Genomic DNA, 115343 nt, shown 5'->3' on the forward strand with positions numbered 1-115343 from the left:
GGAATCTGCGCAAGATCCGATTCCTGCGGCATCTCCGGACACGGCGCCGGAAGCGTTGCCGCAAGTTCCCGCCGAGGAACCTGCGCCAACCCCGGCACCGGACGCCGCTGCACCCTCCAACGCGCAATGACTTTGACTAAGGACTGCCTGTGACTGGCTTGTTTATTACTCTGGAAGGCCCGGAAGGCGCCGGCAAAAGCACCAACCGCGAGTACCTCGCCGAGCGTTTGCGCGCCGCCGGTATCGAAGTGGTGCTGACCCGTGAGCCCGGCGGTACGCCACTGGCCGAGCGGATCCGCGACGTGCTGCTGGCCCCGGCCGACGAAGTCATGAACCCGGATGCCGAGCTGTTGCTGGTGTTCGCGGCGCGCGCTCAGCACCTGGCCGAAGTGATTCGTCCGGCGCTGGCCCGCGGTGCAGTGGTGCTGTGCGACCGTTTCACCGATTCGACGTATGCCTATCAGGGCGGCGGTCGTGGCTTGTCGCTGGAGCGCATCGCCACGCTGGAGAACTTCGTGCAGGGCGATCTGCGTCCTGATCTGACTCTGATTTTCGATCTGCCGGTGGAAATCGGCTTGGCCCGCGCCAGCGCCCGTGGTCGTCTCGATCGTTTCGAGCTGGAAGGCCGGGCGTTTTTCGAGGCAGTGCGCAATGCGTTTCTGAAGCGCGCCGAAGCCGATCCTGCGCGCTATGTGCGCATCGACGCCGGCCAACCATTGGCCAAGGTTCAGCAATCGCTGGATACCTTGCTGCCGAACTTGCTGGAGCTGGCCCGTGGCTGAGGCCTATCCATGGCAGGACAGCCTCTGGCAGCAACTGGCCGGCCGCAAGCAGCACGCGCACGCGTATTTGCTGCACGGCCCGGCCGGGATCGGCAAGCGCGCGCTGGCCGAGCGCTTGATGGCGAGCCTGCTGTGCCAGCGTCCGACCCCGGAAGCGTGCGGCGCGTGCAAATCCTGCATGCTGCTCAGGGCCGGCAGTCATCCGGATAATTACATCCTCGAACCGGAAGAGGCCGACAAGGCGATCAAAGTCGATCAGGTGCGTGATCTGGTCAGTTTCGTGGTGCAAACCGCGCAACTGGGCGGGCGCAAAGTGGTGCTGATCGAGCCGGTCGAGGCGATGAACATCAACGCCGCCAACGCCTTGCTGAAAAGCCTTGAAGAACCGTCCGGCGATACTGTGTTGCTGTTGGTCAGCCATCAGACCAGCCGTTTGCTGGCGACGATCAAAAGTCGTTGCGTGCAACAGGCCTGTCCGCTGCCGAGCGAGGCGATGAGCCTGCAATGGCTGGCTCAGGCGTTGCCGGACTGTTCGGAAGATGAGCGTGTCGAACTGCTGACGCTGGCGGCCGGTTCGCCCTTGATGGCGGTCAGTCTTCAATCCCAGGGTGCGCGCGAACAGCGCGCGCAAGTGGTCGAAGGCGTGAAGAAGTTGCTCAAACAGCAGCAATCGCCGACGCAACTGGCCGAAGAGTGGAAAAGCATTCCGATGCTGCGCCTGTTCGACTGGTTCTGCGACTGGTCGAGCCTGATCCTGCGTTATCAACTGACTCAGGATGAAGCGGGCCTCGGCCTGACCGATATGCGTAAAGTTGTGCAGTACCTCGCGCAGAAAAGTGCGCAGGGCAAAGTCCTCGAGATTCAGGACTGGATTCTCGCGCAGCGGCAGAAAGTCATGAGCAAGGCCAACCTCAATCCGGCGTTGCTGCTGGAGGCATTGTTGGTGCAATGGGCGGGATTGCCTGGCCAAAGATAAGAATGTGTACCTAGACTCTGAACATCAGCAGTGGAGGTCAACATGAATGAACCCGTCAGCCCGGGGCCGCGTAACGGCATCTTGTCCCTGACCATCAAGGACAAGTCGGTGCTTTACGCCGCCTACATGCCGTTCATCAAGAACGGCGGTCTGTTCATCCCGACCAACAAGAGCTACAAGTTGGGCGACGAGGTGTTCATGCTGCTGAACCTGATGGACGAGGCGGAGAAGATTCCGGTGGCCGGCAAGGTCGCCTGGATCACGCCCAAAGGTGCGCAGGGCAATCGCGCCGCCGGTGTCGGCGTGCAGTTTAATGATGGCGACAACACCGCGCGCAGTCGCATCGAAACCCATCTGGCCGGAGCCCTCAAGTCCGACCGTCCCACTCATACGATGTAAGTAGCCGTCCTTTTTATGCTCGTAGATTCCCATTGTCACCTTGATCGCCTCGACCTCGCCGCCCATGACGGTTCGCTGGATGCCGCACTCGATGCCGCCCGGCAGCGCGGGGTAGGGCACTTTCTGTGCATCGGCGTCAGCGCCGACAACGCTGCCGACGTCAAAGCCCTTGCTGAGCGTTACGACGACGTCGATTGCTCGGTCGGCGTGCATCCGCTGGATGTGCAGCCGGGCGCTGCGCCTGCGCTTGATTGGCTGCTGCACGAACTCAATCATCCGAAAGTGGTGGCGATCGGCGAAACCGGTCTGGATTATCACTACGAGCCGGAAGCCGCTGAATTGCAGCAGGAGTCGTTTCGTCTGCACCTGCAGGCGGCGCAGCAAACGGGCAAACCGGTGATCATCCACACCCGTGGCGCGCGGGCGGATACTCTTGAACTGCTGCGCGAAGCGGCGTTGCCTCAGGCCGGTGTGCTGCATTGCTTCACTGAAGACTGGGACATGGCCAAGGCTGCGCTGGACATGGGTTATTACATTTCACTGTCGGGGATCGTCACCTTCCGCAATGCCGATGCGTTGCGCGATGTCGCGAGCAAAGTCCCGGCGGATCGCTTGCTGGTGGAAACCGACTCGCCGTATCTGGCGCCGATCCCGTACCGCGGCAAGCCAAACCTGCCGCAATACGTGCGTGAAGTGGCGGAATTCCTTGCGATGCTGCGCGGTGAGAACTACGAGCGGTTTGCCGAGCAGACCACCGAAAACTTCAAACGCCTGTTCCCGCTGGCCTCCGTTAAATCTGCCGTGTAGGAGCTGCCGCAGGCTGCGATCTTTTGATCTTAAAAAAGCCAGATCAAAAGATCGCAGCCTGCGGCAGCTCCTACAGGTGTGATGTTCGGGTAGCTGGAGTAAGGGTCAAATCGCAGGCAAAAAAAACCCGGGTTCTGGGGGGTGAATCCGGGTTAAGACCATTAGGAGTAAAACAAAGGCACGCGGTCCGTTGGTACCTTTATCGGCGCGACACTTGGGGGAGATGTCGCCCGACAGTTCAAGTATTGATCAGTCTGGCGTGCAGTCCAGTGAGCCGGTCGGGGTTTTTAAACAAATTTGGAATACGTTTGCTTCAGTTGAGTTCTCATTGCGTCCAAAACGTTCTCAAAATGAACAAGAAACGCAGATATGGTCGGATGATCCGTGCATTTTTGCGTAAGTTAGGCATAATACGCGGCTTCGAATTTTGACCCTTCAGACCTTTTCTTATGCACAAAGAACCTCGTAAGGTCCGTGAGTTTCGTCGCCGCGAGCAAGAAATTCTCGATACCGCGCTCAAGCTGTTCCTCGACCAAGGTGAAGACAGTGTCACCGTCGAGATGATTGCTGATGCCGTCGGTATCGGCAAAGGCACGATCTACAAGCACTTCAAATCCAAGGCGGAAATCTACCTGCGCCTGATGCTCGACTACGAGCGCGATTTGAACGAGCTGCTGCATTCGGCCGACGTCGACAAGGACAAGGAAGCGCTGTCCCGCGCCTACTTCGAATTCCGCATGCGCGACCCGCAGCGCTATCGCCTGTTCGATCGCCTCGAAGAGAAGGTGGTCAAGGGCAATCAAGTGCCGGAAATGGTCGAAGAGTTGCACAAGATCCGTGCCTCGAACTTCGAACGTCTGACCCTGTTGATCAAGGGCCGCATCAGCGAAGGCAAACTCGAAGACGTGCCGCCGTACTTCCACTACTGCGCATCCTGGGCGTTGGTGCACGGCGCGGTGGCGCTGTATCACTCGCCGTTCTGGAGCAACGTGCTGGAAGATCAGGAAGGTTTCTTCCAGTTCCTGATGGACATCGGCGTGCGCATGGGCAACAAGCGCAAGCGCGACCCGGAAACCCCAAGCAGCTGAGCCATTCAGCCGCCTTATTGCGCCATGATTTCGCTACATGTCGCAGTACCGCAGGAATATACTCAGGCATAGGGCTTGCTAAAACTTGATTTGTGAGTCAAGTTTTAGCGGCTCGAAATTTTTCCGCCGGAGTGATCATGATCGTTGACCGTCAAGGCAGGCGTTTTCGCAATTTGCGCATCAGCCTGACCTCAGCCTGCAATTACGCGTGTACCTACTGCGTGCCCAACGGCAAGCGGCTGGTGGCTGCGCAGGATGAACTGTCGGCCGAAGCCATGGCGCGCGGTGTTGAATACCTGATCGAGGCGGCTGGCATCGAGCGCTTGCGCATCACCGGTGGCGAGCCGCTGGTCAGCCCGAAACTCGAATCGTTCATGACCGCCGTCGGCAAGATGGGCCTGGAAGACATCAGTCTGACCACCAACGGCCAACTTCTCGCCAAGAAACTCCCACTGCTGGTCGATGCCGGTATACGCCGGATCAACGTGTCCCTCGATACCCTCGACGCCGGTGCCTTCCGCAGCATCGCCCGCGGCGGCGATCTGGCCACCGTGCTTGATGGCATGGATCAAGCCGCCGCCGCGGGGATGAAGATCAAGGTCAATATGGTGCCGTTGCGCGGGCAGAACCTTGATCAAGTGATGCCGCTGCTTGATTACTGTCTGCAACGAGGTTTCGAACTGCGCTTTATCGAATTGATGCGCATGGGCCACTTGGCTAAAGACTCCAATGCCTTCCTGCAACAATTCGTCAGCCTTGAGCAATTGCTCAGCCTGATCGGCGAGCGCTACGAGTATGCGCAGACTGATGCGCCGATCGATGCCACCGCTGTGCGCTATGCGATTCCTGGCCTGGGCAACTTCGGCGTGATTGCCAACGAAAGCGTGCCGTTCTGTCGGACATGCTCGCGCTTGCGACTGTCGTCGACAGGTTGGCTGCATGGCTGCCTGTCGTCGAGCAACCGCCACTATGTCGGTGATCTGCTTGATAAGCCGCGTCATCAGGCGTTGCCAGCGCTGCAGCGTTTGTTGGTCAAGGCGTTGGGCGACAAGCAGGAAGTGGCGTTCTCTGGCGGTGCAACCGTCATGAAAATTATCGGCGGCTGATACTCCCTATTCGCGGGCAAGCCTTGCTCCTACAGGATCGCGTAAATCTGTAGGAGCAAGGCTTGCCCGCGAAAGCATTCTATAAATCAACGAAGATCCCGAGCTGGCGCAAAAGCTGCATCCAACGGCCATTCGCCGGTTTTCCGTCACCGGCCTCTGGAGGAATAGGATGCGTAGCCTGGTTTTGCTGCTGGCCGTTTTGGCGCTTGGCGGCTGTATGACTGTCAGCGATATGGCCGAAGGCACTCGCTACCAGATGAGCGACGCCGGTTTGCTTGATCACAGCGACAGCCGTCGCGTGAACAACTTCCGCATTCAGCCTGATTCGTTCATCTACATCGCCCAAGGCGCGTTCGCCCCGCCGGGCGGTTCTTACCCGCGTCCAAACGTGGTCGCCGAAGAAGCCTTCAAGGGTTTCGTCGAATACTTCCCGATGGTGCGCCGCGCTCGCGCGCCGGAAGGCCTCGATCAAGCGATGGGCGAAGCACGCGATGCCGGTGCTCACTACCTGCTGTACACGCGTTTCGCCAAGGCTGACGACCGCATTGGTAACTCTGATGAATGGCTCGATGAAGAAGCGGTCGACCGTCTCGGCATCGACGGTGGCGTGATTCAGATCATGTTGATCGAGACCAGCACCCAGTATTTGATTGATACTGCACGCATCAAAAGTCGTGGCGGTTTACTGACGTTCCACGACAATAAACCCGAAGACCTCATCGGCCCGCCGCTGGCACAGTACGCGCGCAGTCTGTTGGGGATCGGCGACCAATAAATTCAAGGAGAACGCCATGAGTGGCCCGCAAAAAGCCAATGACCTGTTGGGACAAATCCCCAAAACCAAAGGCTTGCCGCCGGTGCACTTGTGGAACCCGGAATTCTGCGGCGACATCGACATGCGCATCGCCCGCGACGGCACCTGGTATTACCTGGGCACGCCGATCGGGCGCAAGCCGATGGTCAAACTGTTCTCGACGATCATGCGCCGCGATGGTGATGATTATTTCCTGATTACTCCGGTCGAGAAGGTCGGGATCAAGGTTGACGACGCGCCGTTTGTGGCGATTGCCGTTGAGGTGGAAGGCGAGGGTGAGGCGCAGCTTTTGCGTTTTACCACCAACGTGGATGAGACGGCTGAGGCCGGGCCTGAGCATCCGATCCGCGTCGAGATTGATCCGACGACGCAAGAGCCTGCGCCTTATGTGCATGTGCGTACCAATCTTGAGGCGTTGATTCACCGCAATGTGTTCTACCAACTGGTGGAATTGGCGGTCAGCCGCGAAATCGATGGCCAGCGCTGGCTGGGCGTGTGGAGCGGCGGCGAGTTCTTCCGCATCGGCCTCGAACCTTAAAAGATCGCAGCCTTCGGCAGCTCCTACAGGGCATACACCTGTAGGAGCTGCCGAAGGCTGCGATCTTTTTTGTCGTTGACACTCAATCATATGATGATTAGCTTTACCACCCATCGCACTCCGCTTTGAGGTGTTCATGTCCAGCAGCTTCCACGCATCCACGGTTGACTGGCTCGGCAGCTGGATCGCCGCCGGCCAGGTCAAACCTGGGCAGACCATCAAGGTCGAGGCGGATCTGGGTGAGCAGCTCGGCGTCAGTCGCACGGTGATCCGCGAAGCGATCAAAACCCTCGTTGCCAAAGGCATGCTCGAAGTCGGGCCGAAAGTCGGCACCCGCGTGCTGCCGGTTCGGCGCTGGAATCTGTTCGATCCGCAAGTCGTCGGTTGGCTGTCGCGCAACGGCTTGCCGGAAAACTTCGTCGATGACCTGCTCGATCTGCGCCGCACCATCGAACCGATGGCCGTACGCTGGGCCTGCGAACGCGCCACCTTCGAACAGATCGAAGCCGTGCAGCTGGCCTACAACGCCCTCGAACGCGCGGTCGACAGCGGCATCGATTACAACCGCGCCGATCAGGTCTTTCACGAATGCATCCTCGCGGCCAGTCACAATCAATTCATCGAGCAAATGGTGCCGGCGCTCGGCGCGTTGTTGGCGGTGTCGTTTGAAGTATCTGCCGCCGATCCCGATGAACTGCGCCGCACATTACCGATCCACAAAGACATGGCCGATGCCATTGCCGCCCGCGATTCCGCGCGCGGCGTGTGGGCGTGCATGACTTTGATCGATAACGCCGATCTGGCGATCAAACGTTTTTACCCGAAAGTCATGGCCGACAAAAAAGCCGGTTAATACAAATTCTCCTGTGGGAGCGAGCCTGCTCGCGAAGGCTGTATATCAGGCAACTCATGCATCGACTGACACGATGCTTTCGCGAGCAGGCTCGCTCCCACATTAAATAACAACAAGATCCGAGGAATGGATATGCCGTGCACCGCCCTGACCCAACACCGCGCCCAACTCGGTGAAGGCCCGTTCTGGGACGCGCCGACCCAGGCGCTGTACTGGGTCGACATCGCCGGCAAACAGGCCCTGCGCCTGATCGGCCAGAACGTACAAATCTGGCAAATGCCCGAGCACGTTTCCGCGTTCATCCCCTGTGCCAGCGGCGATGCGCTGGTCACGCTCAGCAGTGGCGTCTATCGCCTCGACCTCGATTCCCCTGGCCTCGAACCGCGCCTGACCCTGTTCTGCGTCGCCGACCCGCAACCCGGCAATCGGCCCAATGAAGCGCGTTGCGATGGCCAAGGCCGTTTATGGCTCGGCACCATGCAAAACAACATCGGCGAAAATGGCGAAGACCTGCCGATCACTCGCCGCTCCGGTGGCCTGTTCCGCGTCGATGCGGATCAACGTGTCACGCCATTGCTGCGCGGTTTGGGCATTCCCAACACGCTGCTGTGGAGTGACGACGGCACCACAGTTCTGTTCGGCGACAGCATGGACAGCACGCTCCATCGCTATTTCATTCAAACGGACGGCCATCTCGGTGCCGCCGAAACCTGGTACGGCCCCGACCAACAGGGCGGCCCGGACGGTTCGGCGATGGACGCCGAAGGTTACGTGTGGAATGCCCGTTGGGATGGCAGTTGCCTGCTGCGCCTGACGCCTGAAGGCAAAGTCGAGCGCAAAATCGAGTTGCCTGTCAGCCGCCCGACCAGTTGCGTGTTCGGTGGCGATGACCTGAAAACCCTGTACATCACCAGCGCCCAGAGCCCGCACAAGCATCCTCTGGACGGCGCGGTGCTGTCTATGCGCGTCGATGTGCCGGGAAAACTCTGTACGCGATTTGCTGGTTAAATCCCAAAATATGGGATGCAAAATTATATATTGAGATTATTTGGCCGACGGGTTTATAGTCGGCTCCAGCAGTAACACGCACTCACACTTAAAAAGAACAAAACAGGTGAAGTGATGCAGCGAATCTCCATCGCACTCCCACGCGGAGTCCGCGTCTCGCAACGGCCCCATGCCGTCAGCGACGCCTGCCTGTTTTGTTTCAAACACCTTCCGAACCGGACATCTTCAGCTGTCCGGTTTTTTTGTGCTTGCGAAACAGGAGTCGAGATCCATGGCTGAACCCCTTTCCCTGCCGCCGGTGCCTGCACCGCCGAAGGGCGAGCGTCTGAAAGACAAAGTGGTCTTGCTGACCGGCGCTGCGCAAGGCATCGGTGAAGCGATCGTTGCTGCGTTTGCCTCGCAGCAAGCGAAACTGCTGATCAGCGATATTCAGGGCGAAAAGGTTGAGAAGGTTGCCGCCCACTGGCGCGAGCAGGGCTGTGACGTGCAGGCGCTCAAGGCCGATGTGTCGCGCCAGCACGATCTGCACGCGATGGCCAAACGCGCCGTTGAATTGCACGGTCGTATCGACGTGCTGGTCAACTGCGCCGGGGTCAACGTGTTCCGCGATCCGCTGGAAATGACCGACGAAGACTGGCATCGCTGCTTCGCCATCGACCTCGATGGCGCCTGGTTCGGCTGCAAAGCCGTGCTGCCGCGGATGATCGAGCAGGGCGTCGGCAGCATCATCAACATCGCCTCGACCCATTCCAGCCACATCATTCCCGGCTGCTTCCCGTACCCGGTGGCCAAACATGGTTTGCTCGGCCTGACCCGCGCCCTCGGCATCGAATACGCGGCGAAACGCATTCGCGTCAACGCCATCGCGCCGGGCTACATCGAAACCCAATTGAATGTTGATTACTGGAACGGTTTCGCCGACCCGCACGCCGAACGTCAGCGCGCCTTCGATCTGCACCCGCCGAAACGCATCGGTCAGCCGCTCGAAGTGGCGATGACTGCGGTGTTTCTGGCCAGTGATGAAGCACCGTTTATCAACGCGTCATGCATCACCATCGATGGTGGCCGCTCGGTGATGTACCACGACTGAGCGCAGCGGCTTTCACGCGGATAGATCCGGGTGAAATCCAATCATCATACGATATGACTATTTTCAACAGGCTTTGCAGCAGTACGTGTCACGCCACCACACCTGTGGCGAGGGAGCTTGCTCCCGCTCGGCTGCGCAGCAGTCGTAAATTCGGGCTATGCGGTATGTCTGATTGACCGAGGTAACCGGTTTTAGGGCCGCTTCGCAGCCCAGCGGGAGCAAGCTCCCTCGCCACAAGCTGTTTAATTTGCTCAAAAAAAATAACAAGGAGTCAGCTTATGAAACGTCGTTTCGGGATTCGTACCCTGTGCACTACCGCCCTGGCGGTCACTGCATTCAGCCTGAGCAGTTCGCTGCTCGCTGCAGACACCGTGAAAATCGGTTTTCTGGTCAAACAGGCGGAAGAGCCGTGGTTCCAGACCGAGTGGGCTTTCGCCGAGAAAGCCGCCAAGGACAAGGGCTTTGAACTGATCAAAATCGCCGTGCCGGATGGCGAGAAAACCCTCTCGGCCATCGACAGCCTTGCCGCCAACGGTGCCAAGGGCTTCGTGATCTGCCCGCCGGACGTGTCGCTCGGCCCGGCGATCATGGCCAAAGCCAAACTCAATGACCTGAAAGTGATTGCCGTCGACGACCGTTTTGTCGACGCCAACGGCAAGTTCATGGAGGACGTGCCGTACCTCGGCATGGCCGCGTTTGAAGTCGGCCAGAAGCAAGGCAACGCGATGGTCGCCGAAGCGAAGAAGCGTAACTGGGACTGGAAAGACACCTACGCGGTGGTTAACACCTACAACGAACTCGACACCGGCAAGAAGCGCACCGACGGCTCGGTGAAATCCCTTGAAGACGCCGGCATGCCGAAGGATCACATCCTCTTCGCCGCGCTGAAAACCCTCGACGTACCGGGCAGCATGGACGCCACCAACTCGGCGCTGGTGAAACTGCCGAGCGCGGCGAAAAACCTGATCATCGGCGGCATGAACGACAACACCGTGCTCGGCGGCGTGCGCGCCACTGAAGCGGCCGGTTTTGCCGCGACCAATGTGATCGGCATCGGCATCAACGGCACCGACGCCATCGGCGAATTGAAAAAGCCTAACAGCGGTTTCTTCGGTTCGATGCTGCCAAGCCCGCACATCGAAGGCTACAAAACCGCCGAGATGATGTACGAGTGGGTCACCACCGGTAAAGAACCACCGAAGTACACCGCCATGGACGACGTCACCCTGATCACCCGCGAGAACTTCAAGCAAGAGCTGGAAAAAATCGGCTTGTGGAACTGATGCAGCGACGGCCCGGGCAGCCGGGCCGTTTTTCGGTGTGAAGAGGTGGCTTTATGCACGCGCAAGTACAGACACAACAACACAGCTCCAGCGGCAGCCTGCGCTTCAACGGGATCGGTAAAACCTTTCCCGGTGTGAAGGCGCTGGACGCCATCAGCTTCGTCGCGCATCCGGGCCAGGTTCATGCCTTGATGGGCGAGAACGGCGCCGGCAAATCGACCCTGTTGAAAATCCTTGGTGGCGCTTACATACCGAGCAGCGGCGAGTTGCAGATCGGCGAGCAGACCATGGCGTTCAGGTCGACGGCTGACAGCATCGGCAGCGGCGTCGCGGTGATTCACCAAGAGCTGCATTTGGTGCCGGAAATGACCGTCGCCGAAAACCTGTTTCTCGGCCATCTGCCGGCCAGTTTCGGTTTGATCAATCGCGGTGTGTTACGCCAGCAAGCGTTGAATTGCCTCAAAGGCCTGGCCGACGAAATCGATCCGCAGACCAAGGTCGGACGCCTGTCCCTCGGCCAGCGGCAACTGGTGGAAATCGCAAAAGCCCTGTCACGCGGCGCCCACGTTATCGCCTTCGACGAACCGACCAGCAGCCTCTCGGCCCGTGAGATCGACCGCTTGATGGCGATCATCGGCCGCCTGCGCGACGAGGGCAAAGTCGTGCTCTATGTCTCCCATCGCATGGAAGAAGTGTTCCGTATCTGCGACGCGGTCACGGTGTTCAAGGACGGCCGCTACGTGCGCACGTTCGAAGACATGAGCCAGTTGAGCCACGATCAACTGGTGACCTGCATGGTCGGTCGCGACATTCAGGACATCTACGATTATCGCCATCGTCCACGCGGCGCCGTCGCGCTGAAGGTCGACGGTTTGCTCGGCCCGGGTCTGCGTGAGCCGATCAGTTTCGAGGCACACAAAGGTGAAATCCTTGGCTTGTTCGGATTGGTCGGGGCAGGGCGCACCGAGCTGTTTCGCCTGCTCAGCGGCCTTGAGCGCAACACCGCCGGACGCCTCGAACTGCGCGGTCACGAATTGAAACTGCGCTCACCGCGCGACGCGATTGCCGCCGGGATTTTGCTCTGCCCGGAAGATCGCAAGAAGGAAGGCATTATCCCGCTGGCCAGCGTCGCCGAGAACATCAACATCAGTGCGCGCGGGGCCCATTCGGGGCTCGGCTGCCTGATTCGCGGTTTGTGGGAAAAGGGCAATGCCGACAAACAGATCAAAGCGCTGAAAGTGAAAACCCCGCACGCCGGTCAGCAGATCAAATTCCTTTCCGGCGGCAATCAGCAGAAAGCCATTCTTGGCCGCTGGCTGTCGATGCCGATGAAAGTTCTGCTGCTCGACGAACCAACGCGCGGCATCGACATCGGCGCCAAAGCGGAGATCTACCAGATCATCCACAACCTCGCCGCCGAGGGCATTTCGGTGATCGTGGTGTCCAGCGACCTGATGGAAGTGATGGGCATTTCCGACCGCATTCTGGTGCTCTGCGAAGGCGCCCTGCGCGGCGAAATCAGCCGCGACCAGGCTAACGAATCCAACCTGCTGCAACTGGCTTTGCCGCGCCACCGCGCTGACGGCGTGGCGAACTGAGAGGTGACTATGATGACAACCCAAAACGAAACCCTGCCCAAAGAGCGCAAACCGCTGGACATGCGCCGCTTCCTTGATGACTGGGTCATGTTGCTGGCGGCGGTGGGCATTTTTGTTGCCTGTACGCTGCTGATCGACAACTTCCTTTCGCCGCTGAACATGCGTGGCCTCGGCCTGGCGATTTCCACCACCGGGATCGCCGCGTGCACGATGTTGTATTGCCTGGCGTCGGGGCACTTCGACTTGTCGGTGGGCTCGGTGATTGCCTGCGCCGGCGTGGTCGCGGCGGTGGTGATGCGCGACACCAACAGCGTGTTTCTTGGTGTCAGTGCAGCGTTGGTGATGGGCCTGATTGTCGGGCTGATCAACGGGATTGTGATCGCCAAGTTGCGCGTCAATGCGTTGATCACGACGTTGGCGACCATGCAGATTGTTCGCGGTCTGGCTTACATTTTTGCCAACGGCAAAGCGGTGGGCGTGTCGCAGGAATCGTTCTTCGTGTTTGGTAACGGCCAGTTGTTTGGCGTGCCGGTGCCGATCCTGATCACGATTGTGTGCTTTCTGTTTTTCGGCTGGCTGCTGAATTACACCACCTACGGGCGCAACACCATGGCCATCGGCGGCAACCAGGAAGCGGCGTTGCTGGCGGGCGTGAACGTTGATCGCACCAAGATCATTATCTTTGCCGTGCATGGCGTGATTGGCGCGCTGGCGGGGGTGATTCTGGCGTCGCGGATGACCTCCGGGCAGCCGATGATTGGTCAGGGGTTTGAGCTGACGGTGATCTCGGCTTGCGTGTTGGGCGGGGTGTCGCTGAGCGGCGGGATTGGCATGATTCGGCATGTGATTGCCGGGGTGTTGATTTTGGCGATTATTGAGAATGCGATGAACTTGAAGAATATTGATACCTTCTACCAGTACGTGATTCGCGGATCGATTTTGCTGCTGGCCGTGGTCATCGATCGCCTCAAACAACGCTAAGATCAAGAGCCCCTCACCCCAGCCCTCTCCCGGAGGGAGAGGGGGAAAGGGAGCAGATCTCCTGGCTTTTCAAAACCTGAGTTCGACTCGATATTTCAGGTCGATGTAAGTAGAACAAACACCTCGATCAGTCCCCTCTCCCTCCGGGAGAGGGCTAGGGTGAGGGTGCTTTTGACCTTCAACCTTCCGTCACTTCCCCTAAATTTCCCTTGCTCGCCCGAACCCGTTTCGGTTATCACTTTGTACATGATTAGACAGGTACGATTTGACAAGAAACAACGGGTGGTCGACGAGCTCGTCCGACGCATCGAAAGCGGCCTCATGGAGGACGGCTTTCTATTGCCCGGCGAACATCAGTTGGCTCAAGAATTCAAAGTCAGCCGTGGCACGCTGCGCGAAGCGCTGGCTGAACTGAAGCGGCGCAAGTACATCGCCACACAAAGCGGGGTCGGTTCGATCGTCACCTTCGACGGTGTCGCCCTCGATCAACGCAGCGGCTGGGCGCAGGCGCTGGCCGACAGCGGCGCGATGATCAATACCGAAGTGTTGCGTCTGGAAGCCGTGACCCGGCCCGATCTGCTCGCGCGTTTTGGCACCGACCAATTCATCACCCTCGACCGTCGTCGCCGTTCCACCGAAGGCACGCTGGTGTCCCTTGAACGTTCTTTGATGCCGGCCACCGGCGGCCTGGAAAGCCTGCCGCGCGTCGGTCTGATCGACAATTCCCTGACCATCACCCTGGCGGCCTATGGCTACGTCGGCGAGCGCGGCGATCAATGGATCGGCGCCGAACCGCTGAATGCCGTCGACGCTGAACTGCTCGGGCGCGCGGAAGGCACGGTGTTCCTCAAAGCCCTGCGCACCACTTACGATCGGCAGAACCGTTTTATGGAGCTGGTCGAAAGCCTGCTCGACCCGGTGCATTTCCGTCTGCACCTGCAATTTGGAGAAGCAAAATGACCCCGCTCAACCGTGCCCTCGGCGCTTTCTATGGCCTGGCCCTCGGCGACGCGCTGGGCATGCCGACGCAATCGCTGAACCGCGAAACCATCAAGGCGCGCTTCGGCCAGATCACCGATCTGCAAGATGCCGGGCCACTGCAACCGATCGCCGCGAACATGCCCAAAGGCTCGATCACCGATGACACCGAACAGGCGATTCTGGTCGGCGAATTATTGGTTGAAGGCAATGGCCACATCGAACCGGCCATCCTCGCGCAACGTTTGATCGAATGGGAAGCCGCGATGCAGGCCAAGGGCTCGCAGGACTTGCTCGGGCCATCGACCAAACGCGCTATCGAAATGATCCTCGCCGGCCACTCGCCGGAAGAGGCGGGGCGTTATGGCACCACCAATGGCGCAGCGATGCGCATTACACCGGTCGGCATCGCGGCGGATGTCGCCAATCCTGAGCGTTTTATTGGCGCCGTGGTGCAGGCCTGCCAGGTCACTCACAACACCACGCTGGGGATTTCCAGTGCGGCGGCGGTGGCGGCGGTGGTGTCTGCGGGCATCAACGGCATGGATCTGGGCGAGGCGTTGAACCTCGGTCAGCAAATCGCTCAGCAAGCGGAAGCGCACGGTCACTGGGTTGCCGGTGGGCGCATCGCTTCGCGGATCAGTTGGGCGCGCAGCATCAGCGTCGACAGTGACAACGCGTTGCTGGCCGATCTGCTCTACGACGTGATCGGTACATCGGTGGCGTCGCAGGAGTCGGTGGTGGTCTCGTTCGCGCTGGCGCAGCAAGTGGCCGTCGGTGAGATGAGCACGTTTGCTGCGCTTTGCATGGCCGCCAGTCTCGGTGGCGACACCGACACCATCGCGGCGATTCTTGGGGCGATGCTTGGGGCCTGCCTGGGCCTTGAGAGTTGGCCTGTCGAGATGATCGAGACAGTGAAAACCGTCAACGATCTGGAGCTGGAACCCCTTGTGAAAGGACTCCTCACTCTTCGCTGAGGACACCCATGTGTAGGAGCTGCCGAAGGCTGCGATCTGTTGATCTTCAGCAGTCTTCAGGCCGCCCCGAAATCGAGATCAAAAGATCGCAGCCTGCGGCAGCTCCTACAAGGAGAGGTGCAGGTATTGAATTGCCCATAAACACAAGAATGGCAAACAGGAGCATTTTTCATGAGTTCATCAAACGCCGGGCAAAGCGCCGGGCAACTGGAAACCCGCGGCATCGAGCCGGTGCCGGAAGCCGAGTGCAACGGTCATCCGCTGCAACTGTTCTGGGTCTGGTTCGCCGCCAACATTTCCATCCTCGGTCTGCCGCTGGGCGCCACGCTGGTCGCGTTTCGCGGGTTGGCGATCTGGCAAGCCATCATCGTCGCGATCATCGGCGCTGCCGGATCGTTTGCCGTGGTCGGGATCATCTCGATTGCCGGCCGCCGTGGCCGTGCGCCGAGCCTGACGTTGTCGCGAGCGATCTTCGGCGTACGCGGCAATATCGGCCCGACGCTGGTCTCGCTGATGTCGCGTCTGGGCTGGGAAACGGTCAACACCACCACCGCGGCATTCGTGCTGTTGTCGCTGTGTTCGATCCTGTTTGGCTCGCCGGTTGAAGCGAAAAGCGCACCGGTGCTGACGCTGATTTTCATCGCCATTTTCGTCCTGCTGACCTTGTCGGTTTCCGGCCTCGGCCACGCGACGCTGCTGGTGATTCAGAAGTGGGCGACTTACGTGTTCGGCGCGCTGAACATTCTGGTCGGCAGCTTCCTCTGCGCCACCATTGACTGGAGCGCGGTGTTCAACGCCACGCCGGCACCGATGAGCGCAATGATCATCGGCATCGGCACCATGGCTGCCGGCACCGGCATCGGTTGGGCCAACGCCGGCGCCGACATGTCGCGCTATCAACATCGCAGCGTCAAAGCCGTACGCTTGGTCGCGTCGGCAGCATTCGGCGCGGGCATTCCGCTGGTGTTGTTGATCACCCTTGGCGGCTTGCTCTCGGTGGGCAACAACGACCTGGCTTCGGCGACTGACCCGATCGTGGCGATCCGCGACATGCTGCCAACGTGGATGGCCGTGCCTTACCTGATCACCGCATTCGGTGGCCTGCTGCTGTCGAACAACCTGTCGGTGTACTCCGCCGGTTTGACCACGCTGACCCTCGGTCTGAAGGTAAAACGCGTCTACGCGGTGGTGGTCGATATCGTTGCGATCTTCGCCGGTTCGATCTACTTCATGCTGATCGCTGACAGCTTCTACGGCCCGTTCATCACCTTCATTTCCTTGCTGGCAGTGCCGATCACCGCGTGGGTCGGGATCTTCATCGTTGACCTGATTCACCGTCACTACTACAGCCCGACAGACTTGCTCGACGTCAGCCCGCGCAGCGCCTACTGGTACAACGGCGGCATCGAGTGGCGCGCGTTCGGCGCGTGGGCGATTGCCATCGTGCTTGGCTTCAGCTTCACCACCATCGGCACCACCGCCGAGAACGTCTGGTTCAAAGGCTTTTTGTCCGACTCCTGGCTGGGCCATAACGGCCTCGGCTGGATCGTGACCTTTGTCGTCGCCGGTGGCATTTACTTCGTCCTCGGCGGGGCGAAAGATCGCCGCGCCGCGCCAACCGAGAATGCTCATGCCTAAGATGTTGCACACCGGCCAGGTCATCATCGACCTGGTCATGGCCGTGGATAAACTGCCGCAAATTGGCGGCGACGTGCTCGCGCAGTCAGCCGGTTTCGAGGCCGGCGGCGGCTTCAACGTGATGGCCGCGGCGGTACGTAATGGCTTGCCGGTGGTGTACCTCGGTCGCCACGGCACCGGGCGTTTCGGCGATCTGGCGCGTGACGCGATGACTGTCGAAGGCATTCACATCGGCATCAAAGAACGTGCGCAGCGCGACACCGGTTTGTGTGTGGCGCTGACTGATGCCTCGGCTGAGCGCAGTTTCATTTCCTACATCGGCGCTGAGGGTGAAGTGACCGAGGACGATCTGAACAGCGTTGCAGCCGAGGCGGGCGATTACGTTTATCTCAGCGGTTACAGCTTGCTTCACGAAGGCAAGGCGCAGGCGTTGCTCGACTGGACGCTGGCGTTGCCGGGCTCGGTCAACGTGGTCTTCGATCCGGGCCCGCTGGTGGAATCGCCGGATTCGCCGATGATGCAGGCGCTGCTGCCACGCATTGATGTGTGGACGAGCAACAGTGTTGAAGCGCTGCGGTTTACCGGCGCTGAAGACATTGCGCTGGCGCTGGATCGGCTGGCTGAGCATCTGCCAAAAGAGGTGTTGATGGTGGTGCGCGACGGCCCGCAGGGTTGCTGGATTCATCAGGCTGATGAGCGTCGGCATGTGCCGGGGTTCGCCGTTAAAGCGGTGGACAGCAATGGCGCGGGCGATGCGCATGCCGGGGTGTTTGTTGCCGGGTTGGCGCAGGGTTTGAGCGCGCATGAAGCGGCACGACGGGCGAATGCGGCGGCGGCCATTGCGGTGACACGCTGGGGGCCGGCGACCTCGCCGGGGGCGGCTGAGGTGGATGCGTTTATCCGCGAGTCTGGCGGTGCTTGATAGATAGCTTTCGCGAGCAAGCCCGCTCCCACATTGGATCTGTGTCGCACCTAAATCCCCTGTAGGAGCTGCCGAAGGCTTCGATCTTTTGATCTTGAAAGAGGCAAAAGATCGCAGCCTGCGGCAGCTCCTACAGGGGGATGTGTCAACTGGCCTTGCGCAGCGCCTCGATCAACTGCTGCTTACGCATCGAAGACCGCCCCGGAATTTTCTTGGCCCGGGCCTCCTTCATCAAACTATCAACCGTCTGCGCATCCCGCGAAGCCGTGCTGTTACGCGAATGTCCCTCGCGACTGGCCACTGCTCGTCGCGACGACTCTTTGCGATCTTCAGACTTGGCACTCGCCGGTTTCTTGCGCCCGGAACCGCCGGCCTTGTCGCCGCCGCCCGATTGTTTGTTCACCGTCGCCCAGGCTCGCGCTTCGGCTTCATCTTTGGACACGCCCTTATTTTCGTAGCTGTCTTCGATGTGCTCGGCTTTGCGCTTTTGCTCGGCGGTGTATTTTTCTTTGCTTCCACGAGGCATGGGATTTCTCCTTGCATCCGTAGATGAATTGCCATGTAGGAGCTGCCGAAGGCTGCGATCTGTTGATCTTGAAAATCAAAAGATCGCAGCCTGCGGCAGCTCCTACATAATTTACGATCACACGATCACACGATCACACGATCACATTGCTCAGCTGTCGAGCTTACGCGCCGCTTCGACCCCGGCCGCACTGAGCTTGATCGGCAGGTTCAGCGAATGTTCGCCGGCTTCGTTGTAGGTCACATGGCCGTGATGAATCAGTCCGCGATCCTGCAAAGCGGCGAGGGCGCCGGCCACGACTTTCTCGCCCCGGTAATTGTCCAGCACCTCCTTGCCCAGACCACTAGGGTGGGCGTGCAGCAGGCGGGTGAGGACTTCTTTTTCCAGGTTTTTATCGACGTTCATGGTTACCTCTTCATTGGATTGAATAGGACGCTCGCGTCGGCGAACTACTGACCGGAGCCTTCGGAACCGGAACCACCCGTGGTGGATTTGGAGCCGACGCCGGGGCCCGCGTTGTCGGGCATGCCGGGGGCGTCGGGGGTGTTCATGCCACCCTGACGACCCGGGTCACTGCCCTGCGTGCGCGGATCAGTGCCGGTGGCCGGCGGCTGATTGATCAACGGCACGCCCGAACCATCGGTGTTCATGCCGGGAGCACTGTTAATGGCGGGGGCGCGAGGCGGGGTCGGGTCGGTAGGGCCGGTGCCTGCCGCAGTGGCGGATGCTGCGAACACCGCAGGGCAGAGCAGGGCGCTGAATACGAAAGCGGTCAACCTTGACGAGATCATAGGGCTTCTCCAGTGATTGGAATCCTTACCTGTCGTTGGTCTGCCCTGTGATCGGATTGGTGCCTGATGAACGACGAACGGTCTAAATCGCCTCCACCGTTTTTACGTTGAGTCGGCGCCAGAGCAGACGGCCCAAGGTGATAAGCCAGTTGATCAAAGCCACCGCCAATACCGTGAGCAACAACGTCGCCATGCCGTGTTCAACGATGATTTTCCCGGCCAGCAATGGAAAGCCAAACACGCCGATAAAATACGAAAGGCTGAACAGCAGCAGCGCTTGTGAAGTGGTACCCGTCGGTGCTTCGTTCGCCGCGAGTCCGTTGATCACTGAATAGGTCAGACCATAACCAACGCCGAGCGTCAGCGCCGCCAGCAGATAGGTAAATCCGCTGTGCACACCAAACGCGAACAGCACGATCGAGCCGAGCATCAGCCCAGACAACAGACACGAAGCGCGCAGCGGATCACGCTTGACCACGTAACCGGCGATCAACATCCGGCTGCTGATCGCTGCGCTCATGAAACCGAGGAAGAACAGCGAATAATCCAGCGAGCGCGCCGCCGCATAACTGGTCTGAAAACTCGACAGCCCGCCGAACACACAGCCGCCGAGCCCGACCATGATGATCGGAAACACGGCGCGCGAGCTGAGCACTTGGCGGGTCGCTTGCCAACTGATTCTCGCGGCAGACGTGGCTTGCGTGCTTTTCAGTCGAGCGCCGAGACGCCAGAACAGCAGCACGCCGATCAGGCTCGCCAATGCCGCCAGATAAAACGCCGACGTCACCGGCAACCCCAGCGCACTGGCTGCGCGCCCGAGTAACGGGCCGCTGCCGATGCCGGTCATCATGCTGCCGGAGAGCAACGCGAAGTACTTGGCCCGCTGCGCCGGAGTTACCAGACTGGCAACAATAATCGGCCCCAAGGTGTAAAAAACACCCCAGCCCAACCCCAGCAGCAAACCGAAAAACAGCAGCAGATGCCCGAACCCCGGCGTCATCGCAAAACCCAGGCTCGCCGCCACCAGCAAAAGCCCGAACAGCGCAATCGACCGCGCCGCACCGAGCATGTCCGACAAATGCCCGGAGACCAGCACCGCGACAAACGTACTGACCATCGCCGCCGAAATTACGCTGCCGGCATCGTGTTCATTACCGCCGCGTGAACCGATCAACAGCGACAGCAAAAACGTCGAGCCATACGACAGCGACAACAGATAACTGGCGAGACAGAACAGGCCGAACAACTTGTCTGACACCTGGGGTGTTGCTTGCGACATGACGCGGTTCCTTGACCGGGAAAATTGAGCGTCATCTGTTTAACACGTCGGGCCTGTGGGTTAGGTGCGCGGTTGGCGAAGTCAGGTTCAGCACAGGCCGGAGTAACCATTCAGACGATGCCGATTTCTTCCATGAATTGCTCCATGAAACCCTTCAGACGCTGATGACGTATCTGCGCCAGACGCTGGCCGGCGACAGTCTGGAAACCGTCGGCGAGGTGCAGCAGTTTGGTCTGGAAGTGGTCGAGGCAAAAACGCTTGTCGTCGTAATCGCGATGTTTCGCCTGCGGATCTTGCGGGTCGTACAGCGCCGACCCCATGCGCCCGGCGATATAAAACGTGCGGGCGACGCCGAGCATGCCCAGCGAATCGAGGCGGTCAGCGTCCTGAACGATCTTCGCTTCGAGGGTGAGCGGGGTGATGTTGGCTGAGAAGCTGTGCGCTTCGATGGCGTGGGCGACGCTGGCGATTTTATCGCTGGGCCAGTTCTGTTCGGCGAGCACTGACGACGCTTTTTCTGCGGCCAGACGCGAGGCTTGTGAGCGCAACGGCGAGTTCTTTTCGACGGCCACGCAATCGTGCAGCAGCACGGCCGCGAGCAAGACCTCGAGATCGCCACCTTCTGCTTCATGCAAGGTGCGTACGTTGTGCCAGACCCGCTGCAAATGCGCGAGGTCGTGCGCACCGTCGTCGGATATTTCCAGAGCGTGGGGCAGTAACTCTGCGGCGAGATCGATTAAAGGAGTAAAAGCTGTAGCTGACATAGACATCCTGTTCATGGTCTCAGTAAACCCTGTGGCGAGGGAGCTTGCTCCCGCTCGGCTGCGAAGCAGTCGTAACCCGGCAACCCCGGTCAACCTGACCCACCACATTGACCGTATTTGGGGCTGCTGCGCAACCCAGCGGGAGCAAGCTCCCTCGCCACAAAAGCAACACAGCCTTAGTATGGCGTTTTACTTTTCCGACAAGGCCCGTCCATGACGATCGAAATCCGCCCGGCGACCCCCAGCGATGCCCCGCAAATCCTCGCCTTCATCACTGAACTCGCCGATTTCGAAAAGGCCCGCCACGAAGTCATCGCCAGCGTCGCCGACATCGAACGCAGCCTGTTCGGCGAAGGCGCCACCGCGCACGGTCTGATCTGCCTGCGCGACGGCTTGCCAATCGGTTTCGCCGTGTTCTTCTTCAGCTACTCGACCTGGCTCGGCAGCAACTGCCTGTACCTCGAAGACCTCTACATCACCCCCGAACAACGCGGCGGCGGCGCCGGCAAAACCCTGCTGCGCCACCTGGCAAAAATCGCCTGCGACAACGACTGCGGCCGTTTCGAATGGAGTGTTCTCGACTGGAACACGCCAGCGATCGACTTCTACAAATCCCTCGGTGCGCAACCGCAGGAAGAGTGGGTGAGGTATCGCATGGACGGCAAAGTATTGCGTGAGTTTGCTGAAGGCTGAACGTCAATAAGAGCTATACGCTGCTAATTTGATTGTCGGCACTGCTCTAGTCCGGCATTCTACGCGCGCATTTTTGCGCGCTCATGGATGACACCTGCAATGCCTCTGGCACCCTTTCTCCACGCCCGTGGAGCCTTCGCTGCGTCAATGAGTGACCGGCCAATGAGTCAGCTACGGGCGTCGATGCTTTATTTAGCAAACAACGATGTTGGTCGACCTCTGCAAACTGCCGCCACCTCGATCGGCTTGAGTACTGTCGCGTCTTGTTCGCCCCAGTCGACAACTGCAATCGATATCCGTAGCCGCACCCGAAATCTTTGAAGCAAGGAGCTTTGAATTGAGTGGTAAACCTGCTGCCCGCGTCACCGACCCTACCGCCTGCCCATTGCCAGGCCATGGCACCAACCCAATCGTTACCGGCTCGCCGAATGTTTTCTTCGACGGCCTCGCCGCCGCGCGCATGACCGATACATCGGCGTGTGGCAGCCCGATTACCGGAGCTGTGTCCGGTACGGTATTTATCAACGGCTTAAATGCCGCCACGCTAGACAGCACCGGCGGGCACGGCAATGTCGTGATCGGTGGCTCGGGCACAGTAATCATCGGCCAGAGTGGCGGCGGTGCGGCGTTTACCGGGTTACTGCCGATGCCGGTGCATTTCAATGACCGGATGCAGATCGTTGATGAACACAGCGGTGAACCGCTTTCCTATATTGCCTATGTCATCGAACGGGCGGATGGAGCGTTGGAACGAGGCGTAACTGACGCCGGAGGGCATACTCATACGGTCAGTTCGCACCTCAAAGAAACCATCAAACTTTACGTGGAGTAACACTGATGGGAGCCCAATCCGGAGCCATTCAAGGATGCATCGGGAGATTGGTCGCCAGCCATGAGCTGACGACCAAAGAGGATCAGACAGTCAAACCGGTGACACTTGCCAGAGAAGTTGTAGCCTTTTTCATTGGTGGTGCTGGCGATTCGGAAAGTTACTACGGAGACGGGCCGAGCAACTACACGTTGCGTGCCATGGAAGCTTTGCAGAGTCGTTTGGGCACGAGCTTTGGCGGAAAATTCCAACCCTATTACATGGGATACAACGATGTAAAAGGGGAAGGCGATCTGGAGGAGTTTATATTCTCGAGGCTGCCTCACAAGTCCGCTCACGTCTACATCGTTGGTCATAGTCTGGGCGGGTGGAACGGCGCGCATTTGTCGCAGATTCTGACCGATAAAGGTTTTATCGTGAAAATGCTCGTCACGCTGGATCCTGTGGGCGAAGGTGTGATGGTGGCGTTGATTTCCGATATTTACTGGTCGGAGCCGACGCCCAAGGCTGAAACCTGGATCAACGTTCGTGCGGAACCTGACGAGATAGATCGAACTGACGTAGTCGCTTGGGTGGGGGGTAAATGGGATATCGAATCCGGGCCGGATGTTATCGGGATCGTTAAATTCAACCATTACTCGGCGTTGAGGCTTTATGAATCCCGGTTGGAGTGCGGACAGTCCGCATTGGATTTATCGGCGAACTCAATCGCGGGTTACTTGGGAGCAGGCGCATGAGATGGGTATTGCTTCTCGTTGTGTCGTTCTTGTGCGTTGCCTGCGCTAAGTCTCATGACATTACCCCCGCAACGTTGGGCTATGAATCGATTACACCTCGCCCGGACAGTGTTTTTTTTGAGGTCAATTTCAGTTCCGATGTAGAACTGCTGGAGATTTTCTGGCGGGAGAAGAACGCGAACAGTTTTGATCAGGTGTTTATCTGTGCCCTGGGTGATGACACTGATTTTTCGATTGAGCACACGATATCGAAAGCAGCCATGGGTTTGATCACAGAAAACAAGAAGCACTCGAAGATCGCCGGATTCGGTTATACCGCGAGCATTTCTTTCAAAGACGTTGGGGAAAAGAAAAGAACCTCGGCGTATCTGAGTCGTGACGCCATAAAGAGCTTATTGAAAGACAAGCAAAAGATTCCGTGCAAAGTGGTGGTCACGGCAACCGGTTATGACGCGTATTTCACAAGGTCACTGTTTATTCCGGTTGCAGATGTTTTTTCTGCCTTGTCGGACTACGACAGCCTTCGATGAGGCGCCCTGGTGTTGGCTTATGGAGTGGTAATGGCAAGGTTGCTTTTGATTTTTTTGTTTGCGTTGTGTTCCTCCTGCATGCACTTGGATGTTCCGCCCGCCAGGCTTGAGTTTGCCTCGATCAATCACGAGATGTCCTCCTACTACGACCTGCGTTTCACCTCAGACCGAAATTTGATTGACCTCTATGAAGATCACGGGCGGCAAGGTCAGATTGGTACCTGGATCCATTGCTCGCTAAATGGTGATGTGGATTTTTCCATCGAACATGAAATTGTTCTCGAAGCTTCGGGAATCGTCAGCGGCATGCGTTTGATTGAAGGTGATCGTCGATTCGAAATGTTGGCCAGCATCAACGTCGAGAATCACGCGATCAACGATGGACATAAAGACGTCCGGCCCGCCGAACTGGTGCAAATTCTCAAACCGCAGGAATACATTCCCTGCAAGGTCGTCATCACCGCGTTCCCATTCGTGGCGTATTACTCGAAAGTCATGTACATGCCCACGTCGAGATTCATTGCGGCCATAGAAAATCCTCGAGTGGCACCAGCCCGTATTTTGCTAAAACCGTCCGATCAACCGAGGTCATTACTGCCTTTTTCGTCAGTGTGCATCGTGCGCTGGCGCTATGAACTGGCGCTCGGATATGACCAGATCGACAGGCTCGGGCTCTGCAGTGACGTGCCCTATGCCGGCCTGCTGGCCTCATTTGCGCCGAACAAAACGAAGTTGAAGATTGTTTCAGGTTCACAGCAGACATCAGCACCGTTTGCGGCGTACACCATCATTCGCGGTGATGGACGTTTGGAGCCCGGGATCGCTGATGAAAATGGCCGTACGCACGAGGTGGGTTCCACTGAGTACGAAACGCTGAGGATCCAGATCAACAAGGAGTTGGATGTCGTCGAGTGCTGGACAAAATGGACTGACGCCTTCCCATAATATGGGATGCAAAATTACATATTGAGATTTTGTTCTCGGAGGGGCTATAGTCCATCGCACTCACTGCCAAAAACAAAACAGGTGAAGCGATGCTGGCGCAATTGATCGCGCTCGATTGGGGGACGACCTCATTACGTGCTTACAAACTCGCGGCGGACGGTGTGGTGCTGGAGCAGCGCGCGCTGTCGTCCGGGATCATGCAGTTGCCCAAGACCCCGCGGATCATCAACGGTCGCGAATGCGCCGATGGTTTTGAATTGGCTTTCGATGAAGCCTGCGGCGACTGGCTCGATGCGCAGCCGGATCTGCCGGTGATTGCTTGCGGCATGGTCGGTAGTGCGCAGGGCTGGAATGAAGCGGCCTACTGCGAGACGCCGGCGAACGTCGCCAATCTCGGAAACTCCCTACAAACAGTTATCAGCATTCGCGGCACTGTCGTGCATATCGTGCCGGGCGTGATTCAGCGTTCGCGTTTGCCGAACGTGATGCGCGGCGAAGAAACCCAAGTGCTGGGTGTTCTGCAGAATCTGCCGGTCGAGGCGGGCGCTGATCTGTTGATCGGTCTGCCGGGCAGTCATTCGAAGTGGGTCGACGTGGTCGATGGCTGCATCACCCGTTTCGACACGTTCATGACCGGCGAAGTGTTCGCCGTGCTCAGCGAACACAGCATCCTTGGCCGCACCCAGCAAGTCAGCGCGACGTTCGATGCTCAGGCATTTGACCGTGGTGTGCAGATTGCGCAGTCGGCGGACGGCGAACTCGGCGTGCTGTCGACCTTGTTCAGTGCCCGCACGCTGGGCCTGACCGGTGAACTGAGCCCAACGGCGCAGGCGGATTATCTGTCCGGCCTGATGATCGGCCATGAATTGGCCGCACTGGCCAGCGCTCAACGCCGACGCCGCAACAACCCGAATCTTCCTTCGATCATCCTCATCGGCAACGCGCAACTGTGCGCGCGCTACCGCCGTGCCCTCGACGCCTGTGGTTTCACCAAGGTGACGCTGGCCGAGCAGGCCACCGAGCGTGGTTTGTGGCAACTGGCGCTGGCCGCCGGACTGATCGATTCCTCATCCCGTTAACCCTGACTGGAGGCCTGACATGCTCAAGCAAGCATTGGCGCAAAACGGTCTGATCGCGATTCTGCGTGGCCTGCACCCGCAGGAAGCCGCCGCTGTCGGAGAAGTCCTGTATGCCGCCGGATTTCGCGTCATCGAAGTACCGCTAAATTCCCCATCGCCGTACGAAAGTATCCGCATCCTGCGCAAGACCTTGCCCGCCGATTGCCTGATCGGTGCCGGCACAGTGTTGACGCCGGAGCAGGTCGAGTTGGTGAAAGAGGCCGGCGGCCAAGTGATCGTCATGCCGCACAGCGATGCCAAGGTGTTGCGCGCGGCGAAAGCGGCGGGGCTGTTTCTGTCGCCGGGTGTTGCCACGCCGACCGAAGCGTTTGCGGCGCTGGCGGAGGGCGCGGACATTCTCAAGCTGTTCCCGGCTGAGCAGATGGGTCCGGCAGTCGTCAAAGCCTGGCTTGCGGTGTTGCCGTCCGGGACGGTGCTGGCGCCGGTTGGCGGCATCACGCCGGACAACATGCAGGCGTTTATCGACGCTGGCGTGAAAGGTTTCGGCCTCGGTTCCGGCCTGTTCAAACCGGGCATGACCCCGGAGCAAGTGGCGGTGAATGCCAAGGCCTACGTGGCCGCGTGGAAGGCCCTTCGCTAAGACTTTTTGGCGCTGCGTGCGCTGCATCTAATAAGAGCTGCATTTACAAAAGAGAGCAGAGATGAAAATCACCAAACTCACCACCTTCATCGTTCCGCCGCGCTGGTGCTTCCTCAAGATCGAAACCGACGAGGGCGTGACCGGTTGGGGCGAGCCTGTGGTTGAAGGGCGCGCGCACACCGTTGCCGCTGCCGTCGAAGAATTGTCCGATTACCTGATCGGCAAAGACCCGCGCAACATCGAAGACATCTGGACGGTGCTCTATCGCGGCGGTTTCTACCGTGGCGGCGCGATCCATATGAGCGCACTGGCCGGTATCGATCAGGCGCTGTGGGACATCAAAGGCAAGGCCCTCGGCGTGTCGGTGAGTGATCTGCTCGGCGGCCAGGTGCGCGACAAGATTCGTGTGTATTCGTGGATCGGCGGCGACCGTCCGGCCGACACCGCTCGTGCGGCGAAAGAGGCGGTGAGCCGTGGTTTCACTGCGGTGAAAATGAACGGCACCGAAGAGCTGCAATTCCTCGATTCCTTCGAAAAAGTCGATCTGGCGCTGGCCAACGTTGCCGCCGTGCGTGACGCGGTCGGGCCGAACGTCGGTATCGGCGTCGACTTCCATGGCCGCGTGCACAAGCCGATGGCCAAGGTGCTGATGAAGGAACTCGATCCATACAAACTGATGTTTATCGAAGAGCCGGTGCTCAGCGAAAACTACGAAGCGCTGAAAGAGCTGGCGCCGTTGACCAGCACGCCGATTGCCCTCGGCGAGCGCTTGTTCTCGCGTTGGGACTTTAAACGCGTGTTGAGCGAAGGTTACGTCGACATCATCCAGCCGGACGCTTCCCACGCCGGTGGCATCACCGAAACCCGCAAGATCGCCAACATGGCCGAAGCCTACGACGTCGCGCTGGCGCTGCATTGCCCGCTGGGGCCGATTGCGCTGGCGGCGTGCTTGCAACTGGACGCGGTTTGTTACAACGCGTTTATCCAGGAGCAAAGCCTGGGCATCCATTACAACGAGAGCAACGACTTGCTCGACTATGTGAAGGATCCGCGTGTGTTCGATTACGACAAAGGCTTCGTGAAGATTCCGAACGGGCCGGGGTTGGGCATCGAGATCAACGAGGAATACGTGATCGAGCGCGCGGCTGTTGGCCACCGCTGGCGCAACCCGATCTGGCGCCATGCCGATGGCAGCTTTGCCGAGTGGTGAGTCCTGCCTGACTCAACACCAATCCCCTGTGGGAGCGAGCCTGCTCGCGAATGCGGCAGGTCAGTCACATTGATGCCGGATGTGCCGCCGTCTTCGCGAGCAAGCTCGCTCCCACAGGGTGCAGTACAGGCCTCAGGCCGACCTCAATAAACATAAAAAGAGGCTCTCCCCATGCAACCGCAAACCCTCACCGGGCAGGCGTCTTTAGTCGCGCCCAGCCGCAAGCGGTTTTTCATCATGGTGTTGCTGTTTATCACCGTGGTCATCAACTACCTCGACCGCAGCAACCTGTCGATTGCCGCGCCGGCGCTGACCAGTGATCTGGGCATCGACCCGATCCACGTCGGCCTGATCTTCTCCGCGTTCGGCTGGACCTACGCCGCTATGCAGATCCCCGGCGGCTGGCTGGTCGATCGCGTGCCGCCGCGCATCCTTTATAGCGTCGCTTTGCTGTTGTGGTCGATTGCCACGGTGATGCTCGGTTTCGCCGCCAGTTTCATCGCCCTGTTCGTGCTGCGCATGGCCGTCGGTGCACTGGAAGCACCGGCCTATCCCATCAACAGTCGCGTTGTAACAACCTGGTTCCCCGAGCGTGAACGCGCCACGGCCATCGGTTTCTACACCTCCGGGCAGTTCGTTGGTCTGGCATTTCTGACCCCGGTTCTGGCCTGGCTGCAACACGAATTCGGCTGGCACATGGTGTTCGTCGCGACCGGCGCGGTCGGCATCATTTGGGCGGCGATCTGGTACGCGGTGTATCGCGAACCGCGAGATTTCAAAGGTGCCAATGAAGCCGAAATCGACTTGATTCGCGAGGGTGGTGGTCTGGTTGATATTCAAAAAGAATCGGCCAAGGTCAAAGCCAAATTCAGCTGGATCGATCTCCGTATCGTTCTGACCAAACGCAAATTGTGGGGCATCTACCTCGGCCAGTTCTGCCTGAACTCGACGCTGTGGTTTTTCCTCACATGGTTCCCGACGTACCTGGTGAAATATCGCGGTATGGACTTCATCAAGTCCGGCCTGCTCGCGTCGCTGCCGTTTCTCGCTGCGTTTGTCGGCGTGCTGTGTTCGGGATTCTTTTCCGACTTCCTGATCCGTCGCGGCTACACCGTCGGCTTTGCGCGCAAGCTGCCGATCATTGGCGGGCTGCTGATTTCTACCTCGATCATCGGCGCCAATTTCGTTGAGTCGACGCCGCTGGTGATTGCCTTTCTGGCGCTGGCGTTCTTCGGTAATGGCCTGGCCTCGATCACTTGGTCGCTGGTCTCGACACTTGCGCCGGCTCGCTTGCTCGGCCTGACCGGCGGGGTGTTCAACTTCATCGGCAACCTCTCGGCGATCACCACGCCGATCGTGATCGGCTTCCTCGCCAGCGGCGATTCGTTCGCGCCCGCGATCACGTATATCGCGGTGCTCGCATTGATCGGTGCTTTGTCCTACGTGCTGCTGGTCGGCAAGGTCGAGCGTATCGAGTTGTAGTGGTCTGCGTCGGGCGACCATAATGCCGCCCGTTCCCTCGCTCAACGGTAAAGGCTGGATATGCAGGAAGACGCTCCGGAAAAAACCAAGGACGCCGCGCCCACCGGCACCCAGACGCTGTTGCGCGGCCTCGGTGTGGTGCAAGCGGTGGCCAGTGGCGCCCGCGATCTCAAGGAAATTGCCCGACTGATCGGCACCACGCGCAGCACCACCCATCGTCTGGCCAGTTGCCTGGTCGATGAACGCTACCTGCGCGTGGTGCCACAAGTCGGTTATCTGCTCGGGCCGAAGCTGATCGAACTGGGTTTCCAGGCACGGGAAGAGTTGCCGCTGGTGAGCCTGGCCGGGCCGTATCTGGACGAGTTGTCGGCGCTGACCGGCGACACTGTGCACTTGGGCATCCGTGAAGGCGACGAAGTGCTGTATCTGCTGAAAAATCCGGGGCGCAATGGCCCGGAAATGCGTTCGCGGGTCGGCCATCGCATGCCGTTGGCGCGCACCGGGATTGGCAAGGCGTTGATGCTCGATGATTCGCCGAAAGACTGGCAGCGGCTGTACGACATCAGTCTGCCGGCGGGTGGGAAAAGTCAGTTCTGGCCGCAGCATCCCCAACAATCGTGGGAACAGCTTGAGCAGCGCATGACCGAGTACGTCGCCGGTGGCTACGCCTTCGATCTGGAGGACAACGAACCGTCGATCCGCTGCGTGGCGGCGCCGATTCGCGATGCGAGCAAGGGCATCGTGGCGGCGATCAGTATCGCCAGCACCGTGCCGTACATGCCGCTGGAAAAAATGGCCGAGCTGATTCCCCTGATCAAAGGAGTCACAGCCCGGCTCTCGGCGGAGCTTGGCTTGAAGGTTTAAGCGGGTTTAAACCTTGAGCGTCGCCATGTCGATGACGAAACGGTACTTCACGTCGCCGGCGATCATGCGCGCGTAAGCTTCGTTGATCTGGCGAATGTCGAGCATTTCAATGTCGCAGGTGATGTTGTGCTCGGCGCAGAAATCCAGCACTTCCTGGGTTTCGGCGACGCCACCGATCAGCGAACCGGCCAGGATGCGGCGACCCAATACCAGTTTGGCGGCATGCACGGGCGGATCGATCGGTTCGATCAGGCCAACCAGAATGTGCACGCCGTCGAAGCGCAGGGTGTCGAGGTACGGGTTGAGATCGTGCTGCACCGGAATGGTGTCGAGCAAGAAGTCGAAGTAACCGGCAGCGGCTTTCATCTGCTCGGCATCGGTGGAAACGATCACATGATCGGCACCCTGACGACGACCTTCTTCAGCCTTGCTCGCCGAGCGGGTGAACAGCGTGACTTCGGCGCCCATGGCTTTGGCGAACTTGATGCCCATGTGGCCGAGGCCGCCCATGCCGAGAATCCCGACCTTGTCGCCAGCCTTGACGCCGTAGTGCTTGAGCGGTGAGTAGGTGGTGATGCCGGCGCACAGAATCGGCGCGGCGCTGGCCAGTGCCAGTCTTTCCGGAATGCGCACGACGAAGTGTTCGCTGACGACGATGCTGTCGGAATAACCGCCCATGGTGTTGCTGCCGTCGACCCGATCCGGGGTGGCGTAGGTCATGGTCGGGCCTTCGAGGCAGTATTGCTCAAGGTTCGACTGGCAGGCTTCGCAGGTGCGGCACGAGTCGACCATGCAGCCAACCCCGACCAGATCGCCTACTTTGTGTTGGGTGACATTCGCACCGATCGCGGTGACTTTTCCGACGATCTCGTGGCCGGGCATCAACGGGTAAACAGCGATGCCCCATTCATTGCGGGCCTGGTGGATGTCGGAGTGGCAGACGCCGCAGTAGAGGATCTCGATCGCGACGTCGTCGGCGCGCGGGCTGCGACGTTCGAATTTCATCGGGGCGAGGGGCGTGGTGGCCGATTGGGCGGCATAGCCGATGGCGGTGTACATGTGAAACCTCGCAAAAGCAGGAACAAGTGAGGCGGCGCATTCTGGGCGTCGACTGACAGTCCGGCCATGACGATTCCTCCGGGTCTCATGCCTAATCCTCCGGCATGCGGGTTTGATTGGCCGCAGCGGCAAAAGGATCTGCCATCATGCTTTCATCGCCTTTTTCCGCCCTATTTTCAGTGAAGAGTTTTGATGCAATTAACCCGTCATCTTGATGCCAATGCCCGGCTGGTTTCGTTGATCGAACCGTTGGCGCTGCGCGATGGTTATTCCCCGACCGGGTTGCCCGGTGTGCAAGTGTTGCGCGCCAGTTGCGACGTCGCCCGTGGCCCGCATATTTATGAACCGAGCCTGATGATCATCGCCCAAGGCAGCAAACTGGCGTTTCTCGGGCCGCGGACGATGGAATATGGTGCCGGGCATTACCTGATTCAGGCGCTGCCGGTGCCGTTCGAGTGTGAGACGTTTGCCTTGCCGAATGCGCCGTTGCTTGGCGTGAGCGTGGCGATTGATCGGGTGTTGCTCGGTGAACTGGTGTTGGCCATGGGGCTGGCGCCGGGGCGGCATATTCCGGCGCAGACACCAGAGTCGATGACCTCGGTGGTGCTCGACGATGACATGCGTGGCTGCGTCGAGCGCCTGTTGAGTTGCCTGCACGATCCGCTGGAGTGCCAGATTCTCGGGCCGGCGCGCGTACGTGAATTATTGTTTGTCGCGTTGCGCGGGCCGCAGGCGGATGTATTGCGCGCATTGGTCGAGCAGCAGGGGCAGTTTGCGCGGGTGGCGGCGTCGATCAGTCATCTGCATGCGCATTACACCGAGCCGTTGAATGTCGAGACATTGGCCGGTTGCGCGAACATGAGCGTGTCGACGTTTCATGAGCATTTCAAACGCAGCACGTTGCTGTCGCCGGTGCAGTATCTGAAGCGTTTACGCTTGTTGAAGGCGCAGACGTTGCTGGTGGCGGAGGGCTTGGGCGTGGCGCAAGTGGCGCATCGGGTCGGGTATCAGAGTACGTCGCAGTTCAGTCGCGAATATAAGCGCTACTTCGAGCGTAGCCCGGGCGACGAGCGCGCTGCCTAATCCCACGCATATCCCCTGTGGGAGCGAGCCTGCTCGCGAATGCGGTGCATCAGTCGACATCATCTTTATATGACACACCGCTTTCGCGAGCAGGCTCGCTCCCACAGTTGTTTTGTGGTGATACAAGGAATTTTTGGCAACAAAAAGGCCCCCGATTCGGGAGCCTCATTGTTCAGCGTTTCGACTTACATATTCGGATAAGTCGGGCCGCCAGCGCCTTCCGGCGTGACCCAGGTGATGTTCTGCGAAGGATCCTTGATGTCACAGGTCTTGCAGTGCACGCAGTTCTGGGCGTTGATCTGGAAGCGCTTCTCGCCGTCTTCCTTGGTGATCACTTCGTACACGCCGGCCGGGCAGTAGCGCTGTGCCGGTTCGTCGTACAGCGGCAGGTTTTTGCTGATCGGGATGCTCGGGTCTTTCAACTTCAAGTGGCAAGGTTGTTCTTCTTCGTGGTTGGTACCGGAGATGAACACCGAGCTGAGTTTGTCGAAGCTGAGTTTGCCGTCCGGCTTCGGATAGTCGATCTTCTTGCAGTCCGCCGCGAGCTTTAGGCAAGCGTAATCCGGCTTGGTGTCGTGCAGGGTGAACGGCAGTTTGCCGCCGAAGATGTTCTGATCCAGCCAGTTGAAACCGCCGCCAACGATGGCGCCGAACTTGTGAATCGCCGGGCCGAAGTTACGGCTGGCGAACAGTTCGTCGTAGAGCCAGCTCTTCTTGAACGCGTCCACATAAGTGGTCAGTTCTTCAGTGCCGTCCTTCTCAGCGAACAACGCGTCAGCCACCGATTCAGCGGCGAGCATGCCCGACTTCATCGCGGTGTGGCTGCCTTTGATCTTGGCGAAGTTCAGGGTGCCGAGATCGCAACCGATCAGCGCGCCGCCCTTGAAGACCATTTTCGGCAGCGAGTTCAGGCCACCCTTGCAGATCGCACGAGCGCCGTAGCTGATGCGCTTGCCGCCTTCCAGGTACTGCGCCAGCACCGGGTGATGCTTGAGGCGCTGGAACTCGTCGAACGGCGATAGGTACGTGTTGCTGTAGGAAAGATCGACGATCAGACCGACCACCACCTGATTGTTTTCCAGGTGATAGAGGAACGAGCCACCGGTGTTCTCGGTGCCCATGATGTCCAGCGGCCAACCGGCGGTGTGCACCACCAGACCTGGTTGATGCTTGGCCGGGTCGATTTCCCAGATTTCTTTCAGGCCGATGCCGTAATGCTGAGCGTCGGCATCGCTGTCGAGGTTGTAGCGCTTGATCAGTTGCTTGCCGATGTGACCACGGCAGCCTTCGGCGAACAGCGTGTATTTGCCACGCAGTTCCATGCCCGGGGTGTACAGGCCTTCCTTAGGATTGCCTTCGCGGTCGACGCCGAGATCACCGGTGATGATCCCGCGCACCACGCCTTGCTCGTCGATCAGCGCTTCCTGAGCGGCGAAGCCCGGGTAGATTTCTACGCCAAGGTTCTCTGCCTGCTGGGCCAGCCAGCGGCACAGGTTGCCGAGGGAGATGATGTAGTTGCCTTCGTTGTGCATGGTCTTGGGCACAAAGAGGTCTGGAATTTTTTGCGCGCTTTCGGCGTTTTTCAGCACGAAAATATCGTCGCGGGTGACGGGCGTATTCAGCGGGGCGCCGAGTTCTTTCCAGTCCGGGAACAGTTCGTTCAGAGCGCGTGGTTCGAACACGGCGCCGGACAGGATGTGTGCGCCGACTTCGGAGCCTTTTTCGACCACGCAGACGCTGATTTCCTTACCGGCTTCGGCGGCCTTCTGCTTCAAACGGCAGGCGGCGGACAAGCCAGCGGGGCCGGCACCGACGATGACCACGTCGAATTCCATGTATTCGCGTTCCACAGGCTATCTCCTACTCAAGGCTCACAGTTTTTTTTCTAATTTGGAGGTTCGATCTCGCATCCGAATTGCCTTTACGTTAACGTCAAAGGGAATATCGGGAAACCCACCTTTCTCTCTAGGCGGCGCATTATATCTACACCACTCTCAGCGTCCAATACAAACGTTTGTTTGAATTGGCTCCAGCCCAGAGAAATCAAAGAAGCGCGGCTTATGAATGGTCATTTTGCTGTATTGACCGGAATAGGCGTTCCGGTCAAGATACGGGCGGTTTTGCGCTCGTCGTAGGCAGACTGGCGGTTTCAAGAGCACCTCTAAAGACAGGGCGTAGGCAGAAAGGGTGATGCGCAGCGCAGGTCTGGCGCGCAGTTTACACACCGCGAAGTTGAATGACTGAATGGTCACCACTGACGAACGGTCACGCACTTCGCAACGTGAAATCATCCCGAGTACAAGCCGGCGTTTTTAGAGGTGCCCTTGTAGCCCGATGAGCATCAACCGCCAGGTTCGCCTAGGCGACTTTCTTTTCACCGGAGAGTAACGAGGAATCCATGAAGGTTCTTGTAGCTGTCAAACGCGTTGTGGATTACAACGTCAAGGTTCGCGTCAAGGCGGACAATTCCGGCGTAGACCTCGCCAACGTCAAGATGTCGATGAACCCGTTCTGCGAAATCGCAGTGGAAGAAGCCGTACGCCTGAAAGAGAAAGGTGTTGCGACTGAAATCGTCGTCGTCTCCATCGGCCCGACCACCGCTCAGGAGCAGCTGCGTACCGCACTGGCTCTGGGTGCCGACCGTGCCATCCTCGTCGAATCCGCTGAAGATCTGACCTCGCTCGCCGTGGCCAAGCTGCTCAAGGCTGTGGTCGACAAGGAACAGCCTCAACTGGTGATCCTGGGCAAACAGGCCATCGACAGCGACAACAACCAGACCGGCCAGATGCTCGCTGCATTGAGCGGCTACGGTCAGGGCACGTTCGCCTCGAAAGTCGAAGTCTCTGGCGACAGCGTTGCCGTGACTCGCGAAATCGACGGCGGCGCGCAGACGGTTTCCCTGAAACTGCCGGCGATCGTCACCACCGACCTGCGTTTGAACGAGCCGCGTTATGCGTCCCTGCCAAACATCATGAAAGCCAAGAAGAAGCCTCTCGAAGTGCTGACTCCGGACGCTTTGGGCGTTTCCACCGCCTCCACCAACAAGACCCTGAAAGTCGAAGCGCCGGCTGCACGCAGCGCAGGCATCAAGGTCAAGTCGGTGGCTGAACTGGTTGAAAAACTCAAGAACGAAGCGAAGGTAATCTAAATGACTATCTTGGTTATTGCTGAACACGACAACAAAGTGCTGGCCCCGGCCACACTGAACACCGTGGCTGCTGCTGCCAAAATCGGCGGCGACATCCACGTTCTGGTTGCAGGCCAAGGCGCTGGCGCCGTGGCTGAAGCCGCAGCGAAAATCGCTGGCGTGAGCAAAGTCCTGAACGCTGATAACGCGGCTTACGCGCATCAGCTGCCGGAAAACGTTGCTCCGCTGGTCGCTGAGCTTGGCGCTGGCTACAGCCACATCCTGGCTGCCTCGACCTCCAACGGCAAAAACATCCTGCCGCGCGTTGCTGCGCAGCTGGATGTTGACCAGATCTCCGAGATCATCTCGGTCGAAAGCGCTGACACCTTCAAGCGCCCGATCTATGCCGGTAACGCCATCGCTACCGTGCAATCGACCGCTGCGATCAAAGTGATCACCGTGCGTGCCACCGGTTTCGACCCGGTTGCTGCTGAAGGTGGTTCGGCGGCTGTTGAAGCAGTCGGCGCTGCACACGACGCGGGCACTTCGAGCTTCGTTGGCGAAGAACTGGCCAAGTCCGATCGTCCAGAACTGACCGCTGCCAAGATCGTCGTTTCCGGCGGCCGTGGCATGCAGAACGGCGACAACTTCAAACACCTGTACGCCCTGGCCGACAAGCTGGGCGCTGCGGTGGGTGCTTCGCGCGCCGCCGTCGACGCAGGTTTCGTACCGAACGATATGCAGGTCGGTCAGACCGGCAAAATCGTTGCGCCTCAGCTGTACATCGCCGTCGGTATCTCCGGCGCGATCCAGCATTTGGCCGGTATGAAAGACTCCAAAGTGATCGTTGCGATCAACAAGGACGAAGAAGCGCCGATCTTCCAGGTGGCCGATTACGGTCTCGTGGCGGATCTGTTCGAAGCAGTCCCTGAGCTGGAGAAGCTGGTTTAAACCGGCGGCTTCACTTATAAAGAGCCCGGCCTGTTGGTCGGGCTTTTTTTTGTCTTGGATTTGAGTGGGAGCGTTTCGCCATGGATCTGCGCTGCGGATGGTTGTTGGGTTTGGCCCTGTTGCCCGGTTTGGCCATGGCCGCTGGCAAGTGCGAGCGCCTCGTCGTCACCGGCAGCCCGGATGCGCCGCCGTACCTGTGGCAGGATCCGCAAAATCCCAAGCAGTTGATCGGCGCCAGTGCCGACCTGCTTCAACAACTCGCCAAGGATCTCGGCATCAAAGTCGAGTTGCTCTACGCCGGTAAACGCTCGCAAGCCCTCGACGAAGTGCGCAGCGGGCGCATGGACATGCTCGCCGACGCGCCGCTGATCTTCAACGAGCTGGAAAACCTCGACTACATCTACCCGCCACTGCTGGAAAACGACTACCTGGTGTGGACGCGCAAAGGCTCGACACTGGTCTACAGCGAAGCCAAAGACCTGCAGGGTCACGCGGGCGCGCTGTCGGAAAAGTCTCGAATGACGCAAGGATTCGGTACTTTCGCCGAGCAGAATCTGACCCTGACCAAGACAGCCAACCTCACCCAGGCCCTGCAGAAATTGCTCCTCGGTGAAGTGGAATATGTACTCGCCGGCCGCTACTCGGGCATGGCCGCCGCGCAGGCATTGGGCATGGCCAATGATCTGTTGGCGTTCGAGCAACCCATCGACCGCCCGGGCCTATTCCTCGCGGTTTCCCACAACTCGGCCTGCAACGATCCGTGGTTGCGCGGACAGCTAGCCAAAAAGATGACAGAATTGCCCGCGTCCGGACTGACGGAAGCCGTGCTGCAACGCAATATCGAGCGCTGGAAGGCGCAGCAGCAACAGCCGCAACAACCTGTCAGTGCCCCAAAACAGTAGGGATTCTTAGTGAGTATTCGACCTCTTTTCGCGGCGATGGCCGTTCTGGCCCTGGCCGGTTGCGCCAGCGATCCGGCACCCAACGAACAAATGCGCCTCACCGAGCAGGCCATCACCCAGGCCAAGGCTGTCGGTGCTACCGCTGATGATGTGCCGGAAATGAAACTGGCCGAAACCAAATACGATCGAGCCAAGGGCAACATGGCCGACGAGTCCTACCGCAATGCGCGGATGCGTGCCGAACAGGCCGAACTGGATGCGCGTCTGGCCGAGGCCAAAGTGCTCACGCAAAAAAGTGAAGAACAGGTGAATGTGCTCAACACCCGCATCGTCCGTCTGCGCAAGCAACTGGGGGATGCCCAATGAGCCTCAAGTCGAAAATCGTCGGTGGTCTGATCCTCGCCGGTTGCGCCAGCCTTTTCGGTTGCGCCGGCCAACACAGCGAATCCGCGCTGCAAGAAGCGGGCGCTGACTTCCAGAAAGTCAAAGAAGACTCTAACGTGCTGCGCATCGCGCCGAAAGACGTGATCCGCGCCGGGGAATCCCTGGCCCGCGCCGATCGCCTGTCGACCTATTGGGGCAGCGGTTCGGACGTGGTGCATTACGCCTACCTGAGCCAGCGCTACAGCGAAATCGCCCGCGAGCACACCAATCAGGTGCTCAACGAAGAACGCATCGCCAAGCTCGAACTCGAACGTCAGCGCCTGCAACTGGCCCTGCGTGAATCGAAACTGCTCAGCGTGCAGCAGCAGGGCAAATGGCTCGAAGAGCAGATCGTCGCATTGGCCACTACGCAGACCGACCGTGGTCTGGTAATGACCCTCGGCGACGTGCTGTTCGACACGGGCGAAGCGGAGCTGAAAAACTCGGCCAACCGTGTCGTGCTGAAAATCGTCCAGTTCCTGCAACTGAACCCGAAACGCGTAGTGCGCATCGAGGGTTACACCGACAGCACTGGCGGCAAGCAGGAAAACCTCAAGCTGTCCCGCGACCGCGCGCAAGCGGTGGCCGACGTGCTGATGGATCTTGGTATCGAGGACAAACGCATTCAGGTCGAAGGCTACGGCGACGAATACCCGGTGGACGTCAACGCTTCCGAGCGTGGGCGCGCGCAGAACCGTCGCGTGGAAATTGTCTTCTCCGACGAAAAAGGCCAGCTCGGCGCCGCCCGCTAAGCAACGCAAAACCCTGTAGGAGCTGCCGAAGGCTGCGATCTTTTGACTTTTCTTTTTGAAGATCAAAAGATCGCAGCCTGCGGCAGCTCCTACAAAGCCCGGCCTGTCATGCAGCGCCGGGCTTTTTTACGTCTGTCGATTGGCTCGCAAATCGGTACAGTCGGGGGCAGACACTGCACTGTATGGTCGAGTATTGTGGCAACTGTCCCAGTACACTTCTAAACTGTTCCGGTATTGTTTCACACAAGAATAAAATGCCCGTGAAATCGAGTGCTGCGTCATGACCAATCTCTTGCTCTACCAACGTATTGCTCAACAACTGGCCGAAGATATCCGTCGTGGTGTCTATCAACCGGGGGAGCGCGTGCCTTCGGTGCGCAAGATGAGTTCGCAGCTCAACGTCAGCCATGCCACGGTGTTGCAGGCGTACGCCAATCTCGAAGATCAGGGGCTGATTCGCGCCCGCCCGCAGTCCGGTTATTACGTCCACCAGACCCCCGCACTGACCGCGCCAACGCCGGACATCGCGCGGGTTGAGCGTCCCGGTCTGGTGACGCGCAGCAGCATCATTCAACAGGTACTGGTCGAGTCGCGCCGCGAAGGTGTGTTCCCGTTGGGTGCCGCCGTGCCGAGCGTCGATTATTTGCCGGTGCGCGCGCTGCATCAGCAACTGGCGAAAGTCACCCGATTCCATAGCCCGCGCGCGTTCAGTTACATGTTCAGCCCCGGTTTCGAACCGTTGCGCCGGCAGGTGGCGATTCGCATGCGCGACGCCGGTGTCGTCGTCGATCCGTCAGAAGTGGTGATCACCCACGGTTGTGTCGATGCCTTGCAGATGTCGCTGCGCGTGCTGACCCGCCCGGGTGATCTGATCGCCGCTGAGTCGCCGACTTATTACGGCTTGCTGCAACTGGCTGATCTGCTTGGCTTGAAAGTCATCGAAATCCCGAGTGATCCAGCCACCGGCATGAGCCTCGAAGCTCTGCAACTGGCGGCCAACCAATGGTCGATCAAAGCGCTGGTGCTGACCACGCGCTTGAGCAATCCGTTGGGTGGCACCATGCCCGAAGAGCGCCAGAAACAGTTGCTGCGACTGGCCTCGGATTTCGATATCCAGATCGTCGAAGACGACATCTATGGCGAGTTGATGTTCGAGCAGGGCAAGACCAAAGCGCTCAAGGCTTATGATCGACTGGATCGGGTTATTTACTGCTCGAGTTTTTCCAAGACCTTGTCGCCCGGCGTGCGCATCGGCTGGATGATTCCCGGTAAGTATCAGCAGGAAATCCAGCGTCTGCAGACCTTCAGCACCCATTCAGCCTGCAGCGTCACGCAGATGGCGATTGCTGCGTATCTGGAAAACGGCGGCTATGACCGGCATTTGCGCTACATCCGTCAGGAGTACCGCAAGAATCTCAGCGCTTTCCAGTTGGCGGTGCAGCAGTATTTCCCCGAAGGCACGCAAATGACCCGGCCCACCGGCGGTTTCATTCTCTGGGTGAGCTTGCCGGGGAGGGTGAATACGCAGGACTTGCACGTGCGCGCCTTGCAGCAGGGCATCAGTATCGCGCCGGGGCTGATCTTCAGTAATACCGAGCAGTTCAACCACTGTATCCGCCTGAATTGCGGGATTCCGTGGAACCGCGAGGCGGAGCGGGCATTGATGACGCTGGGCTTGCTGGCAACGCAACTGTGTCAGGAAACGGCGGGCGGTTTCTGAACGAACGGCGCGTCATGCTTGTCATGTGACGTGCAACAGGCCAGCATATGGCCCTCTGCCGTTAATGTCGTTGGAGTTCATGAAAGCGATTTTTCCTGCCGCCTGGGTTGTGCTTTGCCTGCTGATGATCGGCCATGTGCCCGATGTCATGGCGTCTGGCCCGGAAAAACCGGCAGCGACCACGCCGGCGAAAAAAGCGCCGGCAGTGAAGAAGGCCGCAGCTGCGAAACCAGCCCAGCAGAAAATCGTGAAGAAACGCCCACCTGTGGCTTCCAAATCGAAGTCCGCCCGTGAAGTGGCGAAAACCCCGCTGCCGTCGACCAAACTCGATCTGAGCCTGCCCAAGGACATGGTTCAAGAGTTGAAGCCTAAGGGCACCGTCGAGATGCCCAAGCGCGAGCCGATCCTGCCGCAGATGTTCGGCGAGAAAAACACCGGGTTCCAGCTCAATGGCCGTTTGCTCAGCAACGAAATGCAGTTACAGCTGCGCAACGAAGAGCGTCGGGAAGTGGAAGGCGCGGCGCTCGATTTCGAATTCAAGCAATAAACAGCACGTTGCTGTGACCCGCAGACCAGACGCTTTGTCGGAGACTGGTCAGTCACATTCAGTAATCGCTAAAAACCCCGGTTCAGGCAATTTAAAACAGCCGTTTTAGCGGTTACTCTGTTCCGCGTCCCTTTTACGCATCGCCCGTCGCGAGGAAATGTTCGTCATGAAATGCCGTGAAGGCTGTGGCGCTTGCTGCATCGCCCCCTCCATCAGTTCGCCGATTCCCGGCATGCCTGATGGCAAACCTGCGGGCGAACGTTGCGTGCAACTCTCGGTCGAAAACCTGTGCAATATTTTCGGCCGCCCCGAGCGCCCGGCAGTCTGTTCCGGCTTCTCGGCCGACATCGAAGTCTGCGGCAGCAGCTCGGAAGAAGCGATCAGGCTGATCGGCTGGTGGGAACAAATGACGGCGGCGTGATGTGTCAAACGAACGGAACTTCAACAATAAGGAATAAGACTATGGGTTCGCTGCATCGTATCGCTGTGTTGTGTGGTTTGACCGCTGTGCTGGCCACCTCGGTTGCCCAGGCGGAAGACTGGAAAGTCGCCAAGAACGAAGACGGCATCAAAGTCTCCCTGAGCGAAGTGCCGGGTTCGGACTACAAGTCCTATCAGGGCGTCGCGCTGATGAAGACCACCGTCGCCAAACTGCGCGCGCTGCAGGAAGACGTTTCCGGTGCCTGCGCCTGGATTCACGAGTGCAAGACCCAGAAATTGCTTAAACACGAAGGCGATCAGAGCTGGACTTACACCCAGTTCAACACGCCTTGGCCAGTCACCCCGCGTGACTCGGTGCTGAAAGTCACCACCGTTGAAGGCGCCGACGGCAGCCTGACCCGCAACCTGGAAGGCCTGCCGAAATACATTCCGGAAGAAAAAGGCTTCGTTCGTGTTGAACAGGTCAAAGGCTTCTGGAAGTTCGTACCAAAAGGTGATCAGGTTGAAGTGACCTATCAGGTTCACACCGAGCCAGGCGGCAGCGTGCCGGCGATGGTTGCCAACAAGTTCGTGGTCGACGCACCGTTCAACACCCTCAAAGCTCTGAAAGAACGCGCCGAGAAGTAATCAGGCCGCTCTACACAAAACGCCCCGACCGATTCGGGGCGTTTTGTTTTGTATCTATATTGTGTTTCCAGATATGCGTTGCACGAAATTTTCACAAAGTGTTCCAGACAATTCGCCCGCGCTGTTTGCACGTTGCCGCTGTCTGCTGCCGCTTGAAATGAAACTGTCTGGCGGCGGGGCAGTAATCAATGGCAATGGTGCGAACGATCGTGCAACATTTGCGCACCGCGCACGCCCCGGGGCCTGGAATGGCCAATAGAGGGCAGGGCGCCGCTGTATTTTTGCAACTTCAACTAATGGGTCCTAAAACGACATGGCAAACCCGGACGCCCTGAATGAGCAGCGATCTTCTGCTCGCCTGCTGCAACCGACCGTCAAATCGCATCTGGCCTACACGCTGCTTTGTGCGCTGGTCATGATGGTGATGTTTTCCGTGCTGCGCCTCGCGCTGCTGGTCTACAACCGCGAGATGATCCTCGACACCCCGGCCTCGACCTTCCTCGAGGCTTTCGCCAACGGCCTGCGTTTCGACCTGCGCCTGGTGGTTTACCTGTGCATTCCGTTGGTACTGGCGCTGTTCAGCGCACGGGCCATGGCAGCTCGCGGTTTCTTCCGTCTGTGGCTGACCATCGCTTCGAGCATCGCGCTGTTCCTCGGCCTGATGGAGATGGACTTCTACCGTGAGTTCCACCAGCGCCTTAACGGTCTGGTGTTCCAGTACGTGAAAGAAGACCCGAAAACCGTGATGAGCATGCTCTGGTACGGTTTCCCGGTGGTGCGTTATCTGCTGGCGTGGGTCGTCGGCACGGTGATTCTGACCCTGGCGTTCAAAGGCGCTGATCGTGCAACGCGTCCGCGCGGGCCGTTCAGCGGCGGTACCGTCAGCAGCCGTCAGGTGGCGCCGTGGTACACCCGCGCTGCGGTATTCGTGGTGTGCCTGTTGATCTGCGTGGTTGCCGCGCGTGGCACCCTGCGTCAGGGCCCGCCAATGCGTTGGGGTGATGTCTACACCACCGATTCCAACTTCGCCAACCAGCTCGGCCTCAACGGTACGCTGTCGCTGATCGCCGCTGCGAAAGACCGCATGGGCGAAGACCGCGACAACATCTGGAAAGCCACACTGCCGCAAGAAGAAGCGCAGAAAGTGGTGCGCGAGATGCTGGTGATGCCGGACGACAAACTGGTCGATGCCGACATTGCTGCCGTGCGCCGTGATTACACGCCGCCGGCCGACAAGACCCTGCCGATCAAGAACGTTGTCGTGATCCTGATGGAAAGCATGGCCGGTCACTCGGTCGGTGCATTGGGCGCGCCGGGCAACATCACGCCGTACCTCGACAAACTGTCGAAGGAAGGCCTGCTGTTCGACCGTTTCTTCTCCAACGGCACGCACACCCACCAGGGTATGTTCGCGACCATGGCCTGCTTCCCGAACCTGCCGGGTTTCGAATACCTGATGCAGACTCCGGAAGGCAGTCACAAACTGTCCGGCCTGCCGCAACTGCTCAGCGCCCGTGATTACGACGACGTGTATGTCTACAACGGTGACTTCGCCTGGGACAACCAGTCGGGTTTCTTCAGCAACCAGGGCATGACCAACTTCGTTGGCCGTAACGATTTCGTCGATCCGGTGTTCTCCGATCCAACGTGGGGCGTGTCCGACCAGGACATGTTCGATCGCGGTCTGGTCGAGTTGAAGGCGCGTGAAAACGGCAAGCCGTTCTATGCGTTGCTGCAAACCCTGTCCAACCACACGCCATACGCCTTGCCGTCGCCATTGCCGGTCGAGCGCGTCACCGATCGTGGCAGCCTCAACGAACACTTGACCGCCATGCGTTACTCCGACTGGGCATTGGGTCAGTTCTTCGAGAAGGCGCGCAAAGAGCCGTACTTCAAGGAAACCCTGTTCGTCATCGTCGGTGACCACGGTTTCGGCAATGAGCGTCAGATCACCGAAATGGATCTGGGCCGCTTCAACGTGCCGATGCTGATGATCGCGCCGGGCATCCAGGAGAAGTTCGGCACCCGTGACCACACCGTGGGCACGCAGATCGACATCGTACCGACCATCATGGGTCGCCTCGGTGGCGAAGTGCGTCACCAGTGCTGGGGCCGTGACCTGCTCAACCTGCCGGAAGGCGACACCGGTTTCGGTGTGATCAAACCGTCGGGCAGCGAGCAGACCACTGCCATCGTCACCGCAGACCAGATTCTGGTACTGCCGAAAGACAAGGACATGTCGGCGAAGGTCTATCAGTACCAACTGGGCGCCACCCCAAGTGCCGAGGTTATTCCGGATGCACCACGCGCTGCCGAGTTGAAACACAAACTCGAAGCGTTCCTGCAAACGGCGACCAAGAGCCTGATGGACAACACCGCCGGTGTGATTAACGGCAAGCCGGACTAAGCGCTGTAAAGTAAAAGTCCGCGCAATAAAAAAGAGGCCCTGAAAAGGGCCTCTTTTTTTTTGCCGGCTAGAGGGTTATATCCGACCCAGTAGCAACAGCACCAACAGCACGACCAGCACCACACCGATGATGCCCGACGGACCATAACCCCAACTTCTGGAGTGCGGGAAGACCGGCAGACCACCGATCAGCAACAGGATCAGGATAATGATAAGAATTGTGCCCATGTCGATTTCCTTGTTGAGAGAGTTCGAGAAGTCTTGGTGTTCAAGGGGCGACTGGAGACTAAGTAATTCCAGACGGCTTACAAAATCCGACTGGTGCGAATGAAAGAAAATTCAATGTTTTTTTAATGTATTTGGATTAGTCGCTTATTTCCTTTGACGCAAAAAGATCGCAGCCTCGTTTCACTCGACAGCTCCTACACAAATCCATGTAGGAGCTGCCGAAGGCTGCGATCTTTTGACCTTGTATTCAGCAACTTGATGGAGCGTGGGCGCACACACAACCTTCGCTACACTCCGCGCATCTTCCCCAGAACAACAAGGCTGTCTGCTATGCAAAATCGCATGATGATCACTGGCGCGGGCTCAGGCCTGGGTCGCGAAATCGCGCTGCGCTGGGCGCGTGAAGGCTGGCAACTGGCCTTGTCCGACGTCAGCGAACCTGGCCTGCAGGAAACCCTGAAAATGGTGCGCGAGGCGGGCGGCGACGGCTTCATCCAGCGCTGCGATGTGCGTGATTACAGCCAACTCACAGCCTTCGCACAGGCTTGCGAGGAAAAACTTGGCGGCATCGACATCATCGTTAACAACGCCGGCGTCGCGTCAGGCGGTTTCTTCAGCGAACTGTCGCTGGAAGACTGGGACTGGCAGATCGCGATCAACCTGATGGGTGTGGTCAAGGGCTGCAAAGCGTTCCTGCCGTTGCTCGAACAAAGCAAAGGCAAGATCATCAACATCGCCTCGATGGCCGCGCTGATGCAGGGCCCGGCAATGAGCAACTACAACGTCGCCAAGGCTGGTGTCGTGGCGCTTTCGGAAAGTCTGTTGATCGAACTGGCACAACAAGAAGTCGGCGTGCATGTGGTCTGTCCTTCGTTCTTTCAGACCAACTTGCTTGATTCTTTCCGTGGCCCGACCCCGGCAATGAAGGCGGCGGTCGGCAAGTTGCTGGAGAGTTCGCCGATTACCGCCGCGGACATCGCCGATTACATTTACCAGCAAGTCGCTGCCGGCGAATTCATGATCCTGCCTCACGAACAAGGGCGCATGGCGTGGGCGATCAAGCAGAAAAACCCGCAACTGCTCTACAACGAAATGACCTCGATGGCGGAGAAAATGCGCGCCAAGGCCAAACAGAACAACGGCTGACCTTGCCCGCAGCGGATTGCGTCGTTAGGGTGGCCGCAATGGTCACCCTGTCGAGACGCGTCAATGCTCAATTATTTGTGGTTCTTCCTCGCGGCGCTGTTTGAAATCGCCGGTTGTTACGCTTTCTTCATGTGGCTGCGTCAGGGCAAAAGTGCGTTGTGGGTGATCCCGGCGTTGCTCAGCCTGACGTTGTTCGCGTTGTTGTTGACCCGTGTTGAAGCCAACTATGCCGGTCGCGCCTACGCCGCTTATGGCGGGATCTACATCGTCGCGTCGATTGGCTGGCTGATGGTGGTCGAGCGCGTGCGTCCGTTGGGTTCGGACTGGATCGGCGTGGCGCTGTGCGTGATCGGCGCCAGCGTGATTCTGTTCGGGCCGCGGTTTTCCGCTGCCTGAATTATCGATTTGTCGGAAGCGTCTGACAGCCAAGGGCTTGCCAAGCTGTAGGGCAAGACTGAATTGCCGGCCACACATTGTGGCGCGCCGGCAAGCCGCGCATCTTCAGGGTTTGCCACCCCCTGAAGGACGAACCTCATGCTTGTACTCAGCCGTGTTGTCGGTGAGTTGATTTCCATCGGCGACGATATTTCCCTGCGCGTGCTGTCCGTCAACGGCTCCAGCGTGCGCTTTGGCGTCGAAGCGCCGAAGAAGGTCAATGTGCACCGCGCCGAAGTCTATGAACGAATCCAGCGCAAGCAGGCCCGCGAAGGGGCCCGCTGAGGATTTCAGTCGAATAGATGCTTGGGCACGTCGTGCTTGAGCATCAACTGGCACTGCTCGCTTTCCGGGTCGAAGACGATCAACGCCTGGCCTTTGGTCAGCGCCTGACGTACGCGCAGCACGCGGGTTTCCAGCGGCGTGTCATCGCCGTTGTCGGTGCCGTCGCGGGTGACGAAATCTTCAATGAGGCGGGTGAGGGTGTCGACTTCAAGAGCGTCGTAAGGGATGAGCATGGGCACCTCGGCTGAATCAATGTCGGGATGCTACGGCGATTGCCGGTTGGCTGCCAGTTTTGTGTAGTCAGTACCGGCCTCATCGCGAGCAAGCTCAGCTCCTACAGGAAACGCGGTCAACTGTAGGAGCCGAGCTTGCTCGCGAAGGCGGCCTAATGGTCACATTAATTGTCGGAACGCTGCCCCACCAGGCTATCCACCGGCGGCACCCGCGTTTCGCTCTCCATCTGCGTGTCATGTTCAATCTGATGACTGAAGCGATCCAGCGAAGCATTCGCCGGCGCCGCATCACTGGCAAACACCGGTGGGCTCAAGATGTACGCGCCCAACAATCGGCTCAGCGCGGCCAGACTGTCGATGTGCGTACGCTCATAACCATGGGTCGCATCGCAACCAAACGCCAGCAGCGCGGTACGAATATCGTGCCCGGCCGTCACCGCCGAATGCGCATCGCTGAAGTAATAACGGAACAGATCACGACGCACCGGCAGCTCGTTTTCAGCGGCCAGCCGCAACAAGTGTCGCGACAGATGATAGTCATACGGCCCGCCGGAATCCTGCATCGCCACACTCACCGCGTGTTCGCTGGAATGCTGTCCCGGCGCAACCGGCGCAATGTCGATGCCGACAAATTCACTGACGTCCCACGGCAATGCCGCCGCCGCGCCACTGCCGGTTTCTTCGGTGATGGTGAACAGCGGATGGCAATCGATCATCAGTTCCTGGCCGCTGTCGACGATGGCTTTCAGCGAAGCCAGAAGCGCAGCAACGCCAGCCTTGTCATCGAGGTGACGGGCGCTGATGTGGCCGCTTTCGGTGAACTCCGGCAGCGGGTCAAACGCCACCACATCGCCAACACTGATGCCCAGCGAATCGCAATCGGCCTTGGTCGCGCAGTAGGCGTCCAGACGCAATTCGACGTGATCCCAACTGATCGGCATTTCATCCACGGCGGTGTTGAACGCATGCCCGGACGCCATCAACGGCAACACACTGCCGCGAATCACACCGTTGTCGGTGAACAGGCTGACACGGCTGCCCTCGGCGAAACGGCTCGACCAGCAACCGACGGGGGCGAGGGTCAGGCGACCGTTGTCTTTCACTGCGCGGACAGCGGCGCCGATGGTGTCGAGGTGCGCGGAGACTGCGCGGTCAGGGCTGTTTTTCTTGCCCTTGAGCGTGGCGCGGATGGTGCCGCGCCGGGTCATTTCGAACGGGATGCCGAGTTCTTCGAGACGCTCGGCGACGTAACGGACGATGGTGTCGGTGAAGCCGGTCGGGCTGGGAATGGCGAGCATTTCCAGGAGGACTTTTTGCAGATAGTTGAGATCCGGTTCGGGGATTTGTGGGGTCATGGAAACTCCTGATGGGTTGAGCACTGATCGTTCCCACGCTCTGCGTGGGAATGCAGCCCGGGACGCTCTGCGTCCCAAATGGACGCGGAGCGTCCGGTGAGGCGTTCCCACGCAGAGCGTGGGAACGATCAGGAAGGGGTTAAATGGCCGGCTGACTGTGCGGAAACAACAAATCAACAAACCGCTCAGCCGTCGGCTGCGGTTCATGATTGGCCAACCCGGCGCGCTCGTTGGCCTCGATAAACACGTACTCCGGCTGATCCGCCGCCGGCACCATCAAATCGAGGCCAACCATGGGAATGTCCAGCGCCCGCGCCGCACGCACCGCCGCGTCGACCAGCGTCGGATGCAGAATCGCCGTCACATCCTCCAGCGTGCCACCGGTGTGCAGATTCGCGGTACGGCGCACAAACAAATGCTCACCCGCCGGCAGAATGCTGCTGTAGTCATACCCGGCCGCATGCAAGGTGCGCTGGGTTTCGTGATCCAGTGGAATCTTGCTCTCGCCACTGGTGGCCGCTTGCCGGCGTCGACTTTGCGCCTCAATCAACGCGCCAATCGAATGCTGACCATCGCCAACCACTTCCGCCGGCTTACGAATCGCCGCCGCGACCACTTCAAAACCGATCACCAGAATTCGCAGATCAAGGCCTTCGTGGAAACTCTCCAACAGCACTCGGCTATCAAACTGTTTCGCCGCTTCGATGGCCTGCTGCAGCTCTTCGATATTCTGCAAATCCACCGCAACGCCCTGGCCCTGTTCACCGTCGAGCGGCTTGACCACCACCCGTTGATGCTCATCGAGAAAGGCCAGATTGTCGTCGGCATTGCCCGCCAGTTGCTGCGACGGCAGATTCAGACCGGCCGCTTTCAGTACTTTGTGCGTCAGGCTTTTGTCCTGACACAGACTCATGCTGATCGCGCTGGTCAGGTCGCTCAGCGATTCACGGCAACGAACGCGACGGCCGCCATGGCTGAGCGTAAACAACCCGGCGTCGGCGTCATCCACTTGCACATCAATGCCGCGCCGATGCGCTTCTTCAACGATGATCCGCGCATACGGATTGAACTGCGCCTCCGGCCCAGGGCCAAGAAACAGCGGTTGATTGATACCGTTTTTGCGTTTGATCGCGAAGGTCGACAGGTTGCGAAAACCGAGCTTGGCGTAGAGGTTTTTCGCCTGACGGTTGTCGTGCAACACCGACAGATCGAGATAGCTCAAACCGCGACTCATAAAATGCTCGACCAGATGACGCACCAGCACTTCGCCGACACCCGGCCGTGAGCACTGCGGATCAACCGCCAGGCACCACAGGCTGCTGCCGTTTTCCGGGTCGTTGAACGCCTTGTGATGATTCAGGCCCATGACGCTGCCGATCACCGCGCCGCTGTCCTCATCCTCGGCCAGCCAATATACCGGCCCGCCCTGATGATGCGGGGTCAGCAGGGTGGAGTCGATCGGCAACATGCCGCGCGCCTGATACAACAGATTGATCGCCTGCCAGTCCGCCTCATTCTGCGCCCGGCGAATGCGGAAGCCGCGAAACACGCGGGTGGCCTGACGGTAATCGCTGAACCACAAACGCAACGTGTCGGACGGATCGAGAAACAGCTGTGTCGGTTCCAGCCCGAGAATCTGCTGCGGCGCAGCCACGTACAGCGCGATATCGCGTTCGCCGGGCTGCTCGTTGAGCAGTTCCTGCGCCAACGACGCCGGGTCAGGAAAGGTGTGGCCGATCAGCAACCGGCCCCAACCGCAATGCACCGCGATCGGCTCGGCGGCCAGCGCGCTGCCGTCTTCAGCCAAGCGTGCCTGCAAGCGTTCATAGGACGGAGTCTGACCGCGAATCAGGCGTTGGTTGATGGCCGTGGCGTGGGGTTTCATCGATCAGATTCCTTGTTCACTGAGCCACAGGTTCAGAGCAGCCAGTTGCCACAGTTTCGAACCGCGCAACGGCGTCAGTTGGCCTTGCGGGTCGGTCAGCAATTTATCGAGCATGGCCGGGTTGAACAGGCCGCGATCCTGACTCGGATCGAGCAGCAGTTCGCGCACCCAGTTCAGCGTGTCGCCTTGCAAATGCTTGAGGCCCGGCACCGGGAAGTAGCCTTTTTTACGGTCGATCACTTCACTCGGAATGACCCGGCGCGCGGCTTCTTTCAGCACCTGTTTACCGCCATCCGGCAGCTTGAATTTGCCCGGCACACGGGCCGACAGTTCAACCAGTCGGTAGTCGAGAAACGGCGTACGCGCTTCCAGGCCCCAGGCCATGGTCATGTTGTCGACGCGTTTGACCGGGTCATCGACCAGCATCACCGTGCTGTCCAGACGCAGCGCTTTGTCCACGGCAGCGTCGGCGCCGGGCTGTGCGAAATGTTCCTTCACGAAGTCGCCGGCAGCGTCATTTGCAGTCAGCCATTTCGGTTGCACGGTGGCGGCGTAGTCGTCATAACTGCGGTCGAAAAACGCGTTGCGATACGCCGCGTACGGGTCGGCCGCGCCGTCGACTTGCGGGTACCAGTGATAACCGGCGAACAATTCATCCGCGCCTTGGCCGCTCTGCACCACCTTGCAGTGCTTGGCTACTTCACGCGACAGCAGATAAAAGGCGATGCAGTCATGGCTGACCATCGGCTCGCTCATCGCGCGGAACGCGGCGGGCAATTGTTCGATGATTTCTTTTTCGTCGATGCGCAGCTGATGGTGCTGCGTGCCGTAGTGTTTGGCGATCAGATCGGAGTACTGGAACTCGTCACCGCGCTCGCCGCCGGCATCCTGAAAACCGATGGAAAAGGTCGACAGATTCTCCACGCCGACTTCACGCAACAGACCGACGAGCATGCTCGAATCGACACCGCCGGACAGCAGCACGCCGACATCGACGGCGGCACGTTGACGAATCGCCACCGCTTCGCGAGTGCTGTCGAGGACGCGGTCGACCCAGTCTTCCAGCGTCAGATTTTTCTCGTCGTCGTGTGGGCCGTAAGGCAGCGTCCACCAGGTTTTCTGCTCGGTGGTGCCATCGGCTTCAACGCGCATCCAGCTCGCTGGCGGCAGTTTTTCGATGCCAGCCAGCAAGGTGCGCGGCGCAGGCACCACGGCGTGGAAATTCAGGTAGTGATTGAGCGCCACCGGATCGAGGATCGGGTTGATGTCGCCGCCCTTGAGCAGCGCCGGCAGGGCCGAGGCAAAACGCAAACGCTGACCGGTGCGCGATAGGTACAGCGGCTTCACGCCGAGACGGTCACGGGCGATAAACAGACGCTTGGCATCGCGCTCCCAAATGGCAAAGGCGAACATGCCATTGAGTTTAGGCAGCAGCGCTTCGCCCCAGGCGTGATAGCCCTTGAGCAGCACTTCGGTGTCACCGCCGGAATAGAAGGCATAACCCAGCGCTTCGAGCTCAGCGCGCAATTCCGGGAAGTTATAGATCGCGCCGTTGAAGGCCAGCGACAGGCCGAGTTGACTGTCGACCATCGGCTGCGCCGAACCGTCCGACAAGTCCATGATTTTCAGGCGACGATGGCCAAGGGCAATCGGCCCTTGAGCATGAAAGCCCCACGCGTCAGGGCCGCGAGGCGCCAGGTGATGGGTGATTCGCTCGATGGCTGCAAGGTCTGCAGGTTGTTGATCAAAACGTAACTCGCCAGCTAATCCGCACATAAAGTCCTTACCGGTTTTTCCGTTGGGGAGGGTATTTCTTCAGCGGCCGACATGGCCGGTACTCAGAAACTGACCCGGTGCGGTTGTGGGAGTTTTAGAACGATGAGTTATAAGCGCGTATATCCGACAGCGCGTAATGACAAAGCGAGGGCCGCACCACTTACCAAATGATCGAATTTAAATGGCGGTATATAGATATTTTATCGGTGCAAAAAACTGCTGAATTACCGGGGTTTCAGCCGTTTTTTTAGGTTTTTTATTTTTCCTCGGTATTGATATGGTCGTCGTTCGAACCCGCAATAAAGGACTATTGCAGATGCCGACCACAGAAATAAAAACGCAGTCTCAAGATCTGACTTTGAACACGTTGCTCGACGCCACTGGCGATCTGGACAGCGCCGAAGCCTTGCAAAAAAACCTGCCCGCTTTTTTGCTGAAATGTTCAGCCACCCAACTCGCGGCGATTGATCGAACCAGTCGAGAGTTGCATGCCGTTCAACTGACAGTCGAAAAGGAGCTGGCCACGCTCAAGCCGTTGCACTCCTTTTGTATCGATGAACTGAACGTTGCGCTGCGCCAGAAATGGCCGGTGGATTTCGACGTAGAAAAGGATTTTCTGAGCCTGCCCGGTGCCGATTGCGGCTGCGAGCCAATATCGACAGATGAAAACGGCGTAAAAACCTTTCCGGCGGCCACGCAGACGTTGCTGCAGGCCGCCATGCAGAATTTCACCGAAGAGGAAGCAGCCGGCGGATTTCCCGTCGGCAGTCAGGTCGTCGTACAAAGCACTCCGGGCGGCGTAAGCGGTTTGACTGTGGCAGCCTTTGCCGGGCTATGCCGAGAGCTGGATCTTGGTAAACGCTATCAGGCGCATTTTCAGCAGGTTTTCGGGCCTTTGGAGGGTGACGACAAGGCCGTGGTGCGCAACGCCATGGTTCACGACATTGCGGACATGAAAAAGCTGTCGTTGCAATTGGACACCCAACTCGCCGCCATCAAAAATCACATCACCCCTGCCGGGTTGCAGACTGTGCAACGGCTAATTGACGCCGAGGGTGTGGTGTCGGCGGCAACGCTGCTCTACAACAAACAGACACTGATGATGCAAGGCCTGGAGATTTTCGACAGCTGCGTCTGGGGTGTCGTGGTGTTTTGCGCCCATTCGTTCGAATCGCATCCTCAGGAACCGTGCCTGGTGTATATGGCGGGAGAGCCCGAGCGCGCGTTGTACGAGTACCCGAGCTTCAATGCGTTCAAACAGTACCTGACGCAAAAGTTGAAGGATCGGCGCTACAAGGATTACTTCGCCAACAGCATTGATGAAGATGACAAGGCAGATTTTTTCAAGGCTGTCGCCGATTCCGCTGAGCTGGGATCCATCAAGTCGTTGCCGATCACGGTGCCGCTGTTCGAGTTCATGGTGCAAAGTCACGTAGGCAAAATGCAGGTTGATGCACGCAAGCTGGCGGTGCCGACCGCCGACATTGATGACGATGCACGCAGCAAACGTCTGCTGGATTTTCTCCAGCTCGGTGTCACCGTTGCCTCCGTCGCAGGATTTTTTGTACCGGTGCTCGGCCAACTGATGATGGGCGTTGCGGTAGGGCAATTGCTTGGCGAGGTGTATGAAGGCATCGAGGACTGGCAGCGGGGCGACCAGCAGGAAGCGCTGTCACACCTGCTCAGCGTGGCGGAAAATATTGCACTGATGGGCGTGTTCGCGGGTGGCCAGAAAGTCGTTGGCACGCTCGGACGCGATCTGGTGCGTTCACATCCGGCGTTCTTCGGCCAGTTCACCGCGATTTTCAATCAGGCCGGCAAACCACGCCTGTGGAAACCTGATTTAAGCCCTTACGAGCGTGACCTTCCGCGCGGATTCACGCTGGCTGAAGGAACCGAAGAACTGCATCAGATCGGCAGCACGGAGTACGGCCGCGTCGGGCACCGGATTCTTGCGGGCACTTTCGATTCGACATCGCGTACCTGGCGCCTGCAACACCCTGGACGCACTGAAGCGTTCTCCCCTGTACTTGAACGTCACGTCGAAGGTGGCTGGCGCACTCCGGCCGAAGACACAGAACAGTGGCGCAGCGCGGCGTATACCCTCAAACGTATCGATCCACAGCTGTGTGATTTTACAGATGCCGAACTGGACATGATGCGCAGGATCAGCGGCGACCGCTACGAAGAATTACAGCGTGCCTTGCGCGACGATCTGCCGCTGTCATCCCGGCTGCGCGACAGCGTAGAGCGACTGCGTACGGAGCGACGGTTACGCGTGCTCATCGCCGAGCTTGAGCGGGGCGAAACCCACTCAGGGCAACCTGTGCATGAACAGTTGCGTGCGTTGTCGAAGCTGCCCGGCTGGCCCACAGACCGTTACATCGCGGTCACCGATGCCGCGGGCGAAGTCACCGCAACCTACCCTCTCACTGCGGTGCGCGACGATCGTCTCAGTGTGGTGATCACTGAAGATCAATTGGCCGAAGGTCAATTGCTGCAAACGGTGATCGATGGTTTGTATCAGAAGGAAGTCGATGCCTTGCTGGGGGGCGATCCCGGTCGTCAGAACGGACGCGAGATTCTCGCTAAAAAACTCGGCTCACGGCTCAAGGCTGATCGTCCGGCGGTGTTCCAGCGAATGTATGAGCGCTATGACCGGATCGAGGCTGACGATGTGCAGAAGCTGCGCAATACGTTTGTCGAGCTGCCGGCGCGCCATGCGCAGCGTCTTATCGATCAAGCGCCGAGTGTCGAGCGTCTGCACCTGCGCTCTACCGGTCGAGTGCCTGTCGGTCTGGCGCAGAAGGTCAGGGCCGCGACCCATCAGGTACGTGTTGATCGTGCGCTGATCGGGCTTCATTTGCCGGCAACGGCCAACCCGGACACTGAAAAACTGGCCATACAGTTACTGCCCCGTCTGAGCGGCTGGGATGCACAACTGCGGCTTGAGGTACGAGAAAAAACCCTGAAAGGTCCTTTGCTGGAAGCGATTGGTGTCGCGCCGGCGACGCCCTTGAACACCCGCACTTTGGTTAAATCCAATGGCGGGTATGAGGTGTTTGATGGCGACAGCAAATCGCTGGGACGGGTTGAGGCGGGGGCTGACGAGCGCTATCAAGCCATTCTCAAGGCGCTGACTCCTGCGCAACGTGCCGCCGCCGGTTTCCCCGATCCGGTGCCTGCTGATGGGGCTCGACTACGCAACAAGCTGCTTGAAACTGCACTGGACGAGCGCGAGGTGACTGCGCGGATGTTGATCTCCGGCAAGGCTGAGCCGGTTGTTTTCGAGCCGGCTTGTGTGCAGGCCGATCAGGTGATGACGACGACTCATCCGCGAGCATTGCTGCGCAAAGTCTTGAGGCTTTTCCCCAGCTACACCGAAGCCCAGGCCAGCCAATTGATCAATCAGTTGGGCAACGACCCGCTGACCCGGGCAACCGGTGTTAAAGCGTTGCGTGAGGATCTGCGCAGCCTGCGCGATGCACTGGAACTCTGGAGCGAGGATGAGCCCGCGATAAGGGCGCTCGGCGGGGACGGGCAAGAGGTGCGTCATAGTCGCAAAGCCACCGCTGAACTGATTGAGGACAGTTTTCGGCGACTCTTATGGGTCAGAGACGCCAATGGCCAACCCGTTTGTACGTTGAATCTGGACGGCATGCGAGTCGGCAAACTGCCCACCCTGCCACCTGGTCTGAAGTTCGACCACATCAAACGATTGTCGTTGAGGAACATGGAGCAAGGCGACGATATCGCGTATTTCCTTCGCTCGTTCAAGCAAGTTGAAACGCTGGAGCTTGATCGCAATAAGCTCACTCGGCTGCCGGAAATTCTGTCGTTCATGCCTGATCTTGGTCGGTTGAGCCTGGCGGGTAACCAGATCAGGCTGACCGAGCAGACGCTGTTGAAGCTGAGCCAGTTGCGCACGCTTCACAGTTTGAATCTGAGCGACAATCCGCTGGGGGCAACCCCGGATGTCAGTCATATGTTGAAATTGCGCTCTCTGGCACTGCGCGAGACCGCTGCTACGGAATTGCCCAAAGGTCTGGCACGTTTGCCGGATCCGGACTGGGTGGATTTGCGCAACAACGAAATAAAGGTATTGCCGGATTGGCTCTTCACAACCCCGCGCCGTTTCAGTGAGGCACTTAACCTGCGATTCAATCCACTGTCCGATGTCAGCAACACGCACCTGTCGAATTACCGGAAAAACATCGGCATCGGCATGGGCTATCTGGATAACGATAATGCCCGTCTCGACGAAAACCAGGCGCGATCGCTCTGGTTCACTGACGGCGCGGGGGAGGACTGGAATCGTCGTAACCGAATCTGGACGGCATTCAAGGATGATCCGAGGGCCGAAGGATTATTCCATCTGCTGGCGGAACTCAGTCATACCGCCGATTCCGAGAAAGCGACCAAGGACATGCATCGGCGGGTCTGGGCAGTACTCGAAGCGGCGGAGCAGCGAGCGCCGTTGTACGAACAGATCCTCGATCTGGCGGCCAATCCGATCAACTGTACGGACAGTGCAGCGATAAACTTCAGTCATCTGGAAATCGCCTTTGAAGTCGACAGGGTGATCAGCCCTGCTGAAAGTCGGGTAAATGGTGCCAAACCCCTGATCAAACTCGGCCGTGGTCTGTTCCGTCTGGATCAGTTGAACCAGATCGCTCAAGAACATGCCGACAAGAATCCGAGCGCCGATCCTTTGGAGGTCAACCTCGCGTATCGCACCGGTCTCGCCGATGACCTGGATCTGCCGGGGCAGCCGCGGTTCATGCGTTATGCATTACTGGGCGGTGTGACCCGTGCTGATCTGGACATTGCGAAGAACAGGATCATTACGACTGAAGCTTCAGCGCAGTGGGTGACGTTCCTGCAGCGCCAGTCATTCTGGTGCGATTACCTCAAACGCACGTTCAGTCGCCAGTTCTCCAATATTGACGAGACGTTTTCACCGCAGCTGGATGCCGTATTTGAACAGGCGAGCACACTCAGTTCCGCCGATTATCTCAGCCAGATGGATGCGATCAGGTTCCAGCGCGAGCTGGCTGAGGAAGCTGTGCTGACACGCCTGACCGACGATGCGATACGTTTGGTTAATCTGGGGATCTGCGCCTTGCCCCAAGGGTAAAAGCTACTTGCCGCGAATCAGACGGCGCAGCGCAAAGCGATTGGGATGGCACGCCTCAGCGACACTTCGCGGCAGCGGCAACGGTTCGTTGTCGAGCCAGGCGGCGAGCAATTCACCCGACAGCGGTGCGGTGATCAGACCGCGAGAACCGTGGCCGCTGTTGACGTAGAGCCCGTCAAGCCACGGGCAGGCCACGTCCGGAACCTGGCGGGCATCTTTGGCTAACGTGGCGTATGCCTGATCGAACGCTTCGCGGTCGGCGAGGGGGCCGACGATCGGCAAATAGTCGGGGCTGGTGCAGCGGAAGGCAGCGCGGCCCTGAAGGTTTTCGACAGGCTGTTCGCTGATGTGCAGACGCGACACGAGGTCGCTGGAGATTTCTTCGAGCATCGCCAGATTGCCTTCGTGTTCGGCGATGGTCGGGGTCAGGTCGTCGCTGTTGAAATCGAAGCTCGCACCGAGGGTATGTTCGCCCAAACGTGCCGGGGCGACGTAGCCTTCGGCGCAGACCACGGTGGTCAGGGCCTGGCTTTCTGCGGTCTCGGCAAGGCGAGTGATTTGTCCGCGAATGCGTTTGAGCGGCAGCTCGGCACTTTGCGCAAAACGTTTGATCTCGGCAGCGCCGGCCAGCACCACGACCGGTGCGCTGGCCAGTAAGCGGTCACCGTCGAAGGCTTGCCACTGATCGTCAACTTTGCGCAGTTCCAGCACATCACGATGGCTGAGCAGTTCGATGTTCGGCTGCGCGGCTTGCGCCTGACACAGCGCCGGTGGATGCACCCAGCCGCCCTCGGGATAGTACAAACCGCCGTGATCCAGGCCGATGCCGGCGCGGTGTTGCGCTTCGGGCTGGTCGAGCCATTGCAGTAAATCCTCGGGGAAGGCTGCAGCCAATTGCGCGTGGCGCTCGGCTTCCTTGGCATTGAACGCCACTTGCAGCACGCCGCAATCGTCCCAATCGGTGCCGCGTTGCAGGGTTTCCAGCAAGCGACGGGTGTAGCCGAAACCGCTGACGATCAATTGCGATAACGCGGTGCCGTGGGCGGAGAGCTTCAGATACAGCACGCCCTGCGGATTGCCCGAGGCTTCTTGCGCCACGCCATCGTGGCGCTCCAGCAAGCTCACTTGCCAACCGCGCGCGGCGAGGCTGGAAGCGGTGGCGCAACCGGCGAGTCCGGCGCCGATTACCAGTGCACGACGTTCGCCTGCCACTGGGGCAGGGCGGGCGAACCACGGCTTTTCCGGGGCGGGTGGCGCAACGTCTGACGGCCAACCGAGGAACTCGCCACGCAGAATTTCCCACTTATGGCCAATGCCCGGCGTGCGTTTCATTTTGAAGCCGGCGGCGTTGAGCAAACGGCGCACCCAACCGGTACTGGTGAAGGTGCTGATGGTCGAGCCGGGTGCCGCGAGTCGTGCCAGTTCGACGAACAGTTCCGCCGTCCACATGTCGGGGTTTTTCGCCGGGGCGAAACCGTCGAGAAACCATGCATCGATCTGCGCATCGAGTTGCGGCAGTTGCTCCAGTGCATCGCCGATCAACAGGGTTAGCGTCACGCGACCGTCGGCCAGGGTGATGCGCTGAAAGCCTTGATGGATGGCTACGTAATGCTTGAGTAATTGATCGGCCAACGGTTTGAGTTCTGGCCACAAGGCCAATGCCCGTTGCAGATCGGCCGGGCTCAGCGGGTATTTTTCGACGCTGACAAAATGCAACCGCGCCCCGGCCAAGGCGTGTTGTTCGAACAACTGCCAGGCACAGAGAAAATTCAGCCCGGTGCCAAAACCGGTTTCGCCGATAACCAGACGACCGCTTGCCGGCAGCGCAGCAAAACGCTCGGCCAGGCGGTTTTGTTCGAGGAACACATAACGGGTTTCATCCAGACCGGACTTGTCGGAAAAATACACGTCATCAAACACTCGCGAACGCGGGCGTCCCTGTTCATCCCAATCGAGTTGGGCGTGGGGCAATACGGGTTTCATGGCAGGCTCGGCAACGTCAAGGCGGCCATTCTAGCCGATCGGGCGAGGGGTGCTTGATCCAAGGCAAGGTCTGATCCAGGGGGCCATGGAAAATGTCAAAAGATCGCAGCCTTCGGCAGCTCCTACAGGGTGAATTGCATTCCAGTGTAGGAGCTGCCGCAGGCTGCGATCTGTTCAGAGGTTGTCATCATCCGCTAGTCTTGCTGAACCCTGGAAGGAGCCGTCCAATGTTTGAATCCGCTGAAATCGGTCACGCCATCGACAAAGACACCTACGAGGCCGCCGTCCCGGCATTGCGTGAAGCGCTGCTGGAAGCCCAGTTCGAGTTGCAGCAACAGAAGCGTTTCCCGGTGATCATTTTGATCAACGGCATCGAAGGCGCGGGCAAGGGCGAGACGGTCAAGTTGCTCAACGAGTGGATGGATCCGCGCCTGATCGAGGTGCGCACTTTCGACCAACAGAGCGACGAAGAACTCTCGCGGCCACCGGCCTGGCGTTACTGGCGGATGCTCCCGGCCAAAGGGCGGATGGGGATTTTCTTTGGCAACTGGTACAGCCAGATGCTCCAGGGGCGAGTCCACGGTTTGTTCAAGGATCCACGTCTGGATCAAGCGATCGCTGGCGCCGAGCGTCTGGAAAAGATGCTCTGCGATGAAGGCGCGCTGATCTTCAAATTCTGGTTTCACCTGTCGAAAAAGCAGATGAAAGCGCGACTCAAAGCGTTGGCCGACGATCCGTTGCACAGCTGGCGCATCAGCCCGCTGGACTGGCAGCAATCGGAGACCTACGACAAATTCGTCAAATACGGCGAGCGCGTGCTGCGCCGCACCAGTCGCGATTACGCGCCGTGGCATGTGATCGAAGGCATGGATGCCAACTACCGCAGTCTGGCCGTCGGCAAGATTCTCCTTGAAGGTTTGCAAAGTGCGCTGAAACGCCCGGACGTGCATCCCCACGATGTCAGTGCCGCGCCGCTGGGTACGCCGGTTGATCATCTGAACCTGCTCGACAGCCTCGACCTGACCCAGCGTCTGGACAAGAAAGATTACGAAGAACAATTGATCACCGAACAGGCGCGCCTGTCCGGGCTGATGCGCGACAAACGCATGCGTCGCCATGCACTGGTCGCGGTGTTCGAAGGCAACGATGCGGCGGGCAAGGGCGGGGCGATCCGTCGGGTGGCGGCGGCGCTCGATCCGCGCCAATACAACATCGTGCCGATTGCCGCACCGACCGAAGAGGAGCGTGCGCAACCGTACCTTTGGCGTTTCTGGCGACATATTCCGACGCGCGGCAAATTCACCGTGTTCGACCGTTCGTGGTACGGCCGAGTGCTGGTGGAGCGCATTGAAGGTTTCTGCACACCGGCGGACTGGCTGCGTGCGTACGGCGAGATCAATGACTTCGAGGAGCAGCTGGCCGACGCCGGGGTGATCGTCGTCAAGTTCTGGCTGGCCATCGACAAGGACACGCAGATGGAGCGTTTCCAGGAGCGTGAAGAGATCCCGTTCAAGCGCTTCAAGATCACCGAGGACGACTGGCGCAACCGCGACAAGTGGGACGATTACCGTGCCGCCGTCGGCGATATGGTCGATCGCACCAGTTCCGAGATCGCGCCGTGGACGCTGGTTGAGGCCAATGACAAGCGCTGGGCGCGAGTGAAAGTGCTGCGCACGATCAACCGCGCACTCGAAGACGCGTTCGAGAAATCCGACAAGCACGCGAAAAAGCACAAGGACTGAACCGATGGACACGCATACGCGGGGTGAATGATTGTCGCGGTCGGCAATGGGGTGGACTTATGCTCGGTTCACTCTCAACCGACAACAATAATGAGGTATGCCATGCGTGAAGTGGTGATCGTCGACAGCGTGCGGACTGGCCTGGCCAAATCCTTTCGCGGCAAGTTCAACCAGACCCGCCCCGATGACATGGCGGCGCACTGCGTCAACGCGCTGCTGACGCGCAATGACATCGACCCGGCCAGCGTCGAGGATTGCATCGTCGGCGCCGGCTCCAACGAAGGCGCGCAGGGCTACAACATCGGCCGCAACGTCGCGGTGCTCTCGCGTTTGGGCACCGGCACCGCCGGCATGACCCTCAACCGTTTCTGCTCGTCGGGCTTGCAAGCGATTGCGATTGCCGCCAACCAGATCGCCTCGGGTTGCAGCGACATCATTGTCGCCGGCGGCGTCGAGTCGATCAGCCTGACGATGAAAAGCGTCAACACCGATCACCTGATCAACCCGCTGCTCAAGCAACAGTCGCCGGGCATCTATTACACGATGGGCCAGACTGCCGAAGTGGTTGCGCGACGTTATGGCGTCAGCCGTGAGGCGCAGGATCGCTATTCATTGCAGAGCCAGATCCGCACCGCGCAGGCGCAGGCGGCCGGGCTGTTCAACGATGAAATCGTGCCGATGTCGGTGAAGTATCGCGTTGAAGACAAGAACACTGGCGAAGTGCAAATTCTCGACGGCGTGGTTGATCGCGATGACTGCAACCGTCCGGACACCACCTATGAAAGCCTCGCCGGGTTGAAACCGGTGTTCGCTGAAGACGGTTCGGTGACGGCGGGCAACTCGTCGCAACTGTCGGATGGCGCGTCGATGACGCTGGTGATGAGTCTGGAAAAAGCCCTGGAATTGGGGCTGAAGCCGAAAGCCTTTTTTCGTGGGTTTACCGTGGCCGGTTGCGAGCCGGACGAGATGGGCATCGGCCCGGTGTTCTCGGTGCCGAAACTGCTCAAGGCGAAAGGTTTGCAGGTGGCGGACATTGATCTGTGGGAACTGAACGAGGCGTTCGCTTCGCAGTGCCTGTACAGCCGTGATCGGCTGGAGATCGATAACGACAAATACAACGTCAACGGTGGCTCGATTTCGATTGGCCACCCGTTCGGCATGACCGGGTCGCGGCAGGTCGGGCATCTGGTGCGGGAGTTGCAGCGGCGTAATTTGCGTTACGGGATTGTGACGATGTGCGTGGGCGGCGGGATGGGCGCTACCGGGTTGTTTGAGGCGGTGCGTTAACCGCCAAAAGATTTGTCGATTGATGTACCGCATTCGCGAGCAGGCTCGCTCCCACAGGGTTCAGGGTGTACATATTTTCAATGTTCACTTGAATCCTGTGGGAGCGAGCCTGCTCGCGAATGAATTCACCACTGACTATCGGCTGGAATCCAGCCCCTGCATCCGCGCAATATAAGCCTGAATTTCCTTCTCAATCTGCTCGGCACTCTCAAACGGCCCTTCAAGGGTATTTTCCCTAGTGCTGAAATACAGTTCGCCATTGACCCGGCACACGCGGTCGCTGCGAAAGTGCGTGGCGGGGGCGTTGTCTTGGGCGCGCATGCCTAACATGATCGGTCTCCTTGGCTGAGGCGCTGGACGGGATCCAATCAGCTCATGCCTGAAGCACTTAACCCGCGCGGCCAGCCGATCAACGGCAGCGCGTCAATTTAATGCTGCGACCTGCACAGTTTCATTCACGTCCTGGCCCCAACTGTCCCTGTGTCGCGCCCGGCGGCACGCCTAGAATGAGCGCACTCGTCAGCAGGCTTTTGGGGTTCGCATGCACATTTCATCCGGTCGCTGGGTTTACGGCTTGTTCCTGGCGCTGCTGACCGCGTTTCTGTGGGGCATCCTGCCGATCAAACTCAAACAGGTGTTGCTGGTGATGGATCCCGTCACGGTGACCTGGTTTCGCTTGATGGTGTCCGGCAGTTGCCTGTTCATTTATCTGGCCGCGGTCAAACGCCTGCCGAGCCGCAAAGTGCTGGGGCCCAAGGGTGGCTGGCTGGTGCTGATGGCGGTGCTCGGCTTGGTCGGCAACTACGTGCTGTATCTGATGGGCCTCAACCTGCTCAGCCCCGGCACCGCGCAACTGGTGGTGCAGATGGGCCCGATCATGTTGCTGATCGCCAGTCTGTTTGTGTTCAAGGAGCGTTTCAGCATTGGCCAGGGCATCGGGTTGTTGGTGCTGTTGATCGGTTTTGTGCTGTTCTTTAATCAGCGTCTGGCGGAGTTGCTGACCTCGTTGTCGGATTACACCGCCGGCGTGTTGCTGGTGCTGTTGGCGTCGACTGTCTGGACGTTTTACGCGCTGGGTCAGAAGCAATTGCTCACGGTGTGGAATTCGTTGCAGGTGATGATGGTGATTTACCTGTTCTGCGCGTTGTTGCTGACGCCGTGGGTGCACCCGCTCGAAGCGCTGGAGCTGAGTCCGTTGCAGAGTTGGTTGCTGCTGGCGTGCTGCATGAATACGTTGATTGCCTATGGCGCGTTTGCCGAAGCGCTGGCGCACTGGGAGGCGTCGCGGGTCAGTGCGACGTTGGCGATTACGCCGTTGGTGACGTTTGGCGCGGTGGCGATTGCGGCAGGGATCTGGCCGGAGTACGTGCATGCCGAGCAGATCAATGGGCTTGGGTATGGCGGGGCGGTGTTGGTGGTGTTGGGCTCGGCGCTGGTGGCGTTGGGGCCGTCGTTGATTGCCGGGCTCAAGGCGCGGCGCATGCGTATGGCCTGAAGATCAAAAGATCGCAGCCTGCGGCAGCTCCTACAGAGAACGCATTCCAATGTAGGAGCTGCCGCAGGCTGCGATCTTTTGTTTTTAGCCCTTGGCCCCAGCCTCAATCATGTTTTCCGGCCGCACCCACGCATCAAACTCTTCATCGGTCAGATAGCCCAACGCCAACGCCGCCTCACGCAACGTCAGCCCCTCGCTGTAAGCCTTCTTGGCGATCTCTGCCGACTTGTCATAACCGATGTGCGGATTCAGCGCCGTCACCAGCATCAGTCCTAGCTCCAGATGCCGCGCCATGACTTCCGCATCCGGCTCCAGCCCGGCAATGCAGTGCTGCTGGAAGTTGCTGCAGCCATCGCCAAGCAGGCGGATCGATTGCAGCAGATTGTGGATGATCACCGGTTTGTACACGTTCAATTGAAGGTGACCCTGACTGGCGGCGATGCCGATCGTCACGTCGTTGCCCAGCACCTGACAGGCGAGCATCGATAGCGCTTCGCATTGGGTCGGGTTGACCTTGCCCGGCATAATCGAGCTGCCCGGCTCGTTGGCCGGTAGGCGCACTTCGGCAAAACCGGCGCGTGGGCCGGAGCCGAGCAACCGAAGGTCGTTGGCGATTTTCATGAGCGCCACGGCGAGGGTTTTCAGTGCGCCGGAGAGGCTGGTCAGCGGTTCGTGGCCGGCGAGGGCGGCGAACTTGTTTGGCGCGGTCACGAATGGTAGGCCCGACAGCGCCGCCAGTTCGGCAGCAATCGCTTCACCAAAACCGTGCGGCGAGTTCAGCCCGGTGCCGACGGCGGTGCCGCCCTGTGCCAGTTCACACACCGCCGGCAGCGCGGCACGGATCGCCCGTTCGGCGTAATCCAGCTGCGCGATAAAACCGGACAATTCCTGACCGAAGGTGATCGGCGTCGCGTCCATCATGTGCGTGCGCCCGGTTTTCACCAGTTTCATATGGCGCGCGGCGAGTTCGGCGAGGCCTCCGGACAGCTCGGCAATTGCCGGCAGCAGTTGTTCCTGCACGGCTTGCGCAGTGGCGATGCTCATGGCAGTGGGGAAACAGTCGTTGGAACTTTGCGAGCGGTTGACGTGGTCATTCGGGTGCACCGGGGTTTTGCCGCCGCGCGGATTGCCGGCCAGTTCGTTGGCGCGACCGGCGATCACCTCGTTGACGTTCATGTTGCTCTGGGTGCCGCTGCCGGTCTGCCAAACGACGAGCGGAAACTGGTCGTCATGCTGGCCGTCGAGGACTTCGTCAGCGGCCTGTTCGATCAGGCGGGCGATGTCGGCGGGCAGGTCGCCGTTGCGGTCGTTGACCCGTGCCGCGGCTTTCTTGATCAGGGCCAGGGCGTGCAGTACCGGCAGCGGCATGCGTTCCTGACCGATGGCGAAGTTGATCAGCGAGCGTTGCGTCTGAGCCCCCCAGTAAGCATCGTCCGGGACGTCGATCTGGCCCAGGCTGTCGGTTTCGATACGGCTCATCGTGCACACTCCTGTTGGTCTGTTTGCGCAGTTTAGGCCGGGTTCGGCCCGGGTGGTTCCATCGAATCGATTGTTGACCGGTAAAACCCCGCCAATCAAGCGCGGCAAGGCTTGGGGGGTTGAGCCGCAGCGATTTTTAGGCGCAGAATGGTCGCCCTTGGGGTTTTACCTCGCTTTGCTTAAAAGGAAACTCGATGACTCGTCTTCGTGCCATCTGTACCGCGGTTGCACTGGTTTGCGCCAGCGGCCAGGTGCTTGCCGATACCGCCAGCCACAACGCCAGTGCCGAAGCTTTCCTGACACTGGCCCACGCTGACAAACTGGGCACTCCGGTGTACATGCAAGTGCAGCAAATGTTCGCTCAGCGCTTTGAGCAGACCAAAGCCCCTGAAGCTAAAAAAGCCGTGCTGGAAACCTACCAGGCCAAGGCCAATGCCGCGCTGGATCAGGCCATTGGCTGGAACAAGCTGAAGCCGGACATGGTCAAGCTGTACACCACCAACTTCAGCGAATCCGAGCTGAAAGATCTGGTCGCGTTCTACCAGTCGCCACTGGGCAAAAAAGTCCTGGAAAAAATGCCGCAGCTGACTCAGCAATCGGCCCAGATGACCCAGGCCAAACTGGAAAGCGCCGTACCGGTAGTCAACAAGCTGCTGGAAGACATGACCAACGAGCTGGCCCCGAAAGGCGCTGCTCCGGCCAAGAAAAAGCCGTAAGCGGAGTTCGTGATGAGCATGCAACAACGCATCGAATCTACGCTGGGCCTGTTACAGCCTGAGCATCTGCAAGTGCTGGATGAAAGCCACATGCACAGTCGCGGGTTGCAGACCCACTTCAAGGCAGTGGTGGTCAGCGCGCAGTTCGAAGGCCTGAACCGGGTCAAGCGCCACCAGAAAGTCTACGGCACGCTCGGCGAGCTGATGGGCGAGTTCCATGCGTTGGCGCTGCACACCTACACCCCGCAGGAATGGGCAGAGACCGGCGCCGCCCCGGCATCGCCGACCTGTGCCGGAGGAAAGCAGCGATGAGCTTCAAGCGGAAAGCTGCAAGTTAAAGGCGAGTGTTCTTGGCTTGCCGCTTGAAGCTCGCCGCTTGAAGCTGCTTTTTTGCTAGAATCCGCAACGCGCCGCTCACCCGGCGCGTTTTTTTTTGAATCCGGTTCACCCTTTGCGAGGGTAGCCACCTGGAGAAATACCCATGACACAACCGATTGTCGTGGCGGCACTGTATAAGTTCGTCACCCTCGAAGATTACGTCAACCTGCGCGAGCCTCTGCTGCAAGCGATGGTCGACAACCAGATCAAAGGCACTCTGCTGATCGCCGAAGAAGGCATCAACGGCACGGTGTCCGGCACTCGCGAAGGCATCGACGGCCTGCTCGCCTGGCTCAAGAACGACCCACGCATGATCGACATCGATCACAAAGAGTCGTACTGCGACGAGCAGCCGTTCTATCGCACCAAAGTCAAACTGAAGAAAGAGATCGTCACCCTCGGTGTCGAAGGCGTTGACCCGAACAAAAAGGTCGGCACCTACGTTGATCCGCAAGACTGGAACGCGTTGATCAGCGACCCGGAAGTGCTGTTGATCGATACGCGCAACGATTACGAAGTGTCGATCGGCACCTTCGAAGGCGCCATTGATCCGAAAACCACCAGTTTTCGCGAATTCCCTGACTACATCAAAGAACACTTCAACCCGGCCGTTCACAAGAAAGTCGCGATGTTTTGCACCGGCGGTATTCGCTGCGAGAAAGCCTCGAGCTACATGCTCAGCGAGGGCTACGAAGAGGTTTACCACCTCAAGGGCGGCATTCTGAAGTACCTCGAAGAGGTGCCGCAGGAAGAAACCAAGTGGCAGGGTGACTGCTTCGTGTTCGACAACCGCGTGACCGTGCGTCACGACCTCAGCGAAGGCGACTACGATCAATGTCATGCCTGCCGCACACCGGTCAGCGTTGAAGATCGCGCCTCCGAGCATTACGTCGCCGGCATCAGTTGCCCGCATTGCTGGGACAAGCTGAGCGAGAAGACCCGCCGCAGCGCCATCGACCGGCAGAAGCAGATCGAACTGGCCAAGGCGCGCAACCAGCCGCACCCGATCGGCTACAACTATAAGCAAGCATCCACCGAGGCTTAATCATGTCTGCACGCCTGCTCTATGTGATGGACCCGATGTGTTCGTGGTGCTGGGGTTTTGCTCCAGTGGCCAAGGCATTGGTGGAGCAGGCGCAGGCAGCCGGGGTCGAGCTGCATCTGGTGGTCGGCGGTTTGCGCACCGGCAGCGGCTCGGCGTTGGAGCCGACCACGCGGCGCTACATTCTTGAGCACTGGCAAGCGGTCACCGAAGCGACTGGCCAGCCGTTCAGATTCGACGGCGCGTTGCCCGACGGTTTTGTTTACGACACCGAGCCTGCCTGCCGTGCGATCGTCACCGCGCGCAGCCTGGCACCGGATTGCGCATGGACACTGGTCGGACTGATCCAGCAGGCGTTTTACGCCGAAGGTCGTGATGTCACCCAAGCCAGCGTGCTGGTGGAACTGGCCGAGCAGGCCGGCGTGCCGCGTATCGAATTTGCTGCGCTGTTTGACCGTGCCGATCAGCACGAAGCCACCTTGGCTGATTTCAATTGGGTGCAGGATCTCGGCATCGCCGGGTTCCCGACCTTGCTCGCCGAACGTAACGGTCAATTGGCGTTGCTGACCAACGGCTATCAACCGCTCAGCGAACTGTCGCCGTTGCTCGGCCGCTGGCTGGAGCGCGCTGCCTGTGCATGATCCGGCCGATGACACGCCAGCCGTAAAGCGTGTCGACCGGCTGAGCTGGGCAGAAGTCCGGCGATTGGCTCTCACACACAAAAAATCCCTGTGGATCGCTAACGGCGTGGCTGTTCTGGCGACGCTGTGCAGCGTGCCGATTCCTCTGTTGCTGCCGTTGCTGGTCGATGAAGTCTTGCTCGGCCACGGCGATGCGGCATTGAAAGTCATGAACCACGTGTTGCCCAGCATGTGGCAGCAAGCGGCAGGCTACATCGGCCTGATGCTGGTGGTGACGCTGACTCTGCGTTGCAGCTCGCTGTGTTTTTGCGTGTTGCAGTCGCGATTGTTTGCGCGACTGGCCAAGGACATCGTTTACCGCATCCGCGTGCGCCTGATCGAGCGGCTCAAGCGGATTTCCCTCGGCGAATACGAAAGTCTCGGCAGCGGCACGGTGACCACGCACCTGGTCACCGATCTCGATACCCTCGACAAATTCGTCGGCGAAACCCTCAGCCGTTTCCTGGTGGCGATGCTGACCCTGGTCGGTACCGCGAGCATTCTCATGTGGATGCACTGGAAACTGGCGCTGTTGATTTTGCTGTTCAACCCGCTGGTGATTTACGCCACGGTGCAGTTGGGCAAACGCGTCAAACACCTGAAGAAACTAGAGAACGACAGCACCGCGCGCTTCACTCAGGCGCTGAGTGAAACCCTCGATGCGATTCAGGAAATTCGCGCCGGCAACCGGCAGGGGTTTTTCCTCGGCAGACTCGGCCTGCGCGCGCAGGAAGTGCGCAATTACGCGGTCAACTCGCAATGGAAAACTGACGCCTCCAACCGCGCCAGTGGTTTGTTATTTCAGTTCGGTATCGATATTTTCCGTGCGGCGGCGATGCTCACCGTGCTGTTTTCCGACCTGTCGATCGGCCAGATGCTCGCGGTGTTCAGTTACCTGTGGTTCATGATCGGCCCGGTCGAACAGCTGCTCAACCTGCAATACGCCTACTACGCGGCGGGCGGTGCGCTGACGCGGATCAACGAGTTGCTGGCGCGGGCCGACGAGCCGCAATATCCCGGCGGCGTCGATCCGTTCAAGGGCCGCGACACCGTCGGTATTCAGGTGCAAGGGTTGAGCTTCGGTTACGGCGATGAACTGGTGCTCGATCAGCTCGATCTGTCGATTGCCCCCGGTGAGAAAGTCGCGATTGTCGGTGCCAGTGGCGGCGGCAAAAGTACTCTCGTGCAATTGCTGCTGGGGTTGTACACGCCGCTGTCCGGCACCATTCGTTTCGGCGGTTCGACCCAGCAGGAAATCGGCCTCGACACAGTGCGCGAGAACGTCGCGGTGGTGTTGCAACACCCGGCGCTGTTCAACGATACCGTGCGCGCCAACCTGACCATGGGTCGCAAGCGCGACGACGAAGCCTGTTGGCAGGCGCTGGAAATCGCCCAGCTCGAAGCAACCATCCGCGCCTTGCCGGATGGCCTCGACAGCATCGTCGGCCGCTCCGGCGTGCGCCTCTCCGGTGGTCAGCGCCAACGTTTGGCGATTGCGCGGATGATCCTCGCCGAGCCAAAAGTGGTGATCCTCGACGAAGCCACCTCAGCCCTCGATGCCGCCACCGAATACAACCTGCATCAGGCCATGGCGCGCTTTCTCAACGGTCGCACTACGCTGATCATTGCCCACCGTTTGTCAGCGGTGAAGCAGGCCGATCGCGTGTTAGTGTTCGATGGCGGGCAAGTGGCTGAAGACGGCGATCATCAACAACTGATCGCCGATGGTGGTTTGTACGCCAAGCTCTACGGGCATTTGCAGCGCCACTGAGTGCTTACTTCCAGAGCACGTTCATCGCCTCCGGCCCGCCTTCATAACCAAACTGCTTCATCACCACCGCGCAGGAATCGCACGGTGCCATTGTCGTGGCGATGGTGATTGAGTCCAGCGTTTGCGGATCGGGGTATTTGCTGCGGATCACGCGGATGAGCTTGCTCTCGGTATCCAGTGAAGTCGGCCGCGCGGTCAGGGCGGGCGAATAGGTCTCGATGTTGTCGATAGTGTGCGGAATCGCGCGGATCTTTCCGGAGTCAGAGACGCTGAGCGAGGTCGCAGAGAACCTGCTCGCATGATCAATGTTGATGTAAGTCGTGTCACCGAGCGTTACTTGAGCGGAGTTTTGATGGCGCGCAAACAGAGGCAGATAGGCTGTGTCCCCTTGTTGCCCGGAAACGCTGACATACACTTCCCGGGTGCCGTTTTGCGTGCTGATTTCAGCGAACGCGATGTTCCGCGGACTGTGCAATTTTTTCCCGTTGCGCTGGCTGATCAGGTGTTGCAGTTGCTGCATGGTGTTGTCGATCTTCAGTGCTTTCGCTCCGCCCGCGGCTGAATCAACGGTGATTACGGATTTCTCGAACAATGCATTGAACACCCGTGCCGTGGTCTGTCGAATATTGTCCGATGCTGCTCGGGACAGTGACCAGGTCGCGGCACCGTCGCTGGAATGCCTGACAATCATTCGTGTGGAATGGTCGAAAAGAACCGCTTCCCCCGGGCTGGTGTCGACTTTGATCAGTCGCAACGAATCGGGCGGGTGGGTGAGACCGCCAATTGGAATGGCGATTTCTTCCATCGCGTTCAATGCCCGCTCCACGGCTGCGATGCCGTAGATCCGTGCCATGTTGTTGGCATTCAGCGAGCCGGTGTAGACCGTCGTCAGTTCGTCTCTGAGATCCATTGGCAAGGCGTCAGCGTTGCGCAAGGTCAGTGGAGTGGAAAGACTTTGCCCGGAAGGGAGATCGGCGAAAAAGAAATTTCCGGCGCCCAGTCGAGTGAATACGTAATGCTTTGAACCGTCGATGGCAGGCACGACGATTGCCCCGGTTTCGAAGGTATCAATCCGATTCCGCGCTCCAAAGGGGATCTCTACTTTGATTCTTGCGTAAATGCCTTTTTGAAATACCAGTGTCGCCGGGTGCTGAGTATTTACTTTCAGGGGCTTCAGTCGCAGTGATTGCGCGGCAATCGCTGGCGTGTAAATGCTGTCCCCAAACCACGGTGCCCAGCCCTTGCTCAGGTCAAAACTGCCAACGGCCGGGGTGGGTGCCGGTTCACGGGTGACATAACGCGTTTTGCAGAATTCGTCCCCGGCGCGCTTGACCCGGCAAGGCAACGCTTTGTACATCGGTTGGTCATCAATCAAATCGGCGCGGCGCAGTTGGTCGCCGTCGAGACGGTATGGGATGTCATCGACCAACAGCGTGGTGCGCCCATCGATCTCGAATATTTCCCGGACGCGGGCGTGCTCCGGTAAGACCGCCAGCGCGTGGTTTTCGGTCGGCGGCAACGCCTTGAAAGTCGATCTGCCGAGGATGAGCTGTCGGTTGTTATGCAAGCGTGGGCCGTAGGGCAAAGACGTTGCAGGGTCGACCAGATGCAGTCGTTTTGAATCCGTTGACCGGGTATGGCGCACGAGCACGTCGTCAATGCCATTGATCGTGGCCAATTGGTCGTTTGGGTTCAGCGCTTTCCATTGGCCGGCATCGATTGCTTGCGGCAGGTTGCGAAACAGTCGGAAGTTCGCAACGTCGCTCAGCGTTCTGATGCCCGCTACGCCCGCGTGACCGGCGACGAGCAGGCCTTTTCCGACACCTTTGAGTAGCGACGGAATGCCATCCAGCGGGTTGAGGTTTTTCACCGAAGACAGCAACAGCTTGCGAGTCAGCGTCGAAAAGGCCGGCAGGCTGGCTTTGACGGTCATGCGCGCCGTGCCAGATGCAGCCTTGATCAAACGAATTGACCCTGACATGAACTTGCCGATAGGGCAAAGAAACGAGGCCAGATCCAATAGCAGCCCGACGCCGCCCAGTACCTTGCTGTCAGCATTGTCTGCCAGCAGATCATCAAGGCTGCCCCAGAAAGGCACGAATCCTTTGACCACTGCTACTAGTGTTTCCCGGCGGCTCTCGCCTTCGGCCCTGAGGATGTCGAAAGCGCTCATGCCCCGGGCATCGATGCGCATCTGCTGTTCATCGACGTAGAGAAACTTCGAAGCGATGTAATTGGCGACTTCATTCAGGCGCGCCATCAGCGCTGCCGGTTGACTGCCTGATGGGACTGCGTCCGCTGACGGTAGATGCGCTACGCGATCGAAATACCCGATGCAATAAGCGCGTTGCGCAGGTGTCGATCCATGGAAATGCGCTTTGTCGTCGATCAACAGCGAAGTGCTGAGGTTGTGTTCGGGCGAATAGGTTTGGTTGGGGATGATCGCGTGCAAAGGAAATTCGGTGCGGACGCCCGCGACGGTGGAAAATCTCAAACCGGGTCGTAAACGAATAAGGCCTGCGCTGGGAATGACTTCGTAGTAACTGATCTCGTCGTCCTTGCTTACCTTGAGCAGGAAGCCCTTTCTGGCCTTTGTGTCTGTGGATTGTCCATCCTGTTTGATCGGTATTCGTAGACGCAACACCTCGACATCGCCCTGTGAAATGGCTATGCGTTCAACGAGGGGCAGGGAAGTCAGCAGGCTGGCGATCAGGGTTTGATAGGCCTTGGTGGCGGTCGTCAGATAGCGGTCGAAGGCGGATTCGAATGCTGTGTTGATATTCGGCAATGACTTGCCATTGGGAATGACCCCCCCGGAAAAATAGGGTCGGTAATCCCCCGCAGCATCTTTGCGCTCGAGATGGCAGCGTCGGTTCTTGTCGATTCGAAACGTTGTGCTCGTGCGCGTCTTGCCATCGGCCTCGGTAACGCCCCATCTCTTTTCGTTTTCAAACTGGTCGTCAGCGTAGAGGTCGAGAAAGGCGTAGCTGGTTAGCTTCACCGTCGGCATATCCTTGAAAGACAACGACGCAGGTGGCTCAAGGGGGAAAAATCTGGGGCCGACGGACTCCAGTGCATAGGGGCCGAACTGGTCGTTTTTGATCTGTCTGGCCATCTTCAGCCTTTCAGGAGTGGGTTCTTCCAGCGTCATCACGGCCGTGTTCAAACTTGCGCTGTGAACCTCCAGCGCCGTCATCGCTCGTTCGATGTCTTCCTCGCTGTAATCTTGGGCATCTCGCGACTCAACAAATCCCATGCACACCGCCCATTCCAGTGCGGGGCCAAGCCGTAATCTGGCGATGTGTTCAAGTTGTTCGGGAGCAGCGCCGTCACTGTGTTGCAAAGGCAAATTCACCATTGTCTGAAAAGACAGCGGGTGGGCGCGATTCAGCTCCAACGCCTCGGCAAGCAGTACGCCATGCATGAAGTTGACCCACACCACCGAGCTTTTATAACGCAACTCGGACGGCACATCGCTGACTGCAAAATCCCCGGAGAGTCGGTTCCGGGAGATCCGCGCCAGGATGATCGCCTCTTTGCAGTCGGCCGCACGAAGGCTGCGTTGCAGGTGCTGTTCAAAGTCATCGTGCAAAGTCTGGTAACTCTTGCCCCAGTGGGCGGGTGCTTGCCAGTCGAAACCGGCGAGCACCTGTGGCTCATCGGCCATTGGCTTGTGCAGGTAAAGGCAGATGGCTTTGCAGAGCAGTTGATAGCGCACCGACGGGGCCGTCTTTTCGCCCGGTAGCGCGCCATACCACTTGAGTGTCTTCAGCAGGCGGTCGGTCAGATCCTGTGAGGGGGCAGAGTCGAGTATTCGCTGGAGAAACACCGAGGGGGTTGCGCGTACGTCGTCACTGGATGCGCGATACATCACGTCGCTGGCCAAACGGCGGATCAATTGCGGACTCGACTTCATGAAGTCTTTGACGGTGTCGTAGATTCGCTCATCCATCCGTTGCGCGTTGTATGCATCGATGGTCAGTGACTGCGCGAGCGCGGATCTCCCACGCAAATGTGCTTTGTGACGTTTGTAATCGCGGGCGGTCGGGCGGGCAATCAACGCATCGATATTCACGGCGCCATCCAGCCCCAGCGCCTGTCTGGCGATCGATTCTGCCGTGTCGGGTGCAGCTAAAGAGGTTGTTAATGTCATGTCGCACTCCTTGCGAGGGGTTCCTCCCACAGAAGGGGAAACCTGAAGTGCTGAGTAAATCGGGTATCGAGGTTGCCGTGGCGGTACATATATATACCTGCGCCGCCGTACTGCACTGAGGCTGATCCGCCGCTTGCCCTAACCGGGATCGCCTCCTAGTCTAGGAAGGTGGTCTGATCGGAAGGGATGATCAGGCAGTGCCATACAAGGGATCCCATGAAGCAAAAGCGGACGCTCGGAACGCCACGTTTGTTGGGCATCGTCTGGCCTTTCATTGCCGTCGTGTTGTTTCAGGCGTTATTGGGCGGTGTGAGTCTTTATGTCCTGTCGGCCGTACGTGGTTACGTGGCGGGCGAGAGCCTGTGGTCGAAAGGTCAGAAAGACGCCATTTATTACCTCAACCTGTACGCCGACAGTCGTGACGAGGCGATCTTCCTCAAGTATCAGGACGCCATTGCCGTGCCGCAGGGCGGTCATCAATTGCGCGTGGCCCTGGATCGTCAGCCGCCGGATCTGGAATCGGCGCGTGAAGGCATTCTCAAGGGTGGCAACCACCCGGATGACGTCTCCAGCCTGATCTGGCTGTACCTCAATTTTCGTCATTTCAGTTATCTGGAAAGGGCGATCGACCGCTGGACGGTGGGCGATGCCTATCTGGTGGAGCTGGATAACGTGGCTCGCGAGATGCACCACAGCATCACCGAGAACACCGCGTCCGATGCGGATGTTCGCCTCTGGAAAGCGCAGATTTTTGATATCAACGACGGCGTGACGCCGGCGGCCAAAGCGTTCAGTGATGCTTTGGGTGAAGGTTCGCGGGTGATTCTGCGGCTGTTGCTGTTCACCAACCTCGCCACCGCGCTGGGGTTGATCGTGCTGGCGCTGTTGCGCACACGCAAGTTGCTCAAACAACGCCACGCGTTTGCCGAAGCCCTGCAACTGGAAAAAGATCGTGCGCATGTCACGCTGCATTCGATTGGCGACGGCGTGATCACAACGGATGTCGACGGCGCTATCGACTATATGAACCCGGCTGCCGAGGCCCTGACCCACTGGAAAGCCGAGCAGGCTGCCGGCTTGCCGTTGGCGGCATTGTTCAATTTGCTCGATGACAACGCGCAGGCCGAAGGGCTGACGCTGATCGAACACATTCTCAGCGGCCAGCTCAGTGGTGGCAGCGAACACTCCAAACTGATTCAGCGACTCGACGGCAGCACGGTGTCGGTGACGCTGGTCGGCGCGCCAATCCGCAATGCCGGCAAAGTCAGCGGCACGGTGCTGGTGTTGCACGACATGACCCAGGAGCGGCAGTACATCGCCAATCTGTCGTGGCAGGCAACCCACGATGCGCTGACCGGGCTGGCCAACCGTCGCGAGTTCGAATATCGCCTGGAGCAAGCGCTGCACAATCTCTCGCGGCAGGGCGGGCGACATGCGCTGATGTTCCTCGATCTTGACCAGTTCAAACTGGTCAACGACACCTGCGGTCACGCGGCGGGCGATGAGTTGTTGCGGCATATCTGCGCGTTGCTGCAATCAGGCCTGCGCGAGGGCGACACCCTGGCGCGGCTGGGTGGCGATGAGTTCGGGATCTTGCTGGAGAACTGCGCGCTGGAGGCAGCGGAGAAGATTGCTGACAGCCTGCGCCAGACCGTGCAGAACCTGCATTTCGTGTGGAAGGGCCGGCCATTTCTGACCACCGTCAGTATCGGCCTGGTGCATGTCGGTCAGACGCCGACCACCCTCGAAGCGTCGCTGCGCGCAGCCGACATGGCCTGCTACATGGCCAAGGAAAAGGGCCGCAATCGGGTGCAGGTCTATCACGCCGACGATTCAGAGCTGTCCCTGCGCTTCGGTGAGATGGCCTGGGTGCAACGCTTGCACATGGCCCTGGAGGAAAATCGCTTCTGCCTGTACGCCCAGGAAATCGCACCGCTGGGCGGCATTCAGGATGGCCGCGCGCACATCGAAATTTTGCTGCGCCTGCATGATGAGTCCGGCCGGATGATTCTTCCGGACAGTTTCATTCCGGCCGCTGAACGTTATGGATTGATGAGTCAGTTAGATCGTTGGGTTGTGCAAAACGTATTTAAGGTTATTGCTCAATGTATTGCAGAAGAACATGAAGGCCCGTTGGCGATGTGTGCGATTAATCTGTCAGGCATTACTATAGGAGATGACGCGTTTTTGCACTTCCTGCGGGAACAGTTTGTTAACTATGCCATCCCGCCTGAAATGATTTGTTTTGAAATTACTGAAACCAGTGCTATTTCAAATTTAGGCAGTGCAATACGTTTTATTAATGAACTCAAAGGCTTAGGTTGTTACTTTTCGCTGGATGACTTTTGTGCCGGAATGTCTTCATTCGCTTACTTGAAACATTTACCTGTAGACTTCCTGAAGATCGACGGGAGTTTCGTAAAGGATATGCTGGACGACCCGATTAACCGCGCAATGGTCGAAGTGATCAATCACATCGGGCATGTCATGGGTAAGCAGACAATTGCCGAATTTGTTGAAACAACCCAGATCGAACAAGCCTTGCTTGAGATCGGAGTTGATTACGCTCAGGGTTACGTTATTGAGCGTCCGCAGTTGTTTACCTGTGACAGTTTGCAAAGTCGGCCCGCCAGACCGCAGCCGCTGTTATTCAAAGCGCCTGGCACGTTCCGTTGAAATCTCTTGCCGATCCTTATAATCACAAATCAAAAGGAGCCGAACAGTGATCGACACATTCAACCGAACCGGACCACTCATGGAAGCTGCAAGTTATCCTGCCTGGGCACAACAGCTCATTGAGGATTGCAGCGAGAGCAAGCGCCGGGTTGTCGAACATGAGTTGTACCTGCGCATGCGTGATAACAAGCTCAGCGCAAAAACCATGCGTCAGTACCTTGTCGGGGGCTGGCCGGTAGTTGAGCAGTTCGCGTTGTACATGGCGCAGAACCTGACCAAAACCAAGTTTGCCCGGCATCCGGGTGAAGACATGGCGCGGCGCTGGTTGATGCGCAATATCCGCGTCGAACTCAACCACGCCGATTATTGGGTGCACTGGAGTCGCGCGCACGGTGTCAGTCTCGAAGACCTGCAAGCACAGCAAGTACCGCCGGAATTGCATGCCTTGAGTCATTGGTGCTGGCACACCAGTTCCGCCGATTCGCTGATCGTGGCCATTGCCGCCACTAACTATGCAATTGAAGGCGCAACGGGTGAGTGGTCAGCGGTGGTGTGCTCCACGGGCGTCTACGCCGCCGCGTTCCCGGAAGAGGATCGCAAGCGCGCGATGAAGTGGCTGAAGATGCATGCGCAGTACGATGATGCGCATCCATGGGAAGCGCTGGAGATCATCTGCACGCTGGCGGGGATGAACCCGAGCAAGGCATTGCAGACCGAGTTACGTCAGGCGGTGTGCAAGAGCTACGACTATATGTACCTGTTCCTCGAACGGTGCATGCAACTGGAAACGTCCGAGCGTTTGCTGGTAAGCCGTGAGCGCAGGGCGGTAGTCGAGAGCTGATTTCGGCTAACACCGCGTAAAAAAATGTAGGAGTGAGCCTGCTCGCAATTGCGGACTGTCAGTCAACATCATTGTTGAATGTCAGATCGCATCGCGAGCAGGCTCGCTCCTACATTTGATTTGGGTGTGTCCGGAGGGCTTAACCCGCCATTGCCAAGCGGTTACGACCTTCGCGCTTGGCCACATACAGCGCACTGTCCGCGCGACGCAACAGGCTCTCCGCCGATTCCCCAGGCAGCAGCGTCGAGCAGCCCAGACTCACCGTCAACTCGATCAACTGGCCATCGGCGTAATACTCGGCAGCCTGCGCCGCATAACGCAGTCGCTCGCCAACCATCGCCGCCGCCTCGCGGCTGGTGTTCGACAGCAGAATCAAAAACTCTTCACCGCCATAACGAAAGACCATGTCGACGTTGCGCAACTGACCCTTGATCGACGCCGCCACGGCTTTGAGCACGTCATCACCGGCGCTGTGCCCATGGCTGTCGTTGACGCGTTTGAAGTGGTCGATATCCAGCATCAACACAGACAGTGGCTGCCCGTGCCGGCGCGACATGTCGATCTCGCGTTGCAGGGTCTGCTCCATGGCAATGCGGTTGCCGGCGCCGGTCAGCGGATCTCGCAGAGCACTTTGCGTCGCGGCGCGGTAGAGCAGGGCGTTGCGCATCGGATACAGCAGCGACGACAGCAGTGATTCGAGGTTGCCCTGATCCTGTTCGTTGAAACGCTGATTGCGGCGGAACACCAGTTCGCCCATGTGCTCGCCTTCGTGGCTCAAGCTGTAGCTGACCGAATGGTGACCGCGAGCGCCGAACTCCAGCCGCAGGTCGCTGCCCTGATGCACGTAGCTCAAGGCGTCCAGCGGCACGAGGCGTTGAACCTCACGGAAAAACAACCCGAGGATACGTTGCGGTTCAAGACTGGTTTGCAGTTGCAGGCTCAGTTGCTGGCGCAGCTGCGCAAGACTGGTCGGTCGCTCCAGCAAGGGAGGCAGTTGACCGAAGCCCAGGCGTTGCAATTTGGCGCTGTCGAAGTCAATTGCATTGGTCTGGGAGGGTGATTTCATATGGCGTGAACCCTTAGCAGTAAGTCTGTCTTACAGGCTGGGTGAGAGCGGCTATGGGCTGCGCGTCATACTGATCCATCAGTCCCGTAGGACGTTTGGCGTAAGTTTAGTCTGCCTGATGACGATTAGTAAGCTATCGAAATCGGCCTCGCCCCATTGCCTTCACGCGGCTTGCTTTGAGGAAAATTAGAGCGAAAGTCGTGCCATTCGGTTCATATTTGTTAAAACCGTTTTTATTCAATGGCTTGCGAGCTTGTAGGGAAAATTCGCGCTGGATAATTGACTAAATTGTGACGGTCGCGAGCGGCAAATGTTGGCCGCGACGGGAATCCGCCGCGGCAACAAAGCCGACGTATGGCACTACTGAGCGTTGAAAGCCTGGCCGTTGATGCCGGTGCTGTCCGGGCCCATCAGATACAGATACACCGGCATGATCTCTTCTGGCGTCGGGTTGTTCAGCGGATTTTCCCCCGGATATGCCTGAGCACGCATGCTGGTGCGAGTGGCGCCGGGGTTGATGCTGTTGGAGCGTACTGGCGCAACGGATTCGAGTTCGTCGGCGAGGGTTTGCATCAAACCTTCAGTGGCGAACTTCGACACGCCATAAGCGCCCCAATAGGCGCGGCCCTTACGACCGACGCTGCTGGAGGTAAAGACAACAGAAGCATCCTGCGACAGCTTGAGCAGCGGCAGCAGGGTGCTGGTCAGCATGAACATGGCGTTGACGTTGATCTGCATGACGCGCATGAAATTCTCGCCGGACAACTGCTCGATCGGCGTGCGCGGGCCGATGATCGAGGCATTGTGCAGCAGACCGTCGAGGTGGCCGAATTCAGCTTCGATCATCGCTGCCAGTTCATCGTATTGGTGGGGCAGGGCGGTTTCGAGGTTGAACGGAATCACTGCCGGCTGCGGATGGCCCGCCGCTTCGATCTCGTCGTAGACCTGCGTCAGATTGGCTTCGGTCTTGCCCAGCAGCAGCACGGTCGCGCCGTGAGCGGCGTAGGTTTTCGCCGCAGCCGCGCCAATGCCACGACCGGCGCCGGTGACCAGAATGACCCGATCCTTGAGCAATTCGGGACGAGCGGAGTAATCAAACATAAAAACCTCACAATCCATTAATAGCTAAAAGATCGCAGCCTGCGGCAGCTCCTACAGGACAGTAAATATCTGTAGGAGCTGCCGCAGACTGCGATCTTTTGACCTTGATCAGCAACTGCAAAGCGCGCTATCGAGCACCTTGCGCAGCTCCGACGGATGATCCACCACCACGTCCGCGCCCCAATGCCGCGGGTTGTCGTCCGGGTGGATGTAGCCAAACGTCACCGCCGCGGTTTTCGTACCGGCGTCGCGCCCCGATTCGATGTCGCGCAGATCATCACCCACAAACAAAACCGTCGATGGATCCAGATCAAGCATCTTGCACGCGAGGATCAATGGCTCCGGATCCGGCTTGCTGTTTTTCACGTGATCCGGGCAGATCAGTAGCGCCGAACGTTCTGCCAGCCCCAACTGCTGCATGATCGGCTCGGCAAAGCGCAGCGGCTTGTTGGTCACCACGCCCCAGATCAGGTTGGCCTTTTCGATGTCGGCGAGCAGTTCGCCCATGCCGTCGAACAGCTTGCTGTGTACGGCGCAACCGACCAGATAGCGCTCAAGGAACTCAAGGCGCAATTCCTCGAAGCCCGGCGATTCCGGATCCATCGAGAACGTCACCGCGACCATGGCTTTGGCGCCGCCGGAAATCTCGTCGCGAATGTGCTTGTCGTTGATCGGCGGCAGGCCGCGATCGGCGCGCATTGCCTGGCAGATGGCGATGAAGTCCGGCGCCGTGTCGAGCAGGGTGCCGTCCATGTCGAAGAGAACCGCTCTGATGGTCATCGGCTTACTCCTCGCGCAGGGTCTGGATCATGTAGTTGACGTCAACGTCGCTGGCCAGTTTGTAGTGCTTGGTCAGCGGGTTGTAGGTCAGGCCGATGATGTCCTTGACGGTCAGACCGGCCATGCGGCTCCAGGCGCCGAGCTCGGACGGGCGGATGAATTTCTTGAAGTCGTGGGTGCCGCGCGGCAGCAACTTCATGATGTATTCAGCGCCGACGATGGCGAACAAGTACGCCTTCGGATTACGGTTGATGGTCGAGAAGAACACTTGGCCGCCCGGTTTGACCATGCGGAAGCAGGCACGGATTACCGAGGATGGATCCGGTACGTGCTCAAGCATTTCAAGGCAGGTGACGACGTCGAACTGCTCAGGCATTTCTTCAGCGAGGTCTTCGGCGGTGATCTGGCGGTATTCGACGTTGACGCCGGATTCCAGCTGATGCAGTTGCGCGACCGCCAGCGGCGCTTCGCCCATGTCGATGCCCATCACGGTGGCGCCACGTTGGGCCATGGCTTCACTGAGGATGCCGCCGCCACAACCGACGTCGAGGACTTTCTTGCCGGCCAGATTGACGCGCTCGTCGATCCAGTTGACGCGCAGCGGGTTGATGTCGTGCAGCGGTTTGAACTCGCTTTCACGATCCCACCAGCGATGGGCCAGGGCTTCGAATTTGGCGATTTCGGCGTGGTCGACGTTGCTCATGTTAAATCCTCTAAAACTTGAAAAAGGCTGTAGCCCCGGTGTGTGTTCCGGGGTTTTTACGATTCTTTGTGGCCGCTGATGCGCTGGCCCCAAGCCCGGGCGGTGGCGCCCAGTTGTGCTTCGTCCAGTCGCGTCAGGCGGCGGTCGTCGAGCAGTTGTTTGCCGGCGACCCACAGATGTTTCACGCAGTCGCGGCCGGTGGCGTATATGAGCTGCGACACCGGGTCGTACACCGGTTGCTGGGCCAGGCCGGACAGGTCGAAAGCGACGATGTCGGCGGCTTTGCCGATTTCCAGCGAGCCGACTTGCGCTTCGATGCCCAGCGCACGTGCGCCGTTCAGGGTGGCCATGCGCAGCGCACGATGGGCGTCCAGCGCGGTGGCCGAACCGGCGACGGCTTTCGCCAACAGCGCAGCGGTGCGGGTTTCGCCAAGCAAATCCAGATCATTGTTGCTCGCCGCGCCATCGGTGCCGACCGCAACGTTCACCCCGGCCTGCCACAAACGCTCGACCGGGCAGAAGCCGCTGGCCAGTTTGAGGTTGGATTCCGGGCAATGGATCACGCTGGTGTTGCTTTCTACCAGCAACGCCAGGTCATCATCGCTGATCTGGGTCATGTGCACAGCCTGGAAGCGCGGGCCGAGCAAGCCGAGACGGCCGAGGCGCGCCAGCGGACGTTCGCCGAGCTTCTCCATTGACTGCTGAACTTCAAACGCGGTTTCGTGCACATGCATATGGATCGAAGCATCGAGCTCCTCGGCAATCACGCGGATTTTTTCCAGATTCTCGTCGCCGACGGTGTACGGTGCATGAGGGCCGAAAGTGATCTTGATGCGTTCGTGATGCTTCAAGTCGCCGAACAATTCGACGCCCTGACGAATGGCTTCATCGGCACTGCTCGCGCCCGGGATCGGGAAATCAAGAATCGGAATGGCGATCTGTGCGCGGATGCCGCTGTTATGCACGCGCTCGCTGGCGACTTTCGGAAAGAAGTACATGTCCGAGAAGCAGGTAATGCCACCCTTGATCTGCTCGGCGATGGCCAGATCGGTGCCGTCGCGGACGAAATCTTCATCGACCCATTTCGCTTCGGCCGGCCAGATGTGGTTTTCCAGCCAGGTCATCAGCGGCAGATCATCGGCCAGGCCGCGGAACAACGTCATCGCCGCGTGGCCGTGCGCATTGATCAGGCCGGGGGCGAGCAGCACATCCGGCAACTCGCGGATTTCCGTGGCGTTACACTTCAATGCTTCGGCGCGCGGGCCGATAAACACGATGCGACCGTCGCGGATGCCCAGGCCATGCTCCTTGAGCACAACGCCTGCGGGTTCGACGGGTACCAGCCAGGTCGGCAGCAATAATAAGTCGAGCGCAATGGCAGGTTTCGGCATCGAGGGTCGGTTCCAGTGCTTTTGTAAAGGATGGCGAAGTATACCCGAGCGTCTTCGCGGGGGGATCGCTATAATCGGCGGCTTTTGTTCATGAGTGCGGGGTGTGGGATGCGCGATCGACTGTTGGCTGCGGAGAAAGTGAAGGCCATCGATTGGCGAGACGGCGCGCTGCACCTGCTGGATCAGCGTATTTTGCCGTTCGAAGAAACGTGGATGGCCTACACCAGCGCCGCCGGCGTGGCTGAGGCGATTCGCTCGATGGTGGTGCGTGGCGCGCCGGCCATCGGCATCAGTGCGGCCTACGGCATCGTGCTCGCCGCGCGCGCGCGGATCGCTGAAGGTGGCGACTGGTACGCGGCGCTGGAAGAGGATTTCGCCTTGCTGGCTGATTCCCGTCCGACCGCGGTCAACCTGTTCTGGGCGCTCGGCCGTATGCACGATCGCCTTGATCGCCTGAAAGAAAACGCCGATCCGCTGGCGGCGCTGGAGGCCGAGGCGATCGCCATTCATGAAAGCGACCGCGAAGCCAACCTGACCATGGCGCAGCTCGGCGTCGACTTGATCCGCAAGCATCAAGGCAATGCTCAGGCGATTCTGACCCATTGCAACACTGGCGCGCTGGCCACAGGCGGTTTCGGTACCGCGCTGGGTGTGATTCGCGCAGCCTTTATCGAAGGCATGGTCGAGCGCGTTTACGCCGACGAAACCCGTCCGTGGCTGCAAGGCTCGCGTCTGACCGCGTGGGAACTGGCCAATGAAGGCATTCCGGTGACCCTGAATGCCGACTCCGCTGCTGCACACATCATGAAAACCAAAGGTGTGACCTGGGTGATCGTCGGTGCTGATCGCATTACTGCCAATGGTGACGTGGCGAACAAGATCGGCACCTATCAACTGGCGGTCAACGCCATGCACCACGGTGTGCGTTTCATGGTGGTGGCGCCGAGTTCGACCATCGACATGAACCTGGCCAGCGGCGACGACATCCCGATCGAAGAACGCGATGGCGCCGAGTTGCTGGAAGTCGGCGGCAAGCGCGTCGGTGCCGACGTTGAAGCGTTCAACCCGGTGTTTGACGTGACGCCGGCGGATCTGATCGACGCGATCGTCACCGAGAAAGGCATCGTCGAGCGCCCGGATACCGCCAAAATGGCCCAGTTGATGTGCCGCAAACGCCTGCATTGATGCGGTGACACCCAATGTAGGAGCTGCCGAAGGCTGCGATCTATTGACTTTGTTTTAGAAGACAAAGTCAAAAGATCGCAGCCTTCGGCAGCTCCTACAGGTGTGCGCACCCCAAAAAGTCAATAAACATCGCTAATCCACAGCACAAATCTGCATTCAAAGAAGCTCTAAGCCTCTCTCGTCCCCGTTAAGCCTGTCACCGGTCAACTAACTATGCTCCATGCGCATCTGGGGGATAGGTGCGTGGCGGCCTTTGTGATAACATCCGGCGTTTTCCGAGGCAGCTTCACGAAGCTGTCTTTACTGCGCAAATCCACGCTCCAATGTTGATTTGTCGTAAGTCGGCGCATGGCACTCGGCCGGCCCCGACGAGCTTCGTTGGTCCCATATGGATATGACGAAGTTTCACCAGAAAAAGGAATCAGGCTTCTCATGGGCGAACTGGCCAAAGAAATCCTCCCGGTCAATATCGAAGACGAGCTGAAGCAGTCCTACCTCGACTACGCGATGAGCGTAATCGTCGGCCGTGCACTGCCGGATGCGCGCGATGGCCTCAAGCCCGTGCACCGTCGCGTACTGTTCGCGATGAGCGAGCTGGGTAACGACTACAACAAGCCGTACAAGAAATCTGCCCGTGTTGTCGGCGACGTGATCGGTAAGTATCACCCGCACGGTGATACCGCGGTGTACGACACCATCGTTCGTATGGCCCAGCCTTTCTCCCTGCGCTACCTGCTGGTAGACGGTCAGGGCAACTTCGGTTCGGTCGACGGCGACAACGCTGCGGCGATGCGATACACCGAAGTGCGCATGACCAAGCTGGCGCACGAGCTGCTGGCTGACCTGCACAAAGAAACCGTGGACTGGGTGCCGAACTACGACGGCACCGAAATGATCCCGGCGGTCATGCCGACCCGTATCCCCAACCTGCTGGTCAACGGCTCCAGCGGTATCGCCGTGGGCATGGCGACCAACATCCCGCCGCACAACCTCGGTGAAGTCATCGACGGTTGCCTGGCGCTCATCGACAACCCTGAGCTGACCGTCGATGAACTGATGCAATACATCCCCGGTCCGGACTTCCCGACCGCCGCGATCATCAACGGTCGCGCCGGTATCATCGAAGCCTACCGCACCGGTCGCGGGCGTATTTACATGCGCGCTCGTTCGATCATTGAAGACATCGACAAGGTCGGTGGCCGTCAGCAGATCGTCATCACCGAACTCCCTTACCAGTTGAACAAGGCGCGTCTGATCGAGAAGATCGCCGAGCTGGTTAAAGAGAAGAAGCTGGAAGGCATCACCGAACTGCGCGACGAGTCCGACAAGGACGGTATGCGCGTCGTGATCGAACTGCGTCGCGGCGAAGTGCCTGAGGTGATCCTCAACAACCTCTACGCCCAGACCCAGCTGCAATCGGTATTCGGCATCAACATCGTTGCGCTGATCGACGGCCGCCCACGCATCCTGAACCTCAAGGATCTGCTGGAAGCCTTCGTCCGTCACCGTCGCGAAGTGGTTACCCGCCGTACCGTGTTCGAACTGCGCAAAGCGCGCGAGCGTGGTCACATCCTTGAAGGTCAGGCCGTTGCCCTGTCGAACATCGACCCGGTTATCGCCCTGATCAAAGCGTCGCCGACCCCGTCGGAAGCTAAAGAAGCGCTGATCAGCACGCCGTGGGAATCCTCGGCCGTGGTCGCGATGGTTGAACGTGCCGGTGCCGATTCGTGCCGTCCGGAAAACCTCGATCCGCAATACGGTCTGCGTGAAGGCAAATACTTCCTGTCGCCAGAACAGGCGCAAGCCATTCTGGAACTGCGTCTGCACCGTCTGACCGGTCTGGAACACGAAAAACTGCTGGCCGAGTATCAAGAGATCCTCAACCAGATCGGCGAGCTGATCCGCATCCTCAACAGCGCTGTGCGCCTGATGGAAGTGATCCGCGAAGAGCTGGAAGTGATTCGTGCCGAATACGGCGACGTGCGCCGCACCGAAATTCTCGATGCCCGTCTCGATCTGACCCTGGGTGACATGATCCCGGAAGAAGAGCGCGTCGTGACCATCTCCCACGGTGGCTACGCCAAGACTCAGCCATTGGCTGCGTACCAGGCTCAGCGTCGTGGCGGCAAAGGCAAATCGGCGACCGGCGTCAAGGATGAGGACTACATCGCTCACCTGCTGGTTGCCAACAGCCACACCACGCTGCTGCTGTTCTCCAGCAAAGGCAAAGTGTACTGGCTCAAGACCTACGAGATTCCGGAAGCGTCCCGCGCTGCCCGTGGTCGTCCGCTGGTCAACCTTCTGCCATTGAGCGAAGGCGAATACATCACCACCATGCTGCCGGTCGATCTCGAAGCCATGAAGCGTCAGGCTGAAGAAGAAGAGGCTGAAGGCGTTGAGGTTGATGTAGAGGAAATCGAAAACAGCAACGAGACCGACGAAGAACGTCGTGCCCGTATCAAGGCTGCTGATCGTAAAAAAGCGCCGTTCATCTTCATGTCGACCGCCAACGGTACGGTCAAGAAGACGCCGCTGGTGGCCTTCAGCCGTCAGCGCAGCGTTGGTCTGATCGCGCTGGAACTGGACGAAGGCGACATCCTGATCTCCGCGGCTGTCACCGACGGCGAGCAGGAAATCATGCTGTTCTCCGACGGCGGCAAGGTAACGCGCTTCAAGGAATCCGAAGTTCGCGCCATGGGCCGTACCGCCCGCGGTGTGCGTGGCATGCGTCTGCCAGAAGGGCAGAAGCTGATCTCCATGCTGATTCCGGAAGAAGGCAGCGAAATTCTCACTGCTTCGGCGCGCGGCTACGGCAAGCGTACGGCGATCACCGAGTTCCCTGAATACAAGCGTGGCGGTCAGGGCGTTATCGCCATGGTCAGCAACGAGCGTAACGGCCGTCTGGTCGGTGCGGTTCAGGTGCAGGACGGTGAAGAGATCATGCTGATCTCCGATCAGGGCACCCTGGTGCGTACCCGCGTCGACGAAGTGTCGAGCCTGGGCCGTAACACCCAAGGTGTGACGCTGATCAAACTGGCCAAGGATGAAACCCTGGTCGGTCTGGAGCGGGTTCAGGAACCTTCGGAAGTCGAAGGCGAAGAGCTTGAAGGGGAAGAGGGCGAGGAATTCGAAGGCACTGTCGTAAACGACGATGCTGGTGAAGACCAGCAACTCGACGCCGCAGCAGACGAAGAACCGCAAGAATAAGCGGACAAGCAAGGGGGCGGATGAGAATTCGCCCCCTTGTTATTTGTCCTGTTTGAAAATTTGCAACACTGTACGGGATCGTTCCCACGCTCTGCGTGGGAATGCCGCTCGGGACGCTCCGCGTCCCATGACGCAGAGCGTCATTGGATGCATCCCCACGCAGAGCGTGGGAACGATCATCCGCAGACCAAAAGATTTAAGTGACCACCAAATCAGAGCGAGATTGGATGTGAGCAAGCGAGCCTATAACTTCTGCGCCGGTCCTGCGGCGCTTCCTGAAGCTGTCCTGCAGCGCGCCCAGGGTGAACTCCTTGATTGGCACGGCAAGGGTCTGTCGGTCATGGAAATGAGCCATCGCAGCGATGAGTTCGTGTCCATTGCCACCCAGGCCGAGCAGGATCTGCGTGACCTGCTGAATATCCCGTCGAACTACAAAGTGCTGTTTCTGCAAGGTGGCGCCAGCCAGCAATTCGCGCAGATTCCACTGAACCTGTTGCCTGAAGGCGGTTCTGCCGACTATATCGACACCGGTATCTGGTCGCAGAAAGCCATCGAAGAAGCCTCGCGCTACGGCCACGTCAACGTCGCCGCCACCGCCAAGCCTTACGACTATTTCGCCATCCCGGGCCAGAACGAGTGGAACCTGTCGAAAGACGCCGCTTACGTTCACTACGCGCCGAACGAAACCATCGGCGGTCTGGAATTCCAGTGGATCCCGGAAGTCGGTGACGTGCCGCTGGTGGCTGACATGTCTTCGGACATTCTGTCGCGCCCGGTCGATATCTCGCGTTTCGGCATGATCTACGCCGGCGCCCAGAAAAACATCGGGCCGAGCGGCATCGTCGTCAACATCATCCGCGAAGACTTGCTCGGCAAGGCGCGCGCACTGTGCCCGACCATGCTCGACTACAAAGTCGCGGCGGATAACGGCTCGATGTACAACACCCCGCCGACCTTGGCCTGGTACCTGTCCGGTCTGGTGTTCCAGTGGCTGAAAGAGCAGGGCGGCGTTGACGCGATCGCCAAACTCAACGACGTCAAGCAGCGCACGCTGTACGACTTCATCGACGCCAGCGGCCTCTACAGCAACCCGATCAACAAATCGGATCGCTCGTGGATGAACGTGCCATTCCGTCTGGCCGATGATCGTCTGGACAAGCCGTTCCTGGTTGGTGCCGAAGCGCGCGGTCTGCTTAACCTGAAGGGGCACCGCTCTGTGGGCGGTATGCGCGCCTCCATCTATAACGCCGTCGACATCACCGCGGTCAACGCGCTGGTGGCGTACATGGCTGAATTCGAGAAGGAACACGGCTGATGTCCGAGCAAGAACTCAAGGCACTGCGCGTTCGCATTGACGCTCTGGACACCAAAGTCATGGAGCTGATCAGTGAGCGTGCGCGTTGCGCCCAGGAAGTCGCGCGAGTAAAGATGGCCTCGCTGGCCGAAGGCGAAGTGCCGGTGTTCTATCGTCCTGAGCGTGAAGCTCAGGTGCTCAAGCGTGTGATGGAGCGCAATCAGGGGCCGCTGGGCAACGAAGAAATGGCGCGGTTGTTCCGCGAAATCATGTCGTCGTGCCTGGCGCTCGAGCAGCCGCTGAAAGTGGCTTACCTCGGCCCTGAAGGCACCTTCACCCAAGCGGCAGCCATGAAACACTTCGGCCACGCCGTCATCAGCAAGCCGATGGCAGCTATCGACGAAGTGTTCCGTGAAGTCGCCGCCGGTGCGGTGAATTTTGGCGTGGTGCCGGTGGAAAACTCCACCGAAGGCGCGGTTAATCACACGCTGGACAGCTTTCTCGAACACGACATGGTCATCTGTGGCGAAGTCGAACTGCGCATTCACCATCACCTGTTGGTCGGTGAAAACACCAAGACCGACAGCATCAGCCGCATCTATTCCCACGCGCAGTCGCTGGCGCAGTGCCGCAAGTGGCTGGACGCGCACTACCCGAATGTCGAGCGCGTCGCGGTGTCGAGCAACGCTGAAGCCGCCAAGCGGGTTAAAGGTGAGTGGAATTCGGCGGCGATTGCCGGTGACATGGCGGCCGGTCTGTATGGCCTGACCCGTCTGGCCGAGAAGATCGAAGACCGTCCGGACAACTCGACGCGCTTCCTGATGATTGGTAACCAGGAAGTGCCGCCGACCGGCGACGACAAGACTTCGATCATCGTGTCGATGAGCAACAAGCCCGGCGCGCTCCACGAGCTGCTGGTGCCGTTCCACGACAACGGGATCGACCTGACCCGCATCGAAACCCGTCCATCGCGCAGCGGTAAATGGACCTACGTGTTCTTCATCGACTTCGTCGGCCACCACCGTGATCCGTTGATCAAAGGTGTGCTGGAAAAGATCAGTCAGGAAGCAGTAGCACTCAAAGTGCTGGGTTCCTACCCGAAAGCAGTTCTCTAAGGGGCGGTAGCAAATGAGTGGCAACTTCCTCGCTCTGGCACAGCCGGGCGTGCAACAACTTTCGCCGTACGTTCCGGGCAAGCCTGTGGACGAACTGGCGCGCGAGCTGGATCTGGATCCGGCAAAAATCGTCAAACTGGCGAGCAATGAAAATCCGCTGGGCGCCAGCCCGAAAGCCTTGGCGGCGATCCGCGAAGAGCTGGCCGAGCTGACCCGTTATCCGGATGGCAACGGTTTCGCGCTGAAATCCCTGCTGGCCGAGCAATGCCGTGTCGAGCTGAACCAGGTCACCTTGGGCAACGGTTCCAACGACATTCTTGAGCTGGTCGCGCGCGCCTATCTGGCGCCGGGCCTTAATGCGGTGTTCAGTGAGCACGCGTTTGCGGTGTACCCGATCGCCACTCAAGCGGTCGGCGCTCAGGCCAAAGTGGTGCCGGCGAAGGACTGGGGGCATGACCTGCCTAAAATGCTCGCGGCCATCGACGCCAACACCCGCGTGGTGTTCATCGCCAACCCGAACAACCCGACTGGCACCTGGTTCGGCGCTGAAGCGCTGGACGAGTTCCTGCAGGATGTTCCGGAGCATGTGTTGGTGGTGCTGGACGAGGCTTACATCGAGTACGCCGAAGGCAGTGATTTGCCGGACGGTCTGGATTTCCTCGCCGCTTACCCGAACCTGTTGGTTTCGCGCACGTTCTCCAAGGCTTACGGTTTGGCGGCATTGCGCGTCGGCTACGGCCTGTCGACCCCGGTTGTCGCCGATGTGCTCAACCGTGTTCGTCAGCCATTCAACGTCAACAGCCTCGCTTTGGCGGCAGCCTGCGCAGCGTTGAAGGACGAGGAATATCTGGCGCAAAGCCGTCAGCTCAACGAATCGGGCATGCAGCAGCTGCAAGCCGGTTTCCGTGAGCTGGGCCTGAACTGGATCGAGTCCAAGGGCAATTTCATCTGCGTCGATCTCGCACAAATTGCAGCCCCGGTATTCCAGGGTTTGCTGCGCGAAGGCGTGATCGTGCGTCCGGTGGCCAATTACGGCATGCCGAATCACCTGCGGGTGACCATCGGTCTGCCAGCGGAAAACAGCCGCTTCCTCGAAGCGCTGCGCAAGGTTCTGGCTCGTGGGTGATGTCACTGCAATGCAATCTGCTGCACCTATGATCGGTCGCCTTGTGGTGGTCGGTCTGGGGTTAATCGGTGGTTCGTTTGCCAAAGGCTTGCGTGAAAGCGGTATCTGCCGCGAAGTGGTCGGGGTCGATCTCGATCCGCAATCGCGCAAACTGGCGGTCGAGTTGGGTGTGGTTGATCGCTGTGAGGATGACCTGGCTGCGGCATGCCAGGGCGCTGACGTGATTCAACTGGCGGTGCCGATCCTGGCCATGGAAAAAGTGCTCGCGCGTCTGGCGAGCATGGATCTCGGGCAGGCGATTCTGACTGATGTCGGCAGCGCCAAAGGCAATGTGGTGCGCGCGGCAACCGAAGCGTTTGGCGCGATGCCGCCGCGTTTCGTGCCGGGCCATCCGATCGCCGGTTCCGAGCAGAGCGGGGTGGAAGCTTCCAATGCCGAACTGTTCCGTCGTCACAAAGTGATTCTCACGCCGCTCGAGCAAACCGATCCGGCCGCGCTGGCGGTGGTTGATCGTCTGTGGCGCGAATTGGGCGCCGACGTCGAGCACATGCAGGTCGAGCGTCACGATGAAGTGTTGGCCGCGACCAGTCATCTGCCACACTTGCTGGCTTTCGGTCTGGTCGATTCGTTGGCCAAGCGCAATGAAAACCTTGAGATCTTCCGTTACGCTGCCGGTGGTTTTCGCGATTTCACAAGAATCGCCGGAAGCGACCCGGTGATGTGGCACGACATCTTCCTCGCTAACCGCGAGGCTGTTCTGCGCACACTCGATACATTTCGCAGCGACCTCGACGCCTTGCGCGACGCGGTCGATGCAGGGGATGGGCACCAATTGTTGGGCGTCTTCACGCGCGCCCGGGTTGCCCGCGAGCATTTCAGTAAAATCCTGGCCCGCAGGGCCTATGTGGACGCTATGAATTCCAACGATCTGATCTTCCTGGCTCAACCTGGTGGCCGCCTGTCCGGTCGGATTCGCGTACCGGGCGACAAATCCATTTCCCACCGTTCGATCATGCTCGGTTCGCTGGCCGAAGGCGTCACCGAAGTCGAAGGCTTCCTTGAGGGCGAAGACGCCCTGGCGACCTTGCAGGCGTTCCGCGACATGGGCGTGGTCATCGAAGGCCCGCACCACGGCCGCGTGACCATCCACGGTGTCGGCCTGCACGGTCTGAAACCGGCGCCGGGCCCGATCTATCTGGGCAACTCCGGTACCTCGATGCGTCTGCTCTCCGGCCTGTTGGCTGCGCAGAACTTCGACAGTACTTTGACTGGCGATGCCTCGCTGTCCAAGCGTCCGATGAATCGCGTGGCCAATCCACTGCGTGAAATGGGCGCCGTGATTGAAACCGCGGCTGAAGGTCGTCCACCGATGACTATTCGTGGCGGTCACAAGCTCAAAGGCCTGACCTACACCATGCCGATGGCCAGTGCTCAGGTGAAATCCTGCCTGCTGCTCGCCGGTCTGTACGCTGAAGGCAAGACCACTGTGACCGAGCCCGCTCCGACTCGCGACCACACCGAGCGCATGCTGCGTGGTTTCGGCTATCCGGTCAGCGTTGAAGGCGCTACGGCTTCGGTTGAGTCCGGCGGCAAACTGACTGCGACCCACATTGAAGTCCCGGGCGACATCTCGTCGTCGGCGTTCTTCCTTGTAGCGGCCTCGATCGCCGAAGGTTCGGAGCTGGTGCTTGAGCACGTCGGCATCAACCCGACCCGTACTGGCGTTATCGACATCCTGCGCCTGATGGGTGCTGACATCACTCTGGAGAACCAGCGTGAAGTTGGCGGTGAGCCTGTCGCTGACCTGCGCGTGCGGGCAGCTAAACTCAAAGGCATCGAGATTCCGGAAGCGCTGGTTCCACTGGCGATCGACGAATTCCCGGTGCTGTTCGTGGCGGCCGCCTGTGCCGAAGGGCGCACCGTACTGACCGGCGCTGAAGAGTTGCGGGTCAAGGAATCGGATCGCATTCAGGTCATGGCGGACGGTTTGCTGGCGCTGGGCGTCAAGTGCGAACCGACCCCGGACGGCATCATCATCGACGGCGGCCAGATCGGCGGCGGCGAAGTGCATGGTCACGGCGATCACCGTATTGCCATGGCTTTCAGCGTGGCCTCGCTGCGCGCCACTGCACCGATCCGCATCCATGATTGCGCCAACGTCGCGACATCGTTCCCGAACTTCCTCGCATTGTGCGGGCAGGTCGGTATTCGTGTGGCACAAGAGGCTCAGTCGTGAACAACATTGCACCGGTCATCACCATTGATGGGCCCAGCGGCTCGGGCAAAGGCACCGTAGCCGGGATTCTGGCCAAGCGTCTGGGCTGGAACCTGCTGGATTCCGGTGCGCTATACCGTTTGCTCGCCTTTGCTGCGCACAACCATGGTGTTGATCTGACCAATGAAGAGCTGCTGAAGAAACTCGCCGCTCATCTGGATGTTCAGTTTATTGCGGCGACCGACGGTCAGTTGCAACGCATCATTCTGGAAGGCGACGAAGTCAGCGATGTCATCCGCACTGAAAGCGTCGGTTCCGGTGCTTCTCAAGTGGCTGCATTGCCGGCCGTACGCGAGGCGCTGCTGCAGCGCCAGCGGGCTTTCCAGGAAGCGCCGGGCCTTGTCGCGGATGGTCGCGACATGGGTACCGTGGTTTTTCCAGGCGCGCCGCTGAAGATTTTCCTGACCGCCAGTGCCGAGGAGAGAGCGCGCCGTCGATATTTGCAGTTGAAGGGCAAAGTCGAGGGTGTTAGTCTGTCGAGTCTGCTAGATGAGATCCGTGCGCGCGACGAGCGTGACACCCAGCGAGCGGTAGCCCCGCTTAAGCCGGCGGCTGACGCCATACAGCTGGATTCCACGGAGTTGTCCATCGACCAGGTGCTTGAACGCATCATGAGCGAGATCGCCATTCGCGATATCGCCGGGTGACCAAGAAGGCCACAGGGGACCAGTCATAGTCCTGCGGCGCTTCTTCTATATGAAACTAACCCACACCGTCTGGGGTGTGGAGATGGGCGTATCCTTCGCCCTCATTTACAGGAATTAAAATGAGCGAAAGCTTTGCGGAACTCTTTGAAGAAAGCCTAAAAACCCTGAACCTTCAGGCAGGCTCCATCATCACCGGTGTTATCGTTGATATCGATTACCAAGCTCGCTGGGTAACCGTTCACGCTGGCCTGAAGTCTGAAGCACTCATCCCGCTTGAGCAGTTCTACAACGACGCTGGCGATCTGACTATCAATGTCGGTGACGAAGTTCACGTTGCTCTGGACTCGGTTGAAGACGGTTTCGGTGAAACCAAGCTGTCCCGTGAAAAAGCCAAGCGCGCTGAGTGCTGGATCGTTCTGGAAGCAGCCTTCGCAGCTGAGGAAGTGGTCAAGGGCGTTATCAACGGTAAGGTTAAAGGCGGCTTCACTGTCGACGTTAACGGCATCCGTGCGTTCCTGCCAGGTTCCCTGGTTGACGTCCGTCCAGTGCGCGACACCACGCACCTGGAAGGCAAAGAGCTGGAATTCAAGGTCATCAAGCTGGATCAGAAGCGCAACAACGTTGTCGTTTCCCGTCGCAGCGTCCTGGAAGCCGAGAACTCCGCCGAGCGTGAAGCTCTGCTGGAATCCTTGCAGGAAGGCCAGCAAGTCAAAGGTATCGTCAAAAACCTCACCGATTACGGCGCATTCGTCGATCTGGGTGGCGTGGACGGCCTGCTGCACATCACCGACATGGCCTGGAAGCGCATCAAGCATCCTTCCGAGATCGTCAACGTTGGTGACGAAATCGACGTTAAGGTTCTGAAATACGATCGCGAACGCAACCGTGTTTCCCTGGGCCTGAAGCAACTGGGCGAAGATCCATGGGTTGCTATCAAAGCCCGTTACCCAGAGAGCACTCGCGTTACCGCTCGTGTAACCAACCTGACCGACTACGGCTGCTTCGCTGAGCTGGAAGAAGGCGTTGAAGGTCTGGTACACGTTTCGGAAATGGACTGGACCAACAAGAACATCCACCCTTCGAAAGTCGTACAAGTCGGCGACGAAGTGGAAGTTATGGTTCTGGACATCGACGAAGAGCGTCGTCGTATCTCCCTGGGCATCAAGCAGTGCAAATCTAACCCATGGGAAGATTTCTCTGGCCAGTTCAACAAGGGCGATAAAATCTCCGGCACCATCAAGTCGATCACCGATTTCGGTATCTTCATTGGTCTGGACGGCGGCATCGACGGTCTGGTTCACTTGTCCGACATCTCCTGGAACGAAGTTGGCGAAGAAGCTGTTCGTCGTTTCAAGAAGGGCGACGAGCTGGACACCGTTATCCTGTCGGTTGACCCAGAGCGCGAGCGCATCTCCCTGGGTATCAAGCAACTGGAAAGCGATCCGTTCTCCGAGTACGTTCAAGAGAACGACAAAGGCGCCATCGTTAAAGGCACTGTGAAAGAAGTTGACGCCAAAGGCGCCATCATCGTTCTGGCCGACGATATCGAAGCGACTCTGAAAGCCTCCGAAATCAGCCGTGACCGCGTTGAAGACGCGCGCAACGTTCTGAAAGAAGGCCAGGAAGTAGAAGCCAAGATCATCAGCGTTGATCGCAAGAGCCGCGTAATCCAGCTCTCCATCAAGTCGAAAGACGATGCTGAAGAGAAAGAAGCTATCCAAAGCCTGAAGGCTGAAGAAGCTCCTACTGGCGACACCACCATGGCGGCACTGCTGCGCCAGGCAATGGCCAAACAGAACTAAGTTCTGCTTGATCATTAAAAAGGGCGACTTCGGTCGCCCTTTTTTGTGCCTGCGATTTGGTGGAGCGGCACCTCTCGCGTGAAACCAATCTTGTTACTCAATTGTCTGTTTCTTTATTCGGATCAATCGTCTATTCGCGACTAGGCTTAGGCTGAAGATCGCAGTAGTCGGGCAGATTGCCTGGCATAAGGAAGTGAATGAACAAGTTTATCGTGTTGGTCGGTGTGCTGATGTTGGCGGGCTGCGCCACGAGCGCCAAGACGCATGTGGTGCGCGGCGTCAGCGGCATCGAGGTTGATTGCTCGGGGTTGGGCTCGAGTTGGGAGAAGTGTCAAAAGCGCGCCACAAAAGAATGCAAAGGCGCAGGCTACAAGGTCATTACCAGATCCGATGATGCCAAGGATGATGATCAGTATCCTTTTGGCTTCAATCCTGCGGGCTACCTGACGCGCACGATGTTGGTGATGTGTCGATAGGGTGGCCGTTTATAGAGCTTGTGCCCTGAAAACGGGCGTTTCAATGCGCAGGAAGATATGTCAATCCCTGGGCTGTTCAAAATCTTCCGGGCGTGCTAAAACCTTTCAAGCGCTGATCTAGCTGCTTGAAAAAGAAGGGAAAAATATGACGAAGTCGGAGTTGATCGAACGAATTGTCACCCATCAAGGGCTGCTCTCATCCAAGGATGTGGAGCTGGCCATCAAGACCATGCTTGAACAAATGTCTCAATGTCTGGCCACCGGTGATCGAATCGAGATCCGCGGTTTTGGCAGCTTCTCCTTGCACTATCGCGCGCCGCGCGTAGGGCGCAATCCAAAAACCGGCCAGTCGGTGAGTCTGGACGGAAAATTCGTTCCGCATTTCAAGCCAGGTAAAGAACTGCGCGATCGTGTGAACGAAGAAGAGGAGGAGGGGGTTTGATCTTCGCTCTGAATTATCAAGGAGGCGTGCGTGCGTAACCTCAAACGTATTCTTCTCGGTGTTTTTGTTTTGCTGCTGGTGCTGGTTATTCTGGCTTTCATCCTTGAAAACCAGCAGTCGGTCGCGCTGATGTTTCTGGGGTGGTCGGGGCCTCAACTGCCTGTTTCGCTCGTCGCGGTTGTAGCGTTGCTTATCGGAATGCTGATTGGGCCAATTATTGGCTGGTTTCTTGGGCGTTCGACTCGAGCAGCGCGCAAACGTCTGGCGTAATCAAGGTCGGTGCGACGCGTAAATCAATTTGCACCACAGTTTGTCTATATCCATTAGTAAAACGCTCATTAAGCTGTAAAATGCTGCGCTTGTTCGATAGTGGCATATTTACACATCGATTCAGACAGACTCTGACAGAAGCCTGCTTTCCTGCGGTTTTTGCATTCATGGATTAGACGGTGCTCGTTGGTGACACTGTCAGCAACTCAAGGGTATGGTTTCGCGTGAAAATTCTAGTTACCGGCGGCGCCGGGTTTATCGGCTCGGCAGTCATCCGTCACATCATCTCCAATACCACTGACTCTGTCGTCAACGTCGACAAGTTGACTTACGCCGGTAACCTGGAGTCCTTGGCTGAAGTCAGTCAGAACTCACGTTATGCGTTCGAGCGCGTTGATATCTGCGATCGCGAACAAATTGATCGCGTCCTGCGTGAGCACCAGCCGGATGCCATCATGCATTTGGCAGCGGAATCGCACGTCGACCGTTCGATCTCTGGCCCGTCCGAGTTCATCCAGACAAATATCATTGGCACTTACACTCTGTTGGAAGCCTCGCGTCACTACTGGGCGGCCATGGATGATGCACGTAAGGCCAATTTCCGCTTTCACCATATTTCCACTGACGAAGTGTACGGTGATCTGGAAGGCCCGGAGGATCTCTTCACTGAAACCACTCCGTATCAACCGAGTTCGCCGTACTCGGCCAGCAAGGCAAGTTCCGACCACCTGGTTCGTGCCTGGGCGCGCACTTACGGCCTGCCGACGTTGGTCACCAACTGCTCGAACAACTATGGCCCTTGCCACTTCCCTGAGAAATTGATTCCTCTGATCATTCTCAACGCACTGGAAGGCAAGCCATTGCCGGTTTACGGGAAGGGCGATCAAATTCGCGATTGGCTGTATGTTGAAGACCACGCACGTGCCTTGTACAAAGTCGTTACCGAGGGTGTTCTGGGTGAGACCTACAACATCGGCGGTCATAACGAAAAGCAAAACATCGAAGTAGTGCATACCCTTTGCGCGCTGCTGGATGAGTTGCGTCCTGACTCTGCTCACCGTCCGCACGCAAGCTTGATCACTTATGTGCAAGATCGCCCAGGTCACGACCTGCGTTACGCGATCGATGCGAGCAAGATCGAGCGTGAGCTTGGCTGGACGCCGGAAGAGACTTTCGAAACCGGTATTCGTAAAACTGTCGAATGGTACCTCACCAATACTGAGTGGGTTGAGCACGTGAAAAGCGGTAGCTACCAGCAGTGGATCGACCAGAACTACGCGGATCGCTCGAACAAAGAATGAAAATCCTTCTTTTAGGAAAAAATGGCCAAGTGGGCTGGGAGCTGCAACGTTCCCTGGCCACGCTTGGTGATTTGACAGCTTTGGATCGATCTACGGTCAATGACTTGTGCGGCGATTTGGCTGATCTCGACGCATTGCGAAAAACGATCAGGCATATCAAACCTCAGATTATTGTGAACGCAGCGGCTTACACGGCCGTGGATAAAGCTGAGTCAGAACCCGAGTTGGCTGATCTTGTTAACGGTCGGGCGACTCAGGTTCTTGCTGAAGAAGCTGCAGCGCTCGACGCTTGGCTGGTGCATTACTCAACCGACTACGTATTCAATGGTGAAGGTTCGACGCCTTGGAGTGAAACGGCTGCTGTATCCCCCGTTAATCACTATGGCGCCAGCAAATTGCTGGGTGAACAAGCGATTATTGCATCGGGTTGCAAGTATGCGATCTTCCGTACGAGTTGGGTCTATGGTGCACGCGGTAATAACTTCGCCAAGACAATGTTGCGCTTGGCCAAGGATCGCGAAACGCTGAGCGTTATTGCCGACCAGATCGGTGCGCCAACTGGAGCAGATTTGATTGCCGACGTGACCGCGTTGGCTATTCAGCACCTCTTGCAGCGTCCTGAGCTGGCAGGCCTCTATCATCTTGCCGCCGCAGGCGAAGTGTCATGGCATGGTTATGCCAGTCATGTGATCGACTTTGCCAAAGCCAATGGTGAAGCGTTAGCGGTCAAAGAAATCAAGGCGATTGAAACAGTCGCCTATCCAACACCTGCACGCCGCCCACTGAACTCCCGTCTGGATACTCAGAAACTGCGTGACAATTTTTCTCTACACTTGCCGGATTGGCAAAGTGGTGTAACCCGAATGCTTAGGGAAGTTCTGAACAAATGACCACGACAAATCGTAAAGGCATTATCCTCGCTGGCGGTTCCGGCACACGTCTGCATCCACTGACTCTGGGTGTGTCCAAGCAGATGTTGCCGATCTACGACAAGCCAATGATCTTCTACCCGCTGTCGGTACTGATGCTGGCCGGCATGCGTGAAATTCTGATTATCTCAACGCCTGAGGATCTGCCACTGTTTCGCAAGTTGCTGGGTGATGGCAGCCTTTACGGCATTGAGCTGACATATGCTGAGCAACCTAGTCCTGATGGTCTGGCTCAGGCTTTCATTATCGGCGAAGAATTTATCGGCGAAGATCCTTGCTGCCTGATTCTGGGCGACAATATTTTCTACGGTCAGCACTTCTCGGACAACCTGCGCTCCGCTACCGAGCAAAAGAGCGGCGCTACGGTCTTCGGTTATCACGTTTCTGATCCGGAGCGATTTGGTGTGGTTGAATTCGACTCCACCGGTCGCGCGCTCAGTATTGAAGAGAAACCGGCGAAGCCCAAGTCGAACTATGCAGTGACCGGCCTGTATTTCTACGACAACGAAGTTGTCGAGATTGCCAAGAACATCAAGCCTTCTGAGCGTGGTGAACTGGAAATTACCGATGTCAACCGTGTGTATCTCGAGCGCAAGTCGCTGAATGTTGAAATGCTCGGCCGTGGTTTTGCCTGGCTTGATACCGGCACTCACGACTCGTTGCTTGAAGCCAGTCACTTTGTGCATACCATTGAGCAGCGTCAGGGTCTCAAGGTCGCTTGCCTGGAAGAGATCGCTTACCACAATGGCTGGATCACTTCCGAGCAGTTGGGCACACAGGCTAATGCTTTGAAGAAAACGGGTTACGGACAGTACCTGCAGAAGCTTTTGGACTCGCCTTCCCACTGATTTGGAAGCACTGTTGTTCCAACAGTAATGTTTAGTCGGTTCAAGCAGGAATGGCATGCCAGTAAAACATCCCAAGGTTGCGGTTTTGCTGGCTGCCTACAATGGTATGCAGTGGATCGAGGAGCAAATAGCCTCGATCCTCGGCCAGTCTGCTGTTGATGTCTGTATCTACATCAGTATCGACACCTCCTCGGACGGCACCGAACAGTGGTGTTCCGAACGCGCAGCCAGAGAAGAGCGCATCAACCTTTTACCTCCTGCAGGCACTTTTGGCGGTGCCGCGCGCAATTTCTTCAGATTGATTCGTGAAGTCGATCTGAATCCTTATGACTACGTCTCTTTCGCCGATCAAGATGATATTTGGTATCCGGATAAACTCTGGCGTGCCACACAGGCGATTCAAATACGGCAAGTCGATGCCTATTCCAGCAATGTTCGGGCTTTTTGGCCGGACGGTCGCACTCATGTCCTGGATAAAGCTCAGCCCCAGGTTGATTGGGATTTTCTTTTCGAGGCGGCGGGCCCCGGCTGCACGTATGTGATGAATAAAGCCGTTGCCTCATCGCTCAAGAACTCGACACTTGTCGATTGGCAGCAGTTGCATGCAGTTACCTTGCATGACTGGTATTGCTATGCGCATGCAAGAAGTCATGGCTTTAGCTGGTTCATCGATCCGAAACCTTCAATGGATTACCGTCAGCATGAGCGAAATCAAGTAGGTGCCAATAAAGGTCTGAGCTCTTTGGTCGCTCGATATAGAACGATTCGCGATGGCTGGTGGTTTAGCCAAGTGCAAATGATCGTCCGTTTGGTGGGGCTGGAATCCGATCCATTCGTCCAGAAATGGTTACCCCTTCGACCCGTTCAATTGACGAGGCTTTCATTCAACGCATGGCGTTGTCGACGGCGGGGACGCGACAAATTCCTCTTTTTTTGCATCTGCTGGGTCACGGCGGCAAGGAAGCTTTTCAAATGATTGGCGCAAAAGTATTGGTGACAGGGGCGGCGGGGTTTGTCGGTGAAGGTTTGATTTTTCGCCTGTTGTTGGACAGGCGTTATCGTCCGATTGCCGCCGCCCGTGGCCAAACACGGCTACTTGGGTTGTGTCCGGTGCAATCTTTCGATCTGCTTGATGAGCAATGTTTAATTGAACTGGATGACGTAGAGGTCGTCGTTCATGCGGCGGCTCGCGTGCATGTTTTGCATGAGCAGTCTGAGAACGCATTGTCCGAATTTCGCAAAGTCAATGTTCAAGGAACGCTGAAGTTGGCAAAGCGTGCTGCTCAATCGGGGGTCAAACGCTTCATTTTCATCAGCTCGATCAAGGTCAATGGTGAAAGCACGCAAGAAGGGAAACCGTTTACTGCTGACGACCAGGCTAGACCGCTGGATCCTTACGGCGTCTCCAAGCATGAAGCTGAAGTCGGTTTGATCCAGTTAGGACGCGATACAGGCATGGAAATCGTGATCATTCGTCCTCCGCTGGTATATGGTCCTGGCGTAAAAGCCAATTTTCTCAGCATGTTGATTTGGTTGGACAGAGGTCTGCCGCTGCCCTTGGGTGCGATTCGTAATCAACGTAGCCTGGTCGCGCTCGATAATTTAATCAGCCTCGTTGTCACCTGCATTGACCACCCGGCAGCCTCGGGTCAGGTATTTTTGGTCAGCGATGGTGAGGACGTTTCTACCACTCAGTTGTTGCGCTTGCTGTCCGAAGCATTGGATAAATCGTCCTGTCTGATTCCTGTTCCCCAGGCCGTGTTGAAAGTTGTCGCGCAAGTGATTGGCAAGGGTGATGTGGCGCAACGGATTTGCGGTTCACTTCAGGTCGATATCGAAAAAACTCGTAAATTGCTCGATTGGACACCACCAGAAAAAATGAAAACTGCTGCGCGTAAAACGGCAATTTACTACAGGGAAGAGAATGCCAAATGATGGTGGGCGGACTGATATTGTCGGTATTTGCACTGTCCTGGCTGCTCACGGCATGCCTGCGGCGATACGCGCTCTCGCGAAGTTTGATGGATGTTCCTAATGAACGCAGCGCGCACTCCGTACCCACTCCGCGGGGTGGTGGTGTCGCGATTGTTGCTTCATTTCTTGTGGGTTTGCCGGTTCTGGCTCAGTTGGACATTTTGAGTTTGACTACGCTTTACGCATTGCTGGGTGGTGGATTCTTGGTGGCCCTGATCGGTTTCGCTGATGATCATGGCCACATACCTGCAAAGTGGCGATTGATCGGACATTTTTTAGCGGGTTGCTGGGTGTTGTATTGGCTTGGAGGTCTTGCACCCCTCGAGATACTTAATACACGAATTGATTTAGGTTGGGCGGGTCGCTTTTTCGCGCTGATGTACCTCGTCTGGATGCTCAATCTTTATAACTTCATGGATGGCATCGACGGGTTGGCCAGCGCTGAAGCCGTGAGTGTCTGCCTTGGCATATGTCTGGTTTATTGGGTCGCCGGTTACGGGGCACTTGCCTGGTCGCCGCTGTTATTAGCTGCAGCGGTCAGTGGATTTTTATGCTGGAATTTTCCGCCGGCGAAAATTTTCATGGGTGATGCGGGAAGTGGTTTCCTGGGATTGATCCTCGGCACGATGACGCTGGAAGCTGCGTGGCACAATCCGCAGCTGTTATGGAGCTGGATCATTCTCTTGGCCATATTCATTGTCGACGCCACGTGGACGTTGGGACGTCGTTTATTCAGAGGTGAAAAGATCTATGAGGCCCATAGCAGCCATGGTTATCAACACGCGGCCAGGCGCTTCGGCCACAAGCCAGTGACGCTTGCAGTTGTCACTATCAATGTTGTGTTTTTGCTGCCGATATCGCTACTGGTCGCGCTGAAATATCTAGACGCGTTTTATGGCCTGCTGCTCGTTTTTGTACCGTTGAGTTTCATGGCAATTGCATTTAAAGCCGGTCGGCCCAAAATCGTGTAGGCAACGTATGTGATTGATCTGACGCCTGGTGCGGCCATTCCAGTGTTGCTTGGCTGATGTTGGTGCGCTAACCCGCTAATGATAAGAACTCCAGAGTGACTAGAAACCATGAAAAACAATCTCACCAGCCAGCCCATTTCAACGACGGGCAGAGTTCGTGGCGAACAGAAAAATCAACGTCCTGTCGTGATCTGGCTAACCGGGCTCAGCGGGTCGGGTAAGTCGTCCCTGGCTGATGCGCTCGAACAACGACTGGTCGCAAAAGGGTGCCATACCTATCTGCTGGACGGTGATAACGTCCGCATGGGGTTGTGCAAGGATCTGGGTTTCGGTGATCGTGATCGTGAGGAAAATATCCGGCGGGTCGCCGAGGTGGCAAATTTGTTCGTGGATGCCGGGCTGATCGTTATTACTTCTTTCATTTCACCCTTTCACCGTGATCGAGCATTGGCGCGTAGCGTGATTGGTGATGAATGTTTTATCGAGGTGTATATCAACACGCCGCTCAACGAGTGCGAGCGCCGTGATCCCAAGGGGCTGTACAGCAAAGCCCGACAAGGACTGATCAAGAATTTTACGGGTATTGATTCTCCTTATGAGCAACCCGGTGCTCCTGACATTACGATCGATACCCTGACTCAATCTGTCGATCAAAGTGTCGATGTGGTTATTGAATACCTGAAAAACTGGGATGCCAAGTGAAGCATTTAGTCATCATTGGGGCAGGCTTTAGCGGAACGGTTACAGCTATCGAGTTTTTAAAATCGGCGCCGCAAGGTGCGCGACTGACGATCATCAATCGTTCAGGCAAGATGGCGCGTGGTTTGGCCTACGGCACCAATAGTCCGGATCATCTGCTCAATGTCCCTGCGGGCAATATGTCAGCACTGGTAGACGAGCCTGGCTCCTTTCTTGATTATTGTCAGAAAATTGAACCCGCGACCCATTCAGGCAGTTTTGTTTCCCGCAAGATGTACGGGGCCTATCTCAATGACCTACTTGAGGGGATGAAATCTACTTCGAGTGTTCAATGTGCCAGTATCATGGGCGAAGTACATTCAATCCGACCCGCGGACGATAATGCGGGTGCCGTGATTGACTTGCACACAGGCGAGCAATTAGAGGCCGATCATGTTGTTCTGGCCTTCGGTAACTTCCCTCCCGCGAATCCGGCAGGCTTACAGATGCTTAAAGGTTCTGCGCGTTATGTGGAGGATCCATGGTCGTCCGCGGCGGAGCAGCACTTGCCCTCGAAAGCTGGGCACATCTTGTTGATCGGTAGTGGCCTGACCGCGGTTGATACCTTCATTTCGTTGCAACAGTCGAATCCTCAGGCCAGGATTACAATGCTTTCGCGTCGAGGATTATTACCCACCAATCATCGTCAAAAAATGCCTGCGAGTGGCTATAAGACCGCTATTTGTGATCACATGCTGGCGGCCACGCCAACCATCGCTTGCTACGTGAAACTCGTTCGACAAGAGATCGCACAATCCCCTGAGCACTGGCGAGAAATAGTTGCTGCACTCAGACCCATCACCTCTGAGTTGTGGGATCGATTGCCAATTATCGAGCGTCGGCGTTTTCTTCGTCACGTGCAGCCGCATTGGGATGTTTACCGACATCGGGTAGCGCCACAAACATTCCAGGTATTTCAAGAAGCGCTCGAAGCTTCCAGAATTGAGTCGCTTGCTGGTCGAATAGTGTCTGCGAACCTCGAACAGGATGGTGTTTCTTTACGCATCAAATCGAGAGGCAAGCATGATGTTCTCGAGTATCGCTTCGATCAAGTGATCAATTGCACTGGTCCTTGCACGGACATCAGCAGAATTTCCGATACCTTTATTTCTTACCTGGCGGGCGAGTCAATGGTTTGCGCTGATCCATTGAGTATCGGTATCAATGTGGGCAAAGATTACTCGGTCCTGAATTCGGCGGGTGAGGGCAAGCAGTGGTTGAGCTACGTCGGCCCTATGCTGAAAGCCGGGCTCTGGGAGGCAACGGCAGTGCCTGAACTTCGACAACATGCCCGTTTACTCGCACGACAAGTTGCTGAGCGTTTTCGGCGATTCGAGTAGGTTGATCCTGACGGGATCCCTCACCTCGTTTCAGGCGAGTTGTGCCAACGCCACAAACAAAAAGCCCGTATTTTTACAAATACGGACTTTTTTTTTGAATTGTGCAGTAGGGATGCTTTAACAAGTAGGTGCTAAATACGTGTCGTTATTCTTGCGCTGTCATGATCGCCGAGTGGGAAAGGAGGTGTTCAAGCCCTTCCACCATTTTGTCCCCTTCAGCTGACCAAGACGCTGACTCAGTAAAGGCAAACGCATTTTTCTTGATCTGCTCCCTCAATGTCGATGAGCAAAGAACTTGTTCCAGCGCTTCTGCCAGGTCATTGACGGTTGGCGTGGCGAGCATGGCGATGTCGTCGTTAAGCAGCCATTCGGTGCAGTCCGCGCGGTTACTGACAACCGGTACGCCACAGGCCATTATTTCTAGTGGCAAGAGCGAAAGATTTGTCATCGACAGGACGAGCGCTGCATCACAGGAACTGTACAACTCGGCCAATTCATCAGGGTTTTTCAAGCCTGCGTGATCGCACGAGAAAGGAAATGCGTAATGATGAACGTCCCAGCCTGCCATCACCACCGTCAAGTTCGGAATTCGTCGAGCCAGTTCGGCGAGCACCAGTACACCAAGCTCGAAAGCTCTGCGCGCGGTGGGAGGGCGCACGTAAAAGAATACGCGGGTAGTTGCCGTGTCGAGTCTTGAATGGGGTTTATACAACGCTCTGTCAAATGAGAAGCCCAGCGCAGTAGTCGACATGCCGAACTCTTTGGTCAGCAGCGTTGACAGCCAGCTGCCGGCCGTGAAGCCGTGGAAGCCAAACCAATAGGTTTGCTCCGCCAACGCATATTCTGTCCCTGCCGGGTAAAACCAAGGTTCAAAGTCTTGAACGAAATAGCACTTGTGAGTTGATGCTTGGATGTTTTTAACTGAATAAGCGGTTTGCCACGATGTTGCGATAGAAAATGCAGCAGTGGGGACCACTCCGTTGATGAAGTAGACCTCAAGGTTGTCGATGCCAAACCAGGAACGAATCGTCGCCTGAGTCTTGGCGACAGATTGCTCACCATCATCTTCGACAATGACAACTCGACTAGTGAAGCCCTGCGTCCCTACGTGTTGCATAAACCGGAAAAGATTGAGGTGCCCCCCGGAGCCTTTGCCAATGGGCGGAATGTACCAATTAATGGTTTTGGCGCCATTGCGTAAAGCATCGTCCGGCTGCTGAACGACCGGTGCAAAGTTCAGGAAACGATAAGCATGCATGACGTCAGGCTTGGTAAACAGCGAACGCGAGCTTCTCATGCGCCGAGACAGAATATTGAGGAATGAAGACACGCCTTCCTGTCTTATATGGTTCAACGATTTTTTGATTTGTGCAGCGAGCAAGTGAGCATTCACGTTTAACGTTTCACCTGTTTAAGTTTCTTGTCACGCGAGCAAAACGCAATGAGCGCTGGAGACTGAAATCCTGCGTGCACGCCTAACCAACTACCGGAAACCCGCATGAGGTTGTCGACTGGCATTCGAAGTGCCGGCATTAGCAACTTCCAACCCTCTTTGGACAGATTCTGGCGCACTGAGCGAAAATCACGCAGGGTCAGCCCAACCCAGCTTCTCAGCAGTACCAGCAAAGACGTTGATTGGTCATAGTGAAAGAGTTCATTCAGCGCCATGCTTTCATCGAAGCTTCGCTGAAATCGCTCCCATAAACCGTAGTTATGGGAGTGATACACGACAGCGTCGTGGCTGTAGGACTTTTTATAACCCGCTTCGATAATGATACGAGCCCAGGCCTGGTCTTCGGAAAAGTCGACTTCCGGATAAGGATGCTGCTCCCAGATCGAACGGCGCAGCAGTGCGTTGTTATCCGAGAAAAAATACAGAAACTGGCGATAGCCATTGTCAGTTCGATATCGATCCTGATCGTCGAGTTGCACCTTGGGCTGTGCCTGAAATCCAGAGAAGTGCTGCACCAATTCGTCACGGGTGAAGAGCGAGGCGTCGTCATAGGCAATGTGCCTGCCGAAGACTCCAGCGACCTGCTCATCCGCCTCGATTTCACGAACCAGGCAGCGCAACCAATTGTCGGCCGCCGGTTGCGCGTCCTGAGTAATCATGGCGATGTACTCGCCTTTTGCGGACTGGATGGCAGTATTGCGCGTGCGTCCATGCTGGAAGTCCGTCGGCTCAACCTCCATGAGGCGAACAGTCGGGTTGGCCCTGGCAATTGCCAGGGTGTCATCCCGCGAACCGGAGTCAATGACAATGACTTCAAAGGGCCAGTCTGTCTGTTGTTCCAGAACAGCCTTTAAGACTGCCTGGAACCTGCTTCCACCGTTTTTGGTAGGAATGACCACTGACACCTTGATACCGGTGGTCTCCATTACTTGCCCATCGTTCTTTTCATCCAGGCACTCGTCAATTGCAAGCCGTCTTCCAGGCTCACTTTTGGAGTCCACTTCAGTTCTTGTGCTGCCAGGGCGTTATCCAGAACGCTAACCGGGACGTCATAAGGCCGGCCAGGAAGATATTTCTTGTCGATCGCACCGCCCACTACGGTTTCGATTCGCTCGATGAGTTCGTTGATGCTTACGCCGGTGCCAGAGCTAATGTTGAAAACGCTATGGGATCCTTCGTATTTCAGAGCAAGGGCGAACGCTTCAGCGACATCGGACACGTAGACATAGTCACGCGTAACGCTGCCATCACCCCAGATCTGGATCGAGTCGTTTTTCAAGGCACGGCTAAGGAATACGCCGACTGCACCTTGCGCGGTTTCAACGCGCTGACGTTCGCCGTATGGGTTAGTCACCCGCAGTACGGTGGCTTTGATCCCGTGCAGATGTTGGTACATCAGGATGTATTTTTCGATCGCCAGCTTGGTGATGCCGTAAGAGACCTGTGGATCGGTCGGGTGTGCTTCGTCAATCGGCAAATAATTAGGCTCACCATATACGGTACCTCCGGAGGAGATAAATATGATGCGGCGTACACGTTTCTCAACCATTGCATTGAGCATCTGCAGTGTCGCGACGAGGTTGGTCTGTACGTCGTACACCGGATCGTCATTTGAGGTCTTCGGCAGCGTAGTCGATACAAGGTGCAGAACGGCGTCCATGCCATCAATGGCTTCATTGACGTCATGTTGACTCATCAGGTCGCCAGTCACCCACTCCACGACTTCTGTGGGGGCGAACTCTCTATAAGGTTCTACCCTTGGGCGCTCGAAGATGCGCAAAGAGTGGCCGTCAGCCAATAGCCGATCAGCAATTGTCGAGCCAATGAAGCCGCCGCCACCAAAGATTAGTATTTTCATGTTATCTCGTAATGCTTTTAACGTTGGTCAAGGCAATGTCGAAGCCATTGCTTTGCACGATAAACGGGAACAGGCGCTCAAGCGCGTGCAACATGCTGCCATCATAAGGCAGCGGCTCTTCAGGGTAGTCATCCCAGGTCAGTTCCAGTGCGTCCAGCGAACGAAGGCTTTCCGTCCGTGCCCAGAACATGGTGCCCACCGGGAAAACGATGTTTTCGGGCAGTGGCTTCAAGTCCAGGCGTTCCTGGAAGGCCTCGGCGAACACGCGGTTCTTGCCCCAGCAGACGATATGGGGATCATCAGCAAACACCATGCCCGTGCCTGGAGTGCTTAGCAATCTCGACGTAATGACATCTGCCATCGGACTGCTGCGTCCCAAAAGATTTTCAATCAGGAAATCGTACCAGACAGAGCCTACTTCCGGGTTGCTCTGATCTTTGCTCTTCTTGGTGTGCAGGTGGCCAACAATGTCGTATTCACGCAGATGACGACGATTGAACGCACTGAGGAATGGTCCGATGTCCCGTCCTTTGTTTGGCACGACCTCGATAGCCACTATGTTGCCGGAGTATCTGGAGCGCAATGCCTCAAGTTCGGCTTTGACTTGCTCGTTCGGTGCGCTCAGAAAAAGATCGGGACGCACTTTGTTGATTGCCAGACAATCAAGAATCTGCTCGAACAAGTCGGCGTAAAACACATGGACGTGCAGCGCAATGCGACCCTTTTCAATATCGGCGCTGACCGGAGAGTCAGGAGTCAATACATCATGTGCCCACGGACCCTGAGGTTTCCCTGCGCGCAGATAACAGGCCAGCGGATTCTGCCCGGCAACGTAGTCAGGAGATTGTTCGGCGAAAACCGCAGGGTGGAAACCTGGAAACAGTCTGCGCTCCTTGATGTTACTTGCCCACGAGCGGCCATGCATGCGCAGCGTTTCGAACTCGGAAATTGTCCTGTGATAACGCGGAATGAAGTCGTCTCTGTAGACGGCGGCTTGATCGATAGTGGTGTAATCGAGTTGCTCTTGCTGCGTCTGGGCAATCGCTTCCTTCGCGATATCCTCGAGGCCATCCATATAGGTTTGCATGGCAAATCGCAGCGCCGACGCGGATTTCAACTTTTCGCCAATAGCTGTTGTGCGAGCTTCGTCCGAGAGCAATGCGACCAGTTGGCGAGCCATGTCCGGGACATGCAGGTAGCGTGCGACACAGGTCTCCCTCAGGCCGCACTCATCAAGGAAATCTACGATGCCTGTGGTTTTATCGAAGCAGAATACGGGAAGCCCCAGGCTCATTGCATCAATAGCCACGTTAGGCAGTGGGTCGAGGCGTGAGGTGATCAAGACTGCCGAAGACTCGTCGTAAACGACCTGAATAGCCGATGTTTCAGGAATAAATGTGATGTGATCCTGAAGGCCGGCACGAAGAATCTGATCCTGGAGATAGGCCGAGTACTGCACGTCACCTTCAGGGTCGTAGCCCTTGCCAACCCAAACAAAATGCAGGTCATCCATGTCACCGTTTTCGAGGACACGAGCAGCGCAATCGATGAACAGATCCACACCTTTGCGCAGTTGAATCAAACCTGCGCCGAGGACGATCCGCTTGTTACCCTTCTTAAGGGTTCTGAAAATTGTTCTGAGTTGTGCCTCTTCATGCGCAACAACGTTTTTGTCGACGTCGGCGAAGGTAACGTCGCAGCGACCCTGGGGCAGAATATGAACCGGATACTCTGCGAGGTTCGGGAAGTCCCTGATTGCGCTCTGATGGATCACGGTAGAGGAAAACACGGTTCGTGTTGACCAGAACATGCTTTCCATAAAGGCTGTTTTAGGGCGAGTGTAGGCAGAAAACTCGTGCAGCAGGCTGATCGTCGGCACGAAGTTGGCCGCCAGTCCTTTTAGAACCACGCGCGATTCAATGCTGTTGATCAGTGCAAATTTTATGGTGTGCAAGCTGCATATTTTATCGATCAGCACGCGAGCATGATCTGGATTGAAGCGCATGCCGGCCGAGTCAATGAAAACGGCGCCGGAGTTCTTGAACTCTTCCGTCAACTCACCGCCACCCAGCACCATTGCGATAACGTTGTAGCGTTGTTTGAGCCGCATGATGAGATTGAGGCTCAGAATCGGTGCGCCGGTTCTCGAGGCTTCATGGCTTACAACGATCACGGTTTCCCGATTCGGGTCGAGCGGCGCAAGTTCAAAGCTGCTTTGACTCAATACCGGAGAATGCCCGATGCGACCTTCTCGGCGACCATGAAATACATAGTGGCTGAACGGGTCGGTACCGGAATTTTTGATATCCGGATATTGGTTCAGGTAGAAAACCGGGTCGAAGCCCAAGGCGTCACCCTTGGCCTTGATATAGGCTCTTGCATAGAGGCGTTGAGCAATCCCTAGTGCCAATTGCTTTATTTGGCGGCCTTTATTGCGCATCTTGTTCTTCAACTCGTTCATTCCATGACAGCATTAAGTTAGTAAGTGACGCCGGTGACGACTGTTGTGTTAATACGCATTTTTCGGCTGATACACGCGAGCGGCAACATTTGCGCCAGAATTCGATCTTCAACCGCATCAGGCAAGTGCATTTCCTTGACCGCCACCTTTAGCTGCGGGAGCGAGTTCACCAAAGGCGATATGACCGCCGGAACGGTCCAGAATACGCCATTTACAGGGTAAGCCAGATGCTTGTGTTGGGCGGGAGCCAAACTCGCTGCCTTGCACAAATGATCGAGTTGCTCGAAATCTTGCGACAAATATCCGATATTCGGATCTTCAGGGAAAACCAGACCCAGAGCGCTCACAGTGTCCTGCTCGGTCAACTGACAAGCAATTGTCCGCAGCGCCAAGTGTTCGCCGTCGATCATGTTTTCGATCAAGAAGCGATGATAAGCGCTTTGAGTCGTAAATTCCGCATCAATAGGTTCGGCTTGCAGATCGAGGTGGCCGATCAGGTCAAAAGTTTGATAGTCAATGCTCGCCAAATGACCCAGCAATGACGAGAGAGGGCCTCTGTCGCAAACTTTGATATCAAGCGGCTGCTCACTATGGTTGCTTGCAATATCGCCAAACGCCAGCCGGCTGGCTTCGTCATTGACCTGCACAATCACGCTAACGTTTATCCCGCACACGGTGATCTGATCGAGGGCGCTCAGTAGTTGCTCAGGCTGCGAAACGCTGACAAACAAAAGTGCTTTGATTGCGTCTGTAGGGGTGTGGGTTTTTTTCCAGTCAAACCGGTCAGAAAGCCAAGGTCCCAGCGGTCGGCCCATCCGGATGTAATGGGCCAGCGGATCATGCTGTCCCACGGCCTGGGAGTTGAGCTCCTTATAGAGAGCTGGATCAAAGCCCGGGAAAGGTTTACGACGCAATACGCCGCGGCTCCACGAGCGCACGTAGCGACGTATTGCCGAGGCCTCATCTTCCAGGGTGATATTTGCAGGGGTGTAGAAGTCTACGTCCAGTACACCGGCCTCTGCGATAGTTGCACAATCGTTCTTTTCGAATTGGCCCGCAGTGTTCAGATCCGTCGCAATGTTGACGAGTTTTTCAACATAGCTGGCCATGTTGAACTCGCGTGCGGCAACGGCTTTCACTTGCTCGCCAACGCTCAGACGCGTGCTGTGCGAGGATGCCAGGCGAATGATTTTCTCCGCCATGTTGCCAGTGTCCAGATACGGTGCAATGCAATCTGGCGCCAGGCCGTTGCGTTCGAGGACGTCAGCAATCCCTGTTGTACGGTCAAAGCAAAGAACCGGGAGGCCGCGTACCATTGCGTCAATGGCAACGTTCGGCAAGGGGTCAAGGCGCGAGCTGAGCAGCAACATATCGCTCATGGCGTAAACTTCTTCGATTTGCGCAGTTTCCGAGATGATTGTGAACTGCTCGGCAATTCCGCTGCGCTTGATCTGATCGTACAAATAGACCGAGTAGGCAATATCCGTTTCCGGGTCGTAATTGTCGCCAATCCAGATGAAACGGCACTTGTGACCGATCGGAGAGTTGATCACTCGAGTGGCGCATTCGATAAAGATGTCTACGCCCTTGCGCAGCTGCACGCGACCGGCACCGAGAATAATGATGGTGTCCGCATCTTGATCTTTCGGGCGCATCTCGTGCTGAAGGCGCATTTTTTCGGCGTTGGCCTGAGCCTCATCCTGCGCTTCTCCTGGCACGGTACTTTTACCCTGAGCCAGAACGGGAATGCTGCAGTCGTTGAGTTGCGGCAGCACTTGCACCGCGCTGTCCAGCGTGACATCCGAGGAGAACACCGTCTGGCTCGCCCAGAGCAGTGCATTCTGAATTGCCGAGCGGGGCCGGGTATACACCGCAAATTCATGAATGAGGCTGACAGCAGGTATATAGCGGTCGGCCAACGGTTTGAGTGCGAGATTGGACTCAAGGCTGTTGACGATCGCGAAATCGATTTTGTACGTATCGAGGAATTCGGCGATGGCCAGCGATGCGCCGATGGGGTTATTGCGATCCAGCGGGCCTGCGACGACGGCTCCGATATCAACGAACGCATCGAACAATGAGCCAGGGCCCAACAACAGAGCAACGACATTGAAATGCTCTGTCAACTGCTGCGCTATGTTCAGACTAAGGATCGGCGCTCCTGTACGCGACGCTTCATGACTGACCAACAATGCAGTCTGCTTACCGCTGCGTTGCAATTCTTCAAGGGAGCAGTTCAGCGTCACTTTCGGAATTGTCCCGATGCGACCTTCATGCTGACCATGCATGAAGAAATGCTGGCGCGGATCCATGCCGCAATTCGCGATGTCAGGGTACATCGTGAGATAGAAGGCCTCATCAAACTCGACTTCGACAATCGAAGTGGCAACTTCGCACGCTGCCGCAGAACGAATGTCATCCGTTGCAACTGCTTCGGTTGCAGGCTCCAACTCGACGACGTCGACCTGTGGCGAATGGACGGGCACCACCGCAGGTACTGGAGGATCCTGTTCAGCCAGTGGCTGGCGACCTTCACGCAATCCTGCGCCAAGATAATGTTCGCGTGCAGTCATGCCGGCGGCTACTACGTCCGGGTAGCTGCTCATGTAGAACTGATCGTCAAACTCACGACCATTGCTCAATATGATCGCTGGTTTGTTTTTATAACCTGGTATGAGGCGTAACGATCTCCAGGACTTCGACAAAAAGTAAGTTGCCCAGGAGTTGGTCAGTGCGTCTATCTTCTCGCCTGCAGTTACAAGGCTGCCTTGAGTGGAGGCCAAGGCGAATGACAATTGACTGATTTGTTGATCAAGTGACTGTCTTTGAGACGCTGCTCGCTCAAGTGCAGACTGATGTTCAGCAATGGTCGACTTCAGTACGGTATTGCGCGCGGTCTGCTCGGCCAGTGATTTTTCAAGAGCCGAGTTTTGAGCGGCCTGCTGGGCAACAAACTTTTCATACGCTGCGTTTTCGGCGGCCTGCCTCACTCGCGCGGCGGCAAGCTCAATATAGCGAGAGGTTTGCTCAAGCTGAAGCGTAGTGAAGCGCGCACGCTGTTCCTCTTCAGACAATTTGAGTTTTATATAAAGAGGTTGTTGACTCTGTGCGGCCTGATGCTCTTCATTGAGGTGATTGATGTGCTTGTTGAGCGCTTCAATCTGACGATCTCGGGTAATGATGCCTTCGTTGGCCGCAACGGTAGCGGATTCCGCTTGAGAAAGAAGTTGCAGCATTGGCAGCAGTCGGCGCAACGCCGACAGCAGTGGTTCGAGCCTTTGGTCAAATTCATGACTGTTGATATTCAGTTCATCAAGTGCGCACTCGAGCAGCAATTTGTAGGTAGGCGCAAGAAATGGCGGGTCAATGTCATTTTTGAACAACTCGTCATCGTTGTGTTGGCCGTGCCGTAATCCCTTGTCGAGGAATTGTTCAGCATAGATTTCAAGTTGTTCCTGCGTTGGCGCATCCAGTTCAAGTGCGGCGGATATCCGCCGTAGTTGTTCGTTAGGCGTGCTCAACAGGTTGTCGTAGCTCACCACCAACCGCTTATCCGATTGGGTATTGGCTACCGCCTGCAGCATATGCTCCAGCCAAAGCACATAGGATTTAACGGGGGCAGTCTGGTTGCGGGCAGTCAAAGACGCCGCGACATTCAGCGGATTGCGCAAGGCGATGACATAGCCGACTTCGAATCCGAGCTCATCCAGAAGTTTTTTCCAGAAGGGCAGCAGTCGGGTAATGCGCGGATCTTTCATGCCCCATATCGAAGTGGACGCGGTCTTTTGCCGGACCAGTTCCTTGGCGGTTTCATAGAGGCGGGGGAATTCAGGCAGAGCGAACACATTGGCGTCGATGACGCCAACATGATCGTGCGCCGAGCCCAGCAGGCTGAGAATTTCATTGTTAATGGCAATGACGTCGCTGTCTTCCCAGAAACCGGTAGGGTTGTCCGGCCCCGCAGGATGAAGTTCATCGCCCAGGCTAACGCCGAGTGCGCTGAGGCCACGGGTCAAGGCGCTGGTACCGCTGCGGTGCATGCCCAGGACAATGATGATTTTCTTGGTATTCATAACTCAAATGCCTTCAGAAAATTTCAGCGTTGGCACGCATTGGAAGTCGACAATACTGGTAGCCAGGCAATCAGATTCGGTGATGACGCGGAAAGCTGCGATATCCAGCGCACGGTGCAGGAATGTCTCCACTTGATCGGAAATGCCAGTAACACCCGCATTCAGAAAGTACATGCCAGGTGTCAGGTTGCAGGAAAACTGAAACTGAACCTGCACGCTGCTGCCTGCTTCCACCCACTCCACTGCGTCTGCGACTGAAGGCGCGGAAATAGCACCACCGAGTTCAGCACCGCTCACTGTTTTAATCAGCATGCCGAAGCGCACACGCTCGGCGACCGTGGCAAAGTCGACGTGGTAACGATAAAAGTAGCTGCGGCCACGAACCAGATTGTTGACCTTGATGTTGGACTGGGTATAGATCCCGGCGTCGCGAATCCGCGCGCCTTTGTCCTCATACTCAATGGTGCTGTTGGGTTTGAGGTCTGGGTCGAAGCTCTCTTCGATGTCATGTTCGAGCTGGAGAAGTTCCGGCGCCTCGGCATCCGGGTCCACGCCCGTGGGCGCTTGCCCCAAGAGGATCTGCTGACGAATGATTGCTCGGCGATCGGCAGCCGCGTAGAGCATTTTCTGATAATTGCCCACGACCTGTTTAGGTGCGCCTTGGGTCAGCATGTCGCCGCAATCGAGCAGGATGGCCCGGTCACAGAGTTCGACAATTGCGCTACCAGCGTGCGAAACGAACAGGATCGTTGCACCTTTTTGACGTATCGCTTCAATTCTCGAAAAGCACTTGCGCTGAAACAACTCGTCGCCGACGGAGAGCGCTTCGTCGACGATCAGGATTTCGGGGTCAGCGTTGATCGCGACCGCAAATGCCAGACGGACGGCCATGCCGCTCGAATACGATTTGACCTGTTGATCAATGAAATCACCAATGTCGGCAAACGCTTCGATTTCCGCAAAACGATCATCAATTTCCTGACGGCTCAGACCCAATATGGAACCGTTCAGGTAGATGTTTTCTCTGCCGGTAAAGTCCGGGTTGAACCCTGAGCCGAGTTCCAGGAGTGCCGCGATTCGGCCGTTGACCTGTACCGAACCTTCAGACGCCGACAGGGTTCCGCAGATAATCTGCAATAGCGTCGACTTGCCTGAGCCGTTTTTGCCAATGATGCCGACTGTCTCTCCACGAGAGACTTCAAAGTTGATGTTCTTTAAAGCCCAAAACTCTCGATAGTATTTGACGTCGGCGTTTGTGATCTTGCTCTTGATGGGCGCCAACATGAGCTGTTGCAGACGCTGACGAGGCCGATCATAGATATGAAAGCACTTGCTCAGGTTTTCGACACGGATAGCGAGTGTCGAAGGCGGGGCCAGTAATGCAGATTGATCTGCAGTAATCATTTCAGAGGACATCTGCAAAACCCGATCTTGTTTTCTGGAACCACGCATACCCGGCCGCGGCAATGAATACGGATACGATCAAATACGTTCCCAAGCCCATGAAGTCAGGGATTCTTCCCCAAATGATGACTTCTCTCATTTGCT

The 115343-nt window shown here is 57.8% G+C and carries 101 protein-coding genes (2 of these 101 running past the window's edge); 73 read left to right on the forward strand and 28 right to left on the reverse strand.

What is annotated here, in order from left to right:
* From mltG to ACP3TY_RS04960, 19 genes are all read left to right on the forward strand, one after another.
* On the forward strand, positions 1–130 hold the 3' portion of the coding sequence (gene mltG / locus ACP3TY_RS04870; protein ID WP_426619341.1) for an endolytic transglycosylase MltG. The gene continues 1043 nt to the left of window position 1, outside the view; 130 of the gene's 1173 nt are visible here — the last part of the coding sequence; the start codon falls outside the window, past its left edge; the stop codon is at positions 128–130.
* A 19-nt stretch (positions 131–149) separates the two neighbouring features.
* The gene (gene tmk / locus ACP3TY_RS04875; RefSeq protein ID WP_053122595.1) at positions 150–782 is read left to right on the forward strand and encodes a dTMP kinase; all 633 of its coding nucleotides are present in this window, start codon (positions 150–152) and stop codon (positions 780–782) included.
* The gene (locus tag ACP3TY_RS04880; RefSeq protein WP_426619342.1) at positions 775–1758 is read left to right on the forward strand and encodes a DNA polymerase III subunit delta'; all 984 of its coding nucleotides are present in this window, start codon (positions 775–777) and stop codon (positions 1756–1758) included. The genes tmk and ACP3TY_RS04880 overlap by 8 nt, the downstream gene beginning before the upstream one ends.
* Positions 1759–1800: 42 nt before the next feature.
* Positions 1801–2157, forward strand: a complete 357-nt coding sequence (locus tag ACP3TY_RS04885) for a PilZ domain-containing protein (RefSeq protein ID WP_007950801.1) — start codon at positions 1801–1803, stop codon at positions 2155–2157.
* A gap of 15 nt (positions 2158–2172) precedes the next feature.
* Positions 2173–2964 (forward strand): TatD family hydrolase, encoded by a 792-nt coding sequence (locus ACP3TY_RS04890; RefSeq protein WP_212548978.1) that lies wholly within the window; start codon positions 2173–2175, stop codon positions 2962–2964.
* A 449-nt stretch (positions 2965–3413) separates the two neighbouring features.
* On the forward strand, positions 3414–4052 hold the full coding sequence (locus tag ACP3TY_RS04895) for a TetR/AcrR family transcriptional regulator (RefSeq protein WP_007908276.1): 639 nt from the start codon (positions 3414–3416) through the stop codon (positions 4050–4052).
* Between the two features lie 137 nt (positions 4053–4189).
* Complete coding sequence (locus ACP3TY_RS04900; RefSeq protein WP_159811500.1) at positions 4190–5158, forward strand: GTP 3',8-cyclase MoaA; 969 nt, start codon at positions 4190–4192, stop codon at positions 5156–5158.
* 169 nt (positions 5159–5327) lie between these two features.
* Positions 5328–5933, forward strand: a complete 606-nt coding sequence (locus ACP3TY_RS04905; protein WP_053122582.1) for a DUF4823 domain-containing protein — start codon at positions 5328–5330, stop codon at positions 5931–5933.
* Positions 5934–5949: 16 nt separating this feature from the next.
* Positions 5950–6510: a DUF1285 domain-containing protein gene (locus tag ACP3TY_RS04910; protein WP_426619343.1), complete on the forward strand. Its 561-nt coding sequence runs from the start codon at positions 5950–5952 to the stop codon at positions 6508–6510.
* Positions 6511–6646: 136 nt separating this feature from the next.
* On the forward strand, positions 6647–7363 hold the full coding sequence (locus ACP3TY_RS04915) for a FadR/GntR family transcriptional regulator (protein ID WP_400753776.1): 717 nt from the start codon (positions 6647–6649) through the stop codon (positions 7361–7363).
* Between the two features lie 132 nt (positions 7364–7495).
* Entirely contained in the window at positions 7496–8371 is an 876-nt protein-coding gene (locus ACP3TY_RS04920) for an SMP-30/gluconolactonase/LRE family protein (RefSeq protein WP_053122574.1), read from the forward strand.
* Between the two features lie 271 nt (positions 8372–8642).
* A complete protein-coding gene (locus ACP3TY_RS04925; RefSeq protein ID WP_426619344.1) occupies positions 8643–9461 on the forward strand; it encodes an SDR family oxidoreductase in 819 nt (272 codons plus the stop codon).
* A 278-nt stretch (positions 9462–9739) separates the two neighbouring features.
* Positions 9740–10744: a substrate-binding domain-containing protein gene (locus ACP3TY_RS04930; protein WP_008087257.1), complete on the forward strand. Its 1005-nt coding sequence runs from the start codon at positions 9740–9742 to the stop codon at positions 10742–10744.
* A 53-nt stretch (positions 10745–10797) separates the two neighbouring features.
* Positions 10798–12342 carry an L-arabinose ABC transporter ATP-binding protein AraG gene (gene araG / locus ACP3TY_RS04935; protein WP_212548980.1) on the forward strand — a complete coding sequence of 515 codons (1545 nt, stop codon included), beginning with the start codon at positions 10798–10800 and terminating at the stop codon, positions 12340–12342.
* 12 nt (positions 12343–12354) lie between these two features.
* Complete coding sequence (araH, locus tag ACP3TY_RS04940) at positions 12355–13323, forward strand: L-arabinose ABC transporter permease AraH (protein ID WP_026000669.1); 969 nt, start codon at positions 12355–12357, stop codon at positions 13321–13323.
* A 246-nt stretch (positions 13324–13569) separates the two neighbouring features.
* Positions 13570–14283: a GntR family transcriptional regulator gene (locus ACP3TY_RS04945; RefSeq protein ID WP_212543778.1), complete on the forward strand. Its 714-nt coding sequence runs from the start codon at positions 13570–13572 to the stop codon at positions 14281–14283.
* A complete protein-coding gene (locus tag ACP3TY_RS04950) occupies positions 14280–15278 on the forward strand; it encodes an ADP-ribosylglycohydrolase family protein (protein ID WP_426619345.1) in 999 nt (332 codons plus the stop codon). Before ACP3TY_RS04945 ends, ACP3TY_RS04950 begins: the two co-directional genes overlap by 4 nt.
* Positions 15279–15449: 171 nt before the next feature.
* A complete protein-coding gene (locus ACP3TY_RS04955; protein WP_426619346.1) occupies positions 15450–16916 on the forward strand; it encodes a purine-cytosine permease family protein in 1467 nt (488 codons plus the stop codon).
* Positions 16909–17838: a PfkB family carbohydrate kinase gene (locus tag ACP3TY_RS04960; RefSeq protein ID WP_212548983.1), complete on the forward strand. Its 930-nt coding sequence runs from the start codon at positions 16909–16911 to the stop codon at positions 17836–17838. The genes ACP3TY_RS04955 and ACP3TY_RS04960 overlap by 8 nt, the downstream gene beginning before the upstream one ends.
* A 145-nt stretch (positions 17839–17983) precedes the next feature.
* Here ACP3TY_RS04960 and ACP3TY_RS04965 read toward each other — a convergent pair whose 3' ends face one another.
* The 5 genes from ACP3TY_RS04965 to ACP3TY_RS04985 all read right to left on the reverse strand — a co-directional run bounded on the left by ACP3TY_RS04965 (position 17984) and on the right by ACP3TY_RS04985 (position 21198).
* Positions 17984–18364 carry a Rho termination factor N-terminal domain-containing protein gene (locus ACP3TY_RS04965; RefSeq protein ID WP_053122560.1) on the reverse strand — a complete coding sequence of 127 codons (381 nt, stop codon included), beginning with the start codon at positions 18362–18364 and terminating at the stop codon, positions 17984–17986.
* A gap of 150 nt (positions 18365–18514) precedes the next feature.
* A complete protein-coding gene (locus ACP3TY_RS04970; protein ID WP_426619347.1) occupies positions 18515–18769 on the reverse strand; it encodes a hypothetical protein in 255 nt (84 codons plus the stop codon).
* 44 nt (positions 18770–18813) lie between these two features.
* Positions 18814–19155: a hypothetical protein gene (locus ACP3TY_RS04975; protein ID WP_053122557.1), complete on the reverse strand. Its 342-nt coding sequence runs from the start codon at positions 19153–19155 to the stop codon at positions 18814–18816.
* An 82-nt stretch (positions 19156–19237) separates the two neighbouring features.
* Positions 19238–20434: an MFS transporter gene (locus ACP3TY_RS04980; protein WP_426619348.1), complete on the reverse strand. Its 1197-nt coding sequence runs from the start codon at positions 20432–20434 to the stop codon at positions 19238–19240.
* A gap of 110 nt (positions 20435–20544) precedes the next feature.
* Entirely contained in the window at positions 20545–21198 is a 654-nt protein-coding gene (locus tag ACP3TY_RS04985; protein ID WP_426619349.1) for an HD domain-containing protein, read from the reverse strand.
* 213 nt (positions 21199–21411) lie between these two features.
* On the opposite strand from ACP3TY_RS04985, the gene ACP3TY_RS04990 reads away from it, so the two are divergent.
* From ACP3TY_RS04990 to ACP3TY_RS05035, 10 genes are all read left to right on the forward strand, one after another.
* Positions 21412–21891, forward strand: a complete 480-nt coding sequence (locus ACP3TY_RS04990; RefSeq protein WP_053122551.1) for a GNAT family N-acetyltransferase — start codon at positions 21412–21414, stop codon at positions 21889–21891.
* A 337-nt stretch (positions 21892–22228) separates the two neighbouring features.
* Positions 22229–22723 carry a PAAR domain-containing protein gene (locus ACP3TY_RS04995; RefSeq protein ID WP_053122549.1) on the forward strand — a complete coding sequence of 165 codons (495 nt, stop codon included), beginning with the start codon at positions 22229–22231 and terminating at the stop codon, positions 22721–22723.
* Between the two features lie 5 nt (positions 22724–22728).
* Complete coding sequence (locus tag ACP3TY_RS05000; RefSeq protein ID WP_053122547.1) at positions 22729–23457, forward strand: hypothetical protein; 729 nt, start codon at positions 22729–22731, stop codon at positions 23455–23457.
* On the forward strand, positions 23454–23987 hold the full coding sequence (locus tag ACP3TY_RS05005; protein WP_053122545.1) for a hypothetical protein: 534 nt from the start codon (positions 23454–23456) through the stop codon (positions 23985–23987). The genes ACP3TY_RS05000 and ACP3TY_RS05005 overlap by 4 nt, the downstream gene beginning before the upstream one ends.
* A gap of 30 nt (positions 23988–24017) precedes the next feature.
* Positions 24018–24932 (forward strand): hypothetical protein, encoded by a 915-nt coding sequence (locus ACP3TY_RS05010; RefSeq protein WP_426619350.1) that lies wholly within the window; start codon positions 24018–24020, stop codon positions 24930–24932.
* 89 nt (positions 24933–25021) lie between these two features.
* Entirely contained in the window at positions 25022–26011 is a 990-nt protein-coding gene (locus tag ACP3TY_RS05015; protein ID WP_426619351.1) for a 2-dehydro-3-deoxygalactonokinase, read from the forward strand.
* A 19-nt stretch (positions 26012–26030) separates the two neighbouring features.
* Positions 26031–26651 (forward strand): 2-dehydro-3-deoxy-6-phosphogalactonate aldolase, encoded by a 621-nt coding sequence (locus ACP3TY_RS05020; protein ID WP_008085516.1) that lies wholly within the window; start codon positions 26031–26033, stop codon positions 26649–26651.
* Positions 26652–26712: 61 nt separating this feature from the next.
* Positions 26713–27861: a galactonate dehydratase gene (gene dgoD, locus ACP3TY_RS05025; RefSeq protein WP_030131992.1), complete on the forward strand. Its 1149-nt coding sequence runs from the start codon at positions 26713–26715 to the stop codon at positions 27859–27861.
* Positions 27862–28032: 171 nt separating this feature from the next.
* Positions 28033–29343, forward strand: coding sequence for an MFS transporter (locus ACP3TY_RS05030; protein ID WP_426619352.1), 1311 nt, complete (start codon positions 28033–28035; stop codon positions 29341–29343).
* 60 nt (positions 29344–29403) lie between these two features.
* Positions 29404–30207: an IclR family transcriptional regulator gene (locus ACP3TY_RS05035; RefSeq protein ID WP_053122534.1), complete on the forward strand. Its 804-nt coding sequence runs from the start codon at positions 29404–29406 to the stop codon at positions 30205–30207.
* 6 nt (positions 30208–30213) lie between these two features.
* Here the strand turns inward: ACP3TY_RS05035 and ACP3TY_RS05040 are convergent, their stop codons facing one another.
* Positions 30214–31266, reverse strand: a complete 1053-nt coding sequence (locus tag ACP3TY_RS05040; RefSeq protein ID WP_053122532.1) for an NAD(P)-dependent alcohol dehydrogenase — start codon at positions 31264–31266, stop codon at positions 30214–30216.
* Positions 31267–31458: 192 nt separating this feature from the next.
* On the opposite strand from ACP3TY_RS05040, the gene ACP3TY_RS05045 reads away from it, so the two are divergent.
* Positions 31459–32349 carry an AraC family transcriptional regulator gene (locus ACP3TY_RS05045; protein ID WP_053122530.1) on the forward strand — a complete coding sequence of 297 codons (891 nt, stop codon included), beginning with the start codon at positions 31459–31461 and terminating at the stop codon, positions 32347–32349.
* 185 nt (positions 32350–32534) lie between these two features.
* Here ACP3TY_RS05045 and ACP3TY_RS05050 read toward each other — a convergent pair whose 3' ends face one another.
* Positions 32535–34199, reverse strand: a complete 1665-nt coding sequence (locus ACP3TY_RS05050; RefSeq protein ID WP_008085524.1) for an electron transfer flavoprotein-ubiquinone oxidoreductase — start codon at positions 34197–34199, stop codon at positions 32535–32537.
* A gap of 548 nt (positions 34200–34747) precedes the next feature.
* Here ACP3TY_RS05050 and ACP3TY_RS05055 point away from each other — a divergent pair.
* The 10 genes from ACP3TY_RS05055 to ACP3TY_RS05100 all read left to right on the forward strand — a co-directional run bounded on the left by ACP3TY_RS05055 (position 34748) and on the right by ACP3TY_RS05100 (position 44246).
* On the forward strand, positions 34748–35497 hold the full coding sequence (locus ACP3TY_RS05055; protein WP_007908338.1) for an electron transfer flavoprotein subunit beta/FixA family protein: 750 nt from the start codon (positions 34748–34750) through the stop codon (positions 35495–35497).
* Positions 35498–36427, forward strand: coding sequence for an electron transfer flavoprotein subunit alpha/FixB family protein (locus ACP3TY_RS05060; RefSeq protein WP_426619353.1), 930 nt, complete (start codon positions 35498–35500; stop codon positions 36425–36427).
* 80 nt (positions 36428–36507) lie between these two features.
* A complete protein-coding gene (locus tag ACP3TY_RS05065) occupies positions 36508–37329 on the forward strand; it encodes a substrate-binding periplasmic protein (RefSeq protein ID WP_426619354.1) in 822 nt (273 codons plus the stop codon).
* 9 nt (positions 37330–37338) lie between these two features.
* Positions 37339–37695 (forward strand): DUF4398 domain-containing protein, encoded by a 357-nt coding sequence (locus ACP3TY_RS05070; RefSeq protein WP_172680141.1) that lies wholly within the window; start codon positions 37339–37341, stop codon positions 37693–37695.
* Positions 37692–38504: an OmpA family protein gene (locus tag ACP3TY_RS05075; RefSeq protein ID WP_212548989.1), complete on the forward strand. Its 813-nt coding sequence runs from the start codon at positions 37692–37694 to the stop codon at positions 38502–38504. The genes ACP3TY_RS05070 and ACP3TY_RS05075 overlap by 4 nt, the downstream gene beginning before the upstream one ends.
* A gap of 280 nt (positions 38505–38784) precedes the next feature.
* Positions 38785–40224 carry a PLP-dependent aminotransferase family protein gene (locus ACP3TY_RS05080; protein WP_053122520.1) on the forward strand — a complete coding sequence of 480 codons (1440 nt, stop codon included), beginning with the start codon at positions 38785–38787 and terminating at the stop codon, positions 40222–40224.
* Positions 40225–40303: 79 nt separating this feature from the next.
* Positions 40304–40771 carry a hypothetical protein gene (locus ACP3TY_RS05085; RefSeq protein WP_053122518.1) on the forward strand — a complete coding sequence of 156 codons (468 nt, stop codon included), beginning with the start codon at positions 40304–40306 and terminating at the stop codon, positions 40769–40771.
* Between the two features lie 166 nt (positions 40772–40937).
* On the forward strand, positions 40938–41192 hold the full coding sequence (locus ACP3TY_RS05090) for a YkgJ family cysteine cluster protein (RefSeq protein ID WP_053122516.1): 255 nt from the start codon (positions 40938–40940) through the stop codon (positions 41190–41192).
* Between the two features lie 41 nt (positions 41193–41233).
* Positions 41234–41839: an START domain-containing protein gene (locus ACP3TY_RS05095; protein WP_053122514.1), complete on the forward strand. Its 606-nt coding sequence runs from the start codon at positions 41234–41236 to the stop codon at positions 41837–41839.
* Between the two features lie 313 nt (positions 41840–42152).
* Positions 42153–44246: an LTA synthase family protein gene (locus ACP3TY_RS05100; RefSeq protein ID WP_426619355.1), complete on the forward strand. Its 2094-nt coding sequence runs from the start codon at positions 42153–42155 to the stop codon at positions 44244–44246.
* Between the two features lie 75 nt (positions 44247–44321).
* On the opposite strand, the gene ACP3TY_RS05105 is transcribed toward ACP3TY_RS05100, so the two are convergent.
* Positions 44322–44480, reverse strand: coding sequence for a DUF3309 family protein (locus ACP3TY_RS05105; RefSeq protein WP_169432680.1), 159 nt, complete (start codon positions 44478–44480; stop codon positions 44322–44324).
* Between the two features lie 324 nt (positions 44481–44804).
* On the opposite strand from ACP3TY_RS05105, the gene ACP3TY_RS05110 reads away from it, so the two are divergent.
* The 3 genes from ACP3TY_RS05110 to csrA all read left to right on the forward strand — a co-directional run bounded on the left by ACP3TY_RS05110 (position 44805) and on the right by csrA (position 46340).
* A complete protein-coding gene (locus tag ACP3TY_RS05110) occupies positions 44805–45620 on the forward strand; it encodes an SDR family oxidoreductase (protein ID WP_053122510.1) in 816 nt (271 codons plus the stop codon).
* 63 nt (positions 45621–45683) lie between these two features.
* Positions 45684–46016: a YnfA family protein gene (locus ACP3TY_RS05115; RefSeq protein WP_053122508.1), complete on the forward strand. Its 333-nt coding sequence runs from the start codon at positions 45684–45686 to the stop codon at positions 46014–46016.
* 138 nt (positions 46017–46154) lie between these two features.
* On the forward strand, positions 46155–46340 hold the full coding sequence (gene csrA, locus ACP3TY_RS05120; protein ID WP_053122506.1) for a carbon storage regulator CsrA: 186 nt from the start codon (positions 46155–46157) through the stop codon (positions 46338–46340).
* 5 nt (positions 46341–46345) lie between these two features.
* Here the strand turns inward: csrA and ACP3TY_RS05125 are convergent, their stop codons facing one another.
* The 4 genes from ACP3TY_RS05125 to ACP3TY_RS05140 all read right to left on the reverse strand — a co-directional run bounded on the left by ACP3TY_RS05125 (position 46346) and on the right by ACP3TY_RS05140 (position 51589).
* Complete coding sequence (locus ACP3TY_RS05125) at positions 46346–46573, reverse strand: YheU family protein (protein WP_003192759.1); 228 nt, start codon at positions 46571–46573, stop codon at positions 46346–46348.
* Between the two features lie 164 nt (positions 46574–46737).
* Positions 46738–47928, reverse strand: coding sequence for an osmoprotectant NAGGN system M42 family peptidase (locus ACP3TY_RS05130; protein WP_053122504.1), 1191 nt, complete (start codon positions 47926–47928; stop codon positions 46738–46740).
* Between the two features lie 139 nt (positions 47929–48067).
* Entirely contained in the window at positions 48068–49813 is a 1746-nt protein-coding gene (gene ngg / locus ACP3TY_RS05135; protein WP_053122502.1) for an N-acetylglutaminylglutamine synthetase, read from the reverse strand.
* Positions 49814–49816: 3 nt separating this feature from the next.
* Positions 49817–51589 carry an N-acetylglutaminylglutamine amidotransferase gene (locus ACP3TY_RS05140; protein WP_212548994.1) on the reverse strand — a complete coding sequence of 591 codons (1773 nt, stop codon included), beginning with the start codon at positions 51587–51589 and terminating at the stop codon, positions 49817–49819.
* A gap of 316 nt (positions 51590–51905) precedes the next feature.
* Between ACP3TY_RS05140 and ACP3TY_RS05145 the strand changes: the two genes are divergently transcribed.
* Positions 51906–56726, forward strand: a complete 4821-nt coding sequence (locus tag ACP3TY_RS05145; RefSeq protein ID WP_426619356.1) for an NEL-type E3 ubiquitin ligase domain-containing protein — start codon at positions 51906–51908, stop codon at positions 56724–56726.
* A gap of 3 nt (positions 56727–56729) precedes the next feature.
* On the opposite strand, the gene mnmC is transcribed toward ACP3TY_RS05145, so the two are convergent.
* Positions 56730–58709: a bifunctional tRNA (5-methylaminomethyl-2-thiouridine)(34)-methyltransferase MnmD/FAD-dependent 5-carboxymethylaminomethyl-2-thiouridine(34) oxidoreductase MnmC gene (mnmC, locus tag ACP3TY_RS05150; protein ID WP_426619357.1), complete on the reverse strand. Its 1980-nt coding sequence runs from the start codon at positions 58707–58709 to the stop codon at positions 56730–56732.
* 227 nt (positions 58710–58936) lie between these two features.
* Between mnmC and pap the strand changes: the two genes are divergently transcribed.
* Positions 58937–60451 carry a polyphosphate:AMP phosphotransferase gene (gene pap / locus ACP3TY_RS05155; RefSeq protein WP_401243362.1) on the forward strand — a complete coding sequence of 505 codons (1515 nt, stop codon included), beginning with the start codon at positions 58937–58939 and terminating at the stop codon, positions 60449–60451.
* Positions 60452–60553: 102 nt separating this feature from the next.
* Entirely contained in the window at positions 60554–61738 is a 1185-nt protein-coding gene (locus tag ACP3TY_RS05160; RefSeq protein ID WP_212543758.1) for a thiolase family protein, read from the forward strand.
* Between the two features lie 135 nt (positions 61739–61873).
* Here ACP3TY_RS05160 and ACP3TY_RS05165 read toward each other — a convergent pair whose 3' ends face one another.
* Complete coding sequence (locus ACP3TY_RS05165) at positions 61874–62068, reverse strand: DUF6316 family protein (protein ID WP_212543757.1); 195 nt, start codon at positions 62066–62068, stop codon at positions 61874–61876.
* Between the two features lie 211 nt (positions 62069–62279).
* Between ACP3TY_RS05165 and ACP3TY_RS05170 the strand changes: the two genes are divergently transcribed.
* A complete protein-coding gene (locus ACP3TY_RS05170; protein ID WP_426619358.1) occupies positions 62280–63233 on the forward strand; it encodes a DMT family transporter in 954 nt (317 codons plus the stop codon).
* An 84-nt stretch (positions 63234–63317) separates the two neighbouring features.
* On the opposite strand, the gene ACP3TY_RS05175 is transcribed toward ACP3TY_RS05170, so the two are convergent.
* Positions 63318–64712 (reverse strand): class II fumarate hydratase, encoded by a 1395-nt coding sequence (locus ACP3TY_RS05175; protein WP_426619359.1) that lies wholly within the window; start codon positions 64710–64712, stop codon positions 63318–63320.
* A gap of 194 nt (positions 64713–64906) precedes the next feature.
* On the opposite strand from ACP3TY_RS05175, the gene ACP3TY_RS05180 reads away from it, so the two are divergent.
* From ACP3TY_RS05180 to ACP3TY_RS05200, 5 genes are all read left to right on the forward strand, one after another.
* Positions 64907–65428, forward strand: a complete 522-nt coding sequence (locus ACP3TY_RS05180; protein WP_053122485.1) for a DUF2059 domain-containing protein — start codon at positions 64907–64909, stop codon at positions 65426–65428.
* A gap of 12 nt (positions 65429–65440) precedes the next feature.
* Positions 65441–65740, forward strand: coding sequence for a BolA family protein (locus ACP3TY_RS05185; protein WP_158835708.1), 300 nt, complete (start codon positions 65441–65443; stop codon positions 65738–65740).
* A gap of 169 nt (positions 65741–65909) precedes the next feature.
* Entirely contained in the window at positions 65910–66851 is a 942-nt protein-coding gene (locus ACP3TY_RS05190) for a rhodanese-related sulfurtransferase (protein WP_053122483.1), read from the forward strand.
* 35 nt (positions 66852–66886) lie between these two features.
* Positions 66887–67489: a DsbA family protein gene (locus tag ACP3TY_RS05195; protein WP_172680145.1), complete on the forward strand. Its 603-nt coding sequence runs from the start codon at positions 66887–66889 to the stop codon at positions 67487–67489.
* Complete coding sequence (locus tag ACP3TY_RS05200) at positions 67482–69299, forward strand: ABC transporter ATP-binding protein (RefSeq protein ID WP_426619360.1); 1818 nt, start codon at positions 67482–67484, stop codon at positions 69297–69299. Before ACP3TY_RS05195 ends, ACP3TY_RS05200 begins: the two co-directional genes overlap by 8 nt.
* A 4-nt stretch (positions 69300–69303) precedes the next feature.
* Here ACP3TY_RS05200 and ACP3TY_RS05205 read toward each other — a convergent pair whose 3' ends face one another.
* Positions 69304–73452 (reverse strand): deaminase domain-containing protein, encoded by a 4149-nt coding sequence (locus tag ACP3TY_RS05205; RefSeq protein WP_426619361.1) that lies wholly within the window; start codon positions 73450–73452, stop codon positions 69304–69306.
* Positions 73453–73668: 216 nt separating this feature from the next.
* On the opposite strand from ACP3TY_RS05205, the gene ACP3TY_RS05210 reads away from it, so the two are divergent.
* Together ACP3TY_RS05210 and ACP3TY_RS05215 are read left to right on the forward strand one after the other, a co-directional pair.
* Positions 73669–76128, forward strand: a complete 2460-nt coding sequence (locus tag ACP3TY_RS05210) for an EAL domain-containing protein (protein WP_212543754.1) — start codon at positions 73669–73671, stop codon at positions 76126–76128.
* Positions 76129–76207: 79 nt separating this feature from the next.
* The gene (locus tag ACP3TY_RS05215) at positions 76208–76969 is read left to right on the forward strand and encodes a TenA family transcriptional regulator (protein WP_371925881.1); all 762 of its coding nucleotides are present in this window, start codon (positions 76208–76210) and stop codon (positions 76967–76969) included.
* A 139-nt stretch (positions 76970–77108) separates the two neighbouring features.
* Here the strand turns inward: ACP3TY_RS05215 and ACP3TY_RS05220 are convergent, their stop codons facing one another.
* The 5 genes from ACP3TY_RS05220 to ACP3TY_RS05240 form a co-directional block, all read right to left on the reverse strand.
* The gene (locus tag ACP3TY_RS05220) at positions 77109–78035 is read right to left on the reverse strand and encodes a GGDEF domain-containing protein (protein ID WP_053122473.1); all 927 of its coding nucleotides are present in this window, start codon (positions 78033–78035) and stop codon (positions 77109–77111) included.
* Positions 78036–78395: 360 nt separating this feature from the next.
* Positions 78396–79136, reverse strand: a complete 741-nt coding sequence (locus tag ACP3TY_RS05225) for a YciK family oxidoreductase (protein ID WP_426619362.1) — start codon at positions 79134–79136, stop codon at positions 78396–78398.
* A gap of 108 nt (positions 79137–79244) precedes the next feature.
* On the reverse strand, positions 79245–79916 hold the full coding sequence (gene mupP / locus ACP3TY_RS05230; RefSeq protein ID WP_426619363.1) for an N-acetylmuramic acid 6-phosphate phosphatase MupP: 672 nt from the start codon (positions 79914–79916) through the stop codon (positions 79245–79247).
* Positions 79917–79920: 4 nt separating this feature from the next.
* Positions 79921–80619, reverse strand: coding sequence for a bifunctional 2-polyprenyl-6-hydroxyphenol methylase/3-demethylubiquinol 3-O-methyltransferase UbiG (gene ubiG, locus ACP3TY_RS05235; RefSeq protein ID WP_008079776.1), 699 nt, complete (start codon positions 80617–80619; stop codon positions 79921–79923).
* A gap of 56 nt (positions 80620–80675) precedes the next feature.
* Positions 80676–82010: a TRZ/ATZ family hydrolase gene (locus tag ACP3TY_RS05240; protein WP_426619364.1), complete on the reverse strand. Its 1335-nt coding sequence runs from the start codon at positions 82008–82010 to the stop codon at positions 80676–80678.
* Between the two features lie 108 nt (positions 82011–82118).
* On the opposite strand from ACP3TY_RS05240, the gene mtnA reads away from it, so the two are divergent.
* The 19 genes from mtnA (at position 82119) to ACP3TY_RS05335 (ending at position 103950) form a co-directional block, all read left to right on the forward strand.
* Positions 82119–83195, forward strand: coding sequence for an S-methyl-5-thioribose-1-phosphate isomerase (gene mtnA / locus ACP3TY_RS05245; protein ID WP_426619365.1), 1077 nt, complete (start codon positions 82119–82121; stop codon positions 83193–83195).
* Between the two features lie 432 nt (positions 83196–83627).
* Positions 83628–86402 (forward strand): DNA gyrase subunit A, encoded by a 2775-nt coding sequence (gene gyrA / locus ACP3TY_RS05250; RefSeq protein WP_053122466.1) that lies wholly within the window; start codon positions 83628–83630, stop codon positions 86400–86402.
* 229 nt (positions 86403–86631) lie between these two features.
* Complete coding sequence (serC, locus tag ACP3TY_RS05255; RefSeq protein WP_053122464.1) at positions 86632–87717, forward strand: 3-phosphoserine/phosphohydroxythreonine transaminase; 1086 nt, start codon at positions 86632–86634, stop codon at positions 87715–87717.
* Positions 87717–88811 (forward strand): prephenate dehydratase, encoded by a 1095-nt coding sequence (gene pheA / locus ACP3TY_RS05260; RefSeq protein ID WP_007908404.1) that lies wholly within the window; start codon positions 87717–87719, stop codon positions 88809–88811. The genes serC and pheA overlap by 1 nt, the downstream gene beginning before the upstream one ends.
* A gap of 13 nt (positions 88812–88824) precedes the next feature.
* Entirely contained in the window at positions 88825–89937 is a 1113-nt protein-coding gene (hisC, locus tag ACP3TY_RS05265) for a histidinol-phosphate transaminase (protein WP_426619366.1), read from the forward strand.
* Positions 89938–89965: 28 nt separating this feature from the next.
* Complete coding sequence (locus ACP3TY_RS05270; RefSeq protein ID WP_426619367.1) at positions 89966–92173, forward strand: bifunctional prephenate dehydrogenase/3-phosphoshikimate 1-carboxyvinyltransferase; 2208 nt, start codon at positions 89966–89968, stop codon at positions 92171–92173.
* A complete protein-coding gene (cmk, locus tag ACP3TY_RS05275; protein ID WP_053122460.1) occupies positions 92170–92859 on the forward strand; it encodes a (d)CMP kinase in 690 nt (229 codons plus the stop codon). The genes ACP3TY_RS05270 and cmk overlap by 4 nt, the downstream gene beginning before the upstream one ends.
* Positions 92860–92978: 119 nt before the next feature.
* Positions 92979–94661 carry a 30S ribosomal protein S1 gene (gene rpsA, locus ACP3TY_RS05280; RefSeq protein WP_053122458.1) on the forward strand — a complete coding sequence of 561 codons (1683 nt, stop codon included), beginning with the start codon at positions 92979–92981 and terminating at the stop codon, positions 94659–94661.
* Positions 94662–94858: 197 nt separating this feature from the next.
* Positions 94859–95137, forward strand: coding sequence for a hypothetical protein (locus ACP3TY_RS05285; protein ID WP_212543750.1), 279 nt, complete (start codon positions 94859–94861; stop codon positions 95135–95137).
* Positions 95138–95282: 145 nt separating this feature from the next.
* Positions 95283–95579, forward strand: coding sequence for an integration host factor subunit beta (gene ihfB / locus ACP3TY_RS05290; protein WP_003189779.1), 297 nt, complete (start codon positions 95283–95285; stop codon positions 95577–95579).
* A 30-nt stretch (positions 95580–95609) separates the two neighbouring features.
* A complete protein-coding gene (locus ACP3TY_RS05295) occupies positions 95610–95849 on the forward strand; it encodes a LapA family protein (RefSeq protein ID WP_400648826.1) in 240 nt (79 codons plus the stop codon).
* 224 nt (positions 95850–96073) lie between these two features.
* Positions 96074–97150: a dTDP-glucose 4,6-dehydratase gene (gene rfbB / locus ACP3TY_RS05300; RefSeq protein ID WP_426619368.1), complete on the forward strand. Its 1077-nt coding sequence runs from the start codon at positions 96074–96076 to the stop codon at positions 97148–97150.
* Positions 97147–98040: a dTDP-4-dehydrorhamnose reductase gene (gene rfbD / locus ACP3TY_RS05305; protein ID WP_426619369.1), complete on the forward strand. Its 894-nt coding sequence runs from the start codon at positions 97147–97149 to the stop codon at positions 98038–98040. Before rfbB ends, rfbD begins: the two co-directional genes overlap by 4 nt.
* Positions 98037–98927, forward strand: a complete 891-nt coding sequence (gene rfbA, locus ACP3TY_RS05310) for a glucose-1-phosphate thymidylyltransferase RfbA (RefSeq protein WP_426619370.1) — start codon at positions 98037–98039, stop codon at positions 98925–98927. Before rfbD ends, rfbA begins: the two co-directional genes overlap by 4 nt.
* Before the next feature lie 55 nt (positions 98928–98982).
* Positions 98983–99903: a glycosyltransferase gene (locus ACP3TY_RS05315; protein ID WP_426619371.1), complete on the forward strand. Its 921-nt coding sequence runs from the start codon at positions 98983–98985 to the stop codon at positions 99901–99903.
* Entirely contained in the window at positions 99900–100862 is a 963-nt protein-coding gene (locus ACP3TY_RS05320) for a UDP-glucose 4-epimerase family protein (RefSeq protein ID WP_426620434.1), read from the forward strand. The genes ACP3TY_RS05315 and ACP3TY_RS05320 overlap by 4 nt, the downstream gene beginning before the upstream one ends.
* Positions 100859–101872 carry an MraY family glycosyltransferase gene (locus ACP3TY_RS05325; RefSeq protein ID WP_426619372.1) on the forward strand — a complete coding sequence of 338 codons (1014 nt, stop codon included), beginning with the start codon at positions 100859–100861 and terminating at the stop codon, positions 101870–101872. Before ACP3TY_RS05320 ends, ACP3TY_RS05325 begins: the two co-directional genes overlap by 4 nt.
* A gap of 108 nt (positions 101873–101980) precedes the next feature.
* Positions 101981–102574, forward strand: coding sequence for an adenylyl-sulfate kinase (cysC, locus tag ACP3TY_RS05330; protein WP_426619373.1), 594 nt, complete (start codon positions 101981–101983; stop codon positions 102572–102574).
* Positions 102571–103950 carry an FAD/NAD(P)-binding protein gene (locus ACP3TY_RS05335; RefSeq protein WP_426619374.1) on the forward strand — a complete coding sequence of 460 codons (1380 nt, stop codon included), beginning with the start codon at positions 102571–102573 and terminating at the stop codon, positions 103948–103950. Before cysC ends, ACP3TY_RS05335 begins: the two co-directional genes overlap by 4 nt.
* A 145-nt stretch (positions 103951–104095) precedes the next feature.
* Here ACP3TY_RS05335 and ACP3TY_RS05340 read toward each other — a convergent pair whose 3' ends face one another.
* The 7 genes in view from ACP3TY_RS05340 to ACP3TY_RS05370 are tightly spaced (at most 17 nt apart) and all read right to left on the reverse strand, a layout consistent with a single transcriptional unit that may run on beyond the window.
* Positions 104096–105343, reverse strand: coding sequence for a glycosyltransferase (locus ACP3TY_RS05340; RefSeq protein ID WP_426619375.1), 1248 nt, complete (start codon positions 105341–105343; stop codon positions 104096–104098).
* A 2-nt stretch (positions 105344–105345) separates the two neighbouring features.
* Positions 105346–106329 (reverse strand): glycosyltransferase family 2 protein, encoded by a 984-nt coding sequence (locus ACP3TY_RS05345; protein ID WP_426619376.1) that lies wholly within the window; start codon positions 106327–106329, stop codon positions 105346–105348.
* On the reverse strand, positions 106329–107261 hold the full coding sequence (locus ACP3TY_RS05350) for an NAD-dependent epimerase/dehydratase family protein (protein WP_130900040.1): 933 nt from the start codon (positions 107259–107261) through the stop codon (positions 106329–106331). The genes ACP3TY_RS05345 and ACP3TY_RS05350 overlap by 1 nt, the downstream gene beginning before the upstream one ends.
* Position 107262: 1 nt before the next feature.
* Entirely contained in the window at positions 107263–109722 is a 2460-nt protein-coding gene (locus ACP3TY_RS05355) for a rhamnan synthesis F family protein (RefSeq protein ID WP_426619377.1), read from the reverse strand.
* 17 nt (positions 109723–109739) lie between these two features.
* Complete coding sequence (locus tag ACP3TY_RS05360; RefSeq protein ID WP_426619378.1) at positions 109740–113795, reverse strand: glycosyltransferase; 4056 nt, start codon at positions 113793–113795, stop codon at positions 109740–109742.
* Positions 113796–113798: 3 nt separating this feature from the next.
* Entirely contained in the window at positions 113799–115211 is a 1413-nt protein-coding gene (locus tag ACP3TY_RS05365; protein WP_426619379.1) for an ABC transporter ATP-binding protein, read from the reverse strand.
* On the reverse strand, positions 115201–115343 hold the final stretch of the coding sequence (locus ACP3TY_RS05370) for an ABC transporter permease (RefSeq protein WP_366300421.1). 694 nt of this gene lie beyond the right edge of the window; the window shows 143 of its 837 coding nt (coding positions 695–837); the start codon falls outside the window, past its right edge; it ends in the stop codon at positions 115201–115203. Before ACP3TY_RS05370 ends, ACP3TY_RS05365 begins: the two co-directional genes overlap by 11 nt.

The sequence above is a fragment of the Pseudomonas rustica genome (assembly GCF_049959085.1).
In the GTDB taxonomy this organism is placed as follows: Bacteria; Pseudomonadota; Gammaproteobacteria; order Pseudomonadales; family Pseudomonadaceae; genus Aquipseudomonas; species Aquipseudomonas rustica.

Coding starts and splice junctions, on each gene's coding strand:
- ACP3TY_RS04955 (WP_426619346.1), top strand. CDS start 15,450: ATGAGTTCATCAAACGCCGGGCAAAGCGCCGGGCAACTGGAAACCCGC.
- pheA (WP_007908404.1), top strand. CDS start 87,717: ATGTCCGAGCAAGAACTCAAGGCACTGCGCGTTCGCATTGACGCTCTG.
- gyrA (WP_053122466.1), top strand. CDS start 83,628: ATGGGCGAACTGGCCAAAGAAATCCTCCCGGTCAATATCGAAGACGAG.
- ACP3TY_RS05100 (WP_426619355.1), top strand. CDS start 42,153: ATGGCAAACCCGGACGCCCTGAATGAGCAGCGATCTTCTGCTCGCCTG.
- ACP3TY_RS05195 (WP_172680145.1), top strand. CDS start 66,887: ATGTGTTCGTGGTGCTGGGGTTTTGCTCCAGTGGCCAAGGCATTGGTG.
- ACP3TY_RS05210 (WP_212543754.1), top strand. CDS start 73,669: ATGAAGCAAAAGCGGACGCTCGGAACGCCACGTTTGTTGGGCATCGTC.
- ACP3TY_RS05080 (WP_053122520.1), top strand. CDS start 38,785: ATGACCAATCTCTTGCTCTACCAACGTATTGCTCAACAACTGGCCGAA.
- ACP3TY_RS05000 (WP_053122547.1), top strand. CDS start 22,729: ATGGGAGCCCAATCCGGAGCCATTCAAGGATGCATCGGGAGATTGGTC.
- ACP3TY_RS05020 (WP_008085516.1), top strand. CDS start 26,031: ATGCTCAAGCAAGCATTGGCGCAAAACGGTCTGATCGCGATTCTGCGT.
- ACP3TY_RS05285 (WP_212543750.1), top strand. CDS start 94,859: ATGAACAAGTTTATCGTGTTGGTCGGTGTGCTGATGTTGGCGGGCTGC.
- ubiG (WP_008079776.1), bottom strand. CDS start 80,619: ATGAGCAACGTCGACCACGCCGAAATCGCCAAATTCGAAGCCCTGGCC.
- ACP3TY_RS05360 (WP_426619378.1), bottom strand. CDS start 113,795: ATGAATACCAAGAAAATCATCATTGTCCTGGGCATGCACCGCAGCGGT.
- csrA (WP_053122506.1), top strand. CDS start 46,155: ATGCTTGTACTCAGCCGTGTTGTCGGTGAGTTGATTTCCATCGGCGAC.
- mupP (WP_426619363.1), bottom strand. CDS start 79,916: ATGACCATCAGAGCGGTTCTCTTCGACATGGACGGCACCCTGCTCGAC.
- ACP3TY_RS05055 (WP_007908338.1), top strand. CDS start 34,748: ATGAAGGTTCTTGTAGCTGTCAAACGCGTTGTGGATTACAACGTCAAG.
- ACP3TY_RS04985 (WP_426619349.1), bottom strand. CDS start 21,198: ATGTCAGCTACAGCTTTTACTCCTTTAATCGATCTCGCCGCAGAGTTA.
- rfbA (WP_426619370.1), top strand. CDS start 98,037: ATGACCACGACAAATCGTAAAGGCATTATCCTCGCTGGCGGTTCCGGC.
- ACP3TY_RS04970 (WP_426619347.1), bottom strand. CDS start 18,769: ATGAACGTCGATAAAAACCTGGAAAAAGAAGTCCTCACCCGCCTGCTG.
- mtnA (WP_426619365.1), top strand. CDS start 82,119: ATGCGCGATCGACTGTTGGCTGCGGAGAAAGTGAAGGCCATCGATTGG.
- ACP3TY_RS05180 (WP_053122485.1), top strand. CDS start 64,907: ATGACTCGTCTTCGTGCCATCTGTACCGCGGTTGCACTGGTTTGCGCC.
- ACP3TY_RS04980 (WP_426619348.1), bottom strand. CDS start 20,434: ATGTCGCAAGCAACACCCCAGGTGTCAGACAAGTTGTTCGGCCTGTTC.
- ACP3TY_RS04945 (WP_212543778.1), top strand. CDS start 13,570: ATGATTAGACAGGTACGATTTGACAAGAAACAACGGGTGGTCGACGAG.
- ACP3TY_RS05345 (WP_426619376.1), bottom strand. CDS start 106,329: ATGGAGACCACCGGTATCAAGGTGTCAGTGGTCATTCCTACCAAAAAC.
- mnmC (WP_426619357.1), bottom strand. CDS start 58,709: ATGAAACCCGTATTGCCCCACGCCCAACTCGATTGGGATGAACAGGGA.
- ACP3TY_RS05075 (WP_212548989.1), top strand. CDS start 37,692: ATGAGCCTCAAGTCGAAAATCGTCGGTGGTCTGATCCTCGCCGGTTGC.
- ACP3TY_RS05325 (WP_426619372.1), top strand. CDS start 100,859: ATGATGGTGGGCGGACTGATATTGTCGGTATTTGCACTGTCCTGGCTG.
- ACP3TY_RS05145 (WP_426619356.1), top strand. CDS start 51,906: ATGCCGACCACAGAAATAAAAACGCAGTCTCAAGATCTGACTTTGAAC.
- ACP3TY_RS05185 (WP_158835708.1), top strand. CDS start 65,441: ATGAGCATGCAACAACGCATCGAATCTACGCTGGGCCTGTTACAGCCT.
- ihfB (WP_003189779.1), top strand. CDS start 95,283: ATGACGAAGTCGGAGTTGATCGAACGAATTGTCACCCATCAAGGGCTG.
- ACP3TY_RS05220 (WP_053122473.1), bottom strand. CDS start 78,035: ATGAAATCACCCTCCCAGACCAATGCAATTGACTTCGACAGCGCCAAA.
- ngg (WP_053122502.1), bottom strand. CDS start 49,813: ATGAAACCCCACGCCACGGCCATCAACCAACGCCTGATTCGCGGTCAG.
- ACP3TY_RS04990 (WP_053122551.1), top strand. CDS start 21,412: ATGACGATCGAAATCCGCCCGGCGACCCCCAGCGATGCCCCGCAAATC.
- ACP3TY_RS05110 (WP_053122510.1), top strand. CDS start 44,805: ATGCAAAATCGCATGATGATCACTGGCGCGGGCTCAGGCCTGGGTCGC.
- rpsA (WP_053122458.1), top strand. CDS start 92,979: ATGAGCGAAAGCTTTGCGGAACTCTTTGAAGAAAGCCTAAAAACCCTG.
- ACP3TY_RS04895 (WP_007908276.1), top strand. CDS start 3,414: ATGCACAAAGAACCTCGTAAGGTCCGTGAGTTTCGTCGCCGCGAGCAA.
- pap (WP_401243362.1), top strand. CDS start 58,937: ATGTTTGAATCCGCTGAAATCGGTCACGCCATCGACAAAGACACCTAC.
- ACP3TY_RS05125 (WP_003192759.1), bottom strand. CDS start 46,573: ATGCTCATCCCTTACGACGCTCTTGAAGTCGACACCCTCACCCGCCTC.
- ACP3TY_RS05355 (WP_426619377.1), bottom strand. CDS start 109,722: ATGAACGAGTTGAAGAACAAGATGCGCAATAAAGGCCGCCAAATAAAG.
- ACP3TY_RS05350 (WP_130900040.1), bottom strand. CDS start 107,261: ATGAAAATACTAATCTTTGGTGGCGGCGGCTTCATTGGCTCGACAATT.
- ACP3TY_RS05140 (WP_212548994.1), bottom strand. CDS start 51,589: ATGTGCGGATTAGCTGGCGAGTTACGTTTTGATCAACAACCTGCAGAC.
- ACP3TY_RS04965 (WP_053122560.1), bottom strand. CDS start 18,364: ATGCCTCGTGGAAGCAAAGAAAAATACACCGCCGAGCAAAAGCGCAAA.
- ACP3TY_RS04925 (WP_426619344.1), top strand. CDS start 8,643: ATGGCTGAACCCCTTTCCCTGCCGCCGGTGCCTGCACCGCCGAAGGGC.
- araG (WP_212548980.1), top strand. CDS start 10,798: ATGCACGCGCAAGTACAGACACAACAACACAGCTCCAGCGGCAGCCTG.
- ACP3TY_RS05175 (WP_426619359.1), bottom strand. CDS start 64,712: ATGAGCCGTATCGAAACCGACAGCCTGGGCCAGATCGACGTCCCGGAC.
- ACP3TY_RS04930 (WP_008087257.1), top strand. CDS start 9,740: ATGAAACGTCGTTTCGGGATTCGTACCCTGTGCACTACCGCCCTGGCG.
- ACP3TY_RS05090 (WP_053122516.1), top strand. CDS start 40,938: ATGAAATGCCGTGAAGGCTGTGGCGCTTGCTGCATCGCCCCCTCCATC.
- ACP3TY_RS05270 (WP_426619367.1), top strand. CDS start 89,966: ATGATCGGTCGCCTTGTGGTGGTCGGTCTGGGGTTAATCGGTGGTTCG.
- ACP3TY_RS04975 (WP_053122557.1), bottom strand. CDS start 19,155: ATGATCTCGTCAAGGTTGACCGCTTTCGTATTCAGCGCCCTGCTCTGC.
- ACP3TY_RS05060 (WP_426619353.1), top strand. CDS start 35,498: ATGACTATCTTGGTTATTGCTGAACACGACAACAAAGTGCTGGCCCCG.
- ACP3TY_RS05170 (WP_426619358.1), top strand. CDS start 62,280: ATGCACATTTCATCCGGTCGCTGGGTTTACGGCTTGTTCCTGGCGCTG.
- ACP3TY_RS05015 (WP_426619351.1), top strand. CDS start 25,022: ATGCTGGCGCAATTGATCGCGCTCGATTGGGGGACGACCTCATTACGT.
- ACP3TY_RS05035 (WP_053122534.1), top strand. CDS start 29,404: ATGCAGGAAGACGCTCCGGAAAAAACCAAGGACGCCGCGCCCACCGGC.
- ACP3TY_RS05240 (WP_426619364.1), bottom strand. CDS start 82,010: ATGCCGAAACCTGCCATTGCGCTCGACTTATTATTGCTGCCGACCTGG.
- hisC (WP_426619366.1), top strand. CDS start 88,825: ATGAGTGGCAACTTCCTCGCTCTGGCACAGCCGGGCGTGCAACAACTT.
- ACP3TY_RS05095 (WP_053122514.1), top strand. CDS start 41,234: ATGGGTTCGCTGCATCGTATCGCTGTGTTGTGTGGTTTGACCGCTGTG.
- dgoD (WP_030131992.1), top strand. CDS start 26,713: ATGAAAATCACCAAACTCACCACCTTCATCGTTCCGCCGCGCTGGTGC.
- ACP3TY_RS05215 (WP_371925881.1), top strand. CDS start 76,208: ATGGAAGCTGCAAGTTATCCTGCCTGGGCACAACAGCTCATTGAGGAT.
- ACP3TY_RS04960 (WP_212548983.1), top strand. CDS start 16,909: ATGCCTAAGATGTTGCACACCGGCCAGGTCATCATCGACCTGGTCATG.
- ACP3TY_RS04885 (WP_007950801.1), top strand. CDS start 1,801: ATGAATGAACCCGTCAGCCCGGGGCCGCGTAACGGCATCTTGTCCCTG.
- ACP3TY_RS05165 (WP_212543757.1), bottom strand. CDS start 62,068: ATGTTAGGCATGCGCGCCCAAGACAACGCCCCCGCCACGCACTTTCGC.
- ACP3TY_RS05130 (WP_053122504.1), bottom strand. CDS start 47,928: ATGACCCCACAAATCCCCGAACCGGATCTCAACTATCTGCAAAAAGTC.
- ACP3TY_RS04920 (WP_053122574.1), top strand. CDS start 7,496: ATGCCGTGCACCGCCCTGACCCAACACCGCGCCCAACTCGGTGAAGGC.
- ACP3TY_RS05160 (WP_212543758.1), top strand. CDS start 60,554: ATGCGTGAAGTGGTGATCGTCGACAGCGTGCGGACTGGCCTGGCCAAA.
- ACP3TY_RS05225 (WP_426619362.1), bottom strand. CDS start 79,136: ATGTTTGATTACTCCGCTCGTCCCGAATTGCTCAAGGATCGGGTCATT.
- ACP3TY_RS05315 (WP_426619371.1), top strand. CDS start 98,983: ATGCCAGTAAAACATCCCAAGGTTGCGGTTTTGCTGGCTGCCTACAAT.
- ACP3TY_RS05085 (WP_053122518.1), top strand. CDS start 40,304: ATGAAAGCGATTTTTCCTGCCGCCTGGGTTGTGCTTTGCCTGCTGATG.
- cysC (WP_426619373.1), top strand. CDS start 101,981: ATGAAAAACAATCTCACCAGCCAGCCCATTTCAACGACGGGCAGAGTT.
- ACP3TY_RS04950 (WP_426619345.1), top strand. CDS start 14,280: ATGACCCCGCTCAACCGTGCCCTCGGCGCTTTCTATGGCCTGGCCCTC.
- ACP3TY_RS05030 (WP_426619352.1), top strand. CDS start 28,033: ATGCAACCGCAAACCCTCACCGGGCAGGCGTCTTTAGTCGCGCCCAGC.
- rfbD (WP_426619369.1), top strand. CDS start 97,147: ATGAAAATCCTTCTTTTAGGAAAAAATGGCCAAGTGGGCTGGGAGCTG.
- ACP3TY_RS05115 (WP_053122508.1), top strand. CDS start 45,684: ATGCTCAATTATTTGTGGTTCTTCCTCGCGGCGCTGTTTGAAATCGCC.
- ACP3TY_RS05320 (WP_426620434.1), top strand. CDS start 99,900: ATGATTGGCGCAAAAGTATTGGTGACAGGGGCGGCGGGGTTTGTCGGT.
- ACP3TY_RS04905 (WP_053122582.1), top strand. CDS start 5,328: ATGCGTAGCCTGGTTTTGCTGCTGGCCGTTTTGGCGCTTGGCGGCTGT.
- ACP3TY_RS04900 (WP_159811500.1), top strand. CDS start 4,190: ATGATCGTTGACCGTCAAGGCAGGCGTTTTCGCAATTTGCGCATCAGC.
- ACP3TY_RS05010 (WP_426619350.1), top strand. CDS start 24,018: ATGGCAAGGTTGCTTTTGATTTTTTTGTTTGCGTTGTGTTCCTCCTGC.
- ACP3TY_RS04890 (WP_212548978.1), top strand. CDS start 2,173: ATGCTCGTAGATTCCCATTGTCACCTTGATCGCCTCGACCTCGCCGCC.
- ACP3TY_RS04915 (WP_400753776.1), top strand. CDS start 6,647: ATGTCCAGCAGCTTCCACGCATCCACGGTTGACTGGCTCGGCAGCTGG.
- ACP3TY_RS05040 (WP_053122532.1), bottom strand. CDS start 31,266: ATGTACACCGCCATCGGCTATGCCGCCCAATCGGCCACCACGCCCCTC.
- araH (WP_026000669.1), top strand. CDS start 12,355: ATGACAACCCAAAACGAAACCCTGCCCAAAGAGCGCAAACCGCTGGAC.
- ACP3TY_RS05005 (WP_053122545.1), top strand. CDS start 23,454: ATGAGATGGGTATTGCTTCTCGTTGTGTCGTTCTTGTGCGTTGCCTGC.
- ACP3TY_RS05190 (WP_053122483.1), top strand. CDS start 65,910: ATGACACAACCGATTGTCGTGGCGGCACTGTATAAGTTCGTCACCCTC.
- ACP3TY_RS05065 (WP_426619354.1), top strand. CDS start 36,508: ATGGATCTGCGCTGCGGATGGTTGTTGGGTTTGGCCCTGTTGCCCGGT.
- ACP3TY_RS05365 (WP_426619379.1), bottom strand. CDS start 115,211: ATGTCCTCTGAAATGATTACTGCAGATCAATCTGCATTACTGGCCCCG.
- ACP3TY_RS04910 (WP_426619343.1), top strand. CDS start 5,950: ATGAGTGGCCCGCAAAAAGCCAATGACCTGTTGGGACAAATCCCCAAA.
- ACP3TY_RS05045 (WP_053122530.1), top strand. CDS start 31,459: ATGCAATTAACCCGTCATCTTGATGCCAATGCCCGGCTGGTTTCGTTG.
- ACP3TY_RS05205 (WP_426619361.1), bottom strand. CDS start 73,452: ATGACATTAACAACCTCTTTAGCTGCACCCGACACGGCAGAATCGATC.